Origin of the sequence: Streptomyces sp. NPDC085937, assembly GCF_044540535.1 — a bacterium.
Taxonomy (GTDB): Bacteria; Actinomycetota; Actinomycetes; order Streptomycetales; family Streptomycetaceae; genus Streptomyces.
Genome location: NZ_JBITSH010000006.1, coordinates 275,664 through 385,811, shown reverse-complemented (window position 1 = coordinate 385,811; position 110,148 = coordinate 275,664). Strand labels below are relative to the sequence as shown.

Annotated in this window: 114 protein-coding genes, 2 pseudogenes and 1 riboswitch (2 of these 117 running past the window's edge); of the genes and pseudogenes, 50 read left to right on the top strand and 66 right to left on the bottom strand. The window is 73.7% G+C overall.

The genetic code is table 11. The features are described 5' to 3' along the window. The 7 genes from ACIF8S_RS16475 to ACIF8S_RS16445 form a co-directional block, all read right to left on the bottom strand. Positions 1-401 carry the beginning of a GNAT family N-acetyltransferase gene (locus tag ACIF8S_RS16475; protein WP_399999800.1) on the bottom strand. It extends 856 nt beyond the left edge of the window, so 401 of the gene's 1,257 nt are visible here — the first part of the coding sequence; its start codon is at positions 399-401; the stop codon falls past the left edge of the window. A gap of 129 nt (positions 402-530) precedes the next feature. After that, positions 531-1,166, bottom strand: coding sequence for a hypothetical protein (locus ACIF8S_RS16470; RefSeq protein ID WP_399999799.1), 636 nt, complete (start codon positions 1,164-1,166; stop codon positions 531-533). Next, positions 1,163-2,509: a DUF58 domain-containing protein gene (locus tag ACIF8S_RS16465; protein ID WP_399999798.1), complete on the bottom strand. Its 1,347-nt coding sequence runs from the start codon at positions 2,507-2,509 to the stop codon at positions 1,163-1,165. The genes ACIF8S_RS16470 and ACIF8S_RS16465 overlap by 4 nt, the downstream gene beginning before the upstream one ends. Further along, a complete protein-coding gene (locus tag ACIF8S_RS16460) occupies positions 2,506-3,513 on the bottom strand; it encodes an AAA family ATPase (RefSeq protein ID WP_399999797.1) in 1,008 nt (335 codons plus the stop codon). The genes ACIF8S_RS16465 and ACIF8S_RS16460 overlap by 4 nt, the downstream gene beginning before the upstream one ends. A gap of 77 nt (positions 3,514-3,590) precedes the next feature. Next, a complete protein-coding gene (locus ACIF8S_RS16455) occupies positions 3,591-4,100 on the bottom strand; it encodes a hypothetical protein (protein ID WP_399999796.1) in 510 nt (169 codons plus the stop codon). Between the two features lie 23 nt (positions 4,101-4,123). Continuing rightward, positions 4,124-5,113: a DUF4129 domain-containing protein gene (locus ACIF8S_RS16450; protein WP_399999795.1), complete on the bottom strand. Its 990-nt coding sequence runs from the start codon at positions 5,111-5,113 to the stop codon at positions 4,124-4,126. Positions 5,114-5,355: 242 nt separating this feature from the next. Further along, positions 5,356-6,186, bottom strand: a complete 831-nt coding sequence (locus ACIF8S_RS16445) for an alpha/beta fold hydrolase (RefSeq protein WP_399999794.1) — start codon at positions 6,184-6,186, stop codon at positions 5,356-5,358. Positions 6,187-6,360: 174 nt separating this feature from the next. Here ACIF8S_RS16445 and ACIF8S_RS16440 point away from each other — a divergent pair, with 174 nt between their 5' ends. Both ACIF8S_RS16440 and ACIF8S_RS16435 read left to right on the top strand, forming a co-directional pair. After that, positions 6,361-7,248, top strand: coding sequence for an RNA polymerase sigma-70 factor (locus ACIF8S_RS16440; RefSeq protein WP_399999793.1), 888 nt, complete (start codon positions 6,361-6,363; stop codon positions 7,246-7,248). Between the two features lie 176 nt (positions 7,249-7,424). After that, the gene (locus ACIF8S_RS16435) at positions 7,425-8,186 is read left to right on the top strand and encodes a GntR family transcriptional regulator (RefSeq protein WP_399999792.1); all 762 of its coding nucleotides are present in this window, start codon (positions 7,425-7,427) and stop codon (positions 8,184-8,186) included. 47 nt (positions 8,187-8,233) lie between these two features. Here ACIF8S_RS16435 and ACIF8S_RS16430 read toward each other — a convergent pair whose 3' ends face one another. From ACIF8S_RS16430 to ACIF8S_RS16420, 3 genes are all read right to left on the bottom strand, one after another. Next, on the bottom strand, positions 8,234-9,391 hold the full coding sequence (locus tag ACIF8S_RS16430) for an ROK family transcriptional regulator (RefSeq protein ID WP_399999791.1): 1,158 nt from the start codon (positions 9,389-9,391) through the stop codon (positions 8,234-8,236). Between the two features lie 109 nt (positions 9,392-9,500). Further along, positions 9,501-10,163: a response regulator gene (locus ACIF8S_RS16425; RefSeq protein WP_399999790.1), complete on the bottom strand. Its 663-nt coding sequence runs from the start codon at positions 10,161-10,163 to the stop codon at positions 9,501-9,503. 14 nt (positions 10,164-10,177) lie between these two features. Continuing rightward, complete coding sequence (locus ACIF8S_RS16420) at positions 10,178-11,332, bottom strand: sensor histidine kinase (RefSeq protein ID WP_399999789.1); 1,155 nt, start codon at positions 11,330-11,332, stop codon at positions 10,178-10,180. A 107-nt stretch (positions 11,333-11,439) separates the two neighbouring features. Here ACIF8S_RS16420 and ACIF8S_RS16415 point away from each other — a divergent pair, with 107 nt between their 5' ends. Genes ACIF8S_RS16415 through ACIF8S_RS16405 form a run of 3 tightly spaced genes read left to right on the top strand, consistent with a single transcriptional unit; the run spans position 11,440 to position 13,581 of the window. Beyond that, complete coding sequence (locus tag ACIF8S_RS16415; RefSeq protein ID WP_399999788.1) at positions 11,440-12,360, top strand: ABC transporter ATP-binding protein; 921 nt, start codon at positions 11,440-11,442, stop codon at positions 12,358-12,360. Between the two features lie 2 nt (positions 12,361-12,362). Continuing rightward, positions 12,363-13,088, top strand: a complete 726-nt coding sequence (locus ACIF8S_RS16410; RefSeq protein WP_399999787.1) for an ABC transporter permease — start codon at positions 12,363-12,365, stop codon at positions 13,086-13,088. Positions 13,089-13,143: 55 nt separating this feature from the next. Next, positions 13,144-13,581, top strand: a complete 438-nt coding sequence (locus ACIF8S_RS16405; protein WP_399999786.1) for a hypothetical protein — start codon at positions 13,144-13,146, stop codon at positions 13,579-13,581. A 55-nt stretch (positions 13,582-13,636) separates the two neighbouring features. Here ACIF8S_RS16405 and mug read toward each other — a convergent pair whose 3' ends face one another. The 9 genes and pseudogenes from mug to ACIF8S_RS16360 all read right to left on the bottom strand — a co-directional run bounded on the left by mug (position 13,637) and on the right by ACIF8S_RS16360 (position 21,844). Then, positions 13,637-14,137 carry a G/U mismatch-specific DNA glycosylase gene (gene mug / locus ACIF8S_RS16400; protein ID WP_399999785.1) on the bottom strand — a complete coding sequence of 167 codons (501 nt, stop codon included), beginning with the start codon at positions 14,135-14,137 and terminating at the stop codon, positions 13,637-13,639. A 44-nt stretch (positions 14,138-14,181) separates the two neighbouring features. Continuing rightward, positions 14,182-15,624 carry an adenylosuccinate lyase gene (gene purB, locus ACIF8S_RS16395; RefSeq protein ID WP_399999784.1) on the bottom strand — a complete coding sequence of 481 codons (1,443 nt, stop codon included), beginning with the start codon at positions 15,622-15,624 and terminating at the stop codon, positions 14,182-14,184. Positions 15,625-15,700: 76 nt separating this feature from the next. Continuing rightward, the gene (locus ACIF8S_RS16390) at positions 15,701-16,492 is read right to left on the bottom strand and encodes an SGNH/GDSL hydrolase family protein (protein ID WP_399999783.1); all 792 of its coding nucleotides are present in this window, start codon (positions 16,490-16,492) and stop codon (positions 15,701-15,703) included. A gap of 70 nt (positions 16,493-16,562) precedes the next feature. Beyond that, entirely contained in the window at positions 16,563-17,576 is a 1,014-nt protein-coding gene (locus ACIF8S_RS16385) for a hemolysin family protein (RefSeq protein ID WP_399999782.1), read from the bottom strand. Further along, positions 17,573-18,955, bottom strand: a complete 1,383-nt coding sequence (locus tag ACIF8S_RS16380; RefSeq protein ID WP_399999781.1) for a hemolysin family protein — start codon at positions 18,953-18,955, stop codon at positions 17,573-17,575. The genes ACIF8S_RS16385 and ACIF8S_RS16380 overlap by 4 nt, the downstream gene beginning before the upstream one ends. 156 nt (positions 18,956-19,111) lie before the next feature. After that, the gene (locus ACIF8S_RS16375; protein WP_399999824.1) at positions 19,112-19,546 is read right to left on the bottom strand and encodes a GNAT family N-acetyltransferase; all 435 of its coding nucleotides are present in this window, start codon (positions 19,544-19,546) and stop codon (positions 19,112-19,114) included. 86 nt (positions 19,547-19,632) lie between these two features. Continuing rightward, positions 19,633-19,908: pseudogene (locus tag ACIF8S_RS16370) on the bottom strand (FtsX-like permease family protein); the annotation flags it as partial. After that, positions 19,909-20,970 (bottom strand): annotated as a pseudogene (locus ACIF8S_RS16365) (ABC transporter permease); the annotation flags it as partial. Between the two features lie 4 nt (positions 20,971-20,974). Next, a complete protein-coding gene (locus tag ACIF8S_RS16360; RefSeq protein ID WP_399999780.1) occupies positions 20,975-21,844 on the bottom strand; it encodes an ABC transporter ATP-binding protein in 870 nt (289 codons plus the stop codon). 174 nt (positions 21,845-22,018) lie between these two features. Here ACIF8S_RS16360 and ACIF8S_RS16355 point away from each other — a divergent pair, with 174 nt between their 5' ends. Continuing rightward, entirely contained in the window at positions 22,019-22,258 is a 240-nt protein-coding gene (locus ACIF8S_RS16355; RefSeq protein ID WP_024884898.1) for a toxin-antitoxin system antitoxin component, read from the top strand. 3 nt (positions 22,259-22,261) lie between these two features. Beyond that, the gene (locus ACIF8S_RS16350) at positions 22,262-22,636 is read left to right on the top strand and encodes a fic family toxin-antitoxin system, toxin component (RefSeq protein WP_399999779.1); all 375 of its coding nucleotides are present in this window, start codon (positions 22,262-22,264) and stop codon (positions 22,634-22,636) included. Here ACIF8S_RS16350 and ACIF8S_RS16345 read toward each other — a convergent pair whose 3' ends face one another. From ACIF8S_RS16345 to bioB, 4 genes are all read right to left on the bottom strand, one after another. After that, positions 22,637-23,356, bottom strand: a complete 720-nt coding sequence (locus ACIF8S_RS16345) for a class I SAM-dependent methyltransferase (RefSeq protein ID WP_399999778.1) — start codon at positions 23,354-23,356, stop codon at positions 22,637-22,639. 68 nt (positions 23,357-23,424) lie between these two features. Continuing rightward, positions 23,425-24,141: a dethiobiotin synthase gene (gene bioD, locus ACIF8S_RS16340; RefSeq protein ID WP_399999777.1), complete on the bottom strand. Its 717-nt coding sequence runs from the start codon at positions 24,139-24,141 to the stop codon at positions 23,425-23,427. Position 24,142: 1 nt separating this feature from the next. Next, entirely contained in the window at positions 24,143-25,429 is a 1,287-nt protein-coding gene (locus ACIF8S_RS16335) for an adenosylmethionine--8-amino-7-oxononanoate transaminase (RefSeq protein WP_399999776.1), read from the bottom strand. Beyond that, complete coding sequence (gene bioB, locus ACIF8S_RS16330; RefSeq protein WP_399999775.1) at positions 25,422-26,684, bottom strand: biotin synthase BioB; 1,263 nt, start codon at positions 26,682-26,684, stop codon at positions 25,422-25,424. The genes ACIF8S_RS16335 and bioB overlap by 8 nt, the downstream gene beginning before the upstream one ends. Positions 26,685-26,831: 147 nt before the next feature. Between bioB and ACIF8S_RS16325 the strand changes: the two genes are divergently transcribed. After that, complete coding sequence (locus tag ACIF8S_RS16325) at positions 26,832-27,959, top strand: 8-amino-7-oxononanoate synthase (RefSeq protein ID WP_399999774.1); 1,128 nt, start codon at positions 26,832-26,834, stop codon at positions 27,957-27,959. A 199-nt stretch (positions 27,960-28,158) separates the two neighbouring features. Here the strand turns inward: ACIF8S_RS16325 and ACIF8S_RS16320 are convergent, their stop codons facing one another. Both ACIF8S_RS16320 and ACIF8S_RS16315 read right to left on the bottom strand, forming a co-directional pair. After that, positions 28,159-28,383, bottom strand: a complete 225-nt coding sequence (locus tag ACIF8S_RS16320; protein ID WP_399999773.1) for a DUF397 domain-containing protein — start codon at positions 28,381-28,383, stop codon at positions 28,159-28,161. 9 nt (positions 28,384-28,392) lie between these two features. Beyond that, positions 28,393-29,253, bottom strand: a complete 861-nt coding sequence (locus ACIF8S_RS16315; RefSeq protein ID WP_399999772.1) for a helix-turn-helix domain-containing protein — start codon at positions 29,251-29,253, stop codon at positions 28,393-28,395. Between the two features lie 212 nt (positions 29,254-29,465). On the opposite strand from ACIF8S_RS16315, the gene ACIF8S_RS16310 reads away from it, so the two are divergent. After that, complete coding sequence (locus ACIF8S_RS16310) at positions 29,466-29,963, top strand: ATP-binding protein (RefSeq protein WP_399999771.1); 498 nt, start codon at positions 29,466-29,468, stop codon at positions 29,961-29,963. Positions 29,964-30,121: 158 nt separating this feature from the next. On the opposite strand, the gene ACIF8S_RS16305 is transcribed toward ACIF8S_RS16310, so the two are convergent. From ACIF8S_RS16305 to ACIF8S_RS16295, 3 genes are all read right to left on the bottom strand, one after another. Then, positions 30,122-30,595, bottom strand: coding sequence for a C40 family peptidase (locus ACIF8S_RS16305; RefSeq protein ID WP_349799691.1), 474 nt, complete (start codon positions 30,593-30,595; stop codon positions 30,122-30,124). 3 nt (positions 30,596-30,598) lie between these two features. Beyond that, a riboswitch (cyclic di-AMP (ydaO/yuaA leader) is annotated at positions 30,599-30,799 on the bottom strand. Positions 30,800-31,134: 335 nt separating this feature from the next. Next, positions 31,135-31,443 (bottom strand): hypothetical protein, encoded by a 309-nt coding sequence (locus ACIF8S_RS16300; protein ID WP_349799689.1) that lies wholly within the window; start codon positions 31,441-31,443, stop codon positions 31,135-31,137. Positions 31,444-31,450: 7 nt separating this feature from the next. Further along, positions 31,451-32,086 (bottom strand): ATP-dependent Clp protease proteolytic subunit, encoded by a 636-nt coding sequence (locus ACIF8S_RS16295; protein ID WP_399999770.1) that lies wholly within the window; start codon positions 32,084-32,086, stop codon positions 31,451-31,453. Positions 32,087-32,150: 64 nt separating this feature from the next. Between ACIF8S_RS16295 and ACIF8S_RS16290 the strand changes: the two genes are divergently transcribed. Further along, a complete protein-coding gene (locus ACIF8S_RS16290) occupies positions 32,151-32,429 on the top strand; it encodes a type II toxin-antitoxin system Phd/YefM family antitoxin (protein WP_399999769.1) in 279 nt (92 codons plus the stop codon). Between the two features lie 357 nt (positions 32,430-32,786). On the opposite strand, the gene ACIF8S_RS16285 is transcribed toward ACIF8S_RS16290, so the two are convergent. Beyond that, on the bottom strand, positions 32,787-33,791 hold the full coding sequence (locus ACIF8S_RS16285) for an ABC transporter permease (RefSeq protein ID WP_399999768.1): 1,005 nt from the start codon (positions 33,789-33,791) through the stop codon (positions 32,787-32,789). Between the two features lie 103 nt (positions 33,792-33,894). Here ACIF8S_RS16285 and ACIF8S_RS16280 point away from each other — a divergent pair, with 103 nt between their 5' ends. From ACIF8S_RS16280 to ACIF8S_RS16245, 8 genes are all read left to right on the top strand, one after another. After that, positions 33,895-34,524: a TetR/AcrR family transcriptional regulator gene (locus ACIF8S_RS16280; protein WP_399999767.1), complete on the top strand. Its 630-nt coding sequence runs from the start codon at positions 33,895-33,897 to the stop codon at positions 34,522-34,524. Positions 34,525-34,748: 224 nt separating this feature from the next. Continuing rightward, positions 34,749-35,051, top strand: a complete 303-nt coding sequence (locus ACIF8S_RS16275; RefSeq protein ID WP_199785245.1) for an urease subunit gamma — start codon at positions 34,749-34,751, stop codon at positions 35,049-35,051. Positions 35,052-35,063: 12 nt separating this feature from the next. Beyond that, entirely contained in the window at positions 35,064-35,375 is a 312-nt protein-coding gene (locus tag ACIF8S_RS16270) for an urease subunit beta (protein ID WP_399999766.1), read from the top strand. Then, complete coding sequence (locus ACIF8S_RS16265; RefSeq protein ID WP_399999765.1) at positions 35,368-37,089, top strand: urease subunit alpha; 1,722 nt, start codon at positions 35,368-35,370, stop codon at positions 37,087-37,089. The genes ACIF8S_RS16270 and ACIF8S_RS16265 overlap by 8 nt, the downstream gene beginning before the upstream one ends. Next, complete coding sequence (locus ACIF8S_RS16260) at positions 37,089-37,763, top strand: urease accessory protein UreF (protein WP_399999764.1); 675 nt, start codon at positions 37,089-37,091, stop codon at positions 37,761-37,763. The genes ACIF8S_RS16265 and ACIF8S_RS16260 overlap by 1 nt, the downstream gene beginning before the upstream one ends. A gap of 357 nt (positions 37,764-38,120) precedes the next feature. Further along, complete coding sequence (ureG, locus tag ACIF8S_RS16255) at positions 38,121-38,804, top strand: urease accessory protein UreG (RefSeq protein ID WP_399999763.1); 684 nt, start codon at positions 38,121-38,123, stop codon at positions 38,802-38,804. After that, positions 38,792-39,571: an urease accessory protein UreD gene (locus ACIF8S_RS16250; RefSeq protein ID WP_399999762.1), complete on the top strand. Its 780-nt coding sequence runs from the start codon at positions 38,792-38,794 to the stop codon at positions 39,569-39,571. Before ureG ends, ACIF8S_RS16250 begins: the two co-directional genes overlap by 13 nt. A gap of 163 nt (positions 39,572-39,734) precedes the next feature. Continuing rightward, a complete protein-coding gene (locus tag ACIF8S_RS16245) occupies positions 39,735-41,333 on the top strand; it encodes an alpha/beta hydrolase (RefSeq protein ID WP_399999761.1) in 1,599 nt (532 codons plus the stop codon). Positions 41,334-41,403: 70 nt separating this feature from the next. On the opposite strand, the gene ACIF8S_RS16240 is transcribed toward ACIF8S_RS16245, so the two are convergent. After that, positions 41,404-42,129 (bottom strand): lysophospholipid acyltransferase family protein, encoded by a 726-nt coding sequence (locus ACIF8S_RS16240; RefSeq protein WP_399999823.1) that lies wholly within the window; start codon positions 42,127-42,129, stop codon positions 41,404-41,406. Between the two features lie 195 nt (positions 42,130-42,324). Here ACIF8S_RS16240 and ACIF8S_RS16235 point away from each other — a divergent pair, with 195 nt between their 5' ends. Then, the gene (locus ACIF8S_RS16235; protein ID WP_399999760.1) at positions 42,325-42,780 is read left to right on the top strand and encodes an RpiB/LacA/LacB family sugar-phosphate isomerase; all 456 of its coding nucleotides are present in this window, start codon (positions 42,325-42,327) and stop codon (positions 42,778-42,780) included. Between the two features lie 40 nt (positions 42,781-42,820). On the opposite strand, the gene ACIF8S_RS16230 is transcribed toward ACIF8S_RS16235, so the two are convergent. The 5 genes from ACIF8S_RS16230 to ACIF8S_RS16210 all read right to left on the bottom strand — a co-directional run bounded on the left by ACIF8S_RS16230 (position 42,821) and on the right by ACIF8S_RS16210 (position 49,393). Next, positions 42,821-44,050, bottom strand: coding sequence for a PP2C family protein-serine/threonine phosphatase (locus tag ACIF8S_RS16230; protein WP_399999759.1), 1,230 nt, complete (start codon positions 44,048-44,050; stop codon positions 42,821-42,823). A 9-nt stretch (positions 44,051-44,059) separates the two neighbouring features. Continuing rightward, a complete protein-coding gene (locus ACIF8S_RS16225; protein ID WP_399999758.1) occupies positions 44,060-46,528 on the bottom strand; it encodes a SpoIIE family protein phosphatase in 2,469 nt (822 codons plus the stop codon). Between the two features lie 202 nt (positions 46,529-46,730). Beyond that, complete coding sequence (gene rocD, locus ACIF8S_RS16220; protein WP_399999757.1) at positions 46,731-47,957, bottom strand: ornithine--oxo-acid transaminase; 1,227 nt, start codon at positions 47,955-47,957, stop codon at positions 46,731-46,733. Then, complete coding sequence (ddaH, locus tag ACIF8S_RS16215) at positions 47,954-48,766, bottom strand: dimethylargininase (protein ID WP_399999756.1); 813 nt, start codon at positions 48,764-48,766, stop codon at positions 47,954-47,956. Before ddaH ends, rocD begins: the two co-directional genes overlap by 4 nt. Positions 48,767-48,889: 123 nt before the next feature. Beyond that, complete coding sequence (locus tag ACIF8S_RS16210; protein WP_024884926.1) at positions 48,890-49,393, bottom strand: Lrp/AsnC family transcriptional regulator; 504 nt, start codon at positions 49,391-49,393, stop codon at positions 48,890-48,892. 133 nt (positions 49,394-49,526) lie between these two features. Between ACIF8S_RS16210 and ACIF8S_RS16205 the strand changes: the two genes are divergently transcribed. Genes ACIF8S_RS16205 through ACIF8S_RS16190 form a run of 4 tightly spaced genes read left to right on the top strand, consistent with a single transcriptional unit; the run spans position 49,527 to position 53,609 of the window. After that, a complete protein-coding gene (locus ACIF8S_RS16205) occupies positions 49,527-50,297 on the top strand; it encodes a LytR/AlgR family response regulator transcription factor (RefSeq protein ID WP_399999755.1) in 771 nt (256 codons plus the stop codon). Positions 50,298-50,313: 16 nt separating this feature from the next. Then, positions 50,314-50,673: a hypothetical protein gene (locus tag ACIF8S_RS16200; RefSeq protein ID WP_024884928.1), complete on the top strand. Its 360-nt coding sequence runs from the start codon at positions 50,314-50,316 to the stop codon at positions 50,671-50,673. A gap of 21 nt (positions 50,674-50,694) precedes the next feature. Next, positions 50,695-52,407: a cation acetate symporter gene (locus ACIF8S_RS16195; RefSeq protein ID WP_349799657.1), complete on the top strand. Its 1,713-nt coding sequence runs from the start codon at positions 50,695-50,697 to the stop codon at positions 52,405-52,407. Continuing rightward, entirely contained in the window at positions 52,404-53,609 is a 1,206-nt protein-coding gene (locus ACIF8S_RS16190) for a sensor histidine kinase (protein WP_399999754.1), read from the top strand. The genes ACIF8S_RS16195 and ACIF8S_RS16190 overlap by 4 nt, the downstream gene beginning before the upstream one ends. Positions 53,610-53,634: 25 nt before the next feature. Here ACIF8S_RS16190 and ACIF8S_RS16185 read toward each other — a convergent pair whose 3' ends face one another. The 5 genes from ACIF8S_RS16185 to ACIF8S_RS16165 form a co-directional block, all read right to left on the bottom strand. Beyond that, complete coding sequence (locus tag ACIF8S_RS16185) at positions 53,635-53,811, bottom strand: hypothetical protein (protein ID WP_399999753.1); 177 nt, start codon at positions 53,809-53,811, stop codon at positions 53,635-53,637. Between the two features lie 92 nt (positions 53,812-53,903). After that, positions 53,904-54,854: a cytochrome c oxidase assembly protein gene (locus ACIF8S_RS16180; protein WP_399999752.1), complete on the bottom strand. Its 951-nt coding sequence runs from the start codon at positions 54,852-54,854 to the stop codon at positions 53,904-53,906. A gap of 128 nt (positions 54,855-54,982) precedes the next feature. Next, positions 54,983-56,008, bottom strand: coding sequence for a 6-phosphofructokinase (locus ACIF8S_RS16175; protein ID WP_349799650.1), 1,026 nt, complete (start codon positions 56,006-56,008; stop codon positions 54,983-54,985). A 200-nt stretch (positions 56,009-56,208) separates the two neighbouring features. Further along, positions 56,209-56,937: a type 1 glutamine amidotransferase gene (locus ACIF8S_RS16170; RefSeq protein WP_399999751.1), complete on the bottom strand. Its 729-nt coding sequence runs from the start codon at positions 56,935-56,937 to the stop codon at positions 56,209-56,211. Between the two features lie 25 nt (positions 56,938-56,962). Then, positions 56,963-58,201 carry a MurT ligase domain-containing protein gene (locus ACIF8S_RS16165; protein WP_024884935.1) on the bottom strand — a complete coding sequence of 413 codons (1,239 nt, stop codon included), beginning with the start codon at positions 58,199-58,201 and terminating at the stop codon, positions 56,963-56,965. A gap of 148 nt (positions 58,202-58,349) precedes the next feature. Here ACIF8S_RS16165 and def point away from each other — a divergent pair, with 148 nt between their 5' ends. Beyond that, entirely contained in the window at positions 58,350-58,895 is a 546-nt protein-coding gene (def, locus tag ACIF8S_RS16160) for a peptide deformylase (protein WP_399999750.1), read from the top strand. A gap of 59 nt (positions 58,896-58,954) precedes the next feature. Here the strand turns inward: def and ACIF8S_RS16155 are convergent, their stop codons facing one another. Continuing rightward, a complete protein-coding gene (locus tag ACIF8S_RS16155) occupies positions 58,955-59,596 on the bottom strand; it encodes a TetR family transcriptional regulator (protein WP_399999749.1) in 642 nt (213 codons plus the stop codon). A 172-nt stretch (positions 59,597-59,768) separates the two neighbouring features. Here ACIF8S_RS16155 and ACIF8S_RS16150 point away from each other — a divergent pair, with 172 nt between their 5' ends. Further along, on the top strand, positions 59,769-60,995 hold the full coding sequence (locus ACIF8S_RS16150; protein WP_399999748.1) for an acyl-CoA dehydrogenase family protein: 1,227 nt from the start codon (positions 59,769-59,771) through the stop codon (positions 60,993-60,995). A 70-nt stretch (positions 60,996-61,065) separates the two neighbouring features. On the opposite strand, the gene ACIF8S_RS16145 is transcribed toward ACIF8S_RS16150, so the two are convergent. The 5 genes from ACIF8S_RS16145 to ACIF8S_RS16125 all read right to left on the bottom strand — a co-directional run bounded on the left by ACIF8S_RS16145 (position 61,066) and on the right by ACIF8S_RS16125 (position 65,797). Beyond that, the gene (locus ACIF8S_RS16145; protein WP_006135192.1) at positions 61,066-61,302 is read right to left on the bottom strand and encodes a DUF6213 family protein; all 237 of its coding nucleotides are present in this window, start codon (positions 61,300-61,302) and stop codon (positions 61,066-61,068) included. Between the two features lie 25 nt (positions 61,303-61,327). Then, positions 61,328-62,713 (bottom strand): NADP-dependent succinic semialdehyde dehydrogenase, encoded by a 1,386-nt coding sequence (locus tag ACIF8S_RS16140; RefSeq protein WP_399999747.1) that lies wholly within the window; start codon positions 62,711-62,713, stop codon positions 61,328-61,330. Positions 62,714-62,790: 77 nt separating this feature from the next. Further along, positions 62,791-63,255, bottom strand: coding sequence for an NUDIX domain-containing protein (locus tag ACIF8S_RS16135; RefSeq protein ID WP_399999746.1), 465 nt, complete (start codon positions 63,253-63,255; stop codon positions 62,791-62,793). Further along, on the bottom strand, positions 63,252-64,790 hold the full coding sequence (locus ACIF8S_RS16130) for an ATP-dependent DNA ligase (protein WP_399999745.1): 1,539 nt from the start codon (positions 64,788-64,790) through the stop codon (positions 63,252-63,254). The genes ACIF8S_RS16135 and ACIF8S_RS16130 overlap by 4 nt, the downstream gene beginning before the upstream one ends. 50 nt (positions 64,791-64,840) lie before the next feature. After that, the gene (locus ACIF8S_RS16125) at positions 64,841-65,797 is read right to left on the bottom strand and encodes an NAD(P)/FAD-dependent oxidoreductase (protein WP_399999744.1); all 957 of its coding nucleotides are present in this window, start codon (positions 65,795-65,797) and stop codon (positions 64,841-64,843) included. Positions 65,798-65,874: 77 nt separating this feature from the next. Between ACIF8S_RS16125 and ACIF8S_RS16120 the strand changes: the two genes are divergently transcribed. The 6 genes from ACIF8S_RS16120 (at position 65,875) to ACIF8S_RS16095 (ending at position 71,104) form a co-directional block, all read left to right on the top strand. Then, entirely contained in the window at positions 65,875-66,447 is a 573-nt protein-coding gene (locus ACIF8S_RS16120; protein WP_399999743.1) for a helix-turn-helix domain-containing protein, read from the top strand. 89 nt (positions 66,448-66,536) lie between these two features. Continuing rightward, positions 66,537-67,514, top strand: a complete 978-nt coding sequence (locus ACIF8S_RS16115; RefSeq protein ID WP_399999742.1) for an NADPH:quinone oxidoreductase family protein — start codon at positions 66,537-66,539, stop codon at positions 67,512-67,514. Next, positions 67,511-68,692, top strand: coding sequence for an acyl-CoA dehydrogenase family protein (locus ACIF8S_RS16110; protein WP_399999741.1), 1,182 nt, complete (start codon positions 67,511-67,513; stop codon positions 68,690-68,692). The genes ACIF8S_RS16115 and ACIF8S_RS16110 overlap by 4 nt, the downstream gene beginning before the upstream one ends. After that, positions 68,689-69,765 carry an acyl-CoA dehydrogenase family protein gene (locus ACIF8S_RS16105; protein WP_399999740.1) on the top strand — a complete coding sequence of 359 codons (1,077 nt, stop codon included), beginning with the start codon at positions 68,689-68,691 and terminating at the stop codon, positions 69,763-69,765. The genes ACIF8S_RS16110 and ACIF8S_RS16105 overlap by 4 nt, the downstream gene beginning before the upstream one ends. Positions 69,766-69,943: 178 nt before the next feature. Beyond that, on the top strand, positions 69,944-70,807 hold the full coding sequence (locus ACIF8S_RS16100; protein WP_399999739.1) for a phosphatidylinositol-specific phospholipase C/glycerophosphodiester phosphodiesterase family protein: 864 nt from the start codon (positions 69,944-69,946) through the stop codon (positions 70,805-70,807). A 102-nt stretch (positions 70,808-70,909) separates the two neighbouring features. Beyond that, a complete protein-coding gene (locus tag ACIF8S_RS16095) occupies positions 70,910-71,104 on the top strand; it encodes a hypothetical protein (RefSeq protein WP_024884948.1) in 195 nt (64 codons plus the stop codon). 595 nt (positions 71,105-71,699) lie between these two features. Here ACIF8S_RS16095 and ACIF8S_RS16090 read toward each other — a convergent pair. After that, on the bottom strand, positions 71,700-72,908 hold the full coding sequence (locus tag ACIF8S_RS16090; protein ID WP_399999738.1) for an ROK family protein: 1,209 nt from the start codon (positions 72,906-72,908) through the stop codon (positions 71,700-71,702). Positions 72,909-73,033: 125 nt separating this feature from the next. Next, entirely contained in the window at positions 73,034-74,479 is a 1,446-nt protein-coding gene (gene xylB, locus ACIF8S_RS16085; protein WP_399999737.1) for a xylulokinase, read from the bottom strand. 114 nt (positions 74,480-74,593) lie between these two features. Between xylB and xylA the strand changes: the two genes are divergently transcribed. The 3 genes from xylA (at position 74,594) to ACIF8S_RS16070 (ending at position 76,960) form a co-directional block, all read left to right on the top strand. Then, positions 74,594-75,760, top strand: a complete 1,167-nt coding sequence (gene xylA, locus ACIF8S_RS16080; RefSeq protein WP_399999736.1) for a xylose isomerase — start codon at positions 74,594-74,596, stop codon at positions 75,758-75,760. 252 nt (positions 75,761-76,012) lie between these two features. Then, the gene (locus ACIF8S_RS16075) at positions 76,013-76,573 is read left to right on the top strand and encodes a hypothetical protein (protein WP_399999735.1); all 561 of its coding nucleotides are present in this window, start codon (positions 76,013-76,015) and stop codon (positions 76,571-76,573) included. 204 nt (positions 76,574-76,777) lie between these two features. Next, positions 76,778-76,960, top strand: coding sequence for a hypothetical protein (locus ACIF8S_RS16070; protein WP_024884953.1), 183 nt, complete (start codon positions 76,778-76,780; stop codon positions 76,958-76,960). A 100-nt stretch (positions 76,961-77,060) separates the two neighbouring features. On the opposite strand, the gene ACIF8S_RS16065 is transcribed toward ACIF8S_RS16070, so the two are convergent. Then, on the bottom strand, positions 77,061-77,924 hold the full coding sequence (locus tag ACIF8S_RS16065) for a hypothetical protein (RefSeq protein WP_399999734.1): 864 nt from the start codon (positions 77,922-77,924) through the stop codon (positions 77,061-77,063). Positions 77,925-78,163: 239 nt separating this feature from the next. After that, positions 78,164-78,763 (bottom strand): class I SAM-dependent methyltransferase, encoded by a 600-nt coding sequence (locus ACIF8S_RS16060; RefSeq protein ID WP_399999733.1) that lies wholly within the window; start codon positions 78,761-78,763, stop codon positions 78,164-78,166. A gap of 149 nt (positions 78,764-78,912) precedes the next feature. Here ACIF8S_RS16060 and ACIF8S_RS16055 point away from each other — a divergent pair, with 149 nt between their 5' ends. The 5 genes from ACIF8S_RS16055 to ACIF8S_RS16035 all read left to right on the top strand — a co-directional run bounded on the left by ACIF8S_RS16055 (position 78,913) and on the right by ACIF8S_RS16035 (position 84,360). Then, positions 78,913-79,686, top strand: coding sequence for an MHYT domain-containing protein (locus ACIF8S_RS16055; protein WP_399999732.1), 774 nt, complete (start codon positions 78,913-78,915; stop codon positions 79,684-79,686). Between the two features lie 56 nt (positions 79,687-79,742). Then, complete coding sequence (locus tag ACIF8S_RS16050; RefSeq protein ID WP_399999731.1) at positions 79,743-82,343, top strand: nitrate- and nitrite sensing domain-containing protein; 2,601 nt, start codon at positions 79,743-79,745, stop codon at positions 82,341-82,343. Continuing rightward, positions 82,340-82,777 carry a roadblock/LC7 domain-containing protein gene (locus ACIF8S_RS16045; protein ID WP_399999730.1) on the top strand — a complete coding sequence of 146 codons (438 nt, stop codon included), beginning with the start codon at positions 82,340-82,342 and terminating at the stop codon, positions 82,775-82,777. Before ACIF8S_RS16050 ends, ACIF8S_RS16045 begins: the two co-directional genes overlap by 4 nt. 466 nt (positions 82,778-83,243) lie before the next feature. Further along, entirely contained in the window at positions 83,244-83,648 is a 405-nt protein-coding gene (locus ACIF8S_RS16040; protein ID WP_399999822.1) for a DUF742 domain-containing protein, read from the top strand. A gap of 106 nt (positions 83,649-83,754) precedes the next feature. Further along, positions 83,755-84,360, top strand: a complete 606-nt coding sequence (locus ACIF8S_RS16035; protein WP_399999729.1) for a GTP-binding protein — start codon at positions 83,755-83,757, stop codon at positions 84,358-84,360. A 46-nt stretch (positions 84,361-84,406) separates the two neighbouring features. On the opposite strand, the gene ACIF8S_RS16030 is transcribed toward ACIF8S_RS16035, so the two are convergent. After that, positions 84,407-84,835, bottom strand: a complete 429-nt coding sequence (locus tag ACIF8S_RS16030) for a PPOX class F420-dependent oxidoreductase (RefSeq protein ID WP_399999728.1) — start codon at positions 84,833-84,835, stop codon at positions 84,407-84,409. 114 nt (positions 84,836-84,949) lie between these two features. Between ACIF8S_RS16030 and ACIF8S_RS16025 the strand changes: the two genes are divergently transcribed. Both ACIF8S_RS16025 and ACIF8S_RS16020 read left to right on the top strand, forming a co-directional pair. Continuing rightward, positions 84,950-85,357 (top strand): roadblock/LC7 domain-containing protein, encoded by a 408-nt coding sequence (locus ACIF8S_RS16025; RefSeq protein ID WP_399999727.1) that lies wholly within the window; start codon positions 84,950-84,952, stop codon positions 85,355-85,357. Positions 85,358-85,487: 130 nt separating this feature from the next. Next, the gene (locus ACIF8S_RS16020) at positions 85,488-86,576 is read left to right on the top strand and encodes a DUF6397 family protein (protein WP_399999726.1); all 1,089 of its coding nucleotides are present in this window, start codon (positions 85,488-85,490) and stop codon (positions 86,574-86,576) included. Positions 86,577-86,601: 25 nt separating this feature from the next. Here the strand turns inward: ACIF8S_RS16020 and ACIF8S_RS16015 are convergent, their stop codons facing one another. Both ACIF8S_RS16015 and ACIF8S_RS16010 read right to left on the bottom strand, forming a co-directional pair. Beyond that, positions 86,602-87,468 carry an acyl-CoA thioesterase II gene (locus ACIF8S_RS16015; RefSeq protein WP_215210499.1) on the bottom strand — a complete coding sequence of 289 codons (867 nt, stop codon included), beginning with the start codon at positions 87,466-87,468 and terminating at the stop codon, positions 86,602-86,604. Positions 87,469-87,487: 19 nt separating this feature from the next. After that, positions 87,488-90,001 (bottom strand): DEAD/DEAH box helicase, encoded by a 2,514-nt coding sequence (locus ACIF8S_RS16010; RefSeq protein WP_399999725.1) that lies wholly within the window; start codon positions 89,999-90,001, stop codon positions 87,488-87,490. A gap of 145 nt (positions 90,002-90,146) precedes the next feature. On the opposite strand from ACIF8S_RS16010, the gene ACIF8S_RS16005 reads away from it, so the two are divergent. Continuing rightward, positions 90,147-90,941 (top strand): metal-dependent hydrolase, encoded by a 795-nt coding sequence (locus ACIF8S_RS16005; RefSeq protein ID WP_349799588.1) that lies wholly within the window; start codon positions 90,147-90,149, stop codon positions 90,939-90,941. A 20-nt stretch (positions 90,942-90,961) separates the two neighbouring features. Here ACIF8S_RS16005 and ACIF8S_RS16000 read toward each other — a convergent pair whose 3' ends face one another. From ACIF8S_RS16000 to ACIF8S_RS15980, 5 genes are all read right to left on the bottom strand, one after another. Then, positions 90,962-91,216 carry a type B 50S ribosomal protein L31 gene (locus tag ACIF8S_RS16000; protein WP_024884969.1) on the bottom strand — a complete coding sequence of 85 codons (255 nt, stop codon included), beginning with the start codon at positions 91,214-91,216 and terminating at the stop codon, positions 90,962-90,964. A 51-nt stretch (positions 91,217-91,267) separates the two neighbouring features. Further along, entirely contained in the window at positions 91,268-91,738 is a 471-nt protein-coding gene (locus ACIF8S_RS15995; RefSeq protein WP_399999724.1) for a DUF5709 domain-containing protein, read from the bottom strand. Between the two features lie 350 nt (positions 91,739-92,088). After that, complete coding sequence (locus ACIF8S_RS15990; protein ID WP_399999723.1) at positions 92,089-93,870, bottom strand: ABC transporter ATP-binding protein; 1,782 nt, start codon at positions 93,868-93,870, stop codon at positions 92,089-92,091. After that, positions 93,867-95,708: an ABC transporter transmembrane domain-containing protein gene (locus ACIF8S_RS15985; RefSeq protein WP_399999722.1), complete on the bottom strand. Its 1,842-nt coding sequence runs from the start codon at positions 95,706-95,708 to the stop codon at positions 93,867-93,869. The genes ACIF8S_RS15990 and ACIF8S_RS15985 overlap by 4 nt, the downstream gene beginning before the upstream one ends. A gap of 124 nt (positions 95,709-95,832) precedes the next feature. Continuing rightward, positions 95,833-96,339 carry a MarR family winged helix-turn-helix transcriptional regulator gene (locus tag ACIF8S_RS15980; RefSeq protein WP_399999721.1) on the bottom strand — a complete coding sequence of 169 codons (507 nt, stop codon included), beginning with the start codon at positions 96,337-96,339 and terminating at the stop codon, positions 95,833-95,835. 219 nt (positions 96,340-96,558) lie between these two features. On the opposite strand from ACIF8S_RS15980, the gene ACIF8S_RS15975 reads away from it, so the two are divergent. Together ACIF8S_RS15975 and mltG are read left to right on the top strand one after the other, a co-directional pair. Next, complete coding sequence (locus tag ACIF8S_RS15975) at positions 96,559-98,361, top strand: ABC transporter ATP-binding protein (protein WP_399999720.1); 1,803 nt, start codon at positions 96,559-96,561, stop codon at positions 98,359-98,361. 43 nt (positions 98,362-98,404) lie between these two features. Continuing rightward, entirely contained in the window at positions 98,405-99,262 is an 858-nt protein-coding gene (gene mltG / locus ACIF8S_RS15970; RefSeq protein WP_399999719.1) for an endolytic transglycosylase MltG, read from the top strand. A gap of 7 nt (positions 99,263-99,269) precedes the next feature. On the opposite strand, the gene ACIF8S_RS15965 is transcribed toward mltG, so the two are convergent. Continuing rightward, positions 99,270-100,337: an NAD(P)-binding domain-containing protein gene (locus tag ACIF8S_RS15965; RefSeq protein WP_399999718.1), complete on the bottom strand. Its 1,068-nt coding sequence runs from the start codon at positions 100,335-100,337 to the stop codon at positions 99,270-99,272. A gap of 92 nt (positions 100,338-100,429) precedes the next feature. On the opposite strand from ACIF8S_RS15965, the gene ACIF8S_RS15960 reads away from it, so the two are divergent. Further along, complete coding sequence (locus ACIF8S_RS15960; protein ID WP_399999717.1) at positions 100,430-100,852, top strand: secondary thiamine-phosphate synthase enzyme YjbQ; 423 nt, start codon at positions 100,430-100,432, stop codon at positions 100,850-100,852. A gap of 149 nt (positions 100,853-101,001) precedes the next feature. On the opposite strand, the gene ACIF8S_RS15955 is transcribed toward ACIF8S_RS15960, so the two are convergent. Further along, positions 101,002-101,838: a universal stress protein gene (locus ACIF8S_RS15955; protein ID WP_399999716.1), complete on the bottom strand. Its 837-nt coding sequence runs from the start codon at positions 101,836-101,838 to the stop codon at positions 101,002-101,004. Between the two features lie 304 nt (positions 101,839-102,142). Between ACIF8S_RS15955 and ACIF8S_RS15950 the strand changes: the two genes are divergently transcribed. Beyond that, entirely contained in the window at positions 102,143-102,613 is a 471-nt protein-coding gene (locus tag ACIF8S_RS15950) for a cation:proton antiporter regulatory subunit (protein ID WP_037722747.1), read from the top strand. Positions 102,614-102,617: 4 nt separating this feature from the next. Further along, positions 102,618-103,865: a cation:proton antiporter gene (locus ACIF8S_RS15945; protein ID WP_349799566.1), complete on the top strand. Its 1,248-nt coding sequence runs from the start codon at positions 102,618-102,620 to the stop codon at positions 103,863-103,865. Positions 103,866-103,940: 75 nt separating this feature from the next. On the opposite strand, the gene ACIF8S_RS15940 is transcribed toward ACIF8S_RS15945, so the two are convergent. Further along, positions 103,941-105,023 carry a MerR family transcriptional regulator gene (locus tag ACIF8S_RS15940; RefSeq protein WP_399999715.1) on the bottom strand — a complete coding sequence of 361 codons (1,083 nt, stop codon included), beginning with the start codon at positions 105,021-105,023 and terminating at the stop codon, positions 103,941-103,943. A 180-nt stretch (positions 105,024-105,203) separates the two neighbouring features. On the opposite strand from ACIF8S_RS15940, the gene ACIF8S_RS15935 reads away from it, so the two are divergent. Further along, positions 105,204-105,530: a hypothetical protein gene (locus tag ACIF8S_RS15935; RefSeq protein WP_399999714.1), complete on the top strand. Its 327-nt coding sequence runs from the start codon at positions 105,204-105,206 to the stop codon at positions 105,528-105,530. Here the strand turns inward: ACIF8S_RS15935 and ACIF8S_RS15930 are convergent. Together ACIF8S_RS15930 and ACIF8S_RS15925 are read right to left on the bottom strand one after the other, a co-directional pair. After that, positions 105,496-105,984, bottom strand: coding sequence for a hypothetical protein (locus tag ACIF8S_RS15930; RefSeq protein ID WP_024884983.1), 489 nt, complete (start codon positions 105,982-105,984; stop codon positions 105,496-105,498). The genes ACIF8S_RS15935 and ACIF8S_RS15930 overlap by 35 nt on opposite strands. A gap of 198 nt (positions 105,985-106,182) precedes the next feature. Then, entirely contained in the window at positions 106,183-106,575 is a 393-nt protein-coding gene (locus ACIF8S_RS15925; RefSeq protein ID WP_349799558.1) for a DUF5997 family protein, read from the bottom strand. Between the two features lie 58 nt (positions 106,576-106,633). Between ACIF8S_RS15925 and ACIF8S_RS15920 the strand changes: the two genes are divergently transcribed. Further along, a complete protein-coding gene (locus ACIF8S_RS15920) occupies positions 106,634-107,404 on the top strand; it encodes a LysR family substrate-binding domain-containing protein (protein ID WP_399999713.1) in 771 nt (256 codons plus the stop codon). An 18-nt stretch (positions 107,405-107,422) separates the two neighbouring features. Here ACIF8S_RS15920 and ACIF8S_RS15915 read toward each other — a convergent pair whose 3' ends face one another. From ACIF8S_RS15915 to ACIF8S_RS15905, 3 genes are all read right to left on the bottom strand, one after another. Next, positions 107,423-108,172, bottom strand: coding sequence for a DUF4142 domain-containing protein (locus ACIF8S_RS15915; RefSeq protein WP_399999712.1), 750 nt, complete (start codon positions 108,170-108,172; stop codon positions 107,423-107,425). A gap of 126 nt (positions 108,173-108,298) precedes the next feature. Beyond that, positions 108,299-108,994: an HAD family hydrolase gene (locus ACIF8S_RS15910; RefSeq protein ID WP_399999711.1), complete on the bottom strand. Its 696-nt coding sequence runs from the start codon at positions 108,992-108,994 to the stop codon at positions 108,299-108,301. Between the two features lie 19 nt (positions 108,995-109,013). Continuing rightward, on the bottom strand, positions 109,014-109,490 hold the full coding sequence (locus tag ACIF8S_RS15905) for an Lrp/AsnC family transcriptional regulator (RefSeq protein ID WP_399999710.1): 477 nt from the start codon (positions 109,488-109,490) through the stop codon (positions 109,014-109,016). Between the two features lie 202 nt (positions 109,491-109,692). Between ACIF8S_RS15905 and ACIF8S_RS15900 the strand changes: the two genes are divergently transcribed. After that, a protein-coding gene (locus ACIF8S_RS15900) for an FUSC family protein (protein ID WP_399999709.1) crosses the window boundary here: on the top strand, positions 109,693-110,148 show its beginning. 1,032 nt of this gene lie beyond the right edge of the window; only the first 456 of its 1,488 coding nucleotides appear in the window; its start codon is at positions 109,693-109,695; the stop codon falls past the right edge of the window.

The following is a 110,148-nucleotide window of genomic DNA, read 5'->3' as shown; positions in this document are numbered from 1 at the left end:
GCCCGCTCGGCCCAGGTGTCCACGCCCCCGCCCGCCGTCACCGCGGCGACGAGATCCGCACCGGCCGGTGCCCGCAGCAGGAACTCGTCGACGGTGTGCGCGCCCAGCGGGTGCGTCTGCAGGCTCAGGATGTCGATCCGCCGCCCGGCCAGCGCCGTGCACAGGGCCGCCAGCGCACCCGGTTCGTCCCGCACCGTCGTCCGCATCCGCCACAGCACGCTCTCGGTCGCCGCCGGTCCGGGCAACGGCGGGGCGTCGCCGGTATCGTGCGCCGGCGGCGCGTGGCCGTGGCGGCGTGCCCACCACGCGTGGAACGCCTCCCCGCAGCGCGCGGCGCGGGCCATCGGGTTCCAGCGGGTCGCCGCGCGCCCTCCGTCACGGTCGTTCGTCACATCAGACATGTCTCGACTCATACAGTCACTGTGAAGGAACCGTGTTTCGTGATCACGAACGTACTGTGACTGACGAGTAAAGCGTGCTTCTGTCCGCATTACTGCGGTACCGACCGGCGAAGCCCCGCGCACGTTCGGTCACTTGACGGCGCGCGCCGGACCCGCCGGTGATCCACACGGTCGGCCGGGCGGGCGCCGACGGGCGCGCAGCGCCAGCACCAGGCACACCACCGTCGCCGCGACGGCGAGTGAGGCGGGCAGCCGCGCCCACGAGGTCCCCGCGACCGGCGCCTGGGCGACGAGCAGGACCACCGCGGTCGCGGCGGCGGCCGTCAGTGCGGGTGCCGCCCGCGGATACCCGGCCGGGGCGGTGACGCCGGCCGTCCACGGGTCGGTGACCAGCAGGTAGGCGAGCAGCAGGGCGGCGACGCAGACGACGAGCCAGAACGGCGGGCCGGTGAAGGCGGCGACCGCGATCGCCGCCGCCGGCAGCACGGTCGTCCTGCGGCGGGCCGCCAGGACCCGCAGGCGCATGGACGTCAGGACAGGACGGGCGTCGACCATCGGAGCGGCCCACCACGCGGCCACCGCCGCTCCCATGACCAGCATCCTGACCAGCGGCGACGCGTGCAGCGCGGCCGGCGGGTCGCAGGCGGCGACGGCGAGGGCCGTCCCGAGCAGGCGGTCCGTGACGCGGGACGTGAGACGGGTGAAGAGCCGGACGACCGGGCTGTCGGACGAGGCCGGGCCGGGCCGGGCGGGTCCGGCGGTCATCGGGACCCGCCGTGGATGCGGGTGCGCAACAACGGCGCGAGAGCGAGGTCGAGGCTCTCACCGGGCCGGTGGGCGACGACCGCGATGCCGCGCTCCACCAGGGCGAAGCGCATCGCGTCCCGGTCGGCCCGCCACAGCCGCAGCGCGAGCTCGCCTTCGGCGTCGCCGGGTTCCACGACCGGCTCGCCGGCGGGGATCTCGACGACGACCATCGGGTTGGCCCGCCCGCGCACCTGGTGCAGGACGTCGACGATCCGCTGGTCCGTCAGCGGCGTCATGACGTACACCAGCGCTCCTTCCGGCAGCGCGGGCGGCGGGAGCAGGCCGAGCCCCTCCGAGCGGTGCGCGCGGTCCTTGCGGACCTCCAGCACACTCTCGACGATGCGGTAGAAGTAGCCCTGACCGCTGCCCGGTTGCAGCCAGCGGGTCGTGCCGCCGACCGACACGACACCGACCCGGTCGTGGGTGCGCAGGTAGGCGCGGACCAGCCCGGCGGCGGCCCGGAAGGTCTCGTCGAGCGAGGACACGCCGGTGACCGGGTCGACCACGTCGGCGAGGACGTCGAGCAGCACCACGGTGTCGGCCGCGCGCTCCGCGGCGAACTGGTGCACCTGCAGGGACCCGCGCCGGGTGGTGGCCGGCCAGTGGATCCGCCGCTGCCGTTCACCGCGCACGTACGGGTGCACGCCGGTGACCTCGACGCCCTCGCCGCGCTGCACGGCGGTGTGCTCGCCGAGCCGTTGCGGCAGCCGGACCGGGATGGGCGTGAGGCCGGCGTGTCCGGGCAGCGGGAACACGGCGATCTCCCCGAGTTCGGCCCGCACCGTGCGCCGCGCCAGCCCGCCTTCGTCGTAGACGTCGACGTCGACCGTGCCGAGCGACCAGCGGCCCCAGCGCCGCGCGGTCAGGACGAGATCGACGTAATGCGCGCCGACCGCGAGATGGTCGAGCCGGACCCCGTGACCGAGGGTGATGCCGGGGTCCAGGCGGCCGGGCGCACCGTCGTGGGAGACCGCGATCCGCACGCTCACCCGTTCGCCCTCGAAGAGCCGCCGCGGCTCCACCTCGGCCTCGGCCGTCACCGCCTGCGGGCGCGGCCCGCCCGGCAGGGCGAGGGCGAGCAGCACCAGGGGCGGCGCGGCGAGAGCGAGGACCCAGGCGTGCCCGGTGACGAGCGCCGCGATCAGCGCGACGACGGCCAACGTGCCCAGCCGCAGCGCGCGTTCACCCGCGCGCAGGCCGGACGGAGGCGGTGGCGGTGGCTGGGCGGTCACGTCGTGACGGCCGACCAGGGCCCGCCGCACGGCGGCGGCCGCCCTGCGGTCCGGGACGCGCTCCGTCATGACGCGACCGGCGTGCGCGGCACGGTCTGCGGGGCGGGCACGGACCGCACGATCTCGCGCATCACGTCGTCGCCGTCGATCTGCCGGACCCACAGCTCCGGCTTGAGGGTGACGCGGTGCGCGAGGGCGGGCACCGCCACCGACTTGACGTCCTCCGGGGTCACGTAGTCCCGCAGGTCCATGACGGCACGGGCGCGGGCCAGCTGCACCAGGGCCAGCCCGCCGCGAGGGGAGGCGCCGACCTGGACGTGCGGGTGGTCGCGGGTGGCGCGGACCAGCGCGACGACGTACTCCAGCAGGTCGTCGTCGACCTCGACGCCTTCGACGGCGGCCCGCATGGCCAGCACCTCGCCCGGACCGCTGAGCGTGCGCAGCACCGCCTCGGGCGCCGCCCGCTCGACCCGCGCGCGCAGCATGCCCTTCTCCTCGGATGCCTCCAGGTAGCCCATACGCACCCGCAGCAGGAACCGGTCGAGCTGGGCCTCGGGCAGGGAGTACGTGCCCTCGTACTCGATCGGGTTGGCGGTGGCGACGACCACGAAGGGCTCCGGCAGCGGCCGGGTGCTGCCGTCGACGGACACCTGGGACTCGGCCATCGCCTCCAGCAGGGCGGCCTGGGTCTTGGGCGGGGTGCGGTTGATCTCGTCGGCGAGCAGCAGGTGGGTGAAGACCGGTCCGGGCCGGAAGACCATCTCGCCGGTCCGCTGGTCGTAGAACGGTGCTCCGGTGACGTCGGAGGGCAGCAGGTCGGGGGTGAACTGGATGCGCCGGAAGTCCAGCCCGAGCGTGGTGGCGAAGGAGCGGGCCAGCAGCGTCTTCCCGAGTCCCGGCAGGTCCTCGATGAGGACGTGGCCTCCGGCGAGGACGCCGAGCATCACCAGCTCCAGGGGCTCCCTCTTGCCGACCACGGCCGTGCCGATCTCGTCGAGCACGGCCGCGGCCCGCTCGCCCGCCTGCCGGGGCGTCAGGGTGTCGTGATCCGGGATGAGGTGGGGGCTGGTCACGGTCGGTTCCTCACGGTGCGGGGGTCGGGGTGCGGGTGCGGGACGGGTGGGGGCGGGCCGGGGCGTGGCTCCACCGGTCACAGGGCTTCCAGGCGGTCGAGCAGGGAGCGCAGGACGGGCTCGGGAAGCGTGGGCCGGGGAGCGGGCGCCCCCGGATCGATCCACGGCCACAGCTCGCCTCCGACCAGTGCCCGGGCGCGCTGTGGGTCCCGGTACATCGGGACGCCGTGCCGTTCGGCCAGCCGGGCGGCGAACAGCCGCTGCAACTGCGGCCGCATGACGGTGTCGAGGTGCGTGTCGCCGTCGTCCGCGAGGGTGTGGGACACGATGCGCCGCCAGCCGCCAAGGGCAGGTGCCCGGCTGCTCAGCAGGCGTACGGGCTCCCGGAAGCCGCTGTCCTGGGCGGCACCGCCCGCGGCGTAGCGCCCCAGGCCCAGGGCGACCGCGGTGAACAGGGCGAGGCCGGTGGCGGCCGCGGCGGCACCGTCGGCCAGGGCGAGCAGCACCTCGGTCGCGACCGCGACGGTGCCCAGGAAGGCCAGCGATTGACGGACCGAACCGGGTTCGGACAGCACGGAGTCGGCCACGGCCCGTATCCGGGCGGGCGCCTTCACGAGGTACCCGCCACGGCCTCGGCTTCCGAGGCCATCGCGCGCAGGCCCTCGGCGATCTCGGTGAGCGCGGCGGCGGCCCGGTCGTGGTGGCCGGTGTCCATCGGGTGCGTGGAGTAACGGGCCTCGCGGAACAGCGCGGTGAGCGTGGCGGCGGCCGCCCCCGCGGGAAGCCCCCCGGCGACGGCACGCTCCAGCAGGTCCTGCGGGCTGTCCGAGGCACGCCGGGCCACGCCGGAGTCGGCGAGCGACTTCTCCATGGCGGCGTAGCAGGCGATGACGGCGGCGCGGGCGTCGTCCCCGCCCGACAGGGCGCGGCGCCCGGAGTCCACGGCGCGGGCCAGGCGTTCCTGCTCGTCGTCGAGCGTCGCGTACGTCGCCGTGGCCTCGGGCGTCAACGGCCGGGTCAGGTGCCGCCACAGACGCAGTCCGGCGATCACGACGACCACGACGAGCAGGGCGATGCCGAGGCCGATCAGGATGCGCGTCAGCCCCAGGTCCAGGCCGTCGCCGGTGTCCCCGGCGTTCCTCGGGGGTGGCAGGGTGCGCGCGGGGTCCTGAGCCGGGCTGGGAAACGGTGACGCGTCGAGGCCGTCGTCCACGCCGGGCCCGTAGGCGTCACCGGACGAACCGAACCGGTGCAGGACCAGGACGAGCAGCGGGACGGCCAGTGACGCGCCCAGCAGGACGCGGCTCATGGCGTCGGTCACCCGCTCCCGGACCGGGTCGAGTTCGCCGGCGGCGGCGACCCGCTGCCGGTACTTCTCGCGCAGCGACAAGCCACCGAAGAAGGCGAGCAGGGCGAGGCCGAACACCAGGACGGGGTTGCCGCCGAGCGGCCCGCTGCCCTCGGCCAGCAGGCGCGCGTCGGGGCGCAGCAGCAGTGCGGCCAGGGACAGTCCGGCCACCACCAGCACCGTCGGCGCGGCCTGCGCGGCGCCGATCGTGCCGTGCCGCCGCCGCCCGTCCGCCGTACGCTCCCGCCCCACCGCCACGCCCCTTCGTGCACACCCAGGTGTGCTCGCCGCTCCCGCGCCTGCCGCCGGTTCCTTCCGGCAGGACGGAAGCCTGACACGACGAGACGTGCCGCCACATTGCCTGCTTACGGCAATACTCGCGCACTCTTTCATGCCGTCGTCCGGCGACGGCCGGCCGGGCACCCGTGCCGTGCTGCCCGGGGCCGTGCTGCCCGGGGCCGCCGGCCCGGGCGGGGTCGGCCCGGGCGGGTCGGTCAGCGGCTGCCGTCGAGGATGACGCGGGCGACCAGCGCCGGGTCGTCGTTCATCGGGACGTGACCGCAGCCGGGCAGCCTGACCAGGCGCGCCCGGGGGATGATGCGCTTGGCGCGGACGCCTTGACGGGGGATCAGCAGCCGGTCCCGCGACCCCCAGGCCACCGTCACCGGGATGCCGGGCACGTCGTCGGTGAACTGCACCGAGCCGCCCGCGCGCAGGGTGCGGGCGAAGCCGGTCGCCTCGACGAGCGCCCGCGTCTCGGCGACCACGGCCTCCGGGGCGCGGCGCCCGGGACGTGCGTAGATCGTGCTGGTCAGCACGGCCCGGCCGGCCGCGGACCGGGCCAGCTTCTCCACCAGCCGCGGCGGCATCCGTTCCGCGATCCCGCGCATGCCGGACAGCACCGTGAAGGCGTACCGTCGCTCGGCCGGGGTCCAGAAGCCCGCGGGGGACAGCGCGGTCACCGACCGCACGAGCCGTGACCGGCCGAGCTCCAGGGCCAGCAGGCCGCCGAGGGAGTTGCCGGCGACGTGCGGCCGGTCGAGCCCCAGCGCCTCGCACAGGCCGCCGAGCGCCGCGTTCATGGTGGGCAGGTCGTGGGCGAGACCGTCCGGGAGGGCGGGGGAGGCGCCGAAGCCCGGCAGGTCCACGGCGATCACCTCGCGCTCGGTGGCCAGGATGTCCACCACCGGGTCCCAGGCCTGCCGGTGGTGGCCGATGCCGTGCAGCAGGAGCAGCGGGGCGCCGCGGCCCACGCGCGCGTAGGACAGCGTGACGGTCTGCGGGCCTTGTGGAGAGGGGACCTTGAAGGAGACGGTCGCGGACATGGGTGCTCCTCGTTCGGGACTCGCGGGAACGGACGTCGCCCGACGTCGTAGACAGCTTGTCAGCAATTGCTACCGACGGGTAGCCCCCGCGCTGCCCGCCGCCCAACCCCCCGGGAGGGCCCGACGCCCTCGAGCCGCCTGGACACCCGCGCGCGCGTCGGCTGGGATGGTGCCGTGACCGCCGACCCCGCGACCGAGGTGTTCGAGGAACACCGGCCCCTGCTCATGGGCGTCGCCTACCGCATGGTGGGCCGGGTGGCCGACGCGGAGGACGTCGTGCAGGACGCCTGGCTGCGCTGGTCCGCCGACGACCGGTCCGACGTGCGCGAGCCGCGCGGCTACCTGGTGCGCGTCACCACCCGCCTCGCCATCGACCGGCTCCGCCGGATCAAGGCACGCGGCGAGACCTACGTCGGCCCGTGGCTGCCCGACCCCTACGTCACCGACTTCGGCGACACCGTGGCCGACACCGCCGAGCGGGCCGTCCTCGCCGAGTCCGTCTCCCTCGCGGTCCTCGTGGTGATGGAGACCCTCTCCCCGCTGGAACGCGCGGTCTTCGTGCTGCGCGAGGCCTTCGGTTACCCCTACGCCGACATCGCGGCCATGACCGGCCGGGGTGAGGCGGCCGTCCGCCAGCTCGGCGCCCGCGCCCGCCGGCACGTCGACGAGCGGCGCCCCCGCCACGACGTCGACCCCGCCCTGCGTCGCGCCCTCACCGAACGCTTCCTGGCCGCGGCGGCCGGCGGTGATCTCGCGGGCCTGATGGAACTGCTCGCCCCGGACGTACGGCTCGTCGGCGACAGCGGCGGAAAGGCCCGCGCCCCCTTGCGGGAGCTGCACGGCGCCGATCACGTGGGACGTTTCTTCACCGGCGTGGCCGGCAAGGGCGTGCCGGACGCCTCCGTCCTCCTGGTGGAACTCAACGGCGGGCCCGCGCTGCTCGTGCTGTCCGGCGGCAAGCCCGACACGGTCGTCCAGCTCGACGTCCACGAGGGCCGCGTCCGCACCGTCCACGTCATCCGCAACCCCGACAAACTGGCCCGGCTCGCCGCGCACCGGTAGCCGCGCCCCGGCCGCCCGGGAAGCGCCCGTCGCACCGCAGAACGGAGCCTTCCCGCGGAGCGCCGATTGGTATTGACCAAGTCCCATGGCCCCCTTATCGTCGCAGAGAAGTGAAACAACCTTTAATAAACAAGGGCGCTAAAACGCCGCCGGACACGGCGATCGTGGAGGACAGGGTGGGGACCACGCAGCTGGAATCGGTGCCGGAACCGAAGTACTGGCATCTGAAGACCGTGCTCAGCGAGGCACTGGACTCGGAGTTCTCCGTGGGCGAGATCCTGCCCAACGAGCGCGACCTGGCCGCCCGCTTCGGCGTCGCGCGCGCCACGCTCCGGCAGGCCCTGGAACAGCTCGAACTGGAAGGCCGCCTGCAGCGCCGCCGCGGGGTCGGCACCACCGTCGCCCCGCCGCGCATGGGCGTGTCCGTCGGCAGTGAGCAGCATGCCTGGCCGGGCGGCCCCCACGACGCCTGGCACAGCGTGGACTGCCGGCTCGCCGTGCCGCCCGCCGCGCTCGCCGAGGTCCTGGTGACCGGCGGCGACGAGCCCGTGCACATCGTGCGGCGCTCCCGCGTCTCCCGCGGCCAGCCCGTCGCGTCCGAGATGCTGTACATCCCGGCCGCCTCGGTGCCCGACCTGTCCGGCATCGACGCCCCCTCCGGCGCGGCCCGCGCCCGCGCGGTGCTGCGCGAGCTGCAGCGCCTGGAGCTGGAGCGGCAGGAGAACGCCGTGGAGCTCGGCTCGGCCGGCGCGGACGAGGCCAAGGAACTGGACCGGCTGCCCGGTGCCCCCGTCCTCGTCGTCACCACCCGCTACATCGCCCGCGGCCGCACCGCCGCGCTCTCGGTGGCCACGTACCGCGCGGACACCTGCCGCCTGACCTTCGGCGACTCCGGCGGTGTCGAGATACACCACGGCCCGGAGCGCCAGGCTTCCTGACGAGGCGTCGAGCGCCGTGGGGCCCCGGTCCCACGGCGCGCCGTCCGTCAGCGGCGGGCCGTCACGGTGCCCTCCACCGCGAACAGTTGCTCCTCGACGTGGTCGAGAGCCAGCCGCACCGCGCCCGTCGCGACCGCCGCCTCGCCCAGCAGGGACAGGGTGACCTCCGGAGGACGCAGGCAGTAGCGGGACAGCTCCCGGCGCAGCGGCTCCAGCACGCCGTCCAGGCCGGCCGCCCAGCCCCCGATCACCACCAGCTCCGGGTCCAGCGCCAGCACCAGCGCCGCCACGTCGTGCACGAGCCGCCGGATGAACCGGTCCATGGCCGCGAGCGCCCGCTGGTCGCCCTCGCGGGCCTGCGCGAAGACCGCGGCGACGGCCTGCTCGTCCAACGGGTGCAGCGGCTCGTCCGTGGTGGACAACAGCGTCTCGGGGGTCGCCTCCCGGCCCAGCAGGTGCAGCGCCCCGATCTCGCCGGCCGCCCCGCCGTACCCGCGGTGCAGCCGCCCGCCGATCAGCGAACCGGCGCCCGGGCTCAGCCCGGCCAGCACGAACACCACGTCGTCGGTCTCCTTGGCGGAGCCCTTCCAGTGCTCCGCCACCACCGCCGCGTTGGCGTCGTTCTCCACCAGCACCGGGCACTTGAAGGAGCGGCTCAGCCGTTCGCCGAGGCCCAGCCCGGTCCAGCCGGGCAGCGCCGTGCCCAGCCGCACCGTGCCGTCCGCGTCGACGATCCCCGGGGTGCCCACGCCGACCGCCCGCAGCGAGCCGCGCGGCACCCCGGCCCGCCGCAGCAGCTCCGCGACGGCCGCCCGCAGCCGGTCCAGGCGTTCGTCGGCGTCGACCGTCTCGTCCACGTCCCGCACCTGCGCGCCGATCACCCGGCCGTCCAGGTCGGCCAGCAGCGCCGCCACCCGGTGCACGCCGATCTCCAGGCCGAGCAGATGTCCCGCCTCCGCCCGGAAGCGGAACCGCCGCGCCGGGCGGCCCTGACGCCGCGCGGTGCCCTCGTCGGCCGCCGCCTCCACGACCAGGCCCGCCTCGATCAGCCCCTCGACGACGCCCTCGACCGTCGGCCGGGACAGTCCCGTCACCCGGGTCACCTCGGTCAGCGTCGCGCAGTCCGTGGCCCGCAACGCGTGCAGCACCACCGCGGAGTTGATCCTCCGCAGCAGCGAGGGATCCCCGCCGGTCAGCCGACCCACCGTCCGTCCTCCCAGCTCGTGCGCGTGTTGGGCGGATCGTACTCGGCGCGCCGGACCCCGGCGACCTCCGGGCGGCGCACTCCGCGCCCGCCCCTTTCCGCGCGGCCCCTCACCCGGGGGCCACGAACCCCGACTCGTACGCCGTGATCACCGCCTGCGTGCGGTCCCGCGCCCCCAGCTTCGCCAGGACGGCGCTCACATGTGACTTCACCGTCTCCGTGCCGACCACCAGCCGCGCGGCGATCTCCGCGTTCGACAGCCCACGCGCCATCAACCGGAGCACCTCGCCCTCCCGTTCGGTGAGCCGGGCACGCTCCAGCGCGGCCCGGGCCGCGCGGTTCCCGCCGCCGCCGCCGTACTCGGCGGCCAGCTGCCGCACCGAGGCGGGGAACAGCAGGGACTCGCCCTCCGCGATCAGCCGCACCGCGTGCACGATCTCCGCAGGGCGGGCCCGCTTCAGCAGGAACCCGTCGGCGCCCGCGCGCAGCGCCTCGTACACGTACTCGTCGTTCTCGAAGGTCGTCACCACGAGGATCTTCGGCGGGTCGGCAACGGTCCGCAGCAGCGCGCGCGTGGCCTCGATGCCGTCGAGCAGCGGCATGCGTACGTCCATGGCGACCACGTCCGGCCGCAGCTGCCGCACCAGCGGGATCACCGCCGCCCCGTCGGCGGCCTCACCGACGACCTCGATGTCCGGCTGGGCCTCCAGCACGGCCCGGAGCCCCGCGCGCACCAGGGGTTCGTCGTCGACGAGGAGCACGGTGACCGGCATCCGGCCAGCGTAGATCAGCCCAGCGGCAACTCGACGCGCACCTGCCAGTCGCCGGCACCGTCCGGGCCCGTGCGCGCCCGCCCGCCCAGCAGCGCCGCCCGCTCGCGTATCCCGCGCAGCCCGCTGCCGCGGCCGGGGGCGGACGCATCCTCCGGCAGCGGATTGCGCACGTCGAGGGTGAGCAGACCGCCCCCCGCGGACACCCGCACCCGGGCCGGCACCGCGCCCGCGTGCCGCAGCACGTTGGTCAGCGCCTCCTGAAGGATGCGGTAGCCCTCGCGGGAGACCGGCCCCGGCAGGGTCTCCAGCGGCCCCGTGACCTCGGCGTCGACCTCGGCACCGGAGGCGCGCGCGGACTCCAGGAGCCGGTCGGCGTCCGTGAGGGTCGGCCGGGCGCTCGCGGGCCGCTCCGACTCGCGCAGCACGCCGAGCACCCGCTCCAGGTCCTCCAGGGCCGCCCTGCCGGTCTCCTCGATGGCCGTCAGGGCCCGGTCGGTGAACTCCGGGCTGTTCGCCGCGCGGGCGGCCCCCGCCTGCACGACGGCCACGGTCAGCGCGTGCCCGATGGAGTCGTGCAACTCGCGCGCGATGCGGGTGCGTTCCAGGAGCTGCTCGGTGCGCTCCTCGACGGCCGCGAGGCGCTCGGCGACCGACGGGCCCAGCAGCCGCCGCGCGACGGCGGTGAGCGCCGTGCCGCCCCCGGCCACGACCGCGTGAAGGGCGACGAGCGGCAGCGGGGCCAGCAGACCGAACGCCCAGTTCGGCGGGCCCGCGACCTGCGGCAGGTCCTCGGTCTCGTGTCCCACCGTGCGGGCGGCCAGGGCGTACGCCACGGCCGGCAGCCAGAGCGTGGCGTACGCGACGGCCCCGCCGAGCAGCGTGCGGATCTCCAGCCACAGCACGGTCCGCCAGCGGTCCCGCCAGGCCGTGGCGGGACGCGTGGCGAAGTCCGGCTCCACCTCGTCCGGGGTCAGCAGCAGCCGCGCCTGCATCACCTCGGCCACCCGCACCGCCGGCAGCAGACCCACCGGGACCAGCACCAGCAGCGGAACCCACGGCAGCCCCGGCTCGATCCACAACCACACGCTGATCCCGGCCATCGGCACCCACATGTGCAGCAGCCGGGTGTACGTCCTCCCGCGAACCAGCGGGCGCAGCAGGCGAACCATCCCCTCATCGTGTCGTCGGCCGGCGACGGCGGGCTCCCCCGCGCGGGGGAGGGACAGCCCACCGGCGGGGGAGGACCCCGTGCCGTGCGGTCCGCCACGCTGGTGCCATGACCAGCATCGACGTCCGCGACCTCACCAAGGAGTACGGCACCGGGCGAGCCGTCGACCACCTCACCTTCACCGTGCCGCCCGGCCGCGTGACCGGCTTCCTCGGACCCAACGGCGCGGGGAAGTCCACCACCATGCGCCTGGTGCTCGGCCTGGACCACCCCACGTCCGGCTCCGCCACCCTCGACGGCCGGCCCTACGCGACCCTGCGTGAACCCCTGCGCCGGGTGGGCGCGTTGCTCGACGCCGGTGCCGCGCACGCCGCCCGCACCGGCCGCGACCATCTGCGGATCCTGGCGGCGACCCACCGCATCCCGGACCGCCGGGTGGACGAGCTGCTGGAGGAGACCGGGCTGGAGCCCGCGGCCCGCCGCCGGGTACGGACGTACTCGCTCGGCATGCGGCAGCGGCTCGGCATCGCCGCGGCGCTGCTCGGCGACCCGGAGGTGGTGATGCTCGACGAGCCGTCCAACGGCCTCGACCCGGAGGGCATCGTGTGGATCCGCGGCCTGCTGCGCCGCCTCGCGGACGAGGGGCGCACCGTGCTGGTGTCCAGTCATCTGATGAACGAGACCGCCTCGTTCGCCGACCACCTGGTCGTCCTCGGCCTGGGCCGACTGCTGGCCGACACCCCCATGCGGGAGTTCATCGACGCGCGCGTGCGCCCCGCCGTCCGGGTCCGCACCTCCGACCCGGACGCGCTGGAACGCGCCCTCGCCCGCCACGGCCACCAGGCCGTACGCCACCCCGACGGCCACTGGACCGTCCCCGACGCGCGCGTGGACGACATCGGACGCCTCGCCTCCGCCGAGGGGGTGCCGCTCCTGGAACTCACCGCCGACGAAGGCACCTTGGAGCAGGCCTGTCTGGACCTGACCGCCGCCGAGACCGAGTTCGCCGCCCAGCCCCAGGAGGCCTGACCGTGCCGTTCGCCCCCGTGTTCCGCGCCGAGTGGCTGAAGATCCGCACCCTACGTCCGCTGCTCGCGACCCTGTTCGTCCTGTTCGCGGTGACCACCGCGTTCTCCGCGCTGGCGGGCATGGACCCCGAGGGCCCCGGTGCCGACCCGCTGTTCGCGGCCTTGTCCGGCACCACCCTGGGGCAGATCGCCGCCCTCACCTTCGGCTCCCTGGCCGTGTCGGCGGAGTACCGCGAGGGGGCCGCCGTCCGGCTGTCGCTGACGGCGGTCCCGCGTCGCGGCCTCTGGTTCGCCGCCAAGGCCGCCGCCATCGCCGCCGTCGTGCTGGTGGTGGCCCTGGTGACATCCCTGGCCGCGCTCCTCGCGGGCCTGGCCGGACTCGGCGACGCGGCGGACGGCCTCAGCACGGCCGGCCAGGTACGCGGCGTGCTCGGAGGCGCCCTCTACCTCACGCTCATGGCCCTGTTCGGGGCCGGAACGGCGACGCTGCTGCGCAGCGGGGTGGCCACGCTGTCGGTGCTGATCCCGTTCGTCCTGATCGTGTCCTTCGTGATCGGCGACGCGCTAGGGACGGTCGCCGACTTCCTGCCGGACCGTGCGGGGCAGACGGTGCTGCGCAGCGTTCCCGACGGAATGCTCGGACCCTGGGCGGGACTTGCCGTCACCGCGTGCTGGGCGGCCGCCGCCCTGTTGGCGGGGGCGTGGCGGCTTCGCCGTCAGGACGCCTGAGGGTTGGCCGACTGACCCGCCGCCAACTGTCAGTGGCGGCGGGTTTACTGGAGCCATGAACCTCGCCCGGCACATCGCCCTCATCGACGAGCTGTGCTTCCGGCCCTTCCCGGCGGAGCACGGCCCGTCGGACGTCGGCTTCTCGGGACCGGGCCACCATGTCGCCGTGCTGGAGTCCGGCGACCGCCCGGACCTCGATCCGGCGGACTGGGCGGCGACGGTGGACCAGTTCGAGAAGCAGCGCGACGCGGTGTACGAACTGCTGGCCTCCCGCTGGGGCGACGTCGACCCGTGGAACCTGCGGACGGTGCTGCTGCGCACGGAGCGGGAGGACATACCGCAGCCGTGGGCCTGGCTCAGTCACGAGGCGGGCATGGCCTGGCTGTGGGAGGTGCAGGGCACCGGCCGCTGGGTCGCCGTCGCGCTCGCCGACCGGGACGCGGGCGGCGCCGTCCAGCTGCTGGCCGTGGTCACGGAGACCGCGCCTCCCTAGCCGGCGGGCCCTCACCTCCGCGCCCTCACGTCCACGCGGGCCCTCCCGCGTGCCGTCAGTCCCGCTCCGCCGCCTCACGCAGCCGCGCGAACTCCTCCGCGAGCGCCGCCGGCGTCCAGTGCGCGTTCAGCCCGCTGGGATTGGGCAGCACCCACACCCGGCTCTCGCCGATGGTCCGCACCTGCGGCCCCACCTTCGCGGTGCGGTCGTCGAACGCCGCGCGGTACGCGGTCACCCCCAGCACGGCCAGCCAGTGGGGACGCAACCGGGCCACCTTCACGGCGAGTTCGCGCCCGCCCTCCCGGTACTCCTCCGCGGTCAGCTCGTCGGCCCGCGCCGTCGCCCGCGCCACCACGTTGGTGATGCCGAGCCCGTACGACAGCAGCTCCCGCTGCTCCGACGGCGGCAGCAGCCGCGGGGTGAAGCCGGAGCGGTGCAGCGCGGGCCAGAAGCGGTTGCCGGGGCGGGCGAAGTGATGGCCGGTCGCGGCCGTCATCAATCCGGGGTTGATGCCGCAGAACAGCACCCGCAGACCGTCCGCGACCACGTCCGGCACCAGACGGTCGCGGGCGGCCTCGAGTTCCTCCTGGGTGAAGCGCCTCAGAGGATCGCCCCGGGGGTGTAACCGGCGGCCTCCGGATGCTGCTTCACGATCGCGTCGATCCGCCCGACCACGGCGGCGACCTGGTCGCTCGCGGCGCCGGTGAAGGACAGCTTGTCCGCCATCAGCGCCTCCAGGTCCGCGCGGCCCAGCGGCAGCCGCTCGTCGGCGGCGAGCTTGTCGAGCAGGTCGTTGCGCTCGGCGCCCTGCTCCCGCATGGCGAGGGCGGTGGCCACGGCGTTCTCCTTGATCGCCTCGTGCGCGACCTCACGGCCGACGCCCGCGCGCACCGCGCCCATCAGCACCTTGGTGGTGGCGAGGAACGGCAGGTAGCGGTCCAGCTCCCGGGCCACGACGGCCGGGAAGGCGCCGAACTCGTCGAGCACGGTCAGGAACGTCTCCAGCAGCCCGTCGAGCGCGAAGAACGCGTCCGGCAGCGCGACCCGGCGCACCACCGAGCAGGACACGTCGCCCTCGTTCCACTGGTCACCCGCCAGCTCGCCGGTCATCGACGCGTAGCCGCGCAGGATCACCATCAGGCCGTTGACGCGTTCGCAGGAGCGGGTGTTCATCTTGTGCGGCATCGCGGAGGAACCGACCTGGCCCGGCTTGAAGCCCTCGGTCACCAGCTCGTGCCCGGCCATCAGCCGGATGGTCTTCGCCAGCGACGACGGGGCGGCGGCCAGCTGCACCAGCGCGGTGACGACCTCGTAGTCCAGGGAGCGCGGGTAGACCTGGCCGACGGACGTGAACGCCTGCCCGAAGCCCAGGTGCCCGGCGATCCGGCTCTCCAGGTCGGCCAGCTTGCCGGCGTCCCCGCCGAGCAGGTCCAGCATGTCCTGGGCGGTGCCGACCGGGCCCTTGATGCCGCGCAGCGGGTAGCGGCCCAGCAGCTCCTCCAGCCGCCCGTACGCCACGAGCAGCTCGTCGGCCGCCGTCGCGAAGCGCTTGCCGAGGGTGGTGGCCTGCGCCGCCACGTTGTGCGAGCGGCCGGCCATGACCAGCTCGCCGTACTCCCCGGCCAGCCTGCCGAGGCGGGCCAGCACGGCGACCGTGCGGTCGCGCATCAGCTCGAGCGACAGCCGGACCTGCAGCTGCTCGACGTTCTCGGTGAGGTCGCGGGAGGTCATGCCCTTGTGCACGTGCTCGTGCCCGGCGAGGTCGTTGAACTCCTCGATCCGCGCCTTCACGTCGTGGCGGGTGACCTTCTCCCGCTCGGCGATCGAGGCCAGGTCGACGGTGTCGAGGACGCGCTCGTAGTCGGCGATCGCCGCGTCGGGCACCTCGATCCCGAGGTCCTTCTGGGCGCGCAGCACGGCGAGCCAGAGCTGCCGCTCGAGCCTCACCTTCTGCTCGGGCGACCAGAGCGTGGCGAGCTCGGCGGAGGCGTAGCGTCCGGCGAGGACGTTCGGGATACGGGGCTTGGCGGGCGCAGCAGTCACGTACAGGGAGTCTACTGGCGATTCGTGCAGGCCCGCGCCACGGGGTGACCTGGAGGAACGTACAAGGGCGCGGCCGCTACGCCGTCTCGTACGGCAGCAGCTCCGGGCGCTTGGGCGGCAGGCCGTCGCCCGAGGAGCGGCCGGTGAGCCGGCGGCCGATCCACGGCAGCAGGTGCCGACGGGCGAACCGGGCGTCCTCGACCCGCCGCGCGACCCAGTGCGGGGGCAGCGTGGCCTCCGGGGGCAGGTGCCACTCGGGGTCCGCGGCCGGGTAACCGAGCGTCTGCCACACCGCCTCCGCGACCCTGCGGTGCCCCTCCCCGGTCAGGTGCAGCCGGTCCACGTCCCACAGCCGGGGGTCGCCGAGCGCCGGCGCCCCGTACAGGTCGACCACCAGCGCGTCGTGCTTGGCGGCGAGCTCGTCGATGCAGGCGAACAGCGCCTCCATGCGGGGCCGGAAGCGCTCCAGCACCGGGCCCCGGCGGCCGGGGCTGCGCATCAGCACCAGCCGCTCGCAGCGCGGGGCCAGCCGCTCCACGGCCTCGGTGAGGAGGTCCTGCACCCGGACCATGTCGCACTTGGGGCGCAGGGTGTCGTTGAGGCCGCCGACCAGGGTGATGACGTCGGCCCCCATGGCCGCCGCCGTCTCCACCTGTTCGTCGACTATCTGCTGGATCAGCTTGCCGCGCACCGCGAGGTTGGCGTACCGGAAGCCGGGGGCGACCGCCGCCATCCGGGCGGCGAGGAGGTCCGCCCAACCGCGGTAGGTGCCGTCGGGCAGGAGGTCCGACATGCCCTCGGTGAAGGAGTCGCCCAGAGCGACGAGGCTGGTGTGGGCGGGGCTGCTGGAGGTGGGGTTCGTCTGCATGGCGACAGAAATGGTAGCCCCTGGAACATACCCGTCGGTCGGTCGCCTTCCTTTCCCGCGCAAGACGCGCTCAGGTCCGCTGCCCGAACAGCTCCCGCAGCACGTCCTCCATGGTCACCAGCCCCGCCAGCCGCCCGTCCGTCCCGGACACGGCCGCCAGATGGGTACGGCTGCCCCGCATCGCGGTGAGCACGTCGTCCAGCGGGGTGCTCTCCCGGATGCGCGCGATGGACCGCATGTCCCGCAGCCGGAACGGCATGTCCCGCGGCGAGGCGTCCAAGGCGTCCTTGATGTGCAGGTAGCCGACGATCCGCCGCTGCTCGTCCACCACGGGGAACCGGGAGAACCCGGACTCCGCCGACAGCCGCTCCAGCCCCTCCGGGGTGACGCCCACGCGCGCGTAGACGACCCGCTCCAGCGGCATCACCACGTCACGTACCGGACGCCGGCCCAGCTCCAGCGCGTCGTTCAGGCGCTCGAGGGCGCGGTCGTCGATCAGGCCCGCCTCGCCGGAGTCCCTCACGATCTGGGCCAGCTCCGCGTCGGAGAAGGAGGCGACCACCTCGTCCCGCGTCTCCACCCGCAGCAGCTTCAGCAGCGTGTTCGCGAAGGCGTTGACGGTGAAGATCACCGGGCGCAGCGCGCGGGACAGCGCCACCAGCGGCGGGCCCAGCATCAGCGCGCTGCGGACCGGTTCCGCGAGCGCGATGTTCTTCGGCACCATCTCGCCGAGCAGCATGTGCAGGTACGTGGCGAGCGTCAGCGCGATCACGAAGGACACCGCGTGTCCCGCGCCGTCGGGCACGCCCACCGCGTGGAACACCGGTTCGAGCAGGTGGGCGATGGCCGGCTCGGCGACGATGCCGAGGATCAGCGTGCACAGGGTGATGCCGAGCTGCGCGGCAGCCAGCAGCACCGACACGTGCTCCAGGCCCCACAGCACGCTCTTGGCGCGCCGGTCGCCCTGCTCGGCGTGCGGCTCGACCTGGCTGCGGCGGACGGAGATCAGGGCGAACTCGGCGCCCACGAAGAAGGCGTTGGCGACCAGCGTGGCCAGGCCGATCAGCAGCTGTACGGCGGTCATCGGCGTGCCCCCCGGTCGTCCTTCGTGTCACCGGCCGCGGGCGCGCCGGCCTCGTGCCGCGTCACCTGCCCGTCGCCGCGGGGCGCGCGCAGCAGCACACGCGCCGCGCGGCGCCCGGAGGCGTCCGCCACCTCCAGCCGCCAGCCGGCGACCTCGAAGGCGTCGCCCTCCTCCGGTATGCGGCCCAGCTCGGCGGCCACCAGCCCGGCCAGCGTCTCGTACGGCCCCTCGGGCGCGCGCAGTCCGACGCGGGCGAGCTGGTCCAGGCGGGCCGAGCCGTCCGCGGAGAACAGCGTGCGGCCCTCCGCGTCGGTGCCGGCCCGGGCCAGGTCGGGGGTCTCGTGCGGGTCGTGCTCGTCCCGGACCTCGCCGACGACCTCCTCCACGATGTCCTCCAGGGTGGCCACCCCCGCCGTGCCGCCGTACTCGTCGATGACCACGGCCATCGTGCGGCGGCCCGACAGGCGGTCCAGGAGCCGGTCGACGGTGAGCGACCCGGGGACCAGCAGTGGTTCGCGCATCAGCTCCGACACGGGCACCTCGGGGCGGCGCTCGGCGGGCACCGCCAGGACGTCCTTCACATGCGCGGTGCCGACCACCGCGTCGAGCGTCTCGCGGTAGACGGGGAACCGGGACAGCCCGGTCGCCCGGGTCACGTTCGCCACGTCCTCGCACGTCGCCCGCACCTCCAGGGCGATGACCTGGACGCGGGGCGTCATCACGTTCTCCGCGGTCAGGTCGGCGAGGTTCAGGGTGCGGACGAACAGTTCCGCGGTGTCCGGCTCCAGGGCGCCCTCCTTCGCGGAGTGCCGGGCCAGCGCGGCCAGTTCCTGGGGCCCGCGCGCGGACTCCAGCTCCTCGGCCGGCTCCAGCCCGATGCGGCGCACCATCCGGTTGGCCTGGTTGTTCAGGTGGGTGATGAACGGGCGGAAGGCGGCGCTGAACCAGCGCTGCGCGTTGCCGACCCGCTTGGCGACGGCCAGCGGGGAGGAGATCGCCCAGTTCTTCGGCACCAGCTCGCCGACGACCATCAGGAACACCGTCGACAGGCCCGTGCCGATCACCAGCGCCAGCGAGCGCGCGACCGACTCGGAGGCGCCGACGTCCCGCAGCGGCCCTCTGATCAGCGCGGCGATCGACGGTTCGGACAGCATCCCGACCACCAGGTTGGTGACCGTGATGCCCAGCTGGGCCCCGGAGAGCTGGAAGGTCAGGCTGCGCACGGCCTGGAGCGCGCCGGCGGCGCCCCGCTCGCCGCGCTCCACCGCACGTTCCAGCTCGCCCCGCTCGACCGTGGTGAGGGAGAACTCGGCGGCCACGAACGCCCCGCAGAGGAGCGAGAGCAGGATGGCCGCCAGGAGGAGGAGCACTTCGGTCATCGGGTCACCTCAGTCCCATGGTCGGGCAGGACGGGGTCGGACGCGCGGTGTCGGAGACCGGAAGCGGGCCCACGGGCGGAGACACGACCTTTCATGGAGGACCGAGTGGCCCTCAACGGGTAAAGGATGGGCAAAGTTCGGCCGATGGGCCGTGATTCACCCGGTCAGGGGCTTCACCCAGCGCCGCCAGCGTTCCTCCGGCGCATACCCCGCCGCGTCCCACGCATGATGGGCGGTCTCGTTGCGCTGCAGCACCATCGCGTCCGCGCGGCGCCCGCCGAGCCGTACGAACCGGTTCTCGGCGGCGGTCAGCAGGGCCGTGCCGATGCCCTGCCGGCGCCGGTCCGGGCGCACCGCCAGGCGGTACAGGTGGCACCGCCAGCCGTCGAAGCCGGCGATCACCGTGCCGACCAGTTCGCCGTCCCGCTCGGCGAGGATCAGCGCCTCGGGATCGCGGGCGACCAGCCGCTCCACGCCCTCGCGGTCGTCGCTGATGCTCGTGCCCTCCGCGGCCGACTTCCAGAAGGCCAGCACGTCGTCGAGGTCCTCGGGTCCGGCGGCCCGGGTGCGCAGTTCGCTCATGCGTCCGATCTCAGCACGGCGGTCCGGGCGTGATCACGGAATTCCACGATGCGGACCGGGCCGCCGCGCGGGCGCTCTCAGCCGCGCAGGCGCGCTCACTCGTGGGCGATGGCCTCCAGCACGTTCATCCGGGACGCCCGCAGGGCCGGCAGCAGCGCCGCCGCGATGCCCACGACCGCCGACCCGACGACCACCGCCACCACGGTGCCCCACGGGACGGCGAACGCGGTCAGGCCCTCGAGCGCCAGCACCTGCTGGACGCACACGCCCCACACCAGCCCCAGCCCGAGTCCCAGCACCGCGCCGAACACCGCGATCACCACCGACTCCAGCCGGATCATGCGCCGCAGCTGCCGCCGGCCCAGACCGATCGTCGTCCTCAGGTTCATCCCGAAGGCGCCCATGAGCCGGATCAGGCCGAAGGCCAGCCCGACGCCGGCCGCCAGACCCGCCGTCGAGCCGGCCAGGCCCAGCAGCACCGCCTCGGTCAGCACCGACCGCCGCACCTGCCGCCGGTCGGCGCCGAGCGCCCGCAGCAGCCCCAGCTCGCGGGTGCGCTGGGCGATCAGCATCGAGAACGTGTTGACGATCAGGAAGACGCCCACGAGCACGGCGATGCCGGCGAAGCCCAGCATCGCGTACTTGATCACGTCGAGGAACGCGCCCAGCTCGTCGGACGCCGTCTCGGCCAGTTCGCCGGCGGTCCGCACCTCGTAGGCACCGGCGCCGAGTTCGGCGGTGATCCGCCTCTTCAGGTCCGCGTCGGCCACGCCGGGCGCCGCCTCGACGGACACGCTCGTGGCGCGGTCCGCCGAGCCCAGCAGCCGGGCGGCCGCCACCTGCGGGTCGAGGAACACCAGGGCCGCGCCCGGGTTGGTGGTGGTGAAGGTGGCGATGCCGACGATCGCGACGCGGAACGAGCCCGGCTGCGCCTGCACGGTCAGCGTGTCGCCGATCTCCACGCCCTTGGCGTCCGCGGTGTCCGCGTCCAGCACGGCCTCGCCGTCACCGCGCGGGGTGCGGCCGGAGGTCAGCTCCACCACGCTGCGCTCGGTGACGTACCAGTCCACGGCGAGGGTCGGCGCGCCGGTCGTCGGGCCCACCGACCCGTTGCCGGCGTCGACGACGGTGACGTTCTCCACCTCGACGTCCGGGTGGGCCGACGCGACGCCCTCGACGCCGGACAGCCGCCGGGCGAGCGCGGCGGGCACGGTCGCCGTCGCGCCGGTCGGCACGGCCGCCTCCAGACCCTCGCGCGGCTGCACCGTCACATCGGCGGAACTGGACGCGAACAGCCGGTCGAAGGTGCGGGTGACGGTGTCGGAGAAGATCAGGCTGCCCGCGACGAAGGCGACGGACAGCACGACGGCGAGGGCGGACAGCAGAAGCCGCCCCTTGTGCGCGAGGAAGCTCCGCAGGGTGGCCTTCAGCACGCCGTCATCCCTCCCCGCCCGCGGCCCCACTGTCCGGCGGCGGTGCCGGGGACGGGATGTCGCCGGTGGGGGGTGTGCCGGCGCCCTGCGGTGCGGTCGCGCGGACGACGTCGAACCGTTTCATCCGTTCCAGGACCGACTCCGCCGTAGGGCGGTGCATCTCGTCCACGATGCGGCCGTCCGCGAGGAACAGGACCAGGTCGGAGTGGGCGGCGGCGCCGGGGTCGTGGGTGACCATGACCACCGTCTGGCCGAGCCGGTCCACCGCCTCCCGCAGGAAGCCCAGCACTTCGAGCCCCGCCCGCGAGTCGAGGTTGCCGGTCGGCTCGTCGGCGAAGATCAGCTCGGGCCGCGAGGCCAGCGCCCGCGCACAGGCCACGCGCTGCTGCTGACCGCCCGACAGCTGCGCGGGCCGGTGCCTGAGCCGGTCCCGCAGGCCCAGCGTGTCGATGACCTGGTCCAGCCACGCCTCGTCCGGCTTCCGGCCGGCGATGTCCATGGGCAGGGTGATGTTCTCCCGGGCGGTCAGCGTGGGGATCAGGTTGAACGACTGGAACATGAAGCCGACGCGGTCCCGCCTGAGCCGGGTCAGCTCACGGTCCTTCAGCCCCGTGATCCCGGTGTCGCCGAGCCACACCTGACCGGCGGAGACGGTGTCCAGCCCGGCCAGGCAGTGCATCAGCGTGGACTTCCCGGAGCCCGACGGCCCCATGACCGCGGTGAAGCGCCCGCGCGCGATGTCGACGTCCACCGAGTCCAGGGCGATCACCGCCGTCTCGCCCGAGCCGTACGCCTTGGTCAGACCGCGGGCGCGAGCCGCGGTCCCGTCGCGCGACGCGAGGCCGGGGGCGTGCTCCTCAGCGGGTGTGGACAAGGCCGCCTCCTCCGGTGAACAGCCGGGTCGAGCATGTCGCGCCGAGGGTAAGGCGGCCCGGTGCGCGCGGAACATCCCCCGGGAGTGCCGGATCCGGACGCCGATGTAAGGGACACATAAGCCCGTGCTCCCGTTTCCTTGCCGTTGCTAGCGTCGCGGCGCTAGCTTCGAGGTATGGCGAAGACTCAGCTGAACGTGCGCGTGGACGAGGGCACCGCCCGCGCCGCCCGGGAGCGTGCCCTGGCGCGAGGCATCAGCGTCAACCGCTACATCGAGGAACTGGTCCGGCAGGACACCGGCGAGTCCGGACGTGCCTTCGTCGAGGCCGCCGCCGACTTCATGAAGCAGTACGAGAGCGTCTTCGCCGAGGAGTTCGGCCGGGACCGCGAGGGCGCGCGCGAAGGTCACCGCTGACCCTTGGACCACGTACGCATCGACCTCGCCTGGCTGCTCATGCTCGCCGAGCAGCAGACCCCCGGCGACCCCCAGGTCACCGACTGGGGCGCGCTCGTCGCCGCCGTCGCCCGTCACGACGCCGGGATATTCGACGTCCCCGTCTACAGCACCCCGCACAGCCGCGCCGCCGCGCTGCTCCAGCTGCTGATCCACATCCCCGCGCTGGAGCGCTCCAACGCGCTCTTCGCCTCCGCCGTCGCGTACGCCTACCTGGTCGCCAGCGGCCTGAAGGTGGTCACCTCGCCCGAGCAGGTGCGCGACCTGGCCCGCCTGGTGAAGCGGGACGGTGCGGACGTCGACACCATCGCGGCCGAACTGCGCCGCTGGTGCGCGTGATCAGCGCCCCGCGGCCTCCGGGGCCCCCGTGTCCTCCGCGTCCCCCACGGGCCGCCACGCGGTGCCGATGACACAGAACGACTGCGGCAGCGCCGGCCCGTTCTCCGGGATGGTCATCCGCCGGTAGGGGCCCAGCTCGAACCCGGCCGCCCGCAGCGCCCCGACCGGGTCCCGGGCCAGATGGCAGCCCCCGGCCAGCGGCGGCCACACCGTGCGGTCCAGCGCCCGCTGGGTGAGGTGCATGACCCGGCCGCCGCCCGCGCCGTGCTCGAAGAACCGCACCTCGCCGCCGGGCCGCAGCACGCGCCGCACCTCGGCGAGCGCCCGCTCCACGTCGCGCACGCTGCACAGCACCAGCGACAGCACCGCCGCGTCGAACGCCTCGCTCTTCACGGGCAGCGCCTCCGCCACCCCGGGCGCCACGTCCACCGGCATCTCGGCCCGCAGCGCCGCCTCCACGGCCAGCGTGCGCAACGCGCGCTCCGGCTCCATGGCGACGACCTCGGCGACGGTGCGCGGGTAGTGGGCGAAGTTGAGGCCGTTGCCCGCGCCGATCTCGATCACCCGCCCGGACAGACCGCCGAGCAGCCGGCGCCGTACGTCCGCCATCCCCGCGCGGCTCTCGGCGGCGACGCTGCAGCGGGCGTACCAGCGGGCGAAGACCGGATGGTGCACGGGATCCCGCGCCGCCTGGGCGGAGCGGGGGGACCGCAACTGCATGGGGACCTCCCCGGGACGGGCCTACGGCGATTCTCCCCGTCGGCCCGCCCGGCGAACCACCGTGCCGGTCAGGGAGCCTCCCGGGCGCGGAAGACGTCCGCGTCCCAGGTGCCCTCCAGACGGGGCGCCAGCCAGTCCGGGGCGGCCGTCCGGAACCGGGCCGGGCCGAGCCGGCCCGCCCCCTCCGGTACCGCGCCCAGCAGCGGGACGCCGGTGACGTCCGGCAGGTCCAGCAGGTTGCAGCGCTCCGCGAGGCCGGGGTCCGCGGGCCAGCTGCCGATCACCACCCCCACCGGGTCGAGCCCGCGCCCCCGCAGTTCCCGGACCGTCAGCTCCGTGGCGTTGAGGGTGCCCAGGCCCGCGGACGCGACCACCAGAACCGGGGCGCGCAGCAGGGCCGCCGCGTCCGCCAGGGTCCCGCCGGCCGCGTCGAACCGGACGAGCAGGCCGCCCGCGCCCTCCACCAGCACCAGGTCGTGCTCGGTGGCCAGCTTGGCGGCCCGGTCGGCGATCTCGTGCGGATGCACGGGCGCCCGGCCCGCCCGACGGGCCGCCGTCGCGGGCGCCAGCGGCTCGGGGTAGCGGGCCAGTTCGGTTGACGTCACCGGCCCGGCGAGCCGCTCGACCTCGGCGGCGTCACCGGGCTCCCCGGGCCCGACGCCCGTCTGCGCGGCCTTCAGCACCGCCACCGACCGACCGCCCGCCAGTGCCGTCGCGGCGACCGCGGCCGTCACCACCGTCTTGCCGACCTCGGTGTTTGTGCCCGTCACCACCAGCACCGGCATGTCATCCCTCCTTCGCCGCCGCGCACACCGCGCGGGCGATACGGGCCACGTCCTCGTCACCCGTGACGTACGGCGGCATGGTGTACACCAGATCGCGGAACGGACGCAGCCAGACGCCCTCCCGCACCGCCGCCCGGGTGGCGGCGGCCATGTCGACGTCGTGGTCCAGCTGGACGACCCCGATCGCGCCGAGCACCCGGACGTCCCGCACCCCGGGCAGCCGGGCGGCGGGGGCCAGACCCTCGCGCAGCCCGGACTCGATCCGCTTGACCTCCGCACGCCAGTCCTGGCCGAGCAGCAGCTCCACGGAGGCGCAGGCGACGGCCGCCGCCAACGGGTTGCCCATGAAGGTCGGGCCGTGTGCCAGCACCGGCACCTCGCCGCGCGAGATGCCCTCGGCCACCCGCGCGGTGCACAGCGTCGCCGCCATGGTGAGGTAACCACCGGTCAGCGCCTTGCCCACGCACATCACGTCCGGCGACACGGCCGCGTGCTCCGCCGCGAACAGGGCGCCGGTACGGCCGAAGCCGGTCGCGATCTCGTCGAAGACCAGCAGCACGTCGTGCGCGTCGCACGCCTCCCGCAGCACCCGCAGATACGCGGGGGAGTGGAACCGCATCCCGCCCGCGCCCTGCACCACCGGCTCCACGATCACCGCGGCCAGCTCACCGGCGTGCCGCTCGATCATCTCCCGCAGATGGTCGGCGTACGCCTCCTCGTACGGGCCGGGCGGGGCGTCGGCGAAGACCTGACGCGGCAGCACCCCGGACCACAGGTCGTGCATCCCGCCCTCGGGGTCGCACACCGACATCGGGTGCCAGGTGTCACCGTGGTAGCCGCCCCGCCAGGTCAGCAGCCGTGACTTCTCCGGACGGCCCAGCGAACGCCAGTACTGCAGACACATCTTCACGGCGACCTCGACCGACACCGACCCCGAGTCGGCCAGGAACACGTGCTCCAGGCCGTCCGGCGACATGTCGACAAGGAGCTTCGCAAGGCGGACGGCGGGCTCGTGCGTGAGCCCGCCGAACATCACGTGACTCATCCGCCCGAGCTGGTCGTGGGCGGCCTCGTTGAGCACCGGGTGGTTGTAGCCGTGGATCGCCGACCACCAGGACGACATGCCGTCGACCAGCTCGCCCGAACCGTCGGCCAGGGTGAACCGCACCCCGCTCGCCGACGCGACCACGAGCGGTTCCTGACGACCCGGCATGGGCCCGTACGGGTGCCACACGTGCCGCCGGTCGAGCTCCAGCAGTGCGGCGACGGACGCGTCGGGCTCAGGCATTGGGCGCGAGGTCCGTTCCGGCGCCCCGGCGGCGCACGGCCACCAGGCCGGGACGCGGCTCGTCGGCGGAGGCGACGGGTGCGGGCGCCGCGGAGGGCGCCGTTCCGCAGACACCACCGCCCTCGTGCGAGCCGCAGCCGCCGCCTTCGTGGGCCCCGCAGCCGCCCTCGGCGCCGTCGTGGGAGCCGCAGCCGGTGCCGGCCTGGGACCCGCGGGCCCCGCCGCTCGCGTGCGACCCGCAGCCCGCGCCCGCCCGGTGCTCGGGCAGGGTGACCTCCCCGGCGCTCTCCACCTCGAAGCCGGCGTCCGCGATCATCTCCAGGTCCGCCTTGCCGGCCTGGCCCTCGCTGGTGAGGTAGTCGCCGAGGAAGATCGAGTTGGCCAGGTGCAGCGCGAGCGGCTGCATCGTGCGCAGATGGACCTCGCGGCCGCCCGCGATCCGCACCTCGGCGTCGGGGCAGACGAACCGCACCATCGCCAGGATGCGCAGGCAGCGCTGCGGGGTCAGGTTCCACTCCTTGGCGAGCGGGGTGCCCTCGAACGGGATCAGGAAGTTGACCGGCACCGAGTCCGGGTCCAGCTCGCGCAGTGAGAACACCACGTCGACCAGGTCCTCGTCGGTCTCACCCATGCCGGCGATCAGCCCGGAGCAGGCCGACAGACCGGCCGCGTGCGCCTTGCGCACCGTGTCCACCCGGTCGGCGTAGGTGTGCGTGGTCGTGATCTCCCCGTACGTCGACTCGGACGTGTTGAGGTTGTGGTTGTAGGCGTCCGCGCCCGCCTCGCGCAGCCGTTCGGCCTGGCCGTCGGAGAGCAGGCCCAGGCAGGCGCACACCTCGACGTCCTCGTTCTGCTCCTTGATGGTCCTGATGGTGTCGGACACCCGGTCCACGTCCCGGTCCGTCGGACCGCGGCCGCTCGCCACCAGGCACACCCGCTTCGCACCGCCGGCCAGACCCGCGGCGGCCGCCCGGGACGCCTCGTCCGGCTTCAGCCAGGTGTACTTGAGGATGTCGGCCTTCGAGCCGAGCCGCTGGGAGCAGTAGGAGCAGTCCTCCGGGCACAGCCCGGACTTGAGGTTGACCAGATAGTTGAGTTTCACCCGGCGGCCGAACCAGTGCCTGCGCACCTTCCCGGCCGCCGCCACCACGTCGAGCAGATCGTCGTCGGTCGTCGCGAGGACGGCCAGTGCCTCGTCCCGTGTCGGCGTCTCGCGCCGAAGCCCCTTGTCCACCAGCGTGTTCAGCAGGTCCATGGGAGCCGATCCTGTCCTACCCGGCCCGTCCGGGCCAAGGAGACTTCATACAACAGAGCCGTCCGGCGGTGTGGGTATCACCACACAGAGGTCCGGCCCGCCTGCCGCTAATGTCTGTTCACTGCCTACAAAAGCCCCGGAGGACCCATGGCGTTCGGCTGGATCGACGATCAGGCGGAGCAGCGCCGCAGGGCCGGGCTCGTCCGCACCCTGCGCCCCCGGCCGGCCGGCACGCCGCTCCTCGATCTCGCGAGCAACGACTACCTGGGGCTGGCGCGGCATCCCGAGGTCACCGAGGGGGCCGCCCGGGCCGCCCGGACCTGGGGCGGCGGCGCGACCGGCTCCCGCCTGGTCACGGGCACCACCGAGCTGCACGCCGAACTGGAACACGAACTGGCCGATTTCTGCGGCTTCGAAGCGGCCCTGGTGTTCTCCTCCGGCTACGCGGCCAACCTGGCCGCCGTCACCGCGCTGGCCCCGCACGGCTCACTCGTCGTCTCCGACGCGGGCAACCACGCCTCGCTGATCGACGGGTGCCGGCTGGCCCGGGGCGTCACGCAGGTGGTGGCGCACCGCGACCCGGACGCCGTACGCAAGGCGCTGGACGGCCATGCGGGGCCCGCGGTGGCGGTGTCGGACACGGTGTTCTCGGTGGACGGCGACGCGGCCCCGCTCGCCGCGCTGGCCGAGGCGTGCCGGGAGCACGGCGCGGGGCTGGTGCTGGACGACGCGCACGGCCTCGGCGTGCTCGGCGACGGCGGCCGGGGCGCCCCGCACGCGGCGGGCATCGCGGGCGCCGACGACGTCGTCGTCACGGTGACGCTGTCCAAGTCGCTCGGCAGCCAGGGCGGTGCGGTGCTCGGTCCGGCCCGGGTGATCGGCCATCTGGTCAACGCGGCACGGACGTTCATCTTCGACACGGGTCTCGCCCCGGCGGCGGCGGGCGCGGCCCTGGCGGCGCTGCGGCTGCTGCGCCGCGAGCCGGGGCGCGCGGCGCGGGCGGGCGCGGTGGCGCGCGAACTGCACGCCCGGCTGACGGCCGCGGGTCTGGAAGCGGTACGTCCGGACGCCGCGGTCGTCTCCGTGCGCGCTCCGTCCCCGGAGCAGGCCGTGCGTTGGGCGGCCGACTGCCGGACGGCCGGTCTGTCCGTGGGCTGCTTCCGTCCTCCTTCCGTGCCCGACGGCATCTCACGGCTCAGACTGACCGCCCGGGCCGACCTGTCCGGGGCGGAGATCGAACGCGCTGTACGGGTGATCGGCGAAACGCGGCCATGAGTCGGCGGGGCACGGCCGTGCGTCGCGCGATGAACGGCTGACCGGTCGGAACGTACCGATGGGTCGGAACGTTCGGATCGGCGGGATCGTAGGGACCGGCCGGATCGCAGTGGTCGGACGGATGGGCCGGATCGTTCGGACGGGTGGTCTCGAAGGGATGGTCGGGTTCGGTCGGATCAGGGGCGCGGACGTGGCCGGGTCAGCGGACCGCGGTCACGAACTCCGCCCAGCTGTCGGGGGAGAAGAGCAGCGCCGGCCCGTCCGGGGCCTTGCTGTCACGCACGGCGAGCAGTCCGGCCAGGGGGCCGGTGGCGGGCCGGGCCGTCTCCACACAGTTGTTCGCCCCCGTGCTGAAGCTGCTGCGCAGCCACCGCACATCGCACAGGGCGAGGCTGGAAGGGATGGTCCGAGGCGGTGCGGGCATCGTGCCTCCTTATGCGCCGGCCGCTGCGCCGGCGATGAAATCCAACGACTCCTCGGGTGAAAGGGCGTGCGTCGAGAGGGCGTCGAAGGCCTCCGAGTACGCCCGGAGGTCTTCTTTCCGCTCCAGGTAGTGACTACTCGTCAAGTGGTCGAGAACAACCACATCCAGGTCAGACGTGCGCGAGAACGAAAAGATGACGAACGGACCCGTCACACCGATGTGTGCGCCCGCGCTGAACGGCAGCACCTGCAGGCGCACTTGGGGCAGCCGGGCGGCCTCCATCAGCCGTTCGAGCTGGCGGGACATCACGTCGGGGCCGCCCACCTCCCGGCGCAGCACGGCCTCGTCGAGGACCGCGTTCAGCTCCAGCGGTGGATCGGCCCGCAGGACGTCCTGCCGGGCCAGCCGTACCTCCACGAGCGCGTCCAGGCGCTCCTCCGAGGTGCCCTCCAGGGCCGCCTCCGTCACGGCCCGCGCGTACTCCGGGGTCTGCAGCAGTCCCGGGATCACCGTGGTCTCCAGGGTGCGCATCGCGCTCGCCTGGGACTCCAGACTGATGAAGTCCCGGTAGGTCGGGGGCAGAACACCCCGGTAGGCGTGCCACCAGTGGTCCCGCCCGCCGCCCTTCCCGGAGCCCGACAGCACCAGCAGCAACTCCCGCAACTGCGGTTCGTCCACGCCGTAGACGTCGAGCAGTAACCGTACGTCGGCCGGTTTCACCCCGCTCGTGCCCGTCTCGATGCGGCTCACCTTCGACTGGTGCCAGCCTGCCAGCCGGGCCGCGTCGCCACTGGTGAGTCCCGCCGCGGTGCGCAGCGCGCGCAGTTCGGCGCCCAGTTTTCTGCGGCGCACCGCGGGACCGTGCTGCATGGGCCTCTCCTTACTCCTTCCGAGCCGCCCGGATACGGTCTCCCGTCGCAGAGTTCACCGCTTTGAGCGACAGATATATGCATATCTTGGTGGATCGCCGCGCCGCGCCCTGCGGTGATGGCAGTCTGGCGACGAAGCACCAGTGCGGGACCGTACTCGAACCAGCCGCTCCGTGTCGGACTGCGGTCCCGTGGGAAAGGGACGACGTCGCCATGGCAGACCATCTGGAAGCATCCGTCACTCTGCCGAGCGATCCCGCCTCGGTCGCCGCCGCGCGGGCCCACGTGGCCGGCGCGCTGGCGGAATGGGGCCTGCCACCGGACGCCGAACTGTACGACACGGTGCGGCTGATCGTCTCGGAACTGGCCACCAACGCGGTGCAGCACACTCTCGGCCAGTCACCCACGTTCACGGTCGACGTCGTCCTGGTCCGTGAGGAACGGGTGCACATCGGGGTGACGGACAGTCACCCGCGTCTGCCCAGACGGCTGCCCGCCGCGGTCCAGCAGGACAACGGGCGCGGCCTGGTCATCATCCGCTGGCTGACCGCGGAATGCGGCGGCAGGCTGAGAGTCCGCCCCACGCGCCAGGGCGGCAAGACCGTCGCGGTCGAACTCCCCTGGCCGGGGACCGCGGTCACCGCCGCGCCGACGGAGGCGGTCACGGCGGCGGAGGTGGCGGTCACGGCGGCGGTGCAGCCGGAGCTCTGACGGCACGCTCGGCACTTCACGTCATGTCACGGCGCGGGCCGGCGGGGTGGCGAAGGGGCACGGAAGGCCCCTGCGGGGCGTCCCGTGGGCGGCGCCCGGCCCAGGGGACGGTCACGGCTGGGCGGCGGCGCTCCCGCGGGCGCCGCCGCCACCGTCGGTCACTTCACGCGGCCGTACCAGACGCTCTTGGTCCAGATCTTCTGCAGCCGCACCACGTCCCCGGTCTTCGGGGCGTGCCAGATCTTGTTGTTACCGGCGTAGATCCCGACGTGGTAGACGTAGCTGCCGGAGTGGAAGAACACCAGGTCCCCGGCCTTCCGGCTGCTCTTGGAGATGTGCCGGGAGTTGTTGTACTGCTGGGCGGCCGTGCGGGGCAGCTTCTTGCCCGCCTTCTTGAACGAATACAGCGTCAGGCCCGAGCAGTCGAACCGGTTCGGCCCGGTGGCGCCCCACGCGTACGGCGCGCCCTTCTTGGACGCCGCGACCTTCAGGGCCTTGGTGCCCGCGGTCGCCGCCGCGGCCTCCGAGGCCGCTCCGGGGACCGCGATGGAGCCGCCCACGGCGGCCAGGGTGAGGGCCCCGGCCGTGCCGGCCCGGGCCATGAGAGACGGGACACGATTGAGCGCACTCATGCGCAACCCTTCGTCAGCCGCCTGTGAAGGATGACCTGTCGGATTCGGGCTGGCGAAGTAGCCCGGCCGCGTCAGCGGCTTCACCCCAAGGGCTGCTCGGAACGTGAGCTCCGGCGACCCGTCGTGCTTGGGTCCTCCACTCCTGCCGATCCACTCCTGTCGACCGGTCATCCGGGCGGCGGCAGGACTCGGCGTCCGCCCGGATCGCCCCGCCGCGGCGGCGGGGTCTTGTCGTCAGTCAGGGATCTTGCTTCATTTCGCGGTCGATTTCCCAACGGAACGGGGGGTTTGTGTTGTTACTCACCACTCACCCGTTCGGGTGGACGGCTGTCCGTTCGACTCGCCGTCGACGAGGCGCAGGAGCCCCGGACCAGCGACGGAATGCTCAATTCCGCCTGACGGGCGCGCGTGTGGGGCAACTTCGGCAGCACCGGAACAGGAGGTATGTCTACGCCGGATGGGGGTACGCCGTTCGGTCTGTTTCACCCGTGCGCGGCGTGTCCCGTCCGGGCGCGCCCGGTGTTCCGCGCCCGCTCGCGTCAACTCCCTGCCTGCGGCGGCAGCGTGACCCTGGCCGTGCGCCGCTCACCGTCCAGCACCCGCAACGCCCGCGCCAGGGTTTCGGCGTGCAGCTCGCTCTCGCCGCGCCGGTGCATCAACGTCAGGGCGTCGCGCAGCGCGACCGCCTTGCCGACCAGCGCCTGGGCGGCGCGCAGACTTCGGTAGGTGTCGCCGCCCTGGGCCGGGTTGACCCGGCCGAGTTGGTCGACGGCCTCCAGGTAACGGTCGATCAGTTCGGCCTCCGCGCGGGTCAGCGCGGGCAGCGGGGGCAGTTCCGGTGGCAGCATCCGCGGCTCACCTCGCGCCGGTGGCGGGGCGGGCGGCCCTGTGGTGCGGCACGATCCGGTCCGCCAGGCCGTAGTCCACCGCGGCCTGCGCGTCGAGGACCGTGTCCCGCTCCAGATCCTCGCGCACCCGCCGCACGGGCCGGCCGGTGTGCCGCGCCAGCATCTCCTCCGTGCGGACCCTGATCCGGTTCAGCTCGTCGGCCCGGACGGCCAGGTCGCTCGCCCTGCCCTCCACCGGCTCCGGCAGGGAGGCCTGACGGAGCACCAGGCGGGAGCCGGGCAGTACGGAGCGCTTGCCCGGGGTGCCGGCGGCCAGCAGCAGTGCGGCGGTGCCCTCCGCACGGCCCAGGCAGACGGTCTCGACGTCGCAGGTGACGTAGGTCAGGGCGTCGTGGAGCGCCGACATGGCGTGGAAGGGGCCGCCGGGGGAGTTGACGTACAGCGAGACGTCCCGGTCGGGGGAGTGGTGCTCCAGGTACATGAGCTGGGCCGTCACGTCGTTGGCCGCGGTCTCGTCGATCCGCGTCCCGAGGACCACGATCCGCTCCTCGAGGAGCCTGGCGTACGGATCCGTCGTCCGGTGTCCGGAAGCCGTGCGGCCGGTGAACTCGGGCAGGACGTGGCGGGCGGACGGTCGGGTCATGGTGCCCTCCTGTCTCGTTGTCTGTAAAAAATGTACAGGACGTACGTCACGTTATGATGGCCGCATGGCTTACGAGATTCCGGTGACCCAGGCCAGGGCCGAGCTCGCCGACCTGATCAACCGCGTGGTGTACGGCGGTGAGCGGGTCGTCGTGACCCGGCACGGGAAGCCGCTCGTCGCCCTTGTCTCCGCCGATGACCTGCGGCGGCTGGAGGAGGCCGAGGGCGCGGTCGAGGAGCCGGTGATCAGCACGGTGGCGGGGCTGCGCGAGGTCGCGTCCGCCTCGCGTGAACACGGCCGCTTCGGCATCGCCGCGGAACACCGGGGCCCGGGCCCTTCCTGACCCCGGCGCCCAGCCCTCATGGAGTCGCGGCTGTCGCGTGCGGCCCCGGCGGCACGACTGCCCGCAGTCGGCGCCCCTCCAGGGGCGCGGGGAACTGCGCGACCGGCTCCCACCGGCCCGCACCCGGCGTACAACAGTCCCCGGCACCCCGGCACCCCGGTGGCCGTAAGGCCCGCTGCGCAACCCAGCGCTGCGGGGTGCCGCCTGCGCCCACCTGTGCCGCCCCGGCGGCACGGCCGCCCGCGACCGGGCGGGGCCGGCGTCGTCGGCGGGCCGCCGGGCGGTGCGCGACCACGTAGACCCGCGCACCCCCCTCCGCCACAGCGGGGGTGCGCGGTCGTTCCGGAAGGGGGCGGGTCAGTTCGCCAACGCCGGCTCACGCTCGGGCGCCTCCCGCGCAGGCGCCGCCCTACGCACACGCACCGCGTGACCCACCAGCACCGCCCCCAGTCCCAGCACCGCCCACCACGTCAGCGTGAGCGCGGGCCCCACCGCTGCCGCCCCGTCGAAGAAGGACACCGAGCGGAGCAGCGACACCCCCGCACCCGGCGGCAGCCACTGGCCGATCGCCCCGGCCGGCTCCGGCAGCATCTCCGGCGCCGAGGCGGCACCCGAGAACGGGTTGCCCAGCAGCATCACGAGGAGGGAGCCCAGCCCGAGACCGGGCCGCCCGAACAAGGCCGCGAGCCCTGCGACCGCCCCGCTCACGGCCAGCGTGGCCAGGGCGAAGGTGCCCGCCACGGCCCACCAGTCGCCCGGCAGGGCAGCCAGCCAGCTGTGCGCGAGGGCGGCGGCGACCACGCCGACCAGCGTCGCGGAGCCGGCCAGCGCGGCCACCGCGACGACACCGCGCAGCCCGAGCACCGTCACCGCCACCCCCGCGCCGATCCCGGCCAGCGCCAGCGGCAGCACGCTCGTGTTCAGCACCGCCCCGCGCGGGTCGCTCGCCGCGGCCGGCACCACGTCCTCCGTCACGACCTCCCCGCCGGAAGCGGCCGCCCGCTGCTCCACCGCCTGCTGGAGCAGCTGCGCCACCGCCGGGCTCGCGGCCGACGCGGTCAGCAGCTTCGGGCCCTGCCCGGTGACGACGACCGCCCCGTACACCTCGCGGTCCTCGATCGCGGCACGGGCCGCGGACTCGTCCGGGTAGCGGTGGAGGTCGAAGGCGCCCTTCTGCTCCTCCAACTGCCGCGCGAGCGGCGCGGTCGCCGAGGACGGGCCCGCCACGCCGAGCGGCAGGTCTCTCGGCGCCGTGCGGGCCGCCGGCCAGGCGAAGGCCCACAGGGCGAGCGCCACCAGGGTGGGGATCAGCACCAGGACGGCCGCGATCCGGCGGTGCTGCGTCAGGGACGTGGGAGACATCCTGGACTCCAGTAAAAAGAAGGATCGTTCGTTTTGTGTTGACCTCACCGTCCCGCCGATCCGTTCCCTTGTCAAGAAGGAATGTTCGTTTTAGGTTGGCGGCATGGCTCGCGTATCCCCGGAACACCTCGAAGCCCGCCGCCGGCAGATCCTCGACGGCGCCGCGGTCTGCTTCGCCCGCAACGGCTTCCACGCCACGTCGATGCAGGACGTGCTGAAAGAGGTGGACCTCTCCGCCGGTGCCGTCTACCGGTACTTCAGCGGCAAGGAGGAACTGATCGCGGCCATCGCCTCCGAGGTGCTCGAGACGGTGCGCGGGACCCTGGAGCAGGCCGCCCAGGAGAGCCCGCCGCCCACCCCCGACGTGATGGTCCCGCGCGCCCTGACCCTGATGCGGCAGGTGCGGCCGGCGACCCTGGAGACCGGGGAGTGGCTGTTCCCGCGGCTGATGATCCAGGTGTGGACCGAGAGCACCCGCACACCGTCGCTGACGGCCGTGCTGGCCGAGGGCTACGCGAAGATCCGCGAGGCGTGGGGCGGCATGGCGCGGAGCTACCAGGACGCCGGCCTGCTGCCCGAGGACGCCGACGTCGACGCGATGGCCCGCGCGATGATCGCGCTCGTGCAGGGGTTCGCCGCCCAGATGGCGATGTTCGGCGACATCCCCCCGCAGGTCCTCGCCGACGGCACACGCGCCCTGATGGCCACCGGCCGCCCCGCCTCCCCCGCCTGAGCCGGGAGGGACGCCTGCCTCGTTGGCGGCTGGCCGCGCCGCTTCCGATCGACCTGGTGACGACACGCCGTGCCGGGCCCGGTAACCGCGCCGGGGCGTCGCGCGGTTAACGTCCTCGAAACGCCGCCCGGCTAGCCTCCGGGTCCACGCCACCGGGGAGCCTTCCCGTGGCCGCGGCCACCGGGCCCCGCACGGCCCGGAGCGAGGACGGTGAGGTGGATGCCGTGCAACTGACCCCGCACGAGCAGGAGAGGCTGCTCATCCATGTGGCGGCCGACGTGGCGGCGAAGCGCCGCGAGCGCGGGCTCAGGCTCAACCACCCCGAAGCGGTCGCGCTCCTCACCTCGCACATCCTCGAGGGTGCCCGCGACGGCCGTACCGTCGCCGAACTGATGGCGTCCGGGCGGAAGGTGCTGACCCGGGACGACGTCATGGAAGGCGTCCCCGAGATGATCCCCGACGTGCAGGTGGAGGCCACCTTCCCGGACGGCACCAAGCTCGTCACCGTCCACGACCCCATCGTCTGACGGAGGAGCGCCGTGACACCCGGAGAGATCCTGTTCGCCGAGGGCCCGATCGTCTACAACGAGGGCCGCGAGACCACCCGCCTCACCGTCCTCAACGCGGCCGACCGGCCCGTGCAGGTCGGCTCGCACTACCACTTCGCCGAGGCCAACCCGGGCCTGGAGTTCGACCGTGCCGCGGCCCGCGGCAAGCGGCTCGACGTCCCCGCCGGCACCGCCGTACGGTTCGAGCCCGGCATCCCCGCCGAGGTGCGGCTGGTGCCGCTGGCCGGGACGCGCACCGTACCCGGGCTGCGCGGGGAGACGGGGGGCGTGCTCGATGCCTGAGATCTCCCGGGAGGCGTACGCCGACCTGTTCGGGCCGACCACCGGCGACCGGATCCGGCTCGCCGACACCGATCTGCTGATCGAGATCGAGGAGGACCGCTCGGGCGGCCCCGGACGCTCCGGCGACGAGGCGGTGTTCGGCGGCGGCAAGGTCATCCGCGAGTCGATGGGGCAGTCCACCGCCACCCGCGCCGAGGGCGCCCCCGACACCGTGATCACCGGAGCGGTCGTCGTCGACCACTGGGGCGTCGTCAAGGCCGACGTCGGCATCCGTGACGGCCGGATCACCGGCATCGGCAAGGCCGGCAACCCCGACACGATGGACGGGGTCCATTCGGACCTGGTCATCGGCCCCGAGACCGAGGTCATCGCCGGCAACGGACGGATCCTGACCGCCGGGGCGATCGACGCGCACGTCCACTTCATCTGCCCGCAGATCGCCGACGAGGCGCTGGCCTCCGGCATCACCACCCTGGTCGGCGGCGGCACCGGACCCGCCGAGGGCTCCAAGGCGACCACCGTCACCCCCGGCCCCTGGCACCTGGCGCGGATGCTGGAGGCGATGGAGGCGTACCCGCTGAACATCGGGCTGCTCGGCAAGGGCAACACCGTGTCGCAGGAGGCGCTGCTGTCGCAGATCCGGGGCGGCGCCGTGGGGCTGAAGCTGCACGAGGACTGGGGTTCCACCCCGGCCGTCATCGACGCCGCGCTCACCGCGGCCGACCGGACCGGCGTGCAGGTCGCCATCCACACCGACACCCTCAACGAGGCCGGTTTCGTGGGCGACACGCTCGCCGCGATCGCCGGACGCGGCATCCACGCGTACCACACCGAGGGTGCGGGCGGCGGACACGCCCCGGACATCATGACCGTGGTCTCCCAGCCGCACGTGCTGCCCAGCTCCACCAACCCGACCCGCCCGTTCACCGTCAACACCGTCGAGGAGCACCTCGACATGCTGATGGTCTGCCACCATCTGAACCCCGCCGTCCCCGAGGACCTGGCCTTCGCGGAGTCGCGGATCCGGCCGTCCACCATCGGTGCGGAGGACGTGCTGCACGACCTCGGCGCGATCTCGGTCATCTCCTCCGACTCCCAGGCGATGGGACGCGTCGGTGAGGTGATCATGCGGACCTGGCAGACCGCCCACGTGATGAAGCGCAGGCGTGGGGCGCTGCCCGGCGACGGCCGTGCCGACAACCAGCGGGTGCGTCGCTATGTCGCCAAATACACCATCAACCCGGCCGTCGCGCAGGGCATGGCAGGCGAGATCGGCTCGGTGGAGAGCGGCAAGCTGGCCGATCTCGTGCTGTGGGAGCCGAAGTTCTTCGGGGTGAAGCCCCTTCTCGTCCTCAAGGGCGGCCAGATCGCCTACGCGCAGATGGGCGACGCCAACGCGTCCATCCCCACCCCGCAACCCGTGCTGCCCCGGCCCATGTTCGGCGCGATCGGCCGGGCGCCCGCGGCCAACTCGGTCAACTTCGTGGCGCGGGAGGCCCTCGACGCGGGCCTGCCCGACCGGCTGGGCCTCGGCAAGCGGTGGGCGGTCATCGACTCCACCCGCTCGGTGACCAAGGCGGACATGCGGGAGAACGACGCCCTGCCGGAGGTGAGGATCGACCCCGACAGCTTCGCCGTGCGCATCGACGGGGAACTGGTCGAGGCGACACCGGCCGAAGAACTCCCGCTCGCCCAGCGCTACTTCCTCTTCTGATGTCCAGGGCAGCACTGCTCGTCCTGGCCGACGGACGGTTCCCCGCCGGCGGGCACGCCCACTCCGGCGGGGCGGAGGCCGCCGTCCACGCGGGGCGGATCACCGGGGCGGCGAGCCTGGAGGACTTCTGCCGGGGGCGGCTGCACACCACGGGGCTGGTGTCGGCCGCGGTCGCCGCGTCCGCCGCGTTGGGTGTGGACCCGGGGGCGTTGGACGCGGCCGCCGACGCCCGTACGCCGTCGCCCGCACTGCGTGCGGCGGCACGCAAGCTGGGGCGCCAGTTGCTGCGCGCTGCCCGTGCCACCTGGGCGAGTCCCGAACTGGACGCCCTGGCGCGGCGGTTCCCGAAGGGTGCCCACCAGCCGGTGGTTCTGGGGGTGGCCGCGCGGGCTGCCGGACTCGGGGCGGAGGATGCGGCGCACTGCGCGCTGTACGAGAGCGTGGGTGGGCCCGCGACGGCGACGGTACGGCTGCTCAGTCTGGACCCGTTCGACGCGACGGCGGTCCTCGCCCGTCTGGCGCCGGAGGCGGATCGCGTGGCGGAGACGGCGGTACGGGCGGCTCATCGGGTCGTGGAGGAAGGCACCGGCGCGCTGCCGGCGGCGTCGGCGCCCCTGCTGGAGGTCTACGCCGAGGCGCATGCGGCCCGCGTAGGACGGCTGTTCGCGTCATGAACGCCGTGCGGGTGACGGCCCGATTCCTGCCGGAAACGGCCGGGTCGGCGCGGGAAGCACGTCGGCGGGTACACCCGTCGGCCCACCGGGGGTGTGCGTTCGGCTTGTCGCCGGGTGCGGGTGCGCGGGGGGTGTTCGCGCGGTTCCCCGCGCCCCTGAGGGTGTCGACGCGGAGGCCCGTTCAGCTCACCGAGGCGCGCCCGGGTGACCGCCCGCCTGCCGAGGTCCGCACCGGCGACCGCCTCCCGAGGCCCGCCCGGCGCCCGTGCGTCCACCGGCTCCGGCCCTCGATCCCGACAACCCCGACCGTCCGTTCCCCTGCCGACCCGGACGTGACGCAACCCCCGGAGGTGCCCCATGCATCGTGATCACATCGACCCCCATCCCGGGCCCGCCGTCATGGGCGCCGACGCCCGGCGGCCGGACGGAGCGCGTCGTGCCCTGCGGATAGGGCTCGGCGGGCCCGTCGGGTCCGGGAAGACCGCGACCGTCGCCGCGCTCTGCCGGGCGCTGCGGGACGAAGTGTCCCTGGCCGTCGTGACCAACGACATCTACACCCGCGAGGACGCCGACTACCTGCTCAGGGAGGCGGTCCTGCCCCCCGAGCGGATCACCGCCGTGGAGACCGGCGCATGCCCGCACACCGCGATCCGGGACGACATCTCCGCCAACCTCGAAGCCGTGGAGGACCTGGAGGAGACGGTCGGCCCGCTGGACCTGGTCCTCGTCGAGTCCGGCGGGGACAACCTCACCGCCACCTTCTCCAAAGGGCTGGTCGACGCGCAGATCTTCGTGATCGACGTGGCGGGCGGGGACGACATCCCGCGCAAGGGCGGCCCCGGCGTGACCACCGCCGACCTGCTGGTCGTCAACAAGACCGACCTCGCGCCGTACGTCGGCTCCGACCTCGGGCGCATGGCGGTCGACGCCAAGGCCCAGCGGGCCCACCTGCCCGTGGTGTTCCAGTCGCTGCGGGAGCAGAGCGGGGTCGCGGAGGTGGCCGGCTGGGTGCGGGAGCGGCTCGCCGCGTGGGCGGCGTGAACACCGCGGGAGTCCGGGCCGAGGTGCGGGTGCACGCCCGCGCGGACGGCCGGGGCGGCTCCGCGCTGCCCGTCCTGGAGAGCCGTGGCCCGCTCACCCCGCGGCGCACGCGGGGGAGCGGTGCCGCGGCACACGTCCTGCTCGTCGGCGCCATGAGCGGTCCGCACGGCGGGGACCACTTCACGGTCCGGGCCGACGTCGGCCCCGGGGCACGGCTACGGCTCGGCTCGGCCGCCGCCACCCTCGCCCTGCCGGGCCAGCACGGCGGGCAGGCGCGCCAGGACGTACGGATCACCGTGGCCGAGGGCGGCGAACTGCACTGGCTGCCCGAGCCGTTGATCTCCGTCACCGGCAGCGAGCTCGCCGTCCGCACCCACGTCGACCTCGCCCCGGGGGCCCGGCTCGTCCTCCGCGAGGAACTGGTCCTGGGGCGGGCCGGTGAGGAGCCCGGGCGGCTCACCTCCCGGCTGACCGTACGGTTCGACGGAAGCACGGTCCTCGACCAGGAACTGGACTGCGGCCCCGGCGCACCCGGCGGCTGGGACGGGCCGGCCGTGCTCGGCGGGCACCGGGCCGTCGGGCAGCTCGTCGTGGCCGACCCGGAGTTCGCGGAGAAGCCGGTCGCCTCCGCCGCGCCCGGGAACGGGACGGCCGTGCTGCCGCTGGCCGGTCCCGCCGTGCTCGTCAGCGCGGTGGCGGCGGACGCCCTGCGGCTGCGGCGCCTGCTGGACGCGGCACAGGGCTCCTTCGCCCCGGCACCCGCCTGACGCGCTCCCGCGTCCGCTGTCACACCTCCCGCGTCCGCATGCGACAACTCCCACGTCCGGTTACCGGATTGGCAAAGGAAACGTATCCCCTCTGTCCCCCGCGGCGTCCGGGGAGCGAGGATCCTCCCCCGTACCCATCGAAACCCTGTACGGGGAGGCCCCTTTGAGGGACAGCAGACCGAAGAGGCGGGTGGCGGCGCTCGGTTCGGCCGGCGTGCTCGTCACGGCGACACTCATAGCCGGCGCCGTCGCGGCGCCCACGGCGAGCGCGACGGCCGCCCACGAGAGCAAGGACCGCGAGGCCAAGGGCGTTGCGGTCGCGGCCGCCCGGGCCGCGAAGACCGGCATCGACTGGCGGGACTGCCCCGCCGACTGGAACCTGCCCACGCCCATCCAGTGCGGCTGGGTCTCGGTGCCGCTGGACTACGCCAAGCCGAACGGCAAGCAGATCAAGCTCGCCGTCGACCGCATCGGCAGCACCGGCACGAAGAGCGAGCGCCAGGGCGCGCTGCTGTACAACCCCGGCGGCCCCGGCGGTTCCGGTCTGCGCTTCCCGACCCGGGTCACCGCGAAGAACCCCGTCTGGGCCAACACGGCCAAGGCGTACGACTTCGTGGGCTTCGACCCGCGCGGCGTCGGCAAGTCCGCGCCCATCTCCTGCGCCGACCCGCAGGAGTTCGTCAAGGCGCCCAAGGCCGACCCGGTGCCCGGCTCCGAGGCCGACAAGCGCGAACAGCGCGCGCTGGCCCGCGAGTACGCCGAGGGCTGCTACGAGCGCAGCGGCGCGATGCTGCCCCACATGACCACGCCGAACACCGCGCGCGACCTCGACGTCATCCGCGCCGCCCTGGGCGAGAAGAAGCTCAACTACCTGGGCGTCTCCTACGGCACCTACCTCGGCGCCGTGTACGCCACCCTGTTCCCGGGCCACGTGCGCCGCATGGTCGTCGACAGCGTCGTCGACCCCTCGCGGCAGAAGATCTGGTACCAGGCCAACCTGGACCAGGACGTCGCCTTCGAGAGCCGCTGGGCGGACTGGCAGGACTGGGTCGCGAAGAACGACGCCACCTACCACCTCGGCACCACCCGGGCCGCCGTCCAGGCGCAGTGGGTGAAGCTGCGCGCCGCCGCCGCGAAGAAGCCGCTCGGCGGCGTCGTCGGCCCGGCGGAGCTGCTCGGCTTCTTCCAGAGCGCCCCGTACTACGACTCGGCGTGGGCCTCGACCGCCCAGATCTTCAGCCAGTACGTCGCCGGTGACGCCCAGGCGCTGATCGACGCCGCCGCCCCGGACCTCACCGACGCGGCGGGCAACGCGGCCTCGGAGAACGGCAGCGCCGTCTACACCGCCGTGGAGTGCACCGACGCCAAGTGGCCGACGAACTGGCGCACCTGGGACCGCGACACCACCAGGCTGCACCGCGACCACCCGTTCCTGACCTGGTCCAACACCTGGATGAACCTGCCCTGCGCCACCTGGCCGGTCGCCCAGCGGACCCCGGTCGAGGTGAAGACCGGCAAGGGCCTGCCCACGGTGCTGATCGTCCAGTCCGAGCGGGACGCGGCCACCCCGTACGGCGGTGCCGTCGAACTGCACAAGCGGCTCAAGGGCTCCCGCCTGATCACCGAGCGGGACGCCGGCTCGCACGGCGTCACGGGCCTGCTCAACCCTTGCGTGAACGACCGGGTCGACACCTACCTGCTCACCGGCACGGTGGACCGCTCCGACGTGACCTGCGCCCCGCACGCCACGCCGAAGCCGTAGCCGTTGCAGTCGCACGACCGTGAGGGGCGGCCGGAGTGTTCCGGCCGCCCCTCACCCGTGTCCGCGGTGCTCATCGCAGCGGCATGCGCGGCGTGCGCCGCTTCTCCTCCGCCTTGCGCTCGGCCTCCGCCGCCTTCACGTCGGCCGCGTACCGGTCGACGTACTCCTGCTCGGAGAGGGAGAGGATGGCGTACATGATCTCGTCCGTGACGGCGCGCAGGATCGCCTTCTCGTTCTCCATCCCGGCGTAGCGCGAGAAGTCCAGCGGCTCGCCGAAGCGGATCGTCACCGGATGGATCCGGGGGATCTTCCGGCCGGGCGGCTGCGCCTCGAACGTGCCGATCATCGCGCAGGGGACCACCGGGACGCCCGCCTTGAGGGCCATCACCGCGACACCGACCTTGCCCTTGTACAGGCGCCCGTCGTGCGACCGTGTGCCCTCCGGGTAGATGCCGAGCAGTTCCCCCTTGCCCAGCACCCCGAGCCCCTTGCGGATGGCCGCCTGCCCGGCGTCCTTGCCCGAGCGGTCGACGGGGATCTGGCCCGCGCTGTGGAAGAAGAACGCCGTCAGCCGCCCCTTGATGCCGGGCCCGGTGAAGTACTCGGCCTTGGCGAGGAAGGTGATGCGCCGCTTGAGCACGGCCGGCATCAGGAAGTGGTCGGAGAACGACAGGTGGTTCCCCGCCACGATCGCGGCGCCGGACGACGGAACATGCCCCAGGCCCTCTATTCGAGGCCGGAAGACCAGTCTCAGGAGCGGGCCCAGCAGCACGTATTTGAGCAAGTAGTAGAACAAAAGCACGCTCCTCGACTCTGGGAAGGCGGGGTCGCCGCGTTCCAGCAGGTCATCCGGCACGTCGTGAACTGCCAGTCTAGGACCGGGAGACGGGGCCGGGCACCACGTTCGACGGGAACCGGAACGCACCGCCCCGGACGGCCCGCCGCACGGCGTCCGGCCGCCGCCCGCACGCCCGCGGGTACGCTCGTCGGTATGCGGATCTCCGTCTCCTCCGACATGGACGAACCCGTGGCCCGCGCCCTCCTCGCCGAACTGCGCGAACGCGGCCACGAGGTGCGCACGCACGGTGCCCTCAGCCCCGGGGACGACCCGCGGTGGGCGGCCTGCTCCGAGGCGGCGGCCCGAGAGGTCGCCGACGGCACCGCCGACCAGGCGGTGGTGTGCTGCTGGACCGGCACCGGTGCCTCGATCGCCGCCAACAAGGTGCCCGGCGTCCGGGCCGCCCTGTGCGCCGACGCGTACACCGCCGACGGCGCCCGCCGCTGGAACGACGCCAACGTGCTGGCGCTGAGCCTGCGTCTCACCTCCGTCCCGCTGCTCAGGGAGATCCTCGACGCCTGGTTCGCCGGCCGGCCCAGCGAGGACCCCGAGGACCGGTCGAACGTGGAGCGGACGGCGCGCACCGACCGGGCGCGCACCAGCTCCTGACCGGCACGGGGCACGGGACGCAAGTGTCCGCAGGGAGTCGTCACAGCCGTACGACGACCAGCGCCGTGTCGTCCGTGGCGCCCCCGGGCGGCAGCAGTTCCCGCAGCACCGTGTCCGCCAGCGGCTCGGGCTCCAGCGTCCGGTGCCGGCACAGCGCGTCGGCCAGCCGCCGCAGCCCGGTGTCGATGTCCTCACGGCGCCGTTCGATCAGCCCGTCGGTGTACAGCACGAGCGTCGCCCCCGGCGCGAAACCGGTCGACGCCTGGGGCCGGGGCCTCGGTTCCGGGCGGGCGTCGAGCGGCGGGTCGGTGGCCCGGTCGAGGAACTCCACCCGTCCGTCGTGGTGGAGCAGCACCGGCGGCGGGTGACCGGCACTGCTGTAGGTGACGACGAGCCGGTCGAAATCGATGAAGGTGGTCACCGCGGTCGCCGACTCCGCCCCGTCCACCACATGGGCGTACCGGCCCAGCACGTTCAGCGCCTGGGCCGGCCCGTCGGCCACCCGGGAGGCGGCGCTCAGCGCGCTGCGCAACTGGCCCATGACACCGGCCGCCTCCAGGCCGTGCCCCACCACGTCGCCCACCGACACGCCGATGCGGTGGCCGCCCACCAGGTCGACCAGGTCGTACCAGTCGCCGCACACGTTCAGCGCGCCCACCGCGGGCCGGTAGCGCACGGCGGCCCGGTGATGGCCCATCTGCCGGCTCGCCGGGAGCATGGCCTTCTGCAGCACCAGCGCCACCTCGCGCTCCCGGGCGTGCGCCTCGCGCAGCCGGTTGTTGAGCTCCTGCAGCTCCCGGGCGCGCGTGTACAGCTCGGCCTCCAGCACCCGGCCCGCGGCGTCGCCCGCCGAGCCCCGGGCGCGTACGAACTCGGTCACCTCCTCGATCCGGTGCACGATCAGCCGCACCCGTCCGTCCGGCGCCAGCACCGGGCTGTTCACCGGGGACCAGTAGTGCTCCTGCCAGTTCCCGGAATGCTCCGGGCTCTCGACGTCGTAGCGCTGCAGCGCCATCGCGTCGCGCTCACCGGTGGCCAGCACCCGCAGCAGCGAGGCCCGCAGATGGTGCGAGTTCTTCGCCTCGCGTACGTTCACGGGCTCCGGGAACACCTCGAACACGTGCCGGCCCAGCAGGGACTCGCGCGCGCGGCCGGTGCCGCGCACATAGGCCTCGTTGACGTCCGCGAACACCAGGTCCGGGGTCAGCAGCGCCACCATGCCCGGCAACGCCCGGTAGACCGCCTCGTAGTCGATCGACGCCTGCGCCATGACCCCGCCTCACTCCGGCGGCGCGGTCAGCGACTGCTCCGCCCAGATGATCTTCCCGTCCGGTACGAACCGGGTGCCCCAGCGCTCGGCGAGCTGCGAGACCAGCAGCAGCCCGCGCCCTCCCTCGTCCATCGCGCGGGGGTGACGCAGATGCGGGGCGGTGGCACCGCCGTCCAGCACTTCGCACACCAGCGCCCGCTCCCGGATCAGCCGCAGCCGGACCGTCCCGGAGGCATGCCGGATCGCGTTGGTGACCAGCTCGCTGACCAGCAGTTCCGTGGTGAACATCAGGTCGTCGAGGCCCCAGCGGGACAACTGGTCCTGAGCGGTCCTGCGGGCGTCGGCCACCACGGCCGGGTCCGGCGCCAGTTCCCACACCGCGACCTGCTCGGGCGCCAGCCGCCTGGTCCGGGCCATCAGCAGGGCCACGTCGTCGTGCGGGCGGGACGGGACCAGCGCGTCGACCACGGACCGGCAGCCGACCTCCAGCTCGCCCGCCGTCCTCTCCAGGACCCGCCGCAGCCGCTCCCGGTCGGCCTCCGTGCCGTCCCCGCCGTGCGCCAGCAGGCCGTCCGTGTGCAGCACCAGCGTGCTGCCCTCGGCCAGGGACAGTTCCACCGCCTCGAACGGCGGGCCGCCCACGCCCAGCGGCGGTCCCTGGGGCAGGTCCACGAAGCCGACCGCGCCGTCCGGAGCGACCACGGCGGGCGCCGGATGGCCCGCGGCGGCCATCGTGCACCGGCCGTCCGCCGGGTCGTACACGACGTACACGCAGCCGGATCCCACGGAGTGGCCCGTGCCGTCCCCGTCCCCGTTCTCCCCGTCCCCGTCCTCGCCGTCGCCGTCGTCCCGCGCCGACCTCGACGCCAGGTCGTCCAGGTGCGCGAGCACCTCCTCGGGCGGCAGGTCTATCGCGGCCAGCGTCCGCACCGCCGTGCGCAGCCGCCCCATGGCCGCGGCGGCGCCGATGCCGTGCCCCGGCACCTCGCCCACGACCAGTGCGACCCGGGCGCCGGACAGCGGGATCAGGTCGTACCAGTCGCCGCCCAGGCCGGTCAGCTCGTCGGCCGGCCGGTAACAGGCGGCCACCCGCACGGCGTCCTGCTCGGGCAGCCGGCGCGGCAGGAGACTGCGCTGGAGGACGAGGGCGGCGTCCCGCTCCCGGGTGTAGCGCCGGGCGTTGTCCACACAGACGGCGGCGCGCGAGACGAGGTCCTCGGCCAGGTGCAGGTCGTCCGCGTCGAAGGGGTTCTGGCGGCGGCGGAAGAACGTGGTGATGCCCAGGGTGACGCCACGGGCCCGGATCGGGACGATCATCACGCTCTGCAGTCCCAGCTCCAGAAAGGTGGACTCCCGGCCGCCCGGTGTCCCCACGGCCCACTCGACGCCCAGCGGGTCGAGCTGCTCCTGCCGCCAGGACCGGCCCGTGGTCAGACACCGCACCGGCGGCGAGTCGGCCAGGTAGGTGACGACCGCGCCGCTGTCGACGACGGTCCGCGGCAGGTCCTCGAACAGCGACCGGTGCCCCGCCCGGCGCAGCGGCACCCGCGCGGACCCGGCGAGCGGCTCGGGGGCCGGCTCGGCGCCCCGCAGCACCGTCTCCAGCAGGTCGACGGTGACGAAGTCGGCGACCCCGGGCACGGCGACGTCCGCCAGTTCCTGCGCGGTGTTCATGATGTCGAGGGTGCGGCCGATGTACTCGCCGGCCCGGTCGAGCAGGGCGAGGCGCTGCCGGGCGCGGTGCCGCTCGGTGATGTCGACGACGGTGTAGTACACGCCCATCGGGCGGCCCCGGTCGTCCTCCAGCCGGGTGAACGACAGCATGTGCGCGGTCTCCCGCAGGGGCGCCGAGCGCACCCGGCCGACGTGCTCGTAGTCGACGACCTGCTCACCGGTCTCCAGCACGTGCCGCATCCGCTCCTCGACGGCGTCGCCGTTCATTCCCGGCTGGACGTCCGCGAACCGCAGGCCGAGACGCTGCGCGGCGGGACCCCCACCGAACTGCTCCAGGGCGGCGTTGGACCACACGTAGCGCAGGTCGGTGTCCACGATCGCGATGCCGATGGGGTTCCCGGCGACGATCTGCTCCAGCACGGCGCGGCTCATGTCCCAGCCGGGGGCGTCGGCCAGCTCCGACAGCAGCACCAGCAGCGAGCCGGGGCCGCGCGGCGCCGCGGTCGGGGCGACCCGCACCATCAGCTCGACCGGTTGCCCGTCGCGGTGCCGGGCGGTCATCAGCCCCGCCCATTCGCTCTCGCACAGGCACCGCTCGATCAGGTCCGGCACCCGCTGTGCGTCGTCGGGTTCGAGCAGGTCGGCGAACTTGCGGCCCACGGCCTCCACCGAGGTGTGGCCCAGCAGCCGTTCCGCCCGGGTGGTCCAGCCCGCCACCAGGCCGTGCGGGTCCAGCAGCAGGGGCGCGGCGTCGGCCACGTCGAACCCCTGTCGGGTTACTCCCCGCTCCTTGTGTCCGTCCACGGACGGCCTCTCTGTCGCTGAGAGTGCTCTGTCGCCTTTGTCCCCATTCCTTCCCCCATCTTCACCCCGGGGACGGTCCGGGGGCTCCCCGGGCGTGGGCCACCGGTGCACGCGGTCCGGACCCGGGGCACGCCGACGCCCCCGCCGTGACACCCGGCGGGGGCGGTGACGACCGGGGTCAGGCCCCGGTCGTCGACCGGGGTCAGGCCCCGTTGCCGATGACCTTCTCCAGCGTGCGCAGCGCCTCCCGGAGCTCCTCCGCGGTGATCGTCAGCGGAGGCGCCAGACGCACGGTCGAACCGTGGGTGTCCTTCACGAGGATGCCCTCGCGCATGAGGCGCTCACTGATGTCCCGGCCGGTGCCGAGCGCCGGTTCGACGTCCACGCCCGCCCACAGGCCCCGGCTGCGGAACCCGGTGACGCCCTTGCCGACGAGCGCCTCCAGGCCCTCCCGCAGGACCACGCCCAGCTCCGCCGCCCGCCGCTGGAACTCACCCGTCTCCAGCAGTTCCACCACGGCCGTGCCCACCGCGGCGGCCAGCGGGTTCCCTCCGAAGGTCGACCCGTGCTCACCCGGACGGAGTACCTGGAGCACCTCACGCCGGGCCACCACCGCCGACACCGGCACGATGCCGCCGCCGAGCGCCTTGCCGAGCAGCACCACGTCCGGCACCACCGACTCGTGCTCCACGGCGAGCGTGCGGCCGGTGCGGCCCAGGCCCGACTGGATCTCGTCGGCGACGAACAGGCAGCCCGCGCGCCGCGTCAGCTCCCGCACCCCGGCCAGATAGCCGTCGTCCGGCACCACCACGCCCGCCTCGCCCTGCACGGGCTCGATCAGCACCGCCGCCGTCGTCTCGTCGACGGCCGCCTCCATGGCCGCGAGGTCGTTGTACGGCACCACCCGGAAACCCGGGGTGAACGGGCCGAACCCGGACCGCGCGACCTCGTCCGTGGAGAAGCTCACGATCGTCGTCGTGCGGCCGTGGAAGTTGTCCGCCGCCACCACGATCGTCGCCCGGTCGGGGGGGACTCCCTTGACATCGTAGGCCCATTTGCGGGCCACCTTGATGCCGCTCTCCACCGCCTCGGCGCCGGTGTTCATCGGCAGCACCATGTCCAGGCCGGTGAGCGCGGCCAGTCGCTCCGCGAACCCGGCGAGGCGGTCGTTGTGGAAGGCGCGCGAGGTCAGCGTGAGCCGGTCCAGCTGGCGGTGCGCCGCCTCGATCAGCGCCGGGTGCCGGTGGCCGAAGTTCAGCGCCGAGTAGCCGGCCAGCATGTCCAGGTACCTGCGGCCCTCGACGTCCTCCACCCAGGCGCCCTCCGCGCGGGCGACGACCACGGGCAGCGGGTGGTAGTTGTGCGCGAGGACCGGCTCCTCCGCGCCGATCAGCTCGGCGGACGAACGCGTACGGGCGACAGAGGTCATGAGCGGATCTCCTGAGTGCAGCACTTGATGCCCCCGCCCGCCTTGTGGAACTCGGACAGGTCGACGGGGACGGGAACGTAACCGCGGTCGGCCAGCCGGTCGGCGAGGGCCGTCGCCTCCGGCGAGACGAACACATGACGGCCGTCCGAGACGGAGTTCAGGCCGAAGGCCATGGCGTCCTGGCGGGTGGCGAGGACGGCGTCCGGGTACAGCCGCTCCAGCACCTCACGGCTGCCCGGCGAGAACGCCTCCGGGTAGTACACGACGTTCTCCTCGTCCAGCACGAACAGCGCCGTGTCGAGGTGGTAGAAGTACGGGTCCACCAGCGTCAGGCCGATCACCGGCACCCCGAAGAACTCCTGCACCTCGCGGTGCGCCTCGGGGGTGGTGCGGAAACCGGTCCCGGCGAGGATCCACCGCCCGGCGGGCACCAGGTCGCCCTCGCCCTCGCACACCGACTCCGGGTGCTGGACGTCGAACCCCTGCGCCTTGAACCAGGCCTCGTACGGCACCGACTCCGGGCGCCGCTCCGGCGCGTGGAAGCGGGAGCCGAAGACGCGGCCTCCCACGACGACCGCCGCGTTCGCGGCGAACACCATGTCGGGCAGCCCGGGCAACGGTTCCACGGTGTCCACGGTATGGCCGTGGCGGCGGTAGGCGTCGACCAGCGCCAGCCACTGCCGCCGGGCGAGTGAGACGTCGACGGGACGGTCGGGACTCATCCACGGATTGATCGCGTACCGCACGGCGAAGAACCGGGGTTCGCAGACGAGGAAGCGCCGTGGGCGCGCCACACGTGATTCGGGCACGAAGGAGTTCCTCCGCTTCACACGGTGTCAACAGGGGGTGACTCCACGGTAGGAACGGAGCCTCACGGCCGACAAGCGACGGATCCTGCGCGTCCACGCAGGAACACTGCGTCTTTCCGCCCTTCAGCGCACGTCCGGTGCGTCGTCCGGGGCGGGCTGCGTCACTCCTGCCTCAGGACTGTCGGGCAGCAGGTGCGACAGCACCATCACGCTGATCGTCTTCCGGATGAACGGCTCCTGGCGGATGCGCTCCAGCACCTCCTCGAAGTGCTCCACGTCCCGCGCCCGCACGTGCAGCAGCGCGTCGGCGCCCCCGGTCACCGTCATCGCCGCCGCGATCTCCGGATGGTTGCGCACCACCTCCGCCAGCCGCCGCGGCGGCGCCGCCCCCTCGCAGTACACCTCCACGTACGCCTCCGTGCGCCAGCCCAGCGCGGAGGGCCGCACGGTCGCCGTGAACCCGGTGATCACCCCGGTCTCCCGCAGCCGGTCCACCCGGCGCTTGACCGCCGTCGCCGACAGGCCGACGGACGCCCCGATCTCCGCGAAGGACGTCCTGGCGTTCGCCATCAGAGCGGTGACGATCTTCCGGTCGAGTTCGTCGAACGGCGTGGGCCTGCTGTTCATGCGGGCACTGTATCCACGCCGGCCCCACGGCCACCCCGCGTCCGCCCGGAGACGGCCGGGCGCCGGAGCGCCCGGCAACGCCCTTGTCCGGCACGTAGTCCCGACCCGGAGATCCCCCCTACACTCCACCTTCATGCTGCGCGCCCTCGCCGTCGACGACGAACGCCCCTCGCTGGAGGAGCTGCTGTACCTGCTGAACGCGGACCCGCGCATCGGCAGCGTGGAAGGCGCGGGCGACGCCACCGAAGCCCTGCGCCGCATCAACCGCGCGCTGGAGAGCGGCCCCGACGGGCCCGAGGCCATCGACGTCGTCTTCCTGGACATCCAGATGCCCGGCCTCGACGGACTGGACCTCGCCCGGCTGCTCACCGGCTTCGCCCGGCCGCCGCTCGTCGTCTTCGTCACCGCCCACGAGGACTTCGCCGTCCAGGCCTTCGACCTCAAGGCCGTCGACTACGTACTCAAACCCGTCCGCAAGGAGCGGCTGGCCGAAGCGGTCAGGCGGGCCGCCGCCCAGCGCGGCACCACCCCGCAGGGCCCCGCCCCGCGCATCCCCGTGCACGAGCCCGACCCCGACCACATAGCCGTGGAACTCGGCGGCGTCACCCGCTTCGTCGCCGTCGACGACATCACCCACGTCGAGGCGCAGGGCGACTACGCCCGCCTGCACACCGACCGCGGCAGCCATCTCGTGCGCATCCCGCTGTCCACCCTGGAGGAGCGCTGGCGCTCCCGCGGCTTCGTCCGCATCCACCGCCGCCATCTGGTCGCCCTGCGCCACATCGGCGAACTGCGGCTCGACGCCGGCACGGTGAGCGTCCTGATCGGGTCCGAGGAACTCCAGGTCAGCAGGCGCCACACCCGCGAGCTGCGGGACCTGCTGATGCGCCGGACCACGGGCTGACGGGGGAGAGGACCACATGCCCCAGGAACCCGCCGAACGCCGGGTGGTCGTCACCGGGCCGCCCCGCCGCGCCCGCCGCACCTCCGGCTACTACCGCCCCCGCACCGAGATCGACGAGCAGACCACCCTCGGCCACACCTACGTCCGCACCCTGATGCGCATCCAGCTGCGCGCCGGACTCACCGTGTTCGCCGTCCTCGCCCTGCTCATCGGCCCGCTGCCACTGGTCTTCGCCGCCGCCCCGGACGCCCGCCGCCTGGAGTGGGCCGTCCTCGGCTTCGGGCTCTACCCCCCGCTGGTCCTGCTCGCCCGCTGGTACGTGCGCCGCGCCGAACGCAACGAACGCGACTTCGTGCGGCTCGTCGAGGACCGCTGAGACCAGGGGACCGGCACCACCGTGAACACCGCCTACGCCGTCACCGCCGTCGCGCTCGTCGCCGTCGCGACCGTCCTCGTCGGCGCCTTCGGCCTGCGCATATCGCGCACCACCTCCGACTTCTACGTCGCCTCCCGCACCGTCGGCCCCCGGCTCAACGCGGCCGCCATCAGCGGCGAGTACCTCTCCGCCGCCTCCTTCCTGGGCATCGCCGGACTCGTCCTGATCCAGGGCCCGGACATGCTCTGGTACCCGGTCGGCTACACCGCCGGCTACCTGGTGCTGCTGCTGTTCGTCGCCGCGCCGCTGCGCCGCTCCGGCGCCTACACGCTGCCCGACTTCGCCGAGGCCCGGCTCTCCTCGCACACGGTGCGACGGCTCGCGGGCACCCTCGTCGTCGGGGTGGGCTGGCTGTACCTGCTGCCCCAGCTCCAGGGCGCGGGACTCACCCTCACCGTGCTCACCGACGCCCCCGACTGGCTCGGCGCGGTGATCGTCGCCGTGGTGGTGACGGTGATAGTGGCCGCCGGCGGCATGCGCAGCATCACCTTCGTCCAGGCCTTCCAGTACTGGCTGAAACTGACCGCCCTGCTGGTGCCCGCCCTGTTCCTGGTGCTCGCCTGGCAGCGCGACGGGGCGCCCAGCCACGCCTTCGACGAGCCCGCCGAGTTCCGCGAGCAGCGCGTGGTGCGCGTCGACGGCACCGTCGACCTGCGCATCACCTCCCCGCTCACGGTGACCGTGGACGGCACCGTCGACGGCCGCGACCACACGGGCACCGAGGTCCACCTCCCCGCCGGCACCCACCGCGTCGACAGCGGCACCCGGCTCACCTTCGCCGCCGGCGCGGAGGTCCCCACCACCGGCAACGGCGCCGACGACGCCCTGTCGCCCTCCCGCGCCGAGAGCCGCACCGAACGCCCGCTGTACGCCACGTACGGGCTGATTCTCGCCACCTTCTTCGGCACCATGGGCCTGCCGCACGTGGTGGTCCGCTTCTACACCAGCCCGCACGGGGTCGCCGCCCGCCGCACCACCGTCGCCGTCCTCGGCCTGATCGGCGCCTTCTACCTGCTGCCCCCCGTCTACGGCGCCCTCGGCCGGCTGTACGCCCCCGAGCTGACCCTCACCGGGGACGCGGACGCCGCCGTCCTGCTGCTGCCCGGCCGGATGATCGGCGGCACCGGCGGCGACCTGCTGGGCGCGCTGGTCGCCGGGGGAGCGTTCGCCGCGTTCCTGTCCACCGCCTCCGGGCTCACCATGGCCGTGGCCGGGGTGCTCACCCAGGACGTGCTGCCCTCGCGCGGCGTACGCCACTTCCGGCTCGGCACCGTGCTCGCCATGGCCGTGCCCCTGGCCGCGAGCATCCTGGTCGGCGGGCTGCCGGTGGCCGACGCCGTGGGCCTCGCCTTCGCCGTGTCCGCCTCGTCGTTCTGTCCGCTGCTGGTCCTCGGCATCTGGTGGCGCCGGCTGACGCCGCCGGGCGCGGCGGCGGGGATGCTGGTCGGCGGCGGCTCCGCGTTCCTCGCCGTGGCCGCCACCATGGCCGGCTATCCGGGCGCCGGGCCCTGGCACGCGCTGCTGGCCTGGCCCGCCCTCTGGTCGGTGCCGCTGGGCTTCCTCACCATGGTGCTGGTCTCGCTGGCCACCCCCGGCCGGGTCCCGCCCGGCACCGCCGCGGTCCTGGCCCGCTTCCACCTGCCGGAAGAGCTGCGTACGGAGGTGTCCGCGTGATCGGTTTCCTCGCCGGACTGCTCGTCGCCGTGCTGCCCCTGCTGGCCGCCGGGTTCTGGCTGGGCCGGCGCACGGCACGGCCCGCCGGCCTCGCCGGACTCGGCACCCCCGTCGAGCACGCCACCTTCGAGACCCTGCACACCGCCTCGCTGGCCACACCCCCGCTGCGCGCGGGCCTCACCGAGGAGACCGCCCGCAAGTCGGCCCGCAAGCTGCGCTCCCTGCTCGGCACCGACGCCCTGTGCCTCACCGACCGCGCGGAGGTCCTCGTCTGGGACGGCGTGGGCGCCCACCACCGCGCCGAGATCATGGAGCGCCTCACCGGCCCCCTGGACACCGGCCGCGGCGAGGCCTTCCCGCTCAGCTGCGACACCCCGGACTGCACCGTCCGCTGGGCGGTCGTCGCCCCGCTCACCGTCGACGACCGGGTGCACGGCGCGCTCGTCGCCTGCGCGCCCCGGGAGTCGGCGGTGCTGGTGCGGGCCGCCGGGGAGGTCGCCCGCTGGGTCTCCGTCCAGCTGGAGCTCGCCGATCTGGACCAGTCCCGCACCCGGCTGATCGAGGCGGAGATCCGGGCCCTGCGCGCGCAGATCTCCCCGCACTTCATCTTCAACTCGCTCGCGGTGATCGCGTCCTTCGTGCGCACCGACCCCGAGCGCGCCCGTGAGCTGCTGCTGGAGTTCGCCGACTTCACCCGCTACTCGTTCCGGCGGCACGGCGACTTCACCACCCTCGCCGACGAGCTGCACGCCATCGACCACTACCTGGCGCTGGTGCGGGCACGTTTCGGCGACCGCCTCTCCGTCACCCTGCAGATCGCCCCCGAGGTGCTGCCGGTCGCCCTGCCCTTCCTGTGCCTGCAGCCGCTGGTGGAGAACGCCGTCAAGCACGGCCTGGAGGGCAAGGCCGACAAGTGCCACATCCAGATCACCGCGCAGGACGCGGGCGCCGAGGCCCTGGTGGTCATCGAGGACGACGGCGCGGGCATGGATCCCGACCTGCTGCGCCGCATCCTCGCCCGCGAGGTCAGCCCCACCGGCGGCATCGGCCTGTCCAACGTCGACGACCGGCTCCGCCAGGTCTACGGCGACGACCACGGCCTGGTCATCGAGACGGCCGCGGGCGCGGGCATGAAGATCACCGTCCGGCTGCCCAAGTACCAGCCGGGCGTGCACCTGGCGGGGCGGCTCACCCCGCGGTGAGGCGAGCCGCCCCCGGACGGGGTGCTCAGGTGCTGCGGGTGGCCACCATCCCCAGAGTGATCAGCCCCAGGACGACCCAGCCGAACCACAGCCAGCCGTTGCTGCCGAGCGCCACCGTGTAGGCCGTCACGGCGACCAGGGCGCCGACGGTGAGCACTCCCATGGTCTTGATCGAGGTGGAACCGTTCGTGGTACCGGGCATCGCGACACCCTCCTCCTGGTTCGGTCCCTCCATGGTGCCCCGGTTTCCCGGATCGAGGCCGGTGCGGGAGCTGACCGAGGCCGGTGCCGGAGCTAACCGCGCGCGTTGAGCGAGGCCAGGTAGGCGTTGTACGCCTCCAGCTCCTTGTCGCCGTCCCGATCGGCGGCGCGGTCCGTGCGGCGGGCCTGCCGCTGGTCGGAGGCGTACCACTGGAACAGCAGCGCGATCAGCACCAGGACCGACGGGACCTCGCTGAACGCCCAGGCGATGCCGCCGGCCGCGTTCTGGTCGGACAGGGTGTCGATGCCCAGCGACGCGGGCGGGTCCTGGAAGGTGGTGACCATCGGGGTGGAGGCCATCATCAGCGCGATGCCGAAGAACGCGTGGAACGGCATGCCCGCGAACAGCTCCAGCATCCGCATCAGGTGCCCCGGCCGGTGCGGACCCGGGTCCACGCCCATGATCGGCCAGAAGAACACCAGGCCGACGGCGAGGAAGTGCACCATCATCGCCGCGTGCCCGACCGCCGATCCCATAAGGAAGTCGAACACCGGGGTGAAGTACAGGGCGTACAGGCTCGCGATGAACATCGGGATGGTGAACAGCGGGTGCGTGACGACCCGCATGTAGCGGCTGTGCAGCAGCATCAGCAGCAGCTCACGCGGTCCCTTGCTGCCGCGCACGGCCGCCGGGGGCAGCGCCCGCAGCGCCAGGGTGATCGGGGCGCCGAGCAGGAGCAGGATCGGCGACACCATGCTGATGACCATGTGCTGCACCATGTGCACGCTGAACATCACCATGCCGTAGTCGTTCAGCGCCGTGCACATCACGAGCCCGATGCTCAGCACACCGGTGACGAACGCGACCGTCCGCCCCACCGGCCACTTGTCACCGCGCCGCACCAGCCGGACCACGCCCCAGCCGTACAGCGCGAGCCCCAGCAGGCAGGCGACGAGGAAGAACGGGTCCGCCGACCAGGCGAGCCCTCGCCCCAGCGTGAACGGCGGCAGATCCATGGTCATGCCGTGCCCGCTGTGATCCATCGGCCGGCTCCCTTTTGATCCAGGTTGTACGCAATCGGTCCGCACCAGACTAGAACCGCCCCCGGCGACGTCCGTCACCGGGGGCGGTCTGTGAGGCCCGTATCACGCGCCGGGCGGCGGCCGGAGGATCAGAGCACGCACTCCGCCTCGGCGTACCGCGCCTCGGGCACGGTCTTCAGCGTCTCCACCGCCTCCGCGAGCGACACCATGACGATGTCGTTGCCGCGCAGGGCGGTCATCCGCCCGAAGTCGCCGCGGTGCACGGCCTCCACCGCGTGCCAGCCGAAGCGGGTGGCCAGCACCCTGTCGTACGCCGTGGGCGTCCCGCCGCGCTGGACGTGCCCGAGGATGACCGGGCGGGCCTCCTTGCCGAGCCGCTCCTCCAGCTCCAGGGAGAGCTGCCGGGCGATGCCGGCGAACCGCTCGTGGCCGTAGACGTCCTTGCCGCCCTCGTCGAAGTCCATGGTCCCGGCCTTCGGCTTGGCGCCCTCCGCCGCGACGACGATGGCGAACCGCTTCCCGGCCGAGAAGCGCTCGCCGACCTTCGCGGTCAGCTCGTCGATGTCGAAGGGTCGCTCCGGCACCACGATCGCGTGCGCGCCGGCCGCCATGCCGGAATGCAGCGCGATCCAGCCCGTGTGCCGGCCCATGACCTCCACGATCAGCACGCGCTGGTGCGACTCGGCGGTGGTCTTCAGCCGGTCCAGCGCCTCGGTGGCCACACCGACGGCCGTGTCGAACCCGAAGGTGACGTCCGTGACGGCGATGTCGTTGTCGATGGTCTTCGGCACGCCCACTATCGGCAGACCGTTGTCGGACAGCAGCCGGGCCGCCTTGAGGGTGCCCTCACCGCCGATGGGGATGATCGCGTCCAGACCGAGCTCCTCGACATGGCCCCGGGCCCGCTCCACACCGTCCCGCAGATGCTCGGGACGCACCCGGGAGGAGCCGAGGATGGTGCCGCCGCGGGCCAGGATGCCGCCCACCGCGTCGAGGTCGAGCTTGAGGTAGTCGCACTCCAGGAGGCCCTTCCACCCGTCGCGGAAGCCGATGACCTCGTCGCCGTGGTCGACGACGGCACGGTGCACGACGGACCGGATGACGGCGTTCAGGCCGGGGCAGTCGCCGCCGGACGTGAGGACACCAATGCGCATAGCCCGAAACAACCTTCTCGAAGTGGGCCGGGACCGGACCGCGCTGTCCGGCTCGATCCCCGCCACCCTAGCCGCTCCGGGGGGCGGTGCCGCATCTCGCGTCCGCCTGCTGGACCACCCCGCTCACCTGTGCGGAGGAGACGTCAGACGGGCCGGTACAGGCCTGTCCGACGCCTCCCGCACGGTGCTCGGTCAGCGCCTCATGCGGGCTGCTGGGCGGCCGCGATGCGCTCGTTGCGCAGGGCCTCGTACCACCGGTCGTCGGTCGGCGGCAGCGCGTTCACGTCCAGCGCGAGCTTCAGCAGCAGGTCCGCGATCTGCGGGTTGCGGGCCAGCACGGGGCCGTGCATGTACGTGCCGAAGACGGTGTCGTTGAACGCGCCCTCGGTGCCGTCCCCGGTGCCGTTGCCGTTGCCGAAACGCACCTGGGCGAACGGGCGGGCGGAGGGGCCCAGATGGGTGATGCCCTGGTGGTTCTCGAACCCGGTCAGCGGGGGCAGCCCCAGCTGCGGGTTGACGTCCCCGAGCACGTCACCCACGCACCGGTCGCCCTCGCCGCGCACCGACACCACGTCGAGCAGGCCGAGGCCGGGCTCGCGCTGGCCGAGGTCGTTGATGAACTCGTGGCCGAGGATCTGGTAGCCGGCGCACACCGAGAAGACGATCGCGCCGTTCCCCACGGCCCGGTGCAGGCCCCCGTCGCGGCGCAGCCGCTCGGCGGCCAGCCGCTGCGGACGGTCCTCACCGCCGCCGATCAGGTAGATGTCGCCGGAGGTCGGGATGGGCTGGTCGCTGCGCACGTCGAGCCGCGCCACGTCCAGGCCGCGCTGCCGCGCACGGCGCTCGACGACCAGTACGTTGCCCTGGTCGCCGTAGGTGCTGAGCAGGTCCGGGTAGATCCAGACGACCCGCAGCTGGTTGTCGCTCACTTCAAGTCCCCTGAGGTGTCGTGGGTCAGTTGCCGACGCGGCGGCGCAGGTCCTGGAACGCGGTGTAGTTGGCGATGACCTCGATCCGGCCCGGCGGAGACATCTGGATCGCCTGGTCGAGGTTCTCGCACACCTGGAACTGCTGGTTGGCGACCTCCAGACGCACCGCGAGGTCCAGCTTGCGGTCACCGATGACGCAGATCGGGTGGCCGGTCAGCCGGGTGTAGTCGACGTCCCACAGCCAGGAGGTGTCGGTGCCGTCGGCGGAGCGCGCGTTCACCGAGAGGATCACCGGGGTCGGCGGCGGGTCGATCAGGGAGAACGTCTCCAGCCAGCCGGCGGGGTTCTTCGCGAGCAGCAGGCGCAGGTCACGGCCCTGGAACTGGACGACGTCGTAGCGGCCGGCCACGGCCTGCACCTGGTACATCCGCTCCAGGGCGACCTGCGGCGGCACCCCGAAGACGGCGGCGACGGCGGCGGAGGACGCGGCGTTGGCCTTGTTGGCGCGGCCCGGCAGCTGGAGGTGGATCGGCCAGGCGGAGCCGTGCGGGTCGAGCACATGGTCGCCGGAGAGCGCCCAGCTCGGCGTGGGGCGGCGGAAGCCGCACTCGCCGCAGAACCAGTCGTCGCCGGGGCGCTGCATCACACCGCCGCAGGACGGGCAGGACCAGGCGTCGTCCTTCCACATCTGGCCGGCGGCCACCCAGATCACGTTGGGGGAGGACGAGGCGGCCCACACCACCAGCGGGTCGTCGGCGTTGGCCACGACGACGGCCTTGGTGCCGGCCAGGCCCTCGCGCCAGTTCTCGGCGAGCATCCGGGTCTCCGCGGCGCGGTCGAGCTGGTCGCGGGAGAGGTTGAGCAGCGCGATGCACTTCGGCTCGGTGGCCTGGGCGACGCCGACGAGGTACTTCTCGTCGACCTCGATCACACCGAAGCGGGACTCCGCGCCGGCCGCGAGGGCCGAGGTGATGCCGGCCGGCATGTTCGCGCCGAGGGCGTTGGAGACGACCGGGCCGGCCGCCTTGAGCGCCTCGGCGATGAGCCGGGTGGTGGTGGTCTTGCCGTTGGTCGCCGAGACGAGGGTCACGTCCAGGTGCTGGGCGAGCCGGGCGAGGAGATCGGGGTCGAGTTTGAGTGCCACCCGGCCGCCGATCACCGAACCGCTGCCGCGTCCCGCGGCGCGGGACGCCGCTGCGACCGCCTTTCCGGCGGTCACGGCCAGCTTGGCCCGCGGCGTGAGCGGGTCCGAGTTGCCTGCCATCAGTTCTCGATCCTCCTTGCGTACGCGCCGCGTCTGTGCCTGACGGCCACGTGGTGTGGGCTCAGCCTATCGAGATCCATTCGCCCTCCTGAACCGTGGCCTCCATCGTGAGACGGGGCGGGGTCGCTAGGACCGTACCCTTGCCGCCATGCGACACGGCTCCATCCCCGGCGTCCACGGACGCGTCCGGCCCCTCACCCTGCTCGGCGACCCGGTGCTGCACGCGCCCTGCGCGGAGGTCACCGACTTCGGTCCGGAACTCGCCCGGCTGGTGGACGACTTGTTCGCGACGATGTACGCGGCGCGGGGCGTGGGCCTGGCCGCGAACCAGATCGGGGTGCCGCTGCGGGTGTTCGTCTTCGACTGCCCGGACGACGAGGAAGTGCGCCATCTGGGGCACGTGGTGAACCCGCGGCCGGTGGTGACGGACGGTGTGGTGGTGCGCGGCCCCGAGGGCTGTCTGTCGCTGCCCGGCCTGGAGGCGGGGACGGAGCGGTACGACCATGCGGTGGTCGAGGGCGTCACCGTGACCGGGGAGCCGGTCACCGTGCACGGCACGGGCTTCTTCGCCCGGTGCCTCCAGCACGAGAGCGACCATCTGGAGGGCACGGTCTACGCCGACCGGCTCGCCGGCCGCCGCCACCGCAAGCTGATGCGTCAGGTCTCCCGGGCCTCCTGGCACCGCCCGGCCTGACGGCCGTGCCGGGAGCCGCGGCTCCACCGCCCCGCCCGAGCCGGGCCCCGGTCCGGGGTTCAGAACCCCGGACCTCCGGCCTTGTCGCCCGCGGCCGCCAGGCGGCCCCACAGCAGGTCGGCCAGGCTGCGCACCAACTCGGCCCGCGAGCAGGGGCGTTCGCCCAGCCACCAGTCGCCGGCCGCGTGCATCATGCCGACGATGCCGTGGCCCCAGACCCGGGCCAGCTGGTGGCTGCCCGGTCCGAGGTCCAGGCGCTCCTCGATCACCTGCGCCAGCTCCTCGCCCATCCGGCGCAGCAGCGGCGCCGAGTGCTTGCCGACGTCGAAGGTCTGGTCGCTCGGCGCGCCCTCCGCCGGGTGCATCAGGAAGCGGTACACCTGGGGCCGCGCCTCGATCGCCGACAGGTAGGTGTCCAGGGTGGCCTCGACCCGCTCCCGCCGCTCCGCGGGGGCGTCCAGGGCGGCCCGCAGCGAGGACAGCAGGGCGTCGGTGTGCCGTTTGGCCAGGGCGGCGTAGAGTCCCCCCTTGTCGCCGAAGTGCCGGTAGAGGATCGGCTTGGTGATGCCGGCCTCGGCGGCGATGGCGTTCATCGAGGCTCCCGGGCCGTCGCGGAGCACCACTCGGTCGGCGGCCTCCAGCAGCTCGCGCCGGCGTCGGTCGGCGGACCGCTGCTGCTCGGTCCGCTGTGTGGTGTCCATGTGCTCTCCCCACCCGTGCTGAATCGGTGACGCCTGCGCAAACTAACACTGACCACGGTCCGGACATCGAACGGGATACCGACCCGTCCTGGGGAGTTGACTTTTCCTACTTGCCGGTAACAGACTGGGGTTACCGCAAGTAACACGCACGTGTGCCGCCGCTGGAGGAGTCATGGCCGAGTTCACCATGGAGCTCAACGACGAACAGAAGGAGGTGCGGGACTGGCTGCACGGCTTCGCCGCCGACGTCATCCGCCCCGCCGCCGCCGAATGGGACGAGCGTGAGGAGACTCCCTGGCCGGTCATCCAGGAGGCGGCCAAGGTCGGCATCTACTCCCTGGACTTCTACGCCCAGCAGTACTTCGACGCAACCGGCCTCGGCATCCCCATGGCGATGGAGGAGCTGTTCTGGGGCGACGCGGGCATCGCGCTGTCGATCGTCGGCACCGGCCTCGCGGCCGTCGGCGTCCTCGCCAACGGCACCGAGGAGCAGATCGGCACCTGGATCCCGCAGATGTACGGCGACGCGAACGACGTGAAGGTCGCCGCGTTCTGCTCCTCCGAGCCCGACGCCGGCTCCGACGTGGCGTCGATGCGCACCCGCGCGGTGTACGACGAGGCCAAGGACGAGTGGGTCCTCAACGGCACCAAGACGTGGGCGACCAACGGCGGCATCGCCAACGTCCACGTCGTGGTCGCGGTCGTCGACCCGGACCTCGGCTCCAAGGGCCACGCCTCCTTCATCATCCCGCCGAACACCCCCGGCTGCTCGCAGGGCCAGAAGTTCAAGAAGCACGGCATCCGCGCCTCGCACACCGCCGAGGTCATCCTGGACAACGTCCGCGTCCCCGGCTCCTGCCTGCTCGGCGGCAAGGAGAAGCTGGACGAGCGCCTGGCCCGCGCCCGGGAGCGGGCTAAGAAGGGCGGCGAGCGCGTCAAGAACGCCGCCATGGCCACCTTCGAGGCGTCCCGCCCGGCCGTCGGCGCCATGGCGGTGGGCACCGCCCGCGCCGCCTACGAGGTCGCCCTGGAGTACGCCCAGACGCGTGAACAGTTCGGCCGCCCGATCATCGACAACCAGGGCGTCGCCTTCCAGCTCGCCGACATGCGCACCCAGATCGACGCCGCCCGCCTGCTGGTGTGGCGCGCCTCCTGGATGGCGGTCAACGGCAAGCCGTTCACCGCGGCCGAGGGCTCGATGTCGAAGCTGTTCGCCAGCGAGACCGCCAAGAAGGTCACCGCCCAGGCGATCCAGATCCTCGGCGGCAACGGCTACACCCGCGAGTACCCGGTCGAGCGGATGCACCGGGACGCCGCCATCTACACCATCTTCGAAGGGACGAGCGAGATCCAGCGCCTGGTGATCGCCCGCACCCTCTCGGGCATGCCCATCCGCTAGCGGCTGCCCCCACGGAACGACCCGGCGGTGCGGGCGGCACCGCCGGGTCTCACGTTTCTCGTGGTGTCCGTCACGGCGTGGTGCCGCTGCTGTGGGCGATGCACGCGACGTCGATCCGGTCGGCGAGCTTCGCGAGTTCGATCGTCAGCGCGGCGACCGTGTCCTCGTCGAGCCCGCCCTCGCCGGCCTCGACCAGCCGGACCCACCGGCCTCCCACCGTGCGCAGCAGCTTGCTGACGTCGGCGGCGGCCACCTGGAGGGTGCCGCGATCGTCGACGATCAGAGGCAGTGTCACTTCGCGGTTCACAGTCGGGATCGTAGCCGTGCGGGCGTCACGCGCCGTGCCAAACCGTGGTGATGTTGCAGAACTCGCGGATTCCGTGCCCGGACAGCTCACGCCCGTACCCGGAGCGCTTCACCCCGCCGAACGGGAACGCCGGGTGGGACGCCGTCATGCCGTTCACGTACACGCTGCCCGCCTCCAGATCCCGCACGAACCGGTCGATCTCCGCCTCGTCACGGGTCCAGACGTTGGAACTCAGCCCGAAAAGCGTGTCGTTGGCGATCAGTACCGCTTCGTCCAGGTCGTCCACGCGGTAGAGCGTGGCGACCGGCCCGAAGGTCTCCTCCCGGTGGATGCGCATCTCCCGGTCGATCCCGGCCAGCACGGTCGGCGGGTAGAACCAGCCGGGCCCGTCCGGGCGTTCGCCACCGCACAGCACCGTGGCGCCGGCCCGCACGGCGTCGTCGACCAGCTCCTCCAGGTCCTCGCGGCCCTGTTCGCTGGAGAGCGGACCGACGTCGGTGTCCTCCTCGGTCGGGTCGCCGACCTTCAGCGCCTTCATCCCGGCGACGAACCGCTCGGCGAAGGCGTCGTAGACGTCCGTGTGCACGATGAACCGCTTGGCGGCGATGCAGGACTGCCCGGCGTTCTGCACCCGGGCGGTCACCGCGACCTCGGCGGCCCGGTCCAGGTCGGCTGACGGCATGACCACGAACGGGTCGCTGCCGCCCAGCTCCAGCACCGTCTTCTTGATCATCTCCCCGGCGGTGGAGGCGACGGCCCGGCCCGCGGGCTCGCTGCCCGTCAGGGTGGCCGCCTTGATCCGCTCGTCCCGCAGCAGGTCGTCGATCGCGGCGGAGCCGATCAGCAGGGTCTGGAAGCAGCCCTCGGTGAAGCCCGCGCGGTGGAAGAGGTCCTCCAGGTACAGGGCGGTCTGCGGCACGTTCGACGCGTGCTTGAGCAGCCCGACGTTGCCCGCCATCAGTGCGGGGGCGGCGAACCGCACCACCTGCCACAGCGGGAAGTTCCACGGCATCACCGCGAGCACCGGCCCCAGCGGCCGGTAGCGCACCAGCACCCGGGAGGCGCCGGAGTCCTTCACGTCGGAGGCGCCGGGCTCCTCGTCGGCGAGCAGCCCGGCCGCGTGGTCGGCGTACCAGTGCATCGCCTTGGCGCACTTCGCGGCCTCCGCGCGGGCCTGCGTGATCGGCTTGCCCATCTCCGTGGTGATCACCCGGCCGATGGCGTCCTGGTCCTCGTCCAGGATCTCCGCGGCCCGGTGCATCAGGCGGGAGCGTTCCTCGAAGGCCGTCGTCCGGTACGTGCGGAACGTGGCCTCCGCGAGCTGGAGCCGGCGTTCCAGCTCGTCCTCGTCCATGGGGTGGTACGTCTTGACGGTCTCGCCGTTCGCCGGATTCACCGTGGCGATGTGCATCACTGGCCTCCATGGGACGGGCTGTGCTCTGACGACCTTCCCGCGCGCCGGTGGGCGCCGCAACGCGGGAGGGCCTCTCAGAGCGAGTGCTCCGCCAGGCGGTCCAGAAACGCGGTCTGTGCGGAGACGACCACCTCTCGGGCCCGCTCCAGGGAGAACCAGGCGACCCGGTCCAGCTCCGGGAAGTCCCGCGTCCGTCCCGACCTGGGCGGCCACTCCATGGTGAACGTGCCGGGCACCACGGCCGCCGGGTCCAGGTCGGCCTCCACCGCCCAGGCGGTCACGGTCTTGCCGCCCGACTGGCGCACCTCCCCGAGAGGCACCGCCTCCCCGTCCGGCGGGGGCAGCCCCAGCTCCTCCTCGAACTCGCGGCGCGCCGCCTCCCAGGCGGGCTCGTCGGGCTCGTACTCGCCCTTCGGCACCGTCCACGCGCCGGCGTCCCGGCGTGCGTAGAAGGGGCCGCCCATGTGACCGAGCAGCACCTCGACGCCCACGCCGGTGCGCCGGAACAGCAGCAGCCCGGCGCTGCGGGCCTTCGTCACGGCCGTACCTCCGGGTGGGCGGCGAGCAGGGTCTCGACCGTGTCCGCCTCCTCCGGGCGCTTGTCCTCGCGGTAGCGGATCACCCGGGCGAAGCGCAGGGTGACACCGGCCGGGTAGCGGCTGGAGCGCTGCAGGCCGTCGTAGGCGATCTCCACGACGAGTTCGGGACGCACGGTCACGGTGTAGCCGCTCTCGTCGACCGCGATCTCCCGCAGCCGCTCGGTCTGCCACCGGAGCATCGCGTCGGTCATGCCCTTGAACGTCTTGCCGAGCATCACGAAGCCGCCGTCGCCGGCGCGGGCGCCCAGGTGCAGGTTGGACAGCTTCCCGGTGCGCCGCCCGTGACCCCACTCGGCGGCCAGCACCACCAGGTCCAGCGTGTGCACCGGCTTGACCTTCAGCCAGGACGCGCCGCGCCGCCCCGCGCTGTAGGAAGCGTCCAGGGCCTTGACGACGACGCCCTCGTGCCCGCGCTCCAGCGTCTCGGCGAGGAACCGCTCCGCCGCGTCCAGGTCCTCGGGTCCCGACACCACCGTGCGCCGCACCCGCATCGGTTCCGGGACCAGCCGGGCCAGTTCCGCGTGCCGTTCGGTGAACGGCAGGTCCAGCAGGTCGCGGCCGTCGACCGAGAGCGCGTCGAAGAACACCGGGGCGACGGGCGTCTCCCGGGCCGCCGTCACCACGTCCACCCGGGACCCGACCCGCCCGGCGGTCTCCTGGAAGGACCGCGGCCGCCCCGTGCCGTCGAAGGAGATGACCTCCCCGTCCAGGATGAACCGCCCCACCGCCAGCTCCCGCGCCGCGGCGGTCACCTCGGGCAGCCGGTCCGTGATGTCGTCCAGGGTGCGGGTGTGCACCCGCACGGTGTCCCCGTCGCGGTGCACCTGGACGCGGATGCCGTCGAGCTTCTCCTCGACCGCGCAGGCACCCAGCTTCCCGACCGCCTCGGCGACCGAGGAGGCGCTGTGCGCCAGCATCGGCTGCACCGGACGCCCGACGGTGAGCCGGAACCGCTCCAGGGCCCCGGGCCCGTCCGCCAGCAGTGCCCCGGCGACCGGCTGCAGGGACCCGGCGAGCATCACCGCCCGCCGTACGTCCGCCGGGGCCGCGCCCGTCGCCCGGGCCAGCCCTTCCACCGCCACCGCGTCCAGCGCGCCCTGCCGGACCTCGCCGGTGAGCAGCCCCACCAGGAACCGCTGCTCCGCCTCGGTGGACGCGCCCAGCAGCTCGCCGACCAGCCGGCCGCGTTCCGCCTGCGAGCCGGGCCCGGACACCTCGGCGAGCCGGGTGAGCAGCGCGTCCACCTCGCGCACCGTCAGGGACGGCTCGGCGGCGGGCGCGACCGGACGGCCCAGCACCTTCCAGCCGACGCCGATCCGCCCCTGCGGCAGCCGGCCCGCCAGATAGGGGATGACCACCGGGACGTCGTCCGGCCCGGCCTCCCGGAACAGCTCGGCGAGCAGGTCGGTCTTCCGGGACCGCGCCGAGGTGGCGGCCACCTCCTGGGACACCTGGGCCAGCCGGGACAGCAACATGCAGCCATGGTGCTACGGAGGCGGGCCCTCCACACCCGCGCCGCGCACGGTCATCCGGCGATCGCCGCGTCCAGGTCCGTCATCCGCAGGTCCCCGACGACCGCGGTCGCCGCCCGGTACCCGCCGCTCGCCGCGTGCACCACCTGCTCGGTGAACCCGATCGCGTTGCCCGCCGCCCACACGCCCGGCACGCTGGTCAGCCCGTTCCCGTCGACGACCGGGTACGTCCCGAACGGCGTCCGGTCCATCTCCGCGCCCAGCCGTTCCAGCAGCCCCGTCTGCGGCACCGGACGCGGCCCCACGAACAGCACGGACCGGGGGTGCACGGTGCCGTCGGACATCCGCACCCCGGTGAGCCGGTCGTCCTCGGCCACCAGCCCGGCCACCTCGCCGGGCACCACGCCCACCCCGGCCGCGGCCAGCCGCCGCAGGTCGAGGTCGGTCAGCTCCTCCTCGGCGACCCGGTGCAGGAACAGGGTCGTGTCCTTCGACCACCGGGACACCATCAGCGCCTGGTGCACGCTCATCGCGCTCGACGCGAGCACCCCGAAGGGCTCGTCGCGCACCTCCCAGCCGTGGCAGAACGGGCAGTGCAGCACGTCCCGTCCGAACCGCTCGGCGACCCCGGGGACGTCCGGCATCTCGTCCTTCAGCCCGGTGGCCACGATCAGCCGCCGCGCGCGCACGCTCCGGCCCTTCTCCAGCGCCACCGTGAAGTCCTCGCCGGGGGTGACGTCCACGACCAGGTCCCGGACCAGCTCCACGCCGTAGCGCGCGATCTCCTCCCGGCCGAGCGCCAGGAACTCGGCGGGCGCCATCCCGTCCCGGGTCAGATAGCCCTGCATGTGCGCCGAGGGGGCGTTGCGCGGCTCGCCGGCGTCGACCACCAGCGTGCGGTGCCGGGCCCGCCCCAGCACCAGCGCGGCGGACAGTCCCGCCGCTCCTCCTCCCACCACGACCACGTCGTAGCGGCTTTCCGTGCGGTCCGTCTCGTTCGTCGTCTGCATGGCGACCACCTCCACCACGACGGTCGCCCCGGACGGCGCGGATTGACAAACAACTTTGCCGAAACTGCAATGTGCGCATGGTGACGGACGACGTTCTCGCGAAAGTGGGCCCCCGGCTGCGCCGGATCAGGAAGGAACGGGAGGTGACGCTCTCGGCGCTGGCGGAGGCGACCGGCATCTCGGTCAGCACCCTGTCCCGGCTGGAGTCCGGGCAGCGCAAACCGGGCCTGGACCTGCTGCTGCCGATCGCCCAGGCCCATCAGGTGTCGCTGGACGAACTGGTCGGCGCGCCCCCGGTGGGTGATCCACGGGTGCGCGCCCGGCCGATCGAGCGGGGCGGGCGCACCCACTGGCCGCTCACCCGGCAGCCCGGCGGCCTCCAGGCGTACAAGGTGCTCGAACCCAAGCGGAAGCTGGAACCCGACCCGCGCACCCACGAGGGCTACGAGTGGCTGTACATCCTCTCCGGCAGGCTGCGGCTGGTGCTGGGCGACCACGACGTGGTGCTGACGCCGGGGGAGGCCGCCGAGTTCGACACGCGGGTGCCGCACTGGTTCGGCTCGACGGGGGAGGGGCCGGTGGAGTTCCTCAGCCTGTTCGGACCGCAGGGGGAGCGGATGCATGTTCGGGCGCGGCCGAAGACGGGCTGAGCGGGACGGTTCCCAAGAGGCAAGCGACCGCTTAGTATGCGGGGACCCGGTCAGCGAAGACGACGTTCCCCGTCCCGTGGAGGCCCCGCATGCAGGCATGGCAAGTGCACGAACTCGGCGAGCCGGGCGAGGTGATGCGCCTCGCCGACGTCGAACGGCCGACCCCCGGGGAGGGGCAGGTGCTGCTCCGGGTGCGCGCCGCCGCCGTCAACTTCCCGGACGCCCTGATGTGCCGGGGCCAGTACCAGACGCGGCCGCCGCTGCCGTTCACGCCGGGCGTGGAGATCTGCGGCGAGACCGAGGACGGCCGCCGCGTGATCGCCAACCCGGCCCTGCCGCACGGCGGTCTCGCCGAGTACGCCCTCGCGGACGCCGCCGCCCTGCTGCCCGCGCCGGACGCGCTGGACGACGCCGAGGCCTCCGCCCTGCACATCGGCTACCAGACGGCCTGGTTCGCCCTGCACCGGCGGGCCCGCCTGGAGGCCGGCGAGACCCTGCTCGTGCACGCCGCCGCGGGCGGGGTGGGCAGCGCCGCCGTGCAGCTCGGCAAGGCGGCCGGGGCCACCGTCATCGGTGTGGCCGGCGGCGCCGCGAAGGCGGCAGTGGCCCGCGAGCTGGGCTGCGACGTGGTGATCGACCGGTGCGAGCAGGACGTCGTCGCCGCGGTCAAGGAGGCCACCGGCGGACACGGCGCGGACGTGGTCTTCGACCCGGTCGGCGGAGACGCGTACACCCAGTCCGCCAAGACCGTCGCCTTCGAGGGCCGCATCGTGATCGTGGGCTTCGCGAGCGGCACCATCCCGAGCCCCGGCCTCAACCACGCCCTGATCAAGAACTACGCGATCCTCGGCCTGCACTGGGGCCTGTACAACACCAGGAACCCCGGGATGGTCCGGCACTGCCACGAGCAGCTCACCGAACTCGCAGCCAAGGGCGCGATCAAGCCGCTGGTGAGCGAGCGCGTCCCGCTCGCCGGGGCCGCCGACGCCGTGCAGCGCGTCGCCGACGGCGTCACCACGGGCCGCGTCACCGTGCTGCCGTCCCTGGAGAACGGAGCCGCCGCATGACCGACGCCGACGAACTGCGCCGCCGCACCGCCGCGTTGCTGACCGCGCACCCGCCCGCCGAGACCGAGCGCCTGGACTTCCTGCGGGCCCGCTTCGACGCCGGACTCGCCTGGGTGCACTTCCCCGAAGGGCTCGGCGGGCTGGGCCTGCCGCGCTCCCTCCAGGCCGTCGTCGACGCCGAACTGGCGGCCGCGGACGCCCCCGACAACGACCCGCGCCGCATCGGCATCGGTCTGGGCATGGCCGCCCCGACGATCCTCCAGTACGGCACCGAGGAGCAGAAGGCGCGCTTCCTGCGGCCGCTGTGGACCGGGGAGGAGGTCTGGTGCCAGCTCTTCAGCGAGCCCGGCGCCGGCTCCGACCTGGCCGCGCTCGGCACGCGCGCGGTCCGTGAGGGCGACGACTGGGTGGTGAACGGGCAGAAGGTGTGGACGTCCAGCGCCCATGTCGCCCGCTGGGCCATCCTCATCGCCCGCACCGACCCGGACGTGCCCAAGCACCGGGGCATCACCTACTTCGTGTGCGACATGACCGACCCCGGCGTCGAGGTGCGGCCGCTGCGCCAGATCACCGGCGAGGCCGAGTTCAACGAGGTGTTCCTCACCGACGTCCGCATCCCCGACAGCCGCCGCCTCGGCGAGGTCGGCGACGGCTGGCGGGTCGCCCAGACCACCCTGAACAACGAGCGCGTCGCCATCGGCGGCAGGCGGCTGCCCCGCGAGGGCGGCATGATCGGCCCGGTCGCGAAGACCTGGCGTGAACGTCCCGAACTGCGCACCCACGACCTGCACCAGCGGCTGCTGAAGCTGTGGGTCGAGGCCGAGGTCGCCCGGCTCACCGGCGAACGCCTGAGCCAGCAGCTCGTCGCCGGACAGCCCGGCCCCGAGGGCGCCGGCATGAAGCTCGCCTTCGCCCGCCTCAACCAGGAGATCAGCGGCCTGGAGGTCGAACTGCGCGGGGAGGAGGGGCTGTTGTACGACGACTGGACCATGCGCCGCCCCGAACTGGTCGACTTCACCGGCCGTGACGCCGGCTACCGCTATCTGCGCTCCAAGGGCAACAGCATCGAGGGCGGGACCAGCGAGGTCCTGCTGAACATCGTCGCCGAGCGCGTCCTGGGCCTGCCCGCCGAGCCGCGCACCGACAAGGACGTCGCCTGGAAGGACCTCGCCCGATGAGCGATCTGCTGTACTCGGAGGAGGAAGAGGCGCTGCGCGCCGCCGTCCGGGACCTGCTCACCGACCACTGCGACGCCGCGTCCGTGATCGCCCGGATCGAGTCGGACGCCCCGCACGACCTGTCCCTGTGGAAGGCGCTCGCCGACGGCATGGGGCTCGCCGGCCTGCTGGTGCCCGAGGACAGGGGCGGCCAGGGCGCCACCCACCGCGAAGCCGCCGTGGTCCTGGAGGAGCTGGGACGCGCGGTCGCGCCGGTGCCGTACCTGACGAGCGCCGTGGTGGCCACCGAGGCGCTGCTCGCCTGTGCGGACGGCGACGGCCTGCTCGCGGACCTGGCGTCCGGACGGGTGATCGGCGCGCTCGCCGTCGGCCTGCACACCGCCCCCGGCGCCGCGTACGCCGCCGTCCGCGCGGACGGCGGCACCCTGCACGGCGAGCTGACGGGCATCGCGGACGCCGCCGTCGCCGACGTCCTGCTGGTGCCGGCGGACGACGGCGGGCTGTACGCGGTGACGGCCGACGCGGTCACCGTCACCCCGCAGACGTCCCTCGACCTCACCCGGCCCCTCGCCCGCGTCACCCTCGACGGCGCCCCGGGCCGCCGCGTCGGCGACGCGGAGCCCGCCGTACGCCGCGCCCTGAGCGCGGGGGCGGGACTCCTCGCCTCGGAGCAACTCGGCGTCGCCGAGTGGGCGTTGACCGAAACGGTCCGGTACCTGAAGGACCGCAAGCAGTTCAACCGCCCTGTCGGCGGGTTCCAGGCGCTCAAGCACCGGCTCGCCCAGCTGTGGCTGGAGGTCGTCCACCTGCGCGCCGCCGCACGGGCCGCCGCCGACGCCCTCGCGACCGGCGAGGACACGGACGTGTCGGTCACCGTGGCGCAGGCCTACGCCGCCCCCGTCGCCGTCCGCGCCACCGAGGAAGCGGTGCAACTGCACGCCGGCATCGGCATGACCTGGGAACACCCGGCGCACCTGCACCTCAAGCGCGCCAAGGCCGACTCGATCGCCCTCGGCACGGCGGGCGCCCACCGCGAGGCGCTGGCCGGCCTGGTCGAACTGCCCGCGCCCTGACCGACCCGTCACCACGGACACCGGCGGCCCGCCCCCGAGGGGGCGGGCCGCCGACGTACCCGCCCCGAGATGAACGGGTGACGGCGAACCGGCCAACTCCTCGCACGTCTCTGCTTCTTGCGCGCCGCGGGACCCCATACTCGCTGGGACCCCGTACGGCACCTCAGGGAGGCAGAGCATGGCCCTCACCACCCGTCGCAGAGCCCTCACCGCCCTCGGCGCCGCCCTCGCGAGCCCGGCCGTCCTCCCCACGGCCCACGCGTCGGCCGGCCAACCCCCGCACCGGCCACGCCCGTTGTGGCGCGCCCACGCGCACAACGACTACGAGCACCCCCGCCCCCTGTTCGACGCCCTCGACCACCGCTTCGGCAGCGTCGAGGCGGACGTGTACCTCGTCGGCGGACAGCTCCTCGTCGCCCACGACCCCGAGGACCTCGACCCCGCCCGCACCCTGGAGTCCCTGTACCTGGACCCGCTCGCCGCCCGCGTCCGCGCCCATCACGGCCGGGTGTACCGCGGACACCGCGGCTCGCTCCAGCTCCTGATCGACCTCAAGACCGAGGGCGCGTCCACCTACGCCGAACTCGACCGCCGACTGCGCGGCTACGGGGGCCTGTTCACGACGTACGCCCACGGCAGGGTGCGGACCGGGCCGGTCACCGCCGTCGTCTCCGGCGACCGTGCCGCCCGCGCGCCCATGGAAGCGCAGCAGGTTCGCCACGCCTTCTACGACGGCCGGCTCACCGACCTCGGCGGCCCCGCGCCGGCCTCCTTCGCGCCGCTGATCAGCGACAACTGGACGCTCCACTTCACCTGGCAGGGCGTCGGCGCCTTCCCCGACGCCGAGCGCCGGAAACTGCGCGCCCTGGTGCGCACCGCTCACGCCCGCGGGCAGCGGGTGCGCTTCTGGGCCACCCCGGACGTGCCGGGTCCGGCCCGCGACGCGCTCTGGGGCGAACTGGTCGCGGCGGACGTCGACCACCTCAACACCGACGACCTGGCGGGCCTCGAAGCGTTCCTCGACGCCCACGGGAAGGCGTGACACCACACGTTCGGAGGACAGGTCAGCCGCCCGGACGAACCCTCCGCTACGCCACACTTGCGGCCGAACGCCGCGAAACAGGTGTGGCGGAGGAGGTTGACGATGGCCATTTCCATCTCTGTGGTGCTGCTGCTCTCGGTCCTGGCGGTGATCTTCCTGCGCAACGGCGGGCTGAAGATCTCCCACGCCCTGGTGTGCCTGCTGTTGGGGTTCTACCTGGCCAGCACCAGCATCGCGCCCACGATCCACAGCGGCCTCACGGCGACCGCCGACATCGTCGGCAGCCTGAGCCCGTGAGACCGGCCGGGCGCGCCGCTTCGTAAGGGGAAGTTGCTCGCGTGACGGCGACCGCGCCGGGCGGGTGGCGGTGGCAAGGGCTGCGGGCGGTGGCAGGTCAACTGCGGCGCCGTCGTAGCCGTTCGCGCAGTTCCCCGCGCCCCTGAGCACGCGGCCCGACCGTCACCCCAGGGGCGCGAGGAACTGCGCGACCAGCCCACACCGGGCCGCGGTTGGCGTGGGGGGTGCGGTCCCCGTCACCCTTCAGGGGCGCGGGGAACTGCGCGACCGGCCCCCACCGGGCCGCAGGTGGCTTGGAGAAGCGGCCCGACCGTCGGCCTTAAGGGGCGCGGGGAACTGCGCGACCAGCCCCCACCGGGCCGCAGGTGACTTGGAGAAGCGGCCCGACCGTCGGCCTTAAGGGGCGCGGGGAACTGCGCGAACCGCCCCCACCGCGCCGCAGTGGCGCTCGCTCCTGGGGCGGCCGGCCCCCGGCCGGTCCCGGCCCCCGGCCGGTCCCGGCCCCCGGCCGGTCCCGGCCCCCGGCCGGTCCCGGCCTCGGGTGAGTTGGATGAGAACGGCGACGCTCAGGCGTGACCACCCGTCACGCCTGCGGTCAGACCTGTTCCGCCACCACCACAGGGTCGTCCAGAACACCCCGCACGACGGAGTGCGCGGCGCCCAGCAGGGGGCCCTGGGGCCCCAGCGCGGACACCGACACCGTGCAGGCCGGTCCCGCGGTGCGCCGGCCCAGCTCGGAGCGCAGGGACGGCAGCAGCCAGGGCGACAGCCCGGACAACGCGCCGCCCAGCACCACGCTCTCGGGGTCCAGCAGATTGGCCGCCCCCGTCAGGGCGATGCCGAGCGCCGTGCCCGCGTCGTGCAGGGCACGCCGTACGGCGGCGTCGCCCTGTTCGGCGCGGCCCGCGAGCAGGCCCACCCGGTCCTCGCCGGGCTCGAGTCCGGCCGCCCGCAGCACCGCCTCCTCACCGGCGTACTGCTCCAGGCAACCCCGGCCGCCGCACGCGCAGGCGGGACCCTCGGGCCACACCGGCACATGGCCGAGCTCGCCCGCGAAACCCCGGTTGCCGTGCAGCACCCGGCCGTCCACGACGACCGCCGCACCGATACCGATCTCGGCCGAGACGTGCAGGAAGTCGCGCGGGGTGTCCTCGCCCAGCCACAGTTCGGCCAGCGCTCCGAAGTTGGCCTCGTTGGCCACGGTGAGCGGAAGCTTCGCGGGGAGCAGCGCGCCGAGGTCCGTGTCGAGCCACCCGAGGTTCGGCGCGCGGACGACGGTCCGGGCGTCGCGGGCCACCAGGCCGGGGACGGCGACCGCGAGTCCGGCCGGCCACAGTCCCTCGCCCTCCGCCTCGGCCACCACCCGGTGGATCAGCTCGGTGAGTTCCGCGAGCACGGGCTCGGGGGAGCGGTCCCGGTTCGCCACGTGCCGCACCGCCCGGGCGCGGACCTCTCCGCGCAGATCGACCGCGCACACCGCGAGGTGGTCGACGCCGATTTCGGCGCCGATACCGGCGGGGCCCCGCCCGCTCACCGCCAGGGCCGACCCGGGACGGCCCACGCGTCCGGGCCGCTCGGGGCCCAGCTCCTCCAGCAAGCCGGTGCGGATGAGTTCGTCGACCAGTGTGGACACCGCGGCGCGGGTCAAACCGATGCGGGAGGCGACGGCGGCCCGGGACAGCGGCCCCTCGGCGCGGACGGTGTGCATCACCCGCGAGAGGTTGCGGCGGCGCATGCCCTGCTGGGTGTCGGGCAGGTCACGCCCCTGACCTGCGGGACGGGCCTTGTGCAGCGGTGCGCTCATTCCTCCGTCATTCCTCGGTTCTGGGGCGCCCGCGCCCGGCGGACGTCCACGGCGGCCGGCGCGGGGCCGCCGTGGGGCGGTCGCCGGTGGAGCGGATCCGGCCGCCCGTGGCGGCCGGTGGCGCGTCAGCCGTTGTCCGTGCCGCGCTCCAGCAGCGGGGCCGCGTCGGAGAGTACCCCGGCCAGCCGGGACAGGGTCTCCTCGTCCCGCTCCACCGCGTCCAGCACCGGACCGGCCGCCGTGTTCCAGCGGCGGGCGACCGCGGCCGGGTCCTCCCCGGTGAGCAGTCCGGCCGCCTGGGCCGCCGCGCCCAGCGCGACCAGTTCCTTGGCCTCCGGCACCTGCACGGGACGCCCGGACAGCCGCCGTACGGTCTGCTGCCAGGCCGTGCCGCGGGCGCCGCCGCCGATCAGCAGAAGCGGGGCCGAGGGGTCGGCGTCCTGGTCGAGGACGAGGTCGAGGGCGGCCAGCAGGGAGTACACGGCGCCGTCGTAGGCGGCCTGGAGCAGCTGGCCGCCGGTGGTGTCGTGCCGCAGGCCGTGCAACAGGCCCGAGGAGTGGGGGAGGTTGGGGGTGCGCTCGCCGTCCAGGAAGGGCAGCAGCGTGACACCGCGGCCCGGCTCGACGGCCTCGCGGTCCAGGCCGAGCAGGGCGGCGACCCGGTCCACGGCGAGCGTGCAGTTGAGGGTGCAGGCCAGCGGCAGCCAGTCGCCGCGCGCGTCGGCGAAGCCCGCCACCGTGCCGGTCGGATCGGTGGGCCGGTGCTCCGACACCGCGTAGACGGTGCCCGAGGTGCCGAGGCTCATCACCGGTGTGCCGGGACGCACGCCGAGGCCCAGCGCGGCGGCGGCGTTGTCGCCCGTGCCGCACGCCACCAGCGTGCCCTTGGAGAACGGCAGGTCGTGTCCGTCGCGCACGGTGCCGGCCACCTCGCCCGGCCGCACCACACGCGGCAGCAGCGCCGGGTCGAGCCCCACGTGCGCCAGGATCTCCTCGTCGTACGCCTCCGAGGCGGACGCCCACCAGCCGGTGCCCGAGACGTCACCGCGGTCGGTGGTGCCCTGCCCGGTGAGCCGCTCGGTCAGGTAGTCGTGGGGCAGGCGCACCGCCCTCGTGGCGCGCACCGCGTCCGGCTCGTGCTCCGCCAGCCAGGCCCACTTGGTGACCGTGAAGGACGCGGTGGGCAGGCTGCCGGTGCGCTCGGCCCATGCCTTGGCGCCGCCCAGCTCCTCCACCAGCCGGCTCGCCTGGGGGGCCGACCGGACGTCGTTCCACAGCAGCGCCGGGCGGACCGGCTCGCCGTGCTCGTCCAGGGTGACCAGGCCGTGCTGCTGGCCGCCGATCGACACGGCCGCGGCCTCGTGCGCGGCCTCGCCGCACTGCCGCAGCGCCTCGGTCAGGGCGTCCCACCACTGACGCGGATCGCTCTCACGTCCCGCGCCCGACGTCACCGTGTGCGGCGCCTGGCCGCTCGCGACGACCCTGCCGGTCGTCACGTCGACGACCAGGGCCTTGGTGGACTGGGTGGATGTGTCCACGCCGACGACGAGCGGACCCTCGGCTGCTGACATCGGTCTCTCCCTCTTCCGCGCCCCGGCGGGGTGTGTCTCTTCCCAGAAATGCTCCTGCATACTAATTTGTAAACCGCCATGACGAAATAGTCTCAGCGAGCAAGGAGCCGCGGCATGAGCTACCAGCCCACCCCCGAGGACAAGTTCACCTTCGGCCTGTGGACCGTCGGCTGGCAGGGACGGGACCCCTTCGGCGACGCCACCCGCGGCGCCCTCGACCCGGCCGAGTCCGTCCGCCGCCTCGCCGAGCTCGGCGCCCACGGCGTGACCTTCCACGACGACGACCTCATCCCCTTCGGCGCGAGCGACAGCGAGCGCGCCGAGCACATCAAGCGCTTCCGCCAGGCGCTGGACGAGACCGGCATGAAGGTCCCGATGGCGACCACCAACCTGTTCACCCACCCGGTGTTCAAGGACGGCGGCTTCACCGCCAACGACCGTGACGTGCGCCGTTACGCGCTGCGCAAGACCATCCGCAACATCGATCTCGCGGCCGAGCTCGGCGCGCAGACCTACGTCGCCTGGGGTGGCCGTGAGGGCGCCGAGTCCGGTGCCGCCAAGGACGTCCGGGTCGCCCTCGACCGGATGAAGGAGGCCTTCGACCTCCTCGGCGAGTACGTCACCTCCCAGGGCTACGACCTCCGCTTCGCCATCGAGCCCAAGCCGAACGAGCCCCGCGGCGACATCCTCCTCCCGACCATCGGCCACGCCCTCGCCTTCATCGAGCGCCTCGAGCGCCCGGAGCTGTACGGCGTGAACCCGGAGGTGGGCCACGAGCAGATGGCCGGCCTGAACTTCCCGCACGGCATCGCACAGGCCCTGTGGGCGGGCAAGCTGTTCCACATCGACCTCAACGGCCAGTCCGGCATCAAGTACGACCAGGACCTCCGCTTCGGCGCGGGCGATCTGCGTGCCGCGTTCTGGCTGGTGGACCTGCTGGAGACGGCCGGGTACGAGGGCCCGCGTCACTTCGACTTCAAGCCGCCGCGGACCGAGGACTTCGACGGCGTGTGGGCCTCGGCGGCCGGCTGCATGCGCAACTACCTGATCCTCAAGGAGCGCGCGGCCGCCTTCCGCGCCGACCCGGAGGTCCAGGAGGCGCTGCGCGCGGCCCGTCTGGACGAGCTCGCCCAGCCGACCGCCGGCGACGGCCTCCAGGCGCTGCTCGACGACCGGTCCGCCTTCGAGGACTTCGACCCCGAGGCCGCCGCCGCCCGCGGCATGGCCTTCGAGCGCCTCGACCAGCTGGCGATGGACCACCTGCTGGGCGCGCGGGGCTGAAGCTCCGGCGGCCGGGATGCACCCGTTCGGGGCGGGTCCGGCTGACTGTCACAGCGCCGCGCTTCCGTGCCGTCAGGCACGGGGGTGCGGCGCTGTTGTGCGCGGGGAAAGGTGGGCGCGGGGGCAGGTGTACGGCCCGGCCGAGGCGGACGCGGCACGGGTGCACCACCACGCGTGCTCACTCGCCCCCGCATCCGGTTCGTTTGCGCGGGGCGCGCCCCCGGCGCGGGGAGTGTGGCGTTCCGGGGACGCGTGCCACGACTGGCGGGCGGTATCCCCGCCGTCTCCTCGCGCAAGGCCGGGGCCACGGCGACCATGGTGTGCATGGCCACGCCTCCCGTACCGCCCCAGAAGCCGCCCGGTCCGCCGGACGACGCACCACCGCCTCCCGGTGACGGCTTCGGCCCGCCCTCCCACGGCGAAGGGCCGGCGTCCGGCCCGCCCGACGACCACGACGGCGGCCCGGGACGCGGCCCCGGCCGGCGCCGGCTCCTGATCGTGCTGCTCGCCGTGATCGTGGCGGCCCTGATCGTCTCCATCGTCGTGCTCACGACGTCGGACGACGACGGGCCGGACCGGGAGCCCTCCGAGACCGCCACGGACACCGGTTTCCCCTCGCTGGACCTCCCGTCGGAGTTCCCGACCGGGCTGCTGCCCTCGGGTTTCCCCACGGAGCTGCCCTCGGACTTCCCTTCGGGTTTCCCCTCCGGGTTCCCCACGGAGCTGCCTTCCGGATTCCCGAGCGACCTGCCCTTCGACCTGCCGAGCGGCCTCGCGTCACTGCTGCCGGCCCTGGGTGCGGAACCGCCCTGACGTTCCGCCGTGTCCTGTGGGTACCCGCGTGGTGTGAGGTGGGTCACCATGGAGACGCCGGAATCCCCGCTTCAGGCGGAGACCCTGCGGAGACCTTAGGGGGCGCATCTCAGGGACGTCTCAGGGTGGCGGTCCGGAACCGCCGCCGGCGCGGGCCCGTTTTCAGGTCAGAGAGCGGCAGTGGCCGCGAAGGAGGCGACGCACATGTCGAAGAACGCCAAGATCGCCGCGGGGGGTGTGGCGGCCGGGCTCATCCTGCTGATCTGGCTGCCCTGGTGGGCCGCGCTTCTGATCATCCTAGGAGTCCCGGCGGCCGCCTACCTCGCCCTGGACCCCTCGCAGCGGCAGCGGCTGCGGAGGAACACGCGCAAGGAGCTGGGCCGCTGAGACGCGGCACCGCGTACTGACGTACGCCTGTCGGCGGGAGCGGGGGACAGCAGGCGCCGCGTCCGCTCGGGCCGGAGCGGACGACGGCCCGACTGGACGGTCAGAGCGGCCGTACGGCCATCTGGTCCAGTGCCTCCAGGAGACCCGGCAACTCCGGGCCCCTGCCCACCGGCAGGACCTCGCCGGGCTCGTCGTCGAGCAGGACGAAGGCGATGTCGTCCGTCCTCGCGACCAGCGACCAGCCCGGTCCGTCGGCGCGCAGGGTGCGCGCACCGCCCGGCGCGAAGGAGGAGCGGACCCGGCCCAGCGGCGGCGGCGAGTCGACGTAGGCGCGCGCCTCGGACAGCACGCGGCGGACACCGCTGTGCCCGCCCGCTGTCGCCGAAGCCTCGCCGTCCTCACCGTTCCCGGCGCCGTCCCCGGAACCGTCGCCGGCCTCGGAGGCCGTACCCGGCGTCGGGAACGCCGAGTCGTCGACCTGCTCCCGCCATGTCGCCCACTGCAGCGCGATCTCGTCCGCGCCCAGCCGCCGCTGGGCCGGGCCCCAGACCTCTCCGTCGGGCGGCGTCAGCGGGGGCATGTCCGCCATGTCCGGGCCGGGATCGTGCGGCGCGGGCACGTTCGGTGCGGCCACGGCCACCGCGAGGGGCCAGCCGGGCAGCGCGGCGACGACACTGCGCTCGTCCGGCGACAGGTCGTGCTCCATGCCGCAGTCCCAGGAGGCGATCGCCACGGCGACCAGCGAGACGTCGTCGACGACCACGGTCCACCGGGCGCCTGCCCCGTCCTGGCCGAGTACCAGTCCGTATCCGTCGGCCACCGGCGGAAGACCGAGCGCCGCGCAGGCCTCCGGATAGTCGTCGCCCAGCACGCTCGGGAACTTCGCGGGCGTCAGCAGCGCCGCCGTGAGCACGTAAAGCGCGTCGTCGGCGGCGGCGACGGCTTCCTCGTCCGTCCCGGCCATCCCAGCCTCCCCATCGGTTCGTCCATCGGCGCGCACCCTATGCCGACCCTCATGTCCTTGTCACGACCCCGCAGTCCTGCCCGGAGCTGCAGGTTTCCGGCCGGAGGGGGCGAATCGACCACACCCGGCACCCCGTTGCCGGGGCCGCGCCGCACCTCCACGGAAGCGCCGGCGCCACCCGGCGGGGGCAAGCCACCACCCGGCGGGGGCAAGCCCTCACCCGGCGGGGACGGGCACGCTCAGTCCGCGTGCACCGCCAGCGCCAGGAACCGGGTGTCCTCGTCGACGTAGGAGGTCATGCGCCAGCCCGCCTCCGACAGCAGTGCGCGCAGGTTCGGTTCGGCGCGCAGGTCGTCCGGCGTGAGCTCGCGGCCCTGGCGCGCGGCGAGTGCGGCCCGGCCGATCGGATGGAACAGGGCCAGCACCCCGCCGGGGCGCACCACCCGCGCGATCTCCCGCAGGTTCGCGGCCGGGCGCGGCAGATGCGCGATCAGCCCCGCCGCGAACACGGCGTCCAGGGAGGACGGGCGCAACGGGAGCGCCGCGACGTCCGTCAGCAGCAGCGCGCCGTCCGCGTCCCGCCCGGCGCGCGCCGCCTCCCGCAGCATCGCCGGGGTCAGATCGGCGCCCAGCACCACCCCGGACGGGCCCACGGCCGCGCGCAGGGCGGGCAGCGCCCGTCCCGTGCCGCAGCCCGCGTCCAGGACCCGGCCGCCCTCACGCAGCCCGAGCTCGGCGACCGCGGCGGCGTAGGCCGGACCGTCGTCGGGAAACCTGCGGTCCCAGCCGGCGGCGCGGGCGGTGAAGAACTCCTGCACGTGTGTGTGGTCGTCGCTCATGCCCCGCATGATCCCTCACCGGAACCGGCGACACCTTGTGCGCACGTTCGACCGTGATGCGGTCGTACCCCGGCACCGGTGCGTCATTTTTGCGCCGCTTTCGAAACGCGCCCCCTCCGCGCTCCCACGCCCCCTAGCGTCCCCGGGTCATGGGACATCTGGACCACGCCACCCTGGGGTGGCTCACCCCCGTGCTGTCGTACGCGATGGCCTGCGTCGGTGCCGCCCTCGGACTGCGCTGCACCGTCCGCGCGCTCGCCGCCACCGGCCGCGTGCGGCGCAACTGGCTCCTCACCGCCGCCTCGGCGATCGGCACCGGCATCTGGACCATGCACTTCACGGCCATGCTCGGCTTCGGCGTGAGCGGCACCGACATCCGCTACGACGTGCCGCTCACGCTCCTGAGTCTGGTGGTCGCCATGCTGTTCGTCTGCGCCGGTGTGTTCGCCGTCGGACACCACCCCGGCCGGGTCAGGGCCCTGCTCCTCGGGGGGCTCACCACCGGACTCGGCGTCGCCGGCATGCACTACCTGGGCATGGCCGCCGTGCGGCTGCACGGCGAGGTCGGCTACGACCCCGCGCGGGTCGCCCTGTCCGTCCTCATCGCCGTCGTCGCCGCCACGGCCGCGCTCTGGGCGGCGCTCGCCATCCGCTCCCCGGCCGCGGTCACCGTCGCCTCCCTGATCATGGGCGCCGCCGTCAGCAGCATGCACTACACGGGGATGTTCGCCGTCAGCGTGCGGGTGACGCCCTCCGGTGACCCGCTGCCCGGCGCCGGCGCGATGTCGTTCGTGTTCCCGCTCGCGGTCGGCCTCGGGGCCTATCTCTTCATCACCTCCGCCTTCGTGGCGCTGTCCCCGGCGGCCGGGGAACGCCATCCCCCCGCCTCAGCCCCGCGACCGGTCGAGCACACCGCCCCCTGACCGTGCCCCCGCGGCGCCCGCCACCCGTCCGGCCCGCCCTTCCGAGCGAGGAGTCCATGCGCACACCCCGGAGGACCCCGACCGCCCGTACCGAGGCGCCGCCCCCGCCTCCCGTACGCGGCCGGCGCGCGCACGCCGGACCACCGGCCGACGAAAGCCCGCTGTCCTCGGCGGAACCGGAACCGGAACCGGGCTCGGCGGGCGTGGCGTCCGGGCGCGGGCCGAGCGGCCCCCGGACCGTCCGGGCCAAGATCATCTGCCTGCTGATGGTGCCGGTCGTCTCCCTGCTCGCCCTGTGGGGGTACGCCACCGTGACCACCGCCCAGGACGTCTCCCGGCTGCGGCAGGTGCAGCGCGCCGACGACGCCGTCCGCACCCCGGTCGCCGCCGCCGTCGCCGCCCTCCAGGCGGAGCGGGCCGCCGCCGTCCGCCGCTCCTCCGACACGGCCGCCATCGGCGACACGGAGCTCACCCGCCTCGCCCGGAGCACCGACCGGGCCGTGGCCGCCCTGCGGCTCGGCGGGGACCGTACCGTCGCCGACGGCCAGGCGCTGCCCCGCGCCGTGGCCGACCGGCTCGGCACCTTCGTCACCGCCGCCGAGCGCCTGCGCCCCCTGCGCGCGGCGGTGCGTGAAGGACGCGCGGGATGGGCGCAGACGTACGACCGCTACACCGGCACCATCGCCGCCGCCTTCGCCGTGGACGGTGCCCTCACCGGTATTCAGGACGCCGAACTCGGCTCCGACGCGCGCGTACTGCTCGAGTTCTCCCGGGCGGAGGAGGCCCTCGCACAGGAGGACGCGATCCTGGCCGCGGCCCGCCTGCACGGCAGCCTCGCCGGGGAACGGCTGCGGCTGTTCACCGGCGCCGTGGAACTGCGCCGTACGCTCACCGCCTCCGCCGTGCCCGACCTGCCCCGAGCGGCCGGCACCACGTGGAACGCGCTCGCCGAGGGCCGTTCCTACGCCGTCCTCTACACGGCCGAGGACAAGATCCTCGCCGCCGGCCCGGGAGCGCGGGCGGCCGAGGCCGTACCGGAGAGCACCTGGGACGGCGCGCACGCGGGAGTGCGGAAGGACATGCGGACGGTCGGGCGGCAGGCGGGGACGTCGGTCGCCGACCGCGCCGACCCCGTCGAGCGCGGGCTGATCGGACCGGCCGGCGCCGCCGTGCTCTTCGGCCTCCTCGCCGCCGCGGCCTCCCTGGTCATCTCGGTCCGCATCGGACGCGGCCTGGTCGTCGAACTGGTCGGCCTGCGCGACGACGCCCTGGACATCGCCCACCGCAAACTCCCCGAGGCGATGCGCACGCTGCGCTCCGGCGGCGAGGTCGACATCCACGCCGAGGCACCGCCCGGACCGCCCGCGCAGGACGAGACCGGACAGGTCGCCGAGGCCCTCGGCACCGTGCACCGCGCCGCCCTGCGGGCCGCCGTGGAGCGCGCCGAACTGGCCGGCGGCATCAGCGGCGTCTTCGTCAACCTCGCCCGTCGAAGCCAGGTCCTGGTGCACCGTCAGCTGAGCCTGCTGGACGGCATGGAACGCCGCTCCGAGGACCCCGGCGAGCTGAGCGACCTCTTCCGCCTCGACCACCTCACCACCCGGATGCGGCGCCACGCGGAGAGTCTGATCATCCTGTCGGGCGCTGCCCCCGGCCGCGCGTGGCGCAAGCCCGTGCCGCTGACCGACGTGGTGCGCGCGGCCGTCTCCGAGGTCGAGGACTACGCGCGCGTGGAGGTGCGGCAGTTCGCCGAGACGTTCGTCACCGGCGCGGCCGTCGCCGACCTCACCCATCTCCTCGCCGAGATCATCGAGAACGCGGCCCAGTTCTCGCCGCCCCACACCCGGGTGCGCGTCTCCGGCGAACCCGTCGGCACCGGCTACGCCGTCGAGGTCGAGGACCGGGGCCTCGGCATGGGCAAGGACGCCCTCGCCGAGGCCAACCGCCGCATCGCCGAGTCCGAGGCGCTCGACCTGTTCGACAGCGACCGGCTCGGCCTCTTCGTGGTCAGCAGACTCGCCGCGCGGCACGAGATCAAGGTGCACCTGAGGACGTCGCCCTACGGCGGTACGACAGCGGTCGTCCTGCTCCCCACCGCGCTGCTCGACGACCGGGCCGCGCAGGAACGTCCCGGCACACCGGCCGCGGCACCCCGCGAGGACCACCCGGACCCGCGGGTGCCCGACGGCGTCCCGCAGCGCCGGGCCGTTCCCGCCCCGGCCGTTCCCGCCCCGGCCGTTCCCGCCCCTGCCGTCCCCGCACCCGACGGCCGGAGGGCCCTGGTGGCCCCCGTCGCCGACCCGTCCGACCACGCAGCCCTCCGCCGGCCCGGCACCCACCCGCGCCCGGCGGACGACGGCACCGCCACCCACCGTCCTCCGGGAGCCGCCACCTTGCGCCTGCACCGCCCCGAGGAGCCGGCCGGCTCCGACGACCTGCCCCGCCGCGTGCGCCAGGCCAGCCTGGCCCCCCAGCTCCGGGACGGCCGCCCCGAGCAACCTCCGCCCGCACGGCACGACGGCCCCGACGACCGCACCCCCGAACGCGTACGGGACCGCATGACGGCCTACCGCGACGGCTGGACCCGCGGGGGCGGCCGGCCGCCCGGCACCGCCCGCGGCACGGCGCGGCCCAGCAGCGAAGGAGACCCCGCATGATCCAGGAACCCCGCGCCGGCGCCGGCCGGCGCTCCGGCGAACTCGACTGGCTGCTCGACGACCTGGTGCTCCGCGTCGGCGACGTGCGCCATGCCGTGGTGCTGTCCGGCGACGGACTCGCCATGGGCGCCTCCCACGGCCTCGGACGCGAGGACGCCGAGCACCTCGCCGCGGTCGCCTCCGGCTTCCACAGCCTCGCCAAGGGGGCGGGCCGGCACTTCGGCGCGGGCGGCGTGCGCCAGACCATGGTCGAGATGGACGACGGCTTCCTGTTCGTGGCCGCCGCGGGGGAGGGGTCCTGCCTCGCGGTGCTGACGTCCGTGAGCGCCGACATCGGCCTGGTGGCCTACGAGATGGCACGACTGGTCAGGCGCGTGGGCGAGCACCTGGACACCGCCCCGCGCGTCGGCGCACGGCCGCCGGCCGCGGGATGAGACGAGGAAGCGGTCCGAGCAGATGACGGAGGACACGACGGGCGCCGCGCAGGGGCCGGAGCCCCATGCGGCCGCCCTGCCTGAACCGGGGCCCCATGCGGCCGCCCTGCCTGAACCGGGCAGCTGGACGGGCATCCGGCACGAGCCGGACAGTCGTGCGGGCGCCCTGCACGAGCGGGGCTGGTCGGGCACGCCGCGTGAGACGGGCGGCCTGGCGGGGGCCCCGCGCGAACCGGGCTGGGCGGCGGCCCCGCGTGGGCCGGGCAGCCACGCGGGCGCGTCGCACGAGCCGGTGTCCCATGCGGTCGACCCACGCGGACCGGGCAGTTATGCGGACGCCCCGCCTGAGTCGGGCAGCCGGACGGGTATCGCGTGGGATCCGGGCGGCCAGGCGGGCGCCCCGCGTGAGCCGGGCCGGGCGGGGACCCCGCGTGAGCCGGGCGGTCACGCGGGCGTGTCGCAGCCGGTGTCCCGCGCGGACGCCCCACGTGAGCCGGGCAGTCAGTGGTACGACCACGAGGCCGGTCCGCTGGTCCGGCCCTACGCCGTGACCGGGGGGCGCACCGAACCCGGCCCCTCAGGCGTGCGCTTCGACCTGATCGCCCTCGTCACCTTGGATCCGGCCGCGCCTGCCGCCGGTGACCCGGCGCTCGGCCCGGAGCACCGCGCCCTGATCGACCTGTGCCGCCCCGAGACGCAGTCCGTCGCCGAACTCGCGGCCGGCGCCGACCTGCCCGTCGGCGTGGTCCGGGTCCTCCTCGGCGACCTGCTCGAACGCGGCCGGATCACCGTCAGCCGGCCCGTACCCCCCGCACACCTGCCCGACGAGCGGGTGCTCCGCGAGGTCATCGCGGGGCTGCGGGCGCTGTAGCCGAGCACCCCTCGTCACCACCGGAGCCACGTCCCGGCCCGCCCGGGCCCGCGGCCACTCCCCGTCCCCGGCGCCCCGTGGCCGGCCCTCACGAGAGAAGCGAACGATGGTCCCTGAACACCCCGACGCCCCCGCCGGCGAGACGACCGCGCTGGCGCTGAAGATCCTGGTCGCCGGCGGATTCGGCGTGGGGAAGACCACGCTGGTGGGCGCGGTCAGCGAGATCCGGCCGCTGCGCACCGAGGAACTGCTCAGCGAGGCCGGGCGGACGGTGGACGACACCGAGGGCGTCGACCGCAAGGTCACCACGACCGTCGCCATGGACTTCGGCCGCATCACCATCCGCTCCGGGCTGTCCCTGTACCTCTTCGGCACCCCCGGCCAGGACCGGTTCTGGTTCCTGTGGGACGAACTGGCGCAGGGCGCCCTGGGCGCGGTGGTCCTCGCCGACACCCGCCGCCTGGAGGACTGCTTCCCCGCGGTGGACTACTTCGAGCACCGGAAGATCCCCTTCGTGGTCGCCGTCAACTGCTTCGCGGGCGCCCGGCAGCACGACGCGGGTGACGTGTGCCGCGCGCTCGACCTCGACGGGGGGACACCCGTGGTGCTGTGCGACGCCCGCGAGCGCGACTCCGGCAAGGAGGTGCTGATCCGGCTCGTCGAGTACGCGGGGCGCATGCACACCGCCCGGCTGCTGGACTCGGTGGGGTGACGGCTCGGCCGGCGCGACGGGTCGACGGCGGGGCCGGCCGGCGCTGTCAGTCCGCCACGCCCTTCTCCGCCAGGACCTTGTCGACCGACACCCGGACCAGAAGCTCACCGGGCACGCCGTTGCGGGCCCCGAACTCCTCGGCGCGCTCCTCACCCATGTACCGCGCGCCGATCCGGGCGGCCCAGTGCCGCAGCTCCCCGGGGTCCTCCGACAGCAGCGCCCGGCCCTCCAGCACCACGTAGGCGAAGGGCGGCCGGTCGTCGTCGACGCAGAGCGCGATCCGCCCGTCCCGGGCCAGGTTGCGCCCCTTCACGGTCCGCGCGCCGGTGTTGAACACCACGTCGTTCCCGTCGAGCACGAACCAGATCGGCGCCAGGTGCGGGCGGCCGTCGGCCCGGACGGTGGCCAGTTTGGCGGTGCGGGTCCCCGACGAGACGAACTCCCGCCACTCTTCCTCGGTCATCTTCTGTCCCATGGCTCTCATCTTCCTTGCCCGGGGCCCGGTCGTGGGGAAGGCTGGCGCAGGGACCCTCCCGACGGAGGCCACCACACGGGGCACACACGGGGACAACAGGGGGAGACACACGACATGGGCCAGAACCAGGGACTCGACTGGCTGCTGGACGACCTGACCCGACGCGTCGAACACGTACGGCACGCGCTGATCCTGTCCAACGACGGGCTGGTGACGGGGGCGAGCACCGGGCTGCGCCGCGAGGACGCCGAGCACCTGGCCGCGGTGTCGTCCGGACTCCACAGCCTCGCCAAGGGGTCGGGGCGGCACTTCGGGGCGGGCGGGGTGCGCCAGACGATGATCGAGTTCGACGACGCGGTGCTCTTCGTCACCGCCGCGGGCAGCGGCAGTTGCCTGTGCGTGCTCAGCGGCGCGGAGGCGGACATCGGGCACATCGCCTACGAGATGACGCTGCTCGTCAACCGGGTCGGCGAGAACCTGGACGTCGGCACCCGGCGACCGGAACCGGGGGCAGGGCTCTGACCTGCGCCTTCGTCGTCGCGACGGAGGTTATCCACAGGCTCACCACGCTGAGTGACGAAACGGATACGGTCTTTCCCGTGGCAGGCGGGCGCAACCGGCGCCGGCCGCCCGCACTCACGGGGAGACGCGCATGTCCCGACAGCAGACGGCTGCCACGCCGCGACCGGTCACGGCACTCGGCGCGGTACGTGGCACGGCAACCGAGCCCGTTACGGCGGAGGGCGCCTGGGTCACGACGGGGCGCGCCGCCCGTGAACTCGGCCTGCGGCGCACCGAGTTCGACCTCGCCGTGCGACTCGGCCGCATCCGCACGGCGCCCGGGCGGGACGCCGGGGAGCGGAGGGTCACCCACGCGGAGATCGAACGGCTCCGCGCCGGACCGGGCTTCCCGAAGTCCCTCCGCCGCAGTGTGCACGCCGTGGGGACGGCGGAGGGCGCGGACCTCCTCGACGTACCGAAGTCGCGGTTCACCCGTCTGGCGCGGCTCGGGCTGCTGGTGCCCGTGACGTTCTACCTGAACCGCTATCGCGCCGTCGTCTGGCTCTATCTCGCCGACGAGCTGCGGCTGTTCGGCGACGACGACAAGAACACGCCCCTGCTCACCGGGCGAACGCCCGAGGGCCTGCGCGGTCTGCTGGACTCCGGGATCGACCTGCGCCCGCGCAACTGGCGCAGCCGGCACCTGGGCTTCCTGCTCCGCGAGTCCGACGACCCCTGGGCCCGCGCCGGGGCCGTGGCGTCCTTCCTCGGCCCGCTTCGGGTGACGGAGGTGGTGAAGGACCCCTACGACCGTTCCTACCTCAACGGGTTCCGCCGACGGCCGCCCGGGGGTGGCAGCCCCGACTCACCGGCGGCGCTGCTGAGAGAGCACCTCATGACGGCCCAGGACGCGGACGAGATCGACTGGCTGCGGGCCGACCTGGCCCGGCTGACGGACGAGGCACGCGCGCATCGCCCGGCACCCCGGCCGGGCCCTGTCCGGCCCACGTCCCACCGCCCCGCAGCCGCCCACCACTCCGCAGCCGCCCACCACCCCCTACCGGCCCACCGCACGGCACGGGTCACCGCCCCGGCCACGGCCCCGGTACGGCACGAGGCCCCCGCCGGGCAGGCAGCTCCGGCGCGCCAGAAGTCCTCAACCGGCCCCGGGCGGGGGAGATGCCGCGGCCTGCTCGGCCGCTGGCGCCGGCGGACAGGCCTGACCCGCGGAGTGCGGTGAACCACGGTCCGCCGCATCCCGTGACTCAGAGCGCCCGGAACAAACCCTCCTGGACGACGGACACCAGCATCCGCCCCTCCCGGTCGTAGATCCGGCCGCGGGCCAGCCCGCGGCCACCCGTGGCGATCGGTGACTCCTGGTCGTACAGGAACCACTCGTCCGCACGGAACGGCCGGTGGAACCACATCGCGTGGTCCAGCGACGCCATGTCGAACCCGCGCGGACCCCACAGCGGCTCCACCGGGATCCGCACCGCGTCCAGCAGCGTCATGTCGCTGGCGTAGGTCAGCGCGCAGGTGTGCACCAGCGGGTCGTCCCCGAGCGGGCCGACCGCGCGCATCCACACCGCGCTGCGCGGCTCCGCGCCCTCGACCTCGTCGGGCTTCCAGCGCAGCCGGTCGACGTAGCGGATGTCGAACGGCTGACGGCGCGCCATCCGCTCCAACTGCTCCGGCAGCGCGCCCAGGTGCTCACGGATCTCGTCCGCGACCGTCGGCAGCGACTCGGGGTCCGGCACCTCGCGGGCCGGCGGCAACTGGTGCTCGAAGCTCCCCTGTTCAGGCTTGTGGAAGGAGGCGGTCAGATTGAAGATGGTGCGGCCCTGCTGCACGGCGGTGACCCGGCGGGTGGTGAACGACCTGCCGTCCCGCACACGCTCCACCTGGTACACGATCGGCACCCCGGGCCGGCCCGGGCGCAGGAAGTACGCGTGCAGCGAGTGCACCGGACGGTCGCCGTCGGTGGTACGGCCGGCGGCGACCAGCGCCTGGCCGGCCACCTGCCCGCCGAACACCCGCTGCAGGGACTCCTGCGGGCTGCGGCCGCGGAAGATGTCGACCTCGATCTGCTCCAGGTCGAGCAGGGCGACGAGGCTCTCGGCGGGATTCGTCATGGGCGCGCTTCTCCTCTGCTCACAACTGGCCGACGGCGGTGACCCGGACGACGGCCCGGCCCTCCGCGTCGGAGGCGGTCAGGTCGACCTCGGCGCTGATGCCCCAGTCGTGGTCGCCGTTCGGGTCGTCGAAGATCTGGCGGACCCGCCACAACCCGTTCTCCGGCTGCTCCTCGATGATCAGCAGCTTCGGACCGCGGGCGTCGGGGCCGGTGCCGAGCTCCTCGTACTCGTCCCAGTACGTGTCCATCGCCTCGCCCCACGCGTCGGCGTCCCAGCCCGCCTCGGCGTCCATCGCGCCCAGTTCCTCCACCTGGTCGAGCGCGGCCAGCTCCACGCGGCGGAACAGGGCGTTGCGGACCAGCACCCGGAAAGCACGCGCGTTGGCGGTGACCGGCTTGACCTGGTCGGCCTTCTCCTGCGCCTCCTCGGCGGTCATCACCTCCGGGTTGGCCAGCTGCTCCCACTCGTCCAGCAGGCTGGAGTCGACCTGACGCACCGTCTCGCCGAGCCAGGCGATCAGGTCCTCCAGGTCCTCCGACTTCAGGTCGTCGGGGATGGTGTGCTCCAGTGCCTTGTAGGCGCTGGCGAGGTAGCGCAGCACGATGCCCTCGGTCCGGGCCAGCTCGTAGTGCGACACCAGCTCCGTGAAGGACAGGGCCCGCTCGTACATGTCCCGGACGACGGACTTCGGCGACAGCGGGTGGTCGCCGACCCACGGGTGACTCTTGCGGTACGTGTTGTAGGCGTGGAAGAGCAGTTCCTCCAGCGGCTTGGGGTAGGTGATGTCCTGGAGCCGCTCCATGCGCTCCTCGTACTCCACCCCGTCGGCCTTCATCGCGGCGACCGCCTCGCCGCGCGCCTTGTTCTGCTGGGCGGCGAGGATCTGGCGCGGGTCGTCCAGCGTGGACTCCACCACGGACACCATGTCCAGCGCGTACGACGGCGACTCGGGGTCCAGCAGCTCGAACGCGGCGAGCGCGAACGTCGACAGCGGCTGGTTCAGCGCGAAGTCCTGCTGCAGGTCGACGGTGAGGCGGACGATGCGTCCCTCCGCGTCCGGCCGGTCCAGCTTCTCGACGATGCCGCCGTCCAGCAGCGAGCGGTAGATGGCGATCGCCCGCCGGATGTGGCGCAGCTGCTGCTTGCGCGGCTCGTGGTTGTCCTCCAGCAGCCGGCGCATCGCCTCGAAGGCGTTGCCGGGACGGGCGATCACCGACAGCAGCATCGTGTGGGTGACGCGGAAGCGGGAGGTCAGCGGCTCCGGTTCGGACCCGATGAGCTTCTCGAAGGTCTGCTCGCTCCAGGCGACGAATCCCTCGGGCGCTTTCTTGCGGACGACCTTGCGGCGCTTCTTCGGGTCGTCGCCCGCCTTCGCCAGCGCCTTCTCGTTCTCGACGACGTGCTCGGGTGCCTGGGCCACCACGAAGCCCTCGGTGTCGAAACCGGCCCGCCCGGCGCGCCCCGCGATCTGGTGGAACTCCCGCGCCCGCAGCGTGCGCACGCGGGTGCCGTCGTACTTGGTGAGCGCGGTGAACAGCACCGTGCGGATGGGCACGTTGACGCCCACACCGAGGGTGTCGGTGCCGCAGATGACCTTCAGCAGACCCGCCTGCGCCAACTTCTCCACCAGGCGCCGGTACTTGGGCAGCATGCCGGCGTGGTGCACCCCGATGCCGTGCCGCACGTACCGGGAGAGGTTGCGGCCGAACTTGGTGGTGAAGCGGAAGTTGCCGATCAGGTCGGCGATCCGGTCCTTCTCCTCCCGCGTGCACATGTTGATGCTCATGAGCGCCTGCGCCCGCTCCACAGCCTGCGCCTGCGTGAAGTGCACGATGTACACCGGCGCCTGCCGGGCCTCGAGCAGATCGGTCAGCGTCTCGGTGAGCGGCGTGTAGCGGTACTCGTAGGACAGCGGCACGGGGCGTGTCGCCGAGCGCACCACGGCGGTGGGACGGCCGGTGCGCCGGGTGAGGTCCTTCTCGAAGAAGGAGACGTCGCCGAGCGTCGCCGACATCAGCACGAACTGCGCCTGCGGCAGCTCCAGCAGCGGGATCTGCCAGGCCCAGCCGCGGTCCCCCTCGGCGTAGAAGTGGAACTCGTCCATCACGACCTGGCCGACGTCGGCGTCCTTGCCGTCGCGCAGCGCGATCGAGGCGAGCACCTCGGCGGTGCAGCAGATCACCGGGGCGTCGGCGTTGACGGACGCGTCACCGGTGAGCATGCCGACGTTCTCGGTGCCGAAGATCTTGCAGAGTTCGAAGAACTTCTCCGACACCAGCGCCTTGATGGGGGCGGTGTAGAAGGTGACCTCGTCCCGCGCCAGCGCGGCGAAGTGGGCCGCCGCGGCGATCATGCTCTTGCCGGAGCCGGTGGGCGTCGAGACGATGACGTTCGCCCCCGACACGACCTCGATCAGCGCCTCCTCCTGGTGCGGATAGAGGGTGAGACCGCGTTCCTGCGCCCACGACTCGAAGGCTTCGTACAGGGCGTCGGGGTCGGCGGTCGGCGGCAGCTGATCGATGAGGGTCACCACCCCATCTTGCCTGCCCGCACACCCGATGCGGGAATCGGCTGTCGGCTCGAAGATCACTACCGCTACGCTGTGTCGCCGGCGCGGCGTCGACGCACCCGGTCAACCGGGCGGCGGCACAAGAGGAATGGGGCGGGCACAGGCGATGATGGGACCAGCACACTCACTGTCGGGCGCCGCCGCCTGGCTCGGGGTCGGCGCGGCGACGGCCGCGGCCGGACACCCCATGCCCTGGCCGGTCCTGCTGGCCGGTGCGCTGATCTGTGCCGGTGCGGCGCTCGCCCCGGACCTGGACCACAAGGCGGCCACCATCTCGCGGTCCTTCGGACCCGTGTCCCGCTGGCTGTGCGAGATCGTCGACAAACTCTCCTACGCCGTCTACAAGGCGACGAAGAAGAAGGGCGACCCCCGTCGCACGGGCGGCCACCGCACGCTGACCCACACCTGGCTGTGGGCGGTCCTCATCGGTGCCGGCACCTCGGCCCTGGCGATCACCGGCGGCCGCTGGGCCGTCCTGGCCATCCTCTTCGTGCACATGGTGCTGGCGATCGAGGGGCTGCTGTGGCGGGCGACGCGCGGCTCCAGCAGCGACGTCCTGGTGTGGCTGCTGGCGGCGACCAGCGCGTGGATCATCGCCGGCATCCTCGACGAACCGGGCCAGGGTGCGAGCTGGCTGTTCACCGAGCCGGGGCAGGAGTACCTGTGGCTCGGCCTGCCGATCGTCCTGGGGGCGCTGGTGCACGACATCGGGGACGCGCTGACCGTCTCCGGCTGCCCGATCCTGTGGCCCATACCGGTGGGCCGCAAGCGCTGGTACCCGATCGGCCCGCCGAAGGGAATGAGGTTCCGGGCCGGCAGCTGGGTGGAGCTGAAGGTCCTGATGCCGGTGTTCATGGTGCTCGGCGGAGTGGGCTGCGCGGCGGCGCTCAACGTGATCTGAACGGACCGGCGCGGGCGCGCTCAGCCGGAGCTTTCACCGCCGTACCGGCGCTCGAAGCGGGCGACGCGGCCCTCGGTGTCCACGGTCCTGGCCTTGCCCGTGTAGAACGGGTGGCTCTCCGAGGAGATCTCCACGTCCACCACAGGGTAGGTCTCGCCGTCGTCCCACTCGATGGTCTGCTCGCTGGTCGCGGTGGACCGGGTGAGGAAGGCGTATCCGGCGGCCCGGTCGCGGAAGACGACCGGACGGTAGTCGGGGTGCTTGTCCTTCTGCATGGGTGCTCCTCGGGCGGCTGGGGCCCTCGTTCGTGGCGGGGCGCGGCCGGGTCAGCCGGGCAGGGTGTCCTCGTCGACGACGTGCATGGCGGCCTCCTCGGCGGAGGAGGCGGCCCCGTCGATGCCGACGTCGCTGGCGACCAGCGCCTCCTCCTGGTCCTCGTGCACCCCTTCGTCGGGGGCGACGAGCCGGCCGGAGCGTGCCGCACCGACCTCGTTGTCCAGGAGTTCCCCGTCGGTGCCGGAGGAATCACCGAGGTCGTCGCCGTCCGCCGCCCGCAGGTCCGGCAGCTCCTCGGCCAGCCGCTGGTCCAGCGTCTCGCCGTCGTGCCGCTCGGCCGCGGTCACGCCGTAGTGCTCCACGGCCCAGGGCCGCTCCGGAGGGGACCAGCCCCGGTCGAGGGGATCGTCGACACCGTCGGTCTCCAACGTGTCCTCGGCGTCCAGCAGGCCGGCGTCGTCCTGGATCTCGGACGCGTCGGGCTGGTAGACGTCGTCTCCCCAACCGTCACCGCTGTTCACGGACACCTCCAGGGGGTGGGGCGGGCCCTCGCCCGCCGCGGCCCGTACCGGGCCGGGTCCACGGGCACCGCGGCCGTCCGTGCCCGGTACGCCGGGCGTCGGGCGCTCCCCGAACCGATGCCTGCTTCCAGCCTTCCACCGGATCTCCCCACCCCGCAACGCCACGCACCACCACGCCCCGCGCGCACCGGGCTCCGGACGGCATCGGACCGGCACCGCCCGCGTGGCGGTGCCGTCCGAAGGGGTGAGGGTGCCGACGGGCCCGGCCGTACCCGCACAGGGGCTGTAGCGCCCAGGGGGGCCGCCGGTCCCGGGTACGTCCCGGAACCGGCGGCCCCCGGGCCGAGCCGTCAGCCGTGCCAGGAGCGCCACAGCGCCGCGTACGCCCCGTCCGCGGCGACCAGCTCGTCGTGGCTGCCCAGTTCGGCGATACGGCCGTCCTCCACGACGGCGATCACGTCCGCGTCGTGGGCGGTGTGCAGCCGGTGGGCGATGGCGACGACGGTCCGCCCGTCCAGGACCCGGGCCAGGGAGCGCTCCAGGTGACGCGCCGCGCGGGGGTCGAGCAGCGAGGTCGCCTCGTCCAGGACCAGGGTGTGCGGGTCGGCCAGCACCAGCCGGGCCAGCGCGATCTGCTGCGCCTGCGCCGGGGTGAGGGCGAACCCGCCCGAGCCGACCTCGGTGTCGAGGCCGTCCGCCAGCGCCCGCGCCCACCCGTCGGCGTCGACCGCCCCGAGCGCCGCCCACAGCTCGGCGTCTTCGGCGTCGGTGCGGGCCAGCCGCAGGTTGTCGCGCAGGGAACCGACGAACACGTGGTGCTCCTGGTTGACCAGGGCCACGTGGGAGCGGACCCGTTCCGCGGTCATCCGGGACAGCTCCGCGTTGCCGAGGGTGACCCGCCCCTCCCGGGGCGCGTAGATCCCCGCGAGCAGCCGGCCCAGCGTCGACTTGCCCGCGCCGGAGGGGCCCACCAGGGCCAGCCGGGTACCCGGCGGAACCTCCAGGGAGACCGTGCGCAGGACGTCCACACCCTCCCGGTAGCCGAAGTGCACGCCGTCCGCGCGCACCCGGCGCCCGTCGGGGGCCACGTCCGGGTCCCCGGCGTCGGGCTCGATGTCCCGTACGCCGACCAGCCGGGCCAGCGACACCTGCGCGACCTGCAGCTCGTCGTACCAGCGCAGGATGAGCCCGACCGGGTCCACCAGCATCTGCGCGATCAGCGCGGCCGTCGTCAGCTGGCCGACGCCGATCCAGCCTTGCAGCACGAACACCCCGCCGATCATCAGGACCGAGCCGAGCACCGTGACATGGGTGACGTTGATGACCGGGAACAGCACTGAGCGCAGCCACAGCGTGTAGCGCTCCCATGCCGTCCACTCCTCGACCCGCCGATCGGTCAGCGCGACGCGGCGGGGACCGAGGCGGTGCGCCTCCACCGTCCGCCCGGCGTCCACGGTCTCGGCGAGCGCGGCGGCCACCGCCGCGTATCCCGCCGCCTCCGAGCGGTAGGCGCCCGGTGCCCTGCGGAAGTACCAGCGGCACCCGGCCACCAGCAGCGGCACCGCCACCAGCACCGCGGGTGCCAGCTCGGGCGCCGTCACGACCAGGCCGCCCAGCAGCAGGGCCGCCCACACCACACCGATCGCTAGCTGCGGCACGGCCTCGCGCATCGCGTTGCCGAGCCGGTCGATGTCGGTCGTGATCCGCGACAGCAGGTCACCGGTGCCCGCCCGCTCCAGCACGCCCGGCGGCAGCCCGACCGACCGCACCAGGAAGTCCTCGCGCAGGTCCGCCAGCATCCGTTCGCCGAGGGTCGCCCCCCGCAGCCGCACCTGCCGCACGAAGGCCGCCTGGACGACCAGGGCGACCACGAACAGCGAGACGGTCAGCCCCAGGTGCAGCTCCCGCGCGTCGTCCGAGACCCGCTCCACGAGTCCGCCCAGGAGATACGGGCCGGCCATGGAGGCGATCACGGCCACCGTGTTCACGGTGATCAGCAGCAGGAACGCGCGCCGGTGCCGGCGCAGCAGCTCGCTCACGTACGCGCGCACGGTCGCGGGCGCGCCCACCGGCAGCGTGCTGGCCGCGGTCGGAGCCCCCGGGTCGTACGCCGGTGGCGCCACGCCGATCATGCCGTCTCCTCGATCTCTTCGAGTTCTTCCAGTTGCTCCAGTCCGTGCAGGACCTTGTCCGCCCGCGGCCCGCCGTCCTCGCCGCCGTGCCCGGCAGACGCCGTCGCGTCCTCGGTCTCGCGGGTCACCACGGCCCGGTAGCGAGGGTCGGTGCGCACCAGCTCCCGGTGGTCGCCGACCGCCGCGACCGTGTCGCCGTGCAGGAACACCACCCGGTCCGCGCGGTCCAGGAGCAGCGGGGAGGAGGTGAACACGACGGTGGTCCGGCCGGCCCGCAGGTCGCGCACGCCCCGGGCGATGCGGGCCTCGGTGTGGGAGTCGACGGCCGAGGTCGGTTCGTCCAGGACGAGCACCTCCGGGTCCGTGACCAGCGACCGGGCGAGGGCGAGCCGCTGTCGCTGCCCGCCGGACAGCGACCGGCCGCGTTCGGTGATGCGGGCGTCCATCGGGTCCTCGGCGCCCAGCGACCCCTGGACCAGTGCGGCCAGCACGTCCCCGCACTGCGCGGCCTCCAACGCCGCCTCCGGGGCGACCACCCCGGACGCGGGCACGTCGAACAGGTCCCGGAGCGTGCCGGAGAGCAGCACGGGATCCTTGTCCTGCACCAGGACGGCCGTGCGGGCGCTGTCCAGAGGCAGTTCGTCCAGGGGCACCCCGCCGAGCAGCACCGCGCCGCCCTCCTGCGTGGCGTGCCCGCCGAGCCGTTCGGCCAGCCGTCCCGCCGCGTCCGGGTCCCCGCACACCACGGCGGTGAGCCGGCCGGCGGGGGCGAGCAGCCCGGTCTCCGGGTCGTACAGGTCGCCGGCCGGCACCTCGGCGGGACGCGTCCCGCCGGTGTCCGTGGCCCGCTCCAGCGCCAGCACCCGCGCGGCACGCCTGGCCGAGGGACGCGAGAAGGAGTAGGCCATCGCGATCTCCTCGAAATGGCGCAGAGGGAACGTAAGGAGCATCACCGAGCTGTAGACGGTGACCAGTTCACCGACGGTGATCCGGCCCTCGCGGGCCAGGTGGACGCCGTACCAGACCACCGTGACCAGCAGCAGTCCCGGCAGCAGCACCTGCACGGCGGCGATCAGCGACCACATCCGCGCGCTGCGCACGGCGGCGTGACGGACCTCCTGCGAGGCGCGCCGGTACCGGTCGAGGAAGAGGTCCTCGCCGCCGATGCCGCGCAGCACCCGCAGCCCGGCGACGGTGTCCGAGGCGAGCTCGGTGGCCCGTCCGGCCTTCTCGCGCTGGACGTCCGCGCGCCGGGTGGCCCGGGGCAGCAGCGGCAGCACCGCGAGCGCCAGCACGGGCAGTCCCACGGCGACGACGACACCCAGGGCGGGCTGGTAGACGAGGAGGCCGACGGTGACGACGACGATGGTGACCGCGGCGGCGGTGAACCGCGACAGGGCCTCCACGAACCAGCCGATCTTCTCCACGTCACCGGTGGAGACGGCGACGACCTCGCCCGCGGCCACGCGCCGGGTCAGTACGGAGCCCAGCAGGGCGGCCTTGCGGCCCAGCAGCTGCTGCACCCGGGCGGCGGCGGTGATCCAGTTGGTGACGGCGGCGCGGTGCAGGAAGGTGTCGCCGACCGCGACGCCCGCGCCGGCCAGCGCCATCAGGCCGCCGGCCAGTGCGAGCCGGCCGGCGGAGCGGTCGACCGCGGCCTGCACGGCGACACCGACGCAGAACGGCAGCGAGGCCACGGAGAGGAAGTGCAGCAGGCCCCAGGCCAGCGCCTTCAGCTGGCCGGTCAGCTGGTTGCGGAAGAGCCACCGCAGGAATCGAGGGCCCGAGCGCGCGTCGGGCACGCCCGGATCGGCATACGGAAGGTCTTGGATCTGCATGGCGTCCCAGGGGCTCGATCAGGGGCTGCGGTCCGTCAGCGGACGGCGACAGCAAACCGTGACAGGTTGGCTCCGCCGCCCACCGCCCGGCAACCGGTTTTTCCCGGCCACCGGCCCGTGTCCCTCAGGCGTCAGCCGGCCTCGCCGGCCCGCCCTGCGCGGGGGGCCCGGCCGGCCCCTCCGCGCAGGGCGGTGCGGCCGGGCCGTCCACCAGGGTGTTCATCAGCTCGCCGAGCAGCTCCCGCTCCCGCTCGCCCAGCGGGGCGAGGATCTCCTCCGCGGCCGCGCGGCGCACCGCGCGCAGTTCCCGCAGCGCCGCGCGCCCGTCGTCGGTGAGCTCGATGCGGATCACCCGCCGGTTGGCCGGATCGGGGACCCGCCGCACCTTGCCGTGCGCCTCCAGCCCGTCGACCAGGGTGGTGACGGCGCGGGGCACCACCTCCAGCCGCTCCGCGAGGTCGGCCATGCGCGGCGGCGACCCGTAGTGCGCGAGGGTGCGCAGCAGCCGGGACTGGGCAGGAGTGATGCCGAGCTCGCGCCGCTCCAGATGCCGCTTCTGGATGCGGTGCACCCGGCGGGTGAGCCGGAGCAACTGCTCGGCCAGCAGGCCGTCGGGGTCGGGGGCGGTCATGCCCGGAACAATATCAGGACGCCGTTCATTGTGAATATAGGTAACAATGAGCGGGGTCCGCTTCCAGGGCCCGGCCCGCACACTGGATCCGGGCCGTTCCCGGGACCCCGTCCGCCCGCACAGTTCGCAGAGCCCGCCCGCAGAGTTCGCCAAGCCCGCCCGCAGAATCCGCCCACCGGCGGGGCCGCCCCGGCCCCCGGATCCGGCCCGAAGGAGACCATGCACCCCGACCACGTACCCGCCTGGACCCCACCCGCCGGAGCCGAGAAGGAACCCCGGCAGGTGCGGCGCATCCTGAGACTGTTCCGCCCCTACCGTGGCCGCCTCGCGATCGTCGGACTGCTCGTCGGAGCGGCCTCGCTCGTCTCCGTCGCCACACCCTTCCTGCTGAAGGCGATCCTCGACGTCGCCCTGCCCCAGGGCCGCACCGGCCTGCTCAGCCTGCTCGCGCTCGGCATGATCCTCAGCGCGGTGCTCACCAGTGTGTTCGGGGTGCTGCAGACCCTTATCTCGACGACCGTGGGCCAGCGCGTCATGCACGACCTGCGCACCGCCGTCTACGGCCGGCTGCAGCGCATGTCGCTCGCCTTCTTCACCCGCACCCGCACCGGCGAGGTCCAGTCCCGCATCGCCAACGACATCGGCGGCATGCAGGCCACCGTCACCTCGACGGCGACCTCCCTGGTCTCCAACCTCACCAGCGTGGTCGCCACCGTGGTGGCGATGCTCGCGCTCGACTGGCGGCTGACGGTGGTCTCGCTGGTCCTGCTGCCGGTCTTCGTGTGGATCAGCCGCCGCGTCGGCAACGAACGCAGGAAGATCACCACCCGGCGCCAGAAGCAGATGGCCGCGATGGCGGCCACGGTCACCGAGTCGCTCTCGGTCAGCGGCATCCTGCTCGGCCGCACGATGGGCCGCTCCGACTCCCTCACCGCCGCCTTCGCGGAGGAGTCCGAGCGCCTGGTCGACCTGGAGGTGCGGTCGAACATGGCCGGCCGCTGGCGGATGGCGGTCATCACGATCGTCATGGCCGCCATGCCCGCGGTCATCTACTGGACGGCCGGCCTCGCCCTGCACTCGGGAGGCCCCGAGGTGTCGATCGGCACGATCGTCGCCTTCGTCTCGCTCCAGCAGGGCCTGTTCCGCCCGGCGGTGAGCCTGCTGTCCACGGGCGTGCAGATCCAGACATCGCTCGCCCTCTTCCAGCGCATCTTCGAGTACCTCGACCTGCCCGTCGACATCACCGAGCGCGCCGACCCGGTGCGCCTCGACCGGGTCAAGGGCGAGGTCCGCTTCGAGAAGGTCTCGTTCGGCTACGACGGCAAGGGCGGCCCGGTGCTCGACGGCATCGACCTCACCGTCCCGCCGGGCGGAAGCCTCGCCGTCGTCGGCCCGACCGGCGCCGGCAAGTCCACCCTCGGCCACCTCGTCCCCAGGCTGTACGACGTCACGGGCGGCCGGGTCACCCTCGACGGCGTCGACGTCCGCGACCTGGACTTCGACACCCTGGCCCGCGCGGTGGGCGTCGTCTCGCAGGAGACGTACCTCTTCCACGCCACGGTCGCGGACAACCTGCGCTTCGCCAAGCCGGACGCCACCGACGAGGAGCTGCACGCGGCGGCGAAGGCCGCCCAGATCCACGACCACATCGCCGCACTGCCCGACGGGTACGACACCGTCGTCGGTGAGCGCGGCCACCGCTTCTCCGGCGGTGAGAAGCAGCGCCTGGCGATCGCCCGGACCATCCTGCGCGACCCTCCGGTGCTGGTGCTCGACGAGGCCACCAGCGCGCTGGACACCCGTACCGAGGCGGCGGTGCAGGCGGCCATCGACGCGCTGTCGGCCGACCGCACCACGATCACCATCGCCCACCGGCTGTCCACCGTCCGGGGCGCCGGCCAGATCGTCGTCCTCGACTCCGGCCGCGTGGCCGAACGGGGCACCCACGAGGAGCTGCTGGAGCGCGACGGGCGTTACGCGGCCCTCGTGCGCAGGGACGCCCGACTGGAGCCGACAAGATGAAGATATGCCGGTTTTGGGGCGGTATGCGGGTTACCGTGCCCGCATGCAGACGAACACTCCGTCACGGAAATCGATCCGACTGACGCGACGCGGCCGTTTCGCCCTGGCGACACTCGGGGCCGTGGTTGCCGGCACCGCCGTGGCGGTGCCGCTGCTGATCATGAACGGCGACGAGGAGCCCCGCCCGACCACCCTGGTGGTCCCCGCGGGATGGCGGGCGAGCCAGGTGTACGCCGCCATCGACAAGACCCTCGAACTGCCCGCCGGCACCACCAGGAAGTCCCTCGCCAAGGCGGACCTGAAGCTGCCGAACGAGGCCGACGGCAATCCCGAGGGGTACCTCTTCCCGGCCACGTACCCGCTCGCGGACAACACCACGCCGCAGAAGCTGCTGGCCCGCATGGTCGGGACCGCCAACAAGGAGTTCAACGGCGCCCCCGTCGCGGCCGGCGCGCAGCGCAACGCGATGAACGTCTACCAGGCGGTCACCGTCGCCAGCATCGTCCAGGCGGAGGCCGCCACCAAGGCCGACATGGGCAAGGTGGCCCGGGTGATCTTCAACCGGCTGGAGCGCGGGATGCCGCTGCAGATGGACTCCACCGTCGGCTACGCCCTGAACCGCGCCGCCGGGAGCACCACCCGCGCCGACACCGAAGTCGACAGCCCCTACAACTCCTACCGGCGCATGGGGCTGCCGCCGACCCCGATCGCCAACCCGGGCGAGGACGCCGTGCGCGCCGCCATCACCCCCGCCCCGGGCGACTGGCTGTACTTCGTCACGGTGCGGCCGGGGGACACCCGCTTCACCGCGGACTTCGCCCAGCACCAGCGCGACGTGGCCGAGGCCGACGCCGAGCGGAAGAAGTCCGCCGAGAAGTCCGCGCAGCCCTCCCCGGCGTAGCCGCCGCTCACGCCGCGGCCGGCTCCTCGGCCAGCAGCCGCCTGATCTCCCGCACCGCCGCGCGCCCCGCGCGGTTGGCGCCGATGGTGCTGGCCGAGGGCCCGTACCCGACGAGATGGATCCGCGGGTCGGCGACCGCCCGGGTGCCCTCCACGCGGATCCCGCCGCCCGGCTCCCGCAGCCGCAGCGGGGCCAGATGGTCGACGGCGGGCCGGAACCCGGTCGCCCACAGGATCACGTCCGCCGCCACCCCGCGCCCGTCCGCCCACACCACGCCGTCGGGCTCGATGCGGTCGAACATCGGCTGCCGGTCGAGCACGCCGTCCGCCAGGCCCCGCCGGATCGCGTCGTTCAGCGGCAGTCCCGTCACGGAGACGACGCTGCGCGGCGGGAGCCCCTGCCGTACCCGTTCCTCGACGAGCGCCACGGCCTCACGGCCGGCGTTCTCGTCGAAGGGCTCCTCGCGCCAGACCGGCGGCCGCCGGGTCACCCAGGTGGTGGCCGCCGCGTAGGGGGCGATCTCCAGCAGGTGCTGGGTGCCGGAGGCACCGCCGCCCACCACGACCACCCGCAGCCCGGCGAACGCCTCGGGCCCCGGGTACTGCGCGGTGTGCAACTGCCGTCCGCGGAAGGTCTCCTGACCCGGGTAGCGGGGCCAGAACGGGCGGTCCCAGGTGCCGGTCGCGTTGATCAGCGCCCGGGTCGCCCAGGTGCCGTGCGAGGTCTCCACCAGCAGCCGGCCGCCGGAACCCTCACGGACCGCGTGCACGTCCACGGGCCGGCGCACCCGCAGGTCGAACGTGCGCTCGTAACGGTCGAAGTAGGCGCTGATCACCTCGGAGGACGGCCGCAGCGGATCGGCGTCGGTGAGTTCCATGCCGGGCAGCGCGTGCATCCCGTGCACCTTGCCGTACGTCAGGGAGGGCCAGCGGAACTGCCAGGCCCCGCCGGGGCCGGGGGAGTGGTCCAGCACCACGAAGTCGCGGTCCGGCTCCCAGCCGGACCGCCGCAGGTGATAGGCGCTCGACAGCCCGGCCTGACCGGCGCCCGTGACGACCACCTCGACCTCGCGCATGTTGTTCACGTTTCTACCAACGCGGCGGGTGTCGTGGATCTTCCCAGGCGTGCTCCGCCGGGAAGCACGTGCGGTGCGTCAGGATGGAGCACATGTCCGATGCCTTCACCACCCGAGTCCTGACCCTCACCACCGGCTCCGTCGAGCGGGTCGTCGACATCACCCGCGACTGCGAGGCCTTCCTGCGGGAGGCCGCGGCCGGCCGGGACGGCCTGCTCAACGTCTTCGTCCCGCACGCCACCGCCGGCATCGCGATCATCGAGACCGGCGCCGGCAGCGACGACGACCTGCTGTCCGCGCTGCACACCCTGCTCCCCGCCGACGACCGCTGGCAGCACCGCCACGGCAGCCCCGGCCACGGCCGCGACCACGTCCTCCCCGCCTTCGTCCCGCCGCACGCCACGCTCCCCGTGATCAACGGCCGCCTGGAACTGGGCACCTGGCAGTCGGTGTGCCTGGTCGACACCAACAGCGACAACCCCGACCGGCAGGTCCGACTGTCGTTCCTCGGGTAGTTCCGCGACGTCCGTGACCGCGGGGGCGATCTCCGGCCGCCACCGGCCACCTGCCGGACAAGGACGTCCACTGCGCCGACGTCACCCGGAAGTAGCCGCCGGGACGCGGTGCCTCCCGTCAGCGCTCGGCCTCCTCGGCCGACCGGGCCTCAGCCCAGGGACCGCACCACGGTGACCGGGCAGTCCGCATGGTGCAGCAGCGCCTGGCTGACCGAGCCCAGCAGCATCCCGGCGACACCGCCGTGACCGCGCGCCCCGGCCACCACCAGTTGCGCCTCACGCGTCGCCGCCAGCAGGGCGGGCCGCACCCGGGCCCGTTCGAGGCGCGGCTGGACGAGGACCCCCGGATGCGCGTCCATCCAGGGCTTCACCGCCTCCTCCAGCAGCTGCCGGTGCCGGCGTTCGAGCTGGGGGAGGTCCACCACCACGCTCAGCGGATCGGCTGGACTCTCGTACGGGGTGGGCTCGGTCCAGGTGTTCCAGACGTGCATCGCCATCAGCGGCGCCCCACGCAGCTCCGCCTCCGTGAAGGCGAAGGACGCGGCGGCGTTCCCGGCGGGCGAGCCGTCCACGGCCAGCAGAACGGGACCTGGGGGTTCGGGCCGCCCGCGCACCACCATCACCGGGCCGTGCGCGTGCGTCGCCATCTGCAGGGCCGTCGACCCCAGCAGCAGTTCGCGGAACGCGCTCCGGCCACGGCGGCCCAGTACGGTCAGCACCGCGTGCCGCGCCTCGGCCCGCAGTACGGTCAGCGCCTCACCGGACACCACCGTGCGCACGACCTCCAGTTCCGGAAGGCGCTCGTGAACCCGCTGCTCGGCCTCGGCCAGTACCCCGTGGATCATCGGATCCAGGTCCGCGGAGCGTGCGAACGCGTGCACGATCCGCAGGCGCGCACCGCGCAGCCGTGCTTCCTCAGCCGCCATGTCGACGGCGTCGAGGCTGGAGGGCGAGCCGTCCACCCCGACGATCACCGTGTCGTCCACCACACACTCCCGTCCCCGGAAGGTGCCACCGAGTACCCCCGCCGGACGCCCGGTACGCGTCCGTTTTCCGGTCGATTGTCCGGAGCGCCCCGCTGACCTGGGACAACACGTAGTCCTCCGAGATCCTTGCCGTGGCTCCCGGGGCTGTCCATCCGTGGCAACACCCATGTTCCGGCCGATTGGCGGGATGGCACCATTACGTCGGTGAGGGTCGCAACCCGGTGCCGTGCGACGGTCCGTTGAGCCCCACGCGTCGGACGACATGAGAAGAACGGGAAGGGGACGGGCTGTGCCTGCTCCACGGATGAGCGCGACACCGCTGCCGGGCATCGGTGTGAAATACGATCTCACCACGCGTGAGCACGAGCACCTGTCCGTCATCGCGCACCGCGACGGTGCCCGGACGGTCAACGTGTACCGCTCCGACGACCCGGACGCCTGCGCCCGCTCGATGCGGCTGAGCACCGCCGAGTCGGCCGCGCTGATCGACGCGCTGATGCCGGCCCACCACAGCCCGAACCTGCTGCACACCACGGACCTGGGGCTGGTCGCCGAGCGTATCGAGCTGTCCTCCGTCTCCTACTGGAACGGGCGGCTGCTGGGCGAGACCCGGATGCGTACCGACACGGGAGTGTCGATCGTGGCCGTGCTGCGCAGGGCGGAGGCCATCCCCTCCCCGCCGCCGGACTTCCGGCTGGCCGGCGGGGACACCCTGATCGTGATCGGCACGCGCGAGGGCGTCGACGCCGCCGCCGAGATCCTCGGGCGGGAGTGAGCGCGTGCACTCTTCCGCGATCTTCCTCATCGAGTTCGGCGCGATCATCCTGGGCCTCGGCCTGCTCGGCCGCCTCGCCGGACGCCTCCAGTTCTCGCCCATCCCCCTGTACCTGCTGGCCGGCCTCGCGTTCGGCGAGGGCGGTCTGCTGCCGCTCGGCGCCAGCGAGGAGTTCGTGGCGATCGGCGCCGAGATCGGCGTCATCCTGCTGCTGCTCATGCTCGGCCTCGAGTACACGGCCACCGACCTCGTCTCCAACCTCAAGACGCAGTACCCCGCCGGTCTCGTCGACATGACGCTCAACGCCCTGCCCGGCGCCGCCCTCGCCCTGCTCATGGGCTGGGGGCCGGTCGCCGCCGTGGTGCTGGCGGGCGTCACCTGGATCTCCTCGTCCGGCGTCATCGCCAAGGTCCTCGGCGACCTCGGCCGGCTCGGCAACAGAGAGACTCCGGTCATCCTCAGCATCCTGGTTCTCGAGGACCTGGCGATGGCCGTCTACCTGCCGATCATCACCGCGCTGCTGGCCGGCGTCAGCCTCGCCGCGGGCAGCGTCACCCTCGCCATCGCGCTGGGCGTCGCCGGGCTCGTGCTCTTCGTCGCCGTCCGCTACGGCCGCGTGATCTCCCGCTTCGTCTCCAGCGACGACCCCGAGAAGCTGCTGCTCGTCGTGCTCGGCCTGACCCTGCTGGTCGCCGGTCTCGCCCAGCAGCTCCAGGTGTCGGCCGCCGTGGGCGCGTTCCTCGTCGGCATCGCCCTGTCCGGTGAGGTCGCCGAGGGCGCGCACAACCTGCTGGCGCCGCTGCGCGACCTGTTCGCCGCGGTGTTCTTCGTCTTCTTCGGCCTGCACACCGACCCGCAGTCCATCCCGCCGGTCATCCTCCCGGCGCTCGGCCTGGCCGTGGTCACCGCGCTCACGAAGATCGCCACCGGCTACTGGGCGGCCCGCCGGGCCGGCATCTCGCAGAAGGGCCGCTGGCGCGCGGGCGGCACCCTGGTGGCGCGCGGCGAGTTCTCCATCGTCATCGCCGGCCTCGCGGTCACCGCCGGCATCGAGCCCCAGCTCGGCCCGCTGGCCACGGCGTACGTCCTGGTCCTGGTCGTGCTCGGTCCGCTCACCGCCCGCTACACGGAGCCGATCGCGCTGCGCCTGGCCGGGCGCGGCACGACCCCGCCCGACACGATGCTGGCCCAGCGCTCGACGCCCGCCGCGGAGACGCTGGAGCCGATGGAGGACAGCGGCCGCGACCGCTGACCCCGCACCGCACCCGCACCACCGGCCCGGACAGCCCCGCGAGGGACTGCCCGGGCCGACGCGCGTCGCGGGGGCTCAGTCGGCCAGGCGCACCGGCATCAGCAGGGAGAAGGCGTGCTCGTCGTCGGGCCGGCGGATCGCGAGCGGCGCCGTGGGGGCGCCGAACTCCAGGACCAGCCGGTCGCGGGCTCCCGCGGCCAGCGCGTCCAGCAGGAACGCCCGGTTCACGGCGACGGGGTCCTTGGCGTCCGCCCCCTCCGGGACCGGGGCGACCCGTCCGCCGTCCGACACCTCCAGCACCGTCAGCTCACGGCTCACCGCGTTCCCCTCGTCCTCGTGCAGCCGGACGGGACCCGTGCGCACCGCCTCGGTGAGGGCCGGCACGTCCACCTCGGCACGCCGTCCGGCCGGCAGCCGCACCAGCCGGCGGTAGTCGGGGAAGTCCTGGTCCAGACACCGGCCGCCGGTCTGCCGGTCGCCCGCCTCCAGAGTCACGCGGCCGCCGTCCAGCAGGAGGCGGGCCTCGTCCGTGCCGTCCAGCAGCGCCCGCATCGCGTCGACGAGGGGGAGCGGCACGGTCGCCCGCACCCGCTCTCCTCGATGTCCCTCGGCGGCGGTGCGGGCCACGGCCATCCGGTACCGGTCCGTCGCCACCACACTCAGGGCGTCACCCTCCGCGTCGAGATGGACGCCGGCGAGCACCGGCAGTTCCGGGTCGGTGCCGGCCGCGAAGCGGACCGTGTCCAGCGCGGTGGACAGCCCGGGGCCGGAGACGGACAGCCGGACGGCGGTGCCGGCGTGGGGTGAGGTCATGGGGTTCTCCCTGTCGTCGAGTAGGGCTCGGAGCGCGGAGAACTCGGCGCGGGCGGACGACAGCCCGTCCTCCAGCCGGCGCAGATGCGCCTCCAGGAGCTGTCGTACGAGATCGGTGTCGGCGGCCGTCCAGCCGGCCAGGACCAGCCGGATGTCCGCCAGCGGCATGCCGGCCCGGCGCAACCGGGCCAGCACCCGTGCCTCGCCGAGCTGCTCCGGCGCGTACCAGCGGTAGCCCGTGACCGGGTCGACCCGGTCGGGCACCAGGACACCGGCACGGTCGTAGAACCGCAGGGCGCTGACGCCCAGCCCGCTGTCGCGGGCCATCTCACCAATGCTGCGCATTTCGCTCTCCACACCCCGGACCCTGCTGCCTCGACAAGGTCGAGGGTCAAACCCCGCCAGGCGCACCCCTGCGGGGGGCCCGCCACGGCACGTACGGCCGCACGGGTGACGGTGTCACCCGCACGGGCGGAGGTGGAACCCACGGCGTACCACCGGCGCGCGGCGGCGCGTTGCCCCTGCATGGACAGCACTGAGACGGCGCGGCGCCTTCTCGGGCACGACGCCGTGAGCCGGACCCGGCCGTACGCGCGACTGACCGGCGGTCACGTGGCGAACACACCGATCTACGCGGAACTCGTCGCGGAATGGCGGGCGAAGGGCCACACGGTCCCGGGGCACCGGGACGGGATGTGGGCCTCGTTCGCAGCCGAGACCCCGGGCGACCGCGCCCCGGTGCCCGCCGTGCCGTTCCGTATCCCCGTCCCGCTGCTGTCCCCGGAGGCTCCCGGGGAAGAGGGGCCGCGGCCGGACGTCACCAACGGTCCGCCACCGCCGGATCCGCGCTGACCGGGGCGAGCACCGCGAGCGTGCCGGTCGCCCGGCGCAGCGCCCGCTCCAGCGGCTCCGCCGCGTGCAGGGTGCCGTTGCCGTCCGGCGGGACCAGCCACTCGAGGCGTCCGGCGGGCCGGTACGGAGGCGGCACGGCCACCCACGAGCCCCGGCTCACGTGCCGCACGCCGAACCCCACCCACTCGCTCCCGGGGTCGGGTGGCAGGAAGAACCCCACGCGGCGTGCCGTGACGTCCACCAGCGTGGGGCCGGGCAGTTCGAGCGGATCCTGCCACAGCAGGTCCAGGGCCAGCAGCCCGAGACGGTCGGGCACGCTCAGCACGTCCCAGTAGCGGCCCGCCGCGAGCAGCGCCGTCCCCTGGCCGCGGTCCCACTGGCGCTTGCATTCCTGCGGGTCCGTGGCGGCCGCGGCCAGCCACTCGACGGCCTGCTTCCACCTGACGCTGTGCATGTCCCACCCCGGGCACGGTCGGCCGCGCCGCTCCGGGCGCGTGCGGTAGCGCCATATGTTCGTAGATATTTCTATCCATCGGAAGGGGTGGAGCGGATCGACGTTCACGGCGGGCACGCGGGCGGCCGCCCGGGACGGGACGGAAACACCCCCGGGACCGGGAACCGGCCGGGGGTGTCCGAGGGTCTCGGCGGGACGTCAGTCGTCCTGCTCCGCGCGCTCCGCGTCGCGCTTCTTGAGCCGGGCCGTCTCCTTGCGGACCTCGGCCTGGGTGGCGCGCTCACGCTCCAGCCACTCGGGGCGCTCCTGCTTCAGCGCCTCGATCTGCTCGGTGGTCAGCGGCTCGGTCACTCCGCCGCGCGCCAGACCGGAGATGGAGACGCCCAGCTTGGCCGCGACCACGGGGCGCGGGTGCGGTCCGTCACGCCGGAGGTCGCGCAGCCACTGCGGCGGATCGGTCTGGAGCGCGTTCAGTTCCGCACGTGAGACGACACCCTCCTGGAACTCGGCGGGGGTGGCCTCGAGGTACACACCCAGTTTCTTCGCCGCGGTCGCGGGCTTCATCGTCTGGGTGCTCTGGTGCTGCGTCATGGCGTCCAGGGTATCGAGCGTGTGCACGGCCACCGACCACGGCCGGTAACCTGGCCAGGTGACAGGCTCGGAAGTGTCCCCCTCGTTCCGGCTCGTGTACGTACCCGGTGTGATGCCCGACAAATGGGTGCGCGTCTGGAACGAGCGGCAGCCCGACGTCCCGCTGACCCTCACCCAGGTGCCCGTCGGCACGGCGCAGGGGCTGCTGTTGGACGGCGGCGCCGACGCGGGCCTCGTCCGGCTCCCCGTCGACCGGAGCGTGCTCAGCGCCATCCCCCTCTACACCGAGCAGACGGTGGTGGTGGTCCCCAAGGACCACCTGGTCACCGCGGCCGACTCGGTGACCCTGGCGGATCTCGCGGACGACATCGTGCTGCACCCGCTCGACGACGTGCTCGACTGGGAGACCCTGCCCGGGCGGCCCGCCCTGGAGCGCCCCGCCACCACGGCCGACGCGGTCGAGCTGGTCGCGGCCGGGATCGGCGTGCTCGTCGTGCCGCTGTCGCTTGCCCGGCTGCACCACCGCAAGGACCTCGCCCACCGCCCGCTGGAGGAGGCTCCCGCGTCGAGTGTGGCGCTGTCCTGGCCGGAGGGGGAGACCACGGACCTGGTGGAGGACTTCATCGGGATCGTGCGCGGCCGGACCGTCAACAGCACCCGCGGCCGCCGGCCGCAGCCGGCGCCGGAGAAGAAGCGCGAAGGCGCCGACCGGGCTGGCGAGGGCCGTCGCCGGCAGCCGCCCGCCGGGGCCGGCGGACGGGGCCGCCGGGCGGGAACCGGCGGCACGGCGAAGAACCCGCGGCGGGGCAAGCCGCGCCGCAGGTCCTGACCGTGGTCCGCGACCGCCCTACCGCACCGTCGGGGACGGCGACGGCGCCGGGGAAGCCGTGTTGAGGTCCTCCAGCTCCTTGGGGATCGGCAGGGACAGCACCGGCGCTCCCGCCTGCGGCGCCGGCGGGGTCACCTGCTCCCTGGGCATCTTCGGCGGGCTGGTCTGCTGGAAGTTGACCTGCTCGTGATTGACCAGCCCCGTCTTCTCCAGCACCGTGATGTGGTCGAGCACGGTGTCGTTGGCCTGGTCCGCGAGCTGCCGGATCAGCGTGTTGCGGGTGTTGGCCCGGATGTTGGCGATGGCGGGGAAGATCTGCCCGTGGGTCACCCGCATGATGTTCACCGCCGTGGAGTCGAACTCCTTGCCGTTCGTGGCCTTGACCGTCTCCACGAAGCCCTGCTGTTGCGGTGACGCCTGGTTCGGCAGCGTGATTCCGAGCTCCAGGGCGATTCTGCGGCAGCTGGCGTCCAGCCGGCCGTGGCCGACGACCAGGTGCTCGCCCGCCTCCTTCATCTCGGGCGTCGTACCCCGCTCCATCGCCAGCAGCCCCAGGGGGTGCTCCCACAGTCCGGCCGCGCGCACCTTCACCACGAAGTCACGGTCCGCCTCGGTCAGCGGGCCGTAGTTGGTGTTGGCGACCACCCGGTCCGGCTTGGTGGAAGTGGTCTGTACGCCCAGCATGGTGGGATAGGCCAGCGCGGTGAGGGTGAGGATCATGGCTCCGCCCACGAACGCGGTTCCTGCCGTGCTGCGCGAGATGCGCATCGTGCCTCCTGGGATAAGAACGGCCCAACACCAGGAAGTACGGACGGAGAGCGCGTAACAATCACCGTTCCGGAAACAATTTTCGGCCGCGTCGGAGCGACGCGGCCGGGGCACCGCCCGGACGCGTCAGGGGCGTCGGTCCCATGCGGCCAGCCAGTCGAGCGCGGCCAACGCAGTGAACTCGGCCTGGCCGCCGCGCAGGAGCAGACCGGCCGTGGCGAACTCGGGCGTCTCCGCCTGCGCGGCGACGTAGGGGACGGCGATGCAGCGCATCCCGGCCGCGTGCGCCGCCGCCGCGCCCGGGGCCGCGTCCTCGACCACCACGCAGTCCGCGGGCTGCGCGCCGAGCCTGCGCGCCGCCTCCAGGAAGACGTCCGGGGCCGGTTTGCCGTGGGGGACCTCGTCGGCCGAGACGACGGTGCGCAGATACGCGTCCAGGCCGGTGCCGGAGAGGATCGCGTCGATCGCCTCGGCCGACGAACCCGACGCCACGGCCAGCGGGACACCCTCGCCCGCCAGCCGCTCCACGAAGGCGCGCATCTGCGGGAACACGTCCGTCTTCGTGCGGGCCAGTTCGAGGTAGTGGCGGTTCTTCACCGCGACCAGCTCGTCCACCGTCGCGGACAGTCCGTACCGGCTGCGCCAGTCGGTGATCGTCTCGCGGGTGCTGATGCCGACGTAGCGCTCGTGCTCCGCCCAGGAGAAGTCCGGGACGCCGTACTCGGCGAGCGTCCGGCGGCCCGCCTCGAAGTAGTTCGGCTCGCTGTCCACGAGTGTTCCGTCGAGATCGAAGACGACCGCGAGGGTGCCGAGTGCGCTCATGGGTCCAGCATGGCAGGGGCTACTTCCGTGCCGTCCGGCCGATCGACTCGACCAGCGGCAGCAGCCGGTACGGGACGCGTTCCCGCAGTGCCACCTCGCTGCGGGTGCGGACCACGCCGGGCAGTCCGATCAGCTTCTGGATCACGTCCTCCAGGTGGGCGTTGTCGCGGGCCACCACCCGGGTCAGCAGGTCGCCGCCCCCGGTGATCGAGAACGCCTCCACGATCTCCGGCACGGCAGCCAGTGCGTCCCCCACCTCGTCGAGGTGCCCCTGGGTGACCTCGATGTGGACGAACGCCAGCACGGGGTGGCCCAGCGCGGCGGGGGAGAGGGCCGGACCGGTGCCGGTGATCACGCCCTCGCGCTCCATGCGGTCCAGCCGCGCCTGGAGCGTGCCGCGCGCGACGCCCAGGATCCGGGCGTACTCGCGCACGCTGGTGCGCGGCTGCTCCAGCAGCAGCCGCAGGATGCGGGTGTCCAGTTCGTCCACGGCCACGAGGTCGTCGCTCCGGAGTCGGCCATTGGCACGGAGGTGGCCGTAGAGATGCCGGAACGACTGTACCAACGGCTCAGTCCATCGGGAGTCGGTTGAGCCAGTGGCGGCAAGGATGCTGATATGGGTGTGTCGATGGCGCTGCGGACCCGCGGCGCCTTTTTCGTGCCACGACACATGTCGTACGAATCCCAGGGGGCGGTAGGTGCTGAAGAAGGTGTTCATGGCTCCGGATCCGGGCCGGATCCGGCTGCGATTCGCGGCGCGGGCCGTGCTCGGCATCGGGCTGGCCGTCGTCGTCTGCGGCCTCGCCGGGCACTCGCTCACCGGCGCGATCACCGGCGGGCTGGCCGCGCTCCTCGCCCTGTTCACCGTCACCGACGCGACCGTCCGCGGGCAGGCCGTCACCACGGCGCTGCTGCCCGCCGCCGGCCTGCCCGTGCTCGCCGCCGCCGCGCTGCTCCAGGACCAGCCGGTCGCCCGCGACCTCGCCTTCCTCGCCGTGGTCGGGCTGGGCGTGTACGCCAGGCGCTGGGGACCCCGTGGGCACAGCCTGGGCGTCTTCGCCTTCATGACCTACTTCGCGGCGCAGTTCCTGCACCCCGACACCGCCCAGCTCCCCGAGCTGTGCGTCTCCATGCTGCTGTCCGTGGGGATGGCG

Coding starts and splice junctions, on each gene's coding strand:
- ACIF8S_RS16470 (WP_399999799.1), bottom strand. CDS start 1,166: ATGACCGCCGGACCCGCCCGGCCCGGCCCGGCCTCGTCCGACAGCCCG.
- ACIF8S_RS16465 (WP_399999798.1), bottom strand. CDS start 2,509: ATGACGGAGCGCGTCCCGGACCGCAGGGCGGCCGCCGCCGTGCGGCGG.
- ACIF8S_RS16445 (WP_399999794.1), bottom strand. CDS start 6,186: ATGTCCGCGACCGTCTCCTTCAAGGTCCCCTCTCCACAAGGCCCGCAG.
- ACIF8S_RS16425 (WP_399999790.1), bottom strand. CDS start 10,163: ATGCCGGTCACCGTGCTCCTCGTCGACGACGAACCCCTGGTGCGCGCG.
- ACIF8S_RS16420 (WP_399999789.1), bottom strand. CDS start 11,332: ATGGTTCGCCTGCTGCGCCCGCTGGTTCGCGGGAGGACGTACACCCGG.
- ACIF8S_RS16415 (WP_399999788.1), top strand. CDS start 11,440: ATGACCAGCATCGACGTCCGCGACCTCACCAAGGAGTACGGCACCGGG.
- ACIF8S_RS16405 (WP_399999786.1), top strand. CDS start 13,144: ATGAACCTCGCCCGGCACATCGCCCTCATCGACGAGCTGTGCTTCCGG.
- ACIF8S_RS16390 (WP_399999783.1), bottom strand. CDS start 16,492: ATGCAGACGAACCCCACCTCCAGCAGCCCCGCCCACACCAGCCTCGTC.
- ACIF8S_RS16385 (WP_399999782.1), bottom strand. CDS start 17,576: ATGACCGCCGTACAGCTGCTGATCGGCCTGGCCACGCTGGTCGCCAAC.
- ACIF8S_RS16380 (WP_399999781.1), bottom strand. CDS start 18,955: ATGACCGAAGTGCTCCTCCTCCTGGCGGCCATCCTGCTCTCGCTCCTC.
- ACIF8S_RS16355 (WP_024884898.1), top strand. CDS start 22,019: ATGGCGAAGACTCAGCTGAACGTGCGCGTGGACGAGGGCACCGCCCGC.
- ACIF8S_RS16345 (WP_399999778.1), bottom strand. CDS start 23,356: ATGCAGTTGCGGTCCCCCCGCTCCGCCCAGGCGGCGCGGGATCCCGTG.
- bioD (WP_399999777.1), bottom strand. CDS start 24,141: ATGCCGGTGCTGGTGGTGACGGGCACAAACACCGAGGTCGGCAAGACG.
- ACIF8S_RS16335 (WP_399999776.1), bottom strand. CDS start 25,429: ATGCCTGAGCCCGACGCGTCCGTCGCCGCACTGCTGGAGCTCGACCGG.
- bioB (WP_399999775.1), bottom strand. CDS start 26,684: ATGGACCTGCTGAACACGCTGGTGGACAAGGGGCTTCGGCGCGAGACG.
- ACIF8S_RS16325 (WP_399999774.1), top strand. CDS start 26,832: ATGGCGTTCGGCTGGATCGACGATCAGGCGGAGCAGCGCCGCAGGGCC.
- ACIF8S_RS16320 (WP_399999773.1), bottom strand. CDS start 28,383: ATGCCCGCACCGCCTCGGACCATCCCTTCCAGCCTCGCCCTGTGCGAT.
- ACIF8S_RS16315 (WP_399999772.1), bottom strand. CDS start 29,253: ATGCAGCACGGTCCCGCGGTGCGCCGCAGAAAACTGGGCGCCGAACTG.
- ACIF8S_RS16310 (WP_399999771.1), top strand. CDS start 29,466: ATGGCAGACCATCTGGAAGCATCCGTCACTCTGCCGAGCGATCCCGCC.
- ACIF8S_RS16305 (WP_349799691.1), bottom strand. CDS start 30,595: ATGAGTGCGCTCAATCGTGTCCCGTCTCTCATGGCCCGGGCCGGCACG.
- ACIF8S_RS16300 (WP_349799689.1), bottom strand. CDS start 31,443: ATGCTGCCACCGGAACTGCCCCCGCTGCCCGCGCTGACCCGCGCGGAG.
- ACIF8S_RS16295 (WP_399999770.1), bottom strand. CDS start 32,086: ATGACCCGACCGTCCGCCCGCCACGTCCTGCCCGAGTTCACCGGCCGC.
- ACIF8S_RS16290 (WP_399999769.1), top strand. CDS start 32,151: ATGGCTTACGAGATTCCGGTGACCCAGGCCAGGGCCGAGCTCGCCGAC.
- ACIF8S_RS16285 (WP_399999768.1), bottom strand. CDS start 33,791: ATGTCTCCCACGTCCCTGACGCAGCACCGCCGGATCGCGGCCGTCCTG.
- ACIF8S_RS16280 (WP_399999767.1), top strand. CDS start 33,895: ATGGCTCGCGTATCCCCGGAACACCTCGAAGCCCGCCGCCGGCAGATC.
- ACIF8S_RS16265 (WP_399999765.1), top strand. CDS start 35,368: ATGCCTGAGATCTCCCGGGAGGCGTACGCCGACCTGTTCGGGCCGACC.
- ACIF8S_RS16260 (WP_399999764.1), top strand. CDS start 37,089: ATGTCCAGGGCAGCACTGCTCGTCCTGGCCGACGGACGGTTCCCCGCC.
- ureG (WP_399999763.1), top strand. CDS start 38,121: ATGCATCGTGATCACATCGACCCCCATCCCGGGCCCGCCGTCATGGGC.
- ACIF8S_RS16235 (WP_399999760.1), top strand. CDS start 42,325: ATGCGGATCTCCGTCTCCTCCGACATGGACGAACCCGTGGCCCGCGCC.
- ACIF8S_RS16230 (WP_399999759.1), bottom strand. CDS start 44,050: ATGGCGCAGGCGTCGATCGACTACGAGGCGGTCTACCGGGCGTTGCCG.
- rocD (WP_399999757.1), bottom strand. CDS start 47,957: ATGACCTCTGTCGCCCGTACGCGTTCGTCCGCCGAGCTGATCGGCGCG.
- ACIF8S_RS16210 (WP_024884926.1), bottom strand. CDS start 49,393: ATGAACAGCAGGCCCACGCCGTTCGACGAACTCGACCGGAAGATCGTC.
- ACIF8S_RS16205 (WP_399999755.1), top strand. CDS start 49,527: ATGCTGCGCGCCCTCGCCGTCGACGACGAACGCCCCTCGCTGGAGGAG.
- ACIF8S_RS16200 (WP_024884928.1), top strand. CDS start 50,314: ATGCCCCAGGAACCCGCCGAACGCCGGGTGGTCGTCACCGGGCCGCCC.
- ACIF8S_RS16185 (WP_399999753.1), bottom strand. CDS start 53,811: ATGCCCGGTACCACGAACGGTTCCACCTCGATCAAGACCATGGGAGTG.
- ACIF8S_RS16180 (WP_399999752.1), bottom strand. CDS start 54,854: ATGGATCACAGCGGGCACGGCATGACCATGGATCTGCCGCCGTTCACG.
- ACIF8S_RS16175 (WP_349799650.1), bottom strand. CDS start 56,008: ATGCGCATTGGTGTCCTCACGTCCGGCGGCGACTGCCCCGGCCTGAAC.
- ACIF8S_RS16165 (WP_024884935.1), bottom strand. CDS start 58,201: ATGGCAGGCAACTCGGACCCGCTCACGCCGCGGGCCAAGCTGGCCGTG.
- def (WP_399999750.1), top strand. CDS start 58,350: ATGCGACACGGCTCCATCCCCGGCGTCCACGGACGCGTCCGGCCCCTC.
- ACIF8S_RS16155 (WP_399999749.1), bottom strand. CDS start 59,596: ATGGACACCACACAGCGGACCGAGCAGCAGCGGTCCGCCGACCGACGC.
- ACIF8S_RS16150 (WP_399999748.1), top strand. CDS start 59,769: ATGGCCGAGTTCACCATGGAGCTCAACGACGAACAGAAGGAGGTGCGG.
- ACIF8S_RS16140 (WP_399999747.1), bottom strand. CDS start 62,713: ATGCACATCGCCACGGTGAATCCGGCGAACGGCGAGACCGTCAAGACG.
- ACIF8S_RS16130 (WP_399999745.1), bottom strand. CDS start 64,790: ATGTTGCTGTCCCGGCTGGCCCAGGTGTCCCAGGAGGTGGCCGCCACC.
- ACIF8S_RS16125 (WP_399999744.1), bottom strand. CDS start 65,797: ATGCAGACGACGAACGAGACGGACCGCACGGAAAGCCGCTACGACGTG.
- ACIF8S_RS16120 (WP_399999743.1), top strand. CDS start 65,875: ATGGTGACGGACGACGTTCTCGCGAAAGTGGGCCCCCGGCTGCGCCGG.
- ACIF8S_RS16115 (WP_399999742.1), top strand. CDS start 66,537: ATGCAGGCATGGCAAGTGCACGAACTCGGCGAGCCGGGCGAGGTGATG.
- ACIF8S_RS16110 (WP_399999741.1), top strand. CDS start 67,511: ATGACCGACGCCGACGAACTGCGCCGCCGCACCGCCGCGTTGCTGACC.
- ACIF8S_RS16105 (WP_399999740.1), top strand. CDS start 68,689: ATGAGCGATCTGCTGTACTCGGAGGAGGAAGAGGCGCTGCGCGCCGCC.
- ACIF8S_RS16100 (WP_399999739.1), top strand. CDS start 69,944: ATGGCCCTCACCACCCGTCGCAGAGCCCTCACCGCCCTCGGCGCCGCC.
- ACIF8S_RS16095 (WP_024884948.1), top strand. CDS start 70,910: ATGGCCATTTCCATCTCTGTGGTGCTGCTGCTCTCGGTCCTGGCGGTG.
- ACIF8S_RS16090 (WP_399999738.1), bottom strand. CDS start 72,908: ATGAGCGCACCGCTGCACAAGGCCCGTCCCGCAGGTCAGGGGCGTGAC.
- xylB (WP_399999737.1), bottom strand. CDS start 74,479: ATGTCAGCAGCCGAGGGTCCGCTCGTCGTCGGCGTGGACACATCCACC.
- xylA (WP_399999736.1), top strand. CDS start 74,594: ATGAGCTACCAGCCCACCCCCGAGGACAAGTTCACCTTCGGCCTGTGG.
- ACIF8S_RS16070 (WP_024884953.1), top strand. CDS start 76,778: ATGTCGAAGAACGCCAAGATCGCCGCGGGGGGTGTGGCGGCCGGGCTC.
- ACIF8S_RS16065 (WP_399999734.1), bottom strand. CDS start 77,924: ATGGCCGGGACGGACGAGGAAGCCGTCGCCGCCGCCGACGACGCGCTT.
- ACIF8S_RS16060 (WP_399999733.1), bottom strand. CDS start 78,763: ATGAGCGACGACCACACACACGTGCAGGAGTTCTTCACCGCCCGCGCC.
- ACIF8S_RS16055 (WP_399999732.1), top strand. CDS start 78,913: ATGGGACATCTGGACCACGCCACCCTGGGGTGGCTCACCCCCGTGCTG.
- ACIF8S_RS16050 (WP_399999731.1), top strand. CDS start 79,743: ATGCGCACACCCCGGAGGACCCCGACCGCCCGTACCGAGGCGCCGCCC.
- ACIF8S_RS16045 (WP_399999730.1), top strand. CDS start 82,340: ATGATCCAGGAACCCCGCGCCGGCGCCGGCCGGCGCTCCGGCGAACTC.
- ACIF8S_RS16035 (WP_399999729.1), top strand. CDS start 83,755: ATGGTCCCTGAACACCCCGACGCCCCCGCCGGCGAGACGACCGCGCTG.
- ACIF8S_RS16030 (WP_399999728.1), bottom strand. CDS start 84,835: ATGGGACAGAAGATGACCGAGGAAGAGTGGCGGGAGTTCGTCTCGTCG.
- ACIF8S_RS16025 (WP_399999727.1), top strand. CDS start 84,950: ATGGGCCAGAACCAGGGACTCGACTGGCTGCTGGACGACCTGACCCGA.
- ACIF8S_RS16020 (WP_399999726.1), top strand. CDS start 85,488: ATGTCCCGACAGCAGACGGCTGCCACGCCGCGACCGGTCACGGCACTC.
- ACIF8S_RS16015 (WP_215210499.1), bottom strand. CDS start 87,468: ATGACGAATCCCGCCGAGAGCCTCGTCGCCCTGCTCGACCTGGAGCAG.
- ACIF8S_RS16005 (WP_349799588.1), top strand. CDS start 90,147: ATGATGGGACCAGCACACTCACTGTCGGGCGCCGCCGCCTGGCTCGGG.
- ACIF8S_RS16000 (WP_024884969.1), bottom strand. CDS start 91,216: ATGCAGAAGGACAAGCACCCCGACTACCGTCCGGTCGTCTTCCGCGAC.
- ACIF8S_RS15990 (WP_399999723.1), bottom strand. CDS start 93,870: ATGATCGGCGTGGCGCCACCGGCGTACGACCCGGGGGCTCCGACCGCG.
- ACIF8S_RS15985 (WP_399999722.1), bottom strand. CDS start 95,708: ATGCAGATCCAAGACCTTCCGTATGCCGATCCGGGCGTGCCCGACGCG.
- ACIF8S_RS15980 (WP_399999721.1), bottom strand. CDS start 96,339: ATGACCGCCCCCGACCCCGACGGCCTGCTGGCCGAGCAGTTGCTCCGG.
- ACIF8S_RS15975 (WP_399999720.1), top strand. CDS start 96,559: ATGCACCCCGACCACGTACCCGCCTGGACCCCACCCGCCGGAGCCGAG.
- mltG (WP_399999719.1), top strand. CDS start 98,405: ATGCAGACGAACACTCCGTCACGGAAATCGATCCGACTGACGCGACGC.
- ACIF8S_RS15965 (WP_399999718.1), bottom strand. CDS start 100,337: ATGCGCGAGGTCGAGGTGGTCGTCACGGGCGCCGGTCAGGCCGGGCTG.
- ACIF8S_RS15960 (WP_399999717.1), top strand. CDS start 100,430: ATGTCCGATGCCTTCACCACCCGAGTCCTGACCCTCACCACCGGCTCC.
- ACIF8S_RS15950 (WP_037722747.1), top strand. CDS start 102,143: ATGAGCGCGACACCGCTGCCGGGCATCGGTGTGAAATACGATCTCACC.
- ACIF8S_RS15940 (WP_399999715.1), bottom strand. CDS start 105,023: ATGCGCAGCATTGGTGAGATGGCCCGCGACAGCGGGCTGGGCGTCAGC.
- ACIF8S_RS15935 (WP_399999714.1), top strand. CDS start 105,204: ATGGACAGCACTGAGACGGCGCGGCGCCTTCTCGGGCACGACGCCGTG.
- ACIF8S_RS15930 (WP_024884983.1), bottom strand. CDS start 105,984: ATGCACAGCGTCAGGTGGAAGCAGGCCGTCGAGTGGCTGGCCGCGGCC.
- ACIF8S_RS15925 (WP_349799558.1), bottom strand. CDS start 106,575: ATGACGCAGCACCAGAGCACCCAGACGATGAAGCCCGCGACCGCGGCG.
- ACIF8S_RS15915 (WP_399999712.1), bottom strand. CDS start 108,172: ATGCGCATCTCGCGCAGCACGGCAGGAACCGCGTTCGTGGGCGGAGCC.
- ACIF8S_RS15910 (WP_399999711.1), bottom strand. CDS start 108,994: ATGAGCGCACTCGGCACCCTCGCGGTCGTCTTCGATCTCGACGGAACA.